We start from the raw sequence: 111,629 nt of genomic DNA on the forward strand, positions 1-111,629 counted from the left end.
ACAATGCGGCGTCGATGGCCGCGCCGCCGCCCGCTTCCTTGCGCCTGTTCCTGGCGCTGTGGCCGCCCGCCCCGGTGGGCGCGGCGCTGCGGTCGCACGCGGACGCGTGGACCTGGCCCCCCAACGCACGTCGCACGCGACCCGAGCGGCTGCACATCACCCTGCATTTCATCGGAGAGGTGCCCTCGGCCGAAGTCCTGCCCTTGCAGGCGGCGCTGCACGTGCCCTGGCCGGGCTGCGATCTCGTCCTGGACCGGGCCGGCGTATGGCCGGGCGGGATCGCGGTGCTGGAGGGCACGCAGGTCCCCGACGCCCTGCAGGCGCTGCACGCGGCGCTGGGAGAGAACCTGCGAGCTTGCGGCGCGGCGGTGGAAACGCGCCGCTACCGCCCGCACGTCACCTTCGCGCGCAAGGCGCAGGGCGCCCGCCCGCCGGGGGAGTTCGCGCCGCTGCGCTGGCAGGCCGCACCGGAGTACCTGCTGATGCAGTCGCTCCCCGGCGGCCGTGGCTACGTACCGCTTCAGCGCTTCGGCTGAGCCGACCGGCGTCGCGCGGGGGAGGCCGGGAGCACCGCCTCCAGGGCCGCGCCGCTACAGAAGGGGCCTGCCGGCCGACAGGCCCCTTCCGGCGACTGGCCGGCCTCAGTACGCGAAGTTGACCGTCGAAGCGGGGGCGCTGCCCAGGTCGAGCGCGCGGGTCAGCGCGAGGCGGTCGGGGGTGCTCGCACTCAGGGTGTACTTGCCCGCTGCCGCGGCCTGCGCCGCGAAGCTCAGCCCGGTGGCCGAGAACGGCGCGCGCACGGGGGCCGCCGTGGGCAGGCGCAGCGTGTAGGTGGCCAGTTCCACGTCCACCGGCGTGGCCGCCACCTGGACGGTGTCGGCGCCGACGACCTGCAGCGCACGGACGGTGGCGTCGCCCAGCGGGTTCGCGTTCGCCGTGACGGTGCCGGTCACCGTCCCCATGGGGGAGGTGGGCAGCACGATCGGCGCCGCGGCGCTGTTCACGCTCGTCACGCTGGCCGCGAGGCTGACCGGCACGCCGCTCACCACGCCGGCGGCGCGGCCGTCCGAGGTGATCACCAGGGTGTACGTGTCCTCCGGCAGGAAGGACAGCACGAACTTCCCGCTGGCGTCGGGCACCGTGGAGCGCACGATGGCCCCGTCCTTCTGCGCCGACACCGAGGTGGCGGTCAGGGTCATCGTCGTCGTGACGAAGCCCTGGATCGAGGTGACGAAGCGCGGGGTGACCGAGACCACCGGCTTGAGCACGAAGCTGCCGCTGTTGCCCGCTGCCACCACGGACTTGCAGGCATCGAAGTCGAGCACCAGGTCGGCCTGCTTGCCGGCCTCGACGCTGAAGTGAACCTGCAGCTTCAGGCCGCTCTGCTGCGCGCTGGGCGTCCGCAGCGGCGTCAGCGTGCCGCCGATCGGCTGCACCGCGTTGGCGAGCGGCTGCTGGACGCTGTTCTCGGCGAGCACCAGGCGCACCTGCGAGTAGTCGCCGGCCGGCAGGGCCGTGCTGCCCAGTTCCTCCAGCACGCCGTTGGTGAGGCCCAGGAGGTCGACCCGCCGCGGCGCCGCGAGCGTCAGGTCGCGCCAGCCCGCATCGTTGTCGCCGGCGCCGGCACTGGTGTGCACCCGCACCTTCTCCACCGTGACGAACACGTGCTCGTAGCAGCTCGGGGCATCGGTCATCGCCACGCGCAGCGTGCCGTCGCCCGCGACGCCTCCGCTGCCGCCGCCGCCGCCGCAGCCCGCCAGCACGAGGGCCGACATCCACGTGGCAGCCCGGATTCCCCAACGGCAGGCACTCCCATACGACTTGCGCATTCCATTCCTTTCGGTGTCCGAAGAGCTTGCAATGCTGTCGGGAGGATGCGCCCCGGCCGTGACCGGGCGTAACCACGAGCGCGCGTGAGCAGCCCGGCTGTTGCCGTTGCAGCCGGGCTGTTGCCGATGGAAACAGGGCTTGCGGGGACCCCGCAACACCCGGCGCGCTAGCGGCCGCCGGGGTGGGTGTCCTCGAAGTCAGGCGGCTCGGGAGCCTGCGGCGGCTTGCGGGCGGTGTCCGCCATGGCGGCGTCGCGGATGGCGAACAGCGCCTGCAGGTCTTGCTCGATCTCGTCGTCGGGATGCGCCTGCTCTCCGCCTTCCGGCGCCGCGCGTGCGGCCTCGGCCGGCACGACGGCGGCGGCGGCGCGGGCCGCGGCCAGGTTCCAGCTCTTGGGGTCGGGCATGTCCTCGGCCTTCACGCCCGTGAACTCCCAGCCCAGGCTCAGGAGCCAGTCGCGGCAGCGCGGCTCGAAGCGGGACAGTTCGCGCTCGAAGCCGTCCTGGAAGGGGAACACGTAGGGCAGCAGCCGCTCGTGCGCCTGCTTCACCACGAAGTTGACGTGCAGGCCACGGCGGCCGGCGCGCGTGACGGCCGACAGGATGCGGCATTCGATCCAGTCGGACGGGATGCCGTGCTTGCGCATGGTGTCGCGCAGGATCACTTGCACGAGTTCGCGGCGCGGCGCGTTGCGCCCCGTCTGGGTGTCCCCGCTGTCCGGATCGTCCTCGAAGAACTGCGTGCTGGCCTGCGTCGACGGCGCGCTCTTCCTCTCCTCCCTGCTGGCGGGGGTGCTGTTCTTGAAAATGCGATCGATCAGACCCATGCGGGGATTCTGCTTCATTCCCTGAGCTGGAACTGCATGCGGGTGCCCGCGAGCTCCAGGATGTCCGAGTCGGTGAGTTGGACGGGTTCCGTGCTGAAGGGAGCGCCGTTGAGCAGGGGCGCCGTCGGCCCGCCGAGATGCGTGACGAAGAAGCCGCCGCGCCGGTGCGCCACCGAGACGACGCAGACGCCCGGCTTGCCGAAGGTGGTGACCGCCTTCACCACGGGCATCTCCAGCCCGGCGGACGAGCCGTTCTTGACGGAGAGGGTGGCTTGCAGTTGCGGCGGATCCACGCTGAGCATGTGGGTGCCGCCGCCGAAGGAGCTGGGCTCCTCGCTGGCCTGCAGGTACTTGATGCGGTAGGGGCCGATGGCGATCACGTCGCCGTCCTGCAGTTGCGTGCGCTCCTTGAGCATGCGGTCGTTGACGTAGGTGCCGTTGGTGCTCCCCAGGTCCTGGAGGAAGACGTCCGCCACGCCGACCAGGTCGAAGGCGCAATGGCTGCCGCTCACCACCATCGTATCGAGCACGATGTCGTTTTCCGGCTTGCGGCCCAGCGTCGTGCGGTCCTTGTGCAGGAACACGTGCTTGACCTCGACGCCCTTGACGCTCGCTATGAGCTGCGGCATGTGCACCCTCCGGGCTGCGCTGCGACCCCGGCACCATGCTAGCGCCGCGGCGGGACCGCCACAAGGAGGTTTGTGAGGGCTAGATGTACCCGACCACCTGCGGCACGTTGCGCAGGTGCAGCGCGAGGCCCAGGGCGGCCATGTGGTTGCCGTTGCGCCCGAGGATGCGTTCGGCCAGCGGCAGGAACACGGTTTCCTCGTAGCGGGCATGGCGCAGGAAGGCCCGCACCAGTTCCTCCATGATCTCGGCGTCGACCTCGGCGCGGTTGCCGCGCGCGGCCGCGCGCACGGAGGGCTCCAGGCGCTTCCACAGCCCTTCGACCTCGCGGTGTTCGGCGACCAGTCGCTCGATCATGCCGCGCACCGCCTTGCGCTCGTTGGCGTTGGCGCTCTGCAGCACGGCGGGGAACAGCTCGGCTTCCTCCTCCGCGTGGTGCGGCAGGATGGCGGTGCGGAACAGCTCCAGCGTGCTCTGCGCCACCTGGCGGGCGTGGTTGGCGGCATCCACCAGTTCGGGCAGGCGGGCCGTGCCTTCCAGCTGCGTGACGATCCCGAGGTGGCAGCGGGTGAAGGAGGTCAGCGGGGTTTCCGCTGGCATCTCCAGCGCCGCGCCGGAGTCCGCTGCCTGCGGCGGCGTGAGGGTGGGCTCGTTCGCGGACGTGCGTTCCAGCTGGCTCGGCGCGACGGGCTCGGGCTGCAGGCTTCTCATGGGCTCGTGGCTCCTGGGTCGTGATGGCGCCATGTTGCCCCCGACCCCGCTGCGGCACTTGATACACGTCAACCGGCCTGCTCGGGGGCGCCTGCACCATGGCGCTATCGAAAAGCACAAGGAGGTCCCGCATGTTCCGCCACATCCTGTTCGCCACCGACGGCTCTTCCGCTTCGGAGCACGCCTCCCAGGTGGCGGTGGACCTGGCCCGGGTGCACGGCGCCCGCCTGACGGCGCTCTACGTGGTCGATCCCTACCCCTACCTCGGCGTGGGCGAGGCCAATCCGCTCGGCTTCCAGGCCTACATGGGCGCGGCGCTGCAGCACGCCGCGGAAGCGCACAACAAGGTGGCCGCGCTGTGCGAGCAGGCGCCCGCCGTCCCCTTCCAGGCCCGGCTCGCCGAGGATGTCGCCGCGGCGACCGGCATCGTGCAGTCGGCCCGCCAGGTCGAGGCCGACCTGATCGTCGTCGGCTCGCACGGCCGCACCGGCGTCGCCCGCCTGATGCTGGGCAGCGTCGCCAGCAAGGTGGTGGCGGAGTCGCCGATCCCGGTGCTGGTGGCGCGGTAACGCGCCAGCCCCGCGCGGGCGTCGTCGTTCCAGAGGGGGCGGAGACCCGGCCCCTCTACGCCAGCACGCTGGCCCCGGCCTCGCGCAGCCGCCCCAGGACCTCGTCCCAGCGCTGCGTGTGCTCGGCGTGCAGCCGGCTGCCCTGCTCCAGCACCGGCTGGAACTTCCAGCCCTTCACCGGCGCCGCCTCGAACCACTGGCGCGCCCGCTGGTGCACGATCCACAGCGGCGTGCGCCACGCGCCCCAGGGCTCCGCGGTGCGTGCCAGGTCCGGGCTGGACTCCAGCGCGCCGGCGGCGTAAGTCAGGAGGCCGTAGCGGCGCGGCGTCGAGGGCTGGCGCGGGCCGTCGTCGAAGGTCTCGAAGACCGTCTGGTCCTCCAGCGCCGCCGGCAGCAGTTCGCGCGCGACCAGGTGGTGGCCGCCCTCGTGCCCGCTGCCCGTGTCGGCGTGCAGCAGCGGGCGCAGTTCGAATCCGGTCAGCCCGCTGCCCCGCAGCGCCTGCGCCACCTGCGGGCCGACCACGTATTCGCCGGTCCAGTCGTCCACGTGGCTGATCGCGCTGCCCGCCACCGGCTTGCTCAGGAAGATCTTCTGCGGCAGCCGCACCGACCAGCGGCTGGCGGTGGGATGCAGGCTGTCCGAATGGTAGGCGGCCATGGTGGCCTTGGAATCGGCCCGCGTCTGCGCGATGGTCGAACGGCACAGGGCCTCGAGGCGGCTCGACGCCGCCAGGTCCGCGGGGCTGCACTGCAAGTCGCGCAGGAAGCTCACGGGCTCGCCGTCGGCGAGTTCCAGCAGGCGCGGCAGCACCGGCCCGGAGGCATCGAAGAACTTGGGGAACAGGAAGCCGAGGGCGGGGTGCGCCTTGGCGCCGAGGGTGCGGGCCAGGGCTTCGTCCGCCCCGAGGCGTTGCGCCAGGCCGGGGCTGCAGGGTCGCAGCGCGAGCATGATCTTCATGGCCGCTGATGGTAGCGGCAGCCGCGCCGTCGCCGCGTCGGCCAATGCCGCGTGCGACACTTGCCCGCCCCATGCCCGCCTCCCGTCCCCTCCCCAGCCCCCTCGCCATCGCCCTGGCGGGGCTCGTCTCCCTGGGGGTCGCGATGGGCATCGGCCGATTCGCCTTCACGCCGCTGCTGCCGATGATGCTGGCGGAGGGCACGGTCAGCATCCCCGGGGCCAGCCTGCTGGCCAGCGCGAACTACCTCGGTTACCTGGTGGGCGCGCTCGCCTGCACCTTCCAGCCCTGGATCGCGCGCCGCCTCGGGCGCGGCGGCGCCGTGAACGCCCCGCGCACGGTGCGCGCGGCGCTGGTGGCGACCGCCCTGCTGACGCTGGGCATGGCGTGGCAGCCGCCGGCGGCGTGGCCGGCCCTGCGCTTTGCCGCGGGCGTGGCCAGCGCCGTCGCCTTCCTCTACACCTCGGCCTGGTGCCTCGAGCAGCTCGCGCGGCGCGACCAGCCGGCCATGGGCGCCCTGATCTACGTGGGCCCCGGCGCGGGCATCGTGGCCAGCGGGCTGGCGGCCACGGGGCTGGTCGCCCTCGGCGCGGCGGCGACGGTCGGCTGGCTGACGTTCGCGGTGCTGGCGGCGGCGCTCACCGCCCTGGCCTGGCCGGTGTTCCACCCGCGCAACGCGGTGCCGGCGCCCATGGTGGCCGCGAGCGGGCCGGCCGCCGCGCCGGCGCCCGCGCCCGCCGGGACGACCGAAGTCGGAGCGCTCACCCTCGCCTACGGGCTGGCCGGGATCGGCTACATCATCACCGCCACCTTCCTGCCGGTGATCGCGCGGCAGGCCCTGCCCGGATCGCACTGGCTGGACCTGTTCTGGCCCCTGCTGGGGGCCGGCGTGATGGCCGGCGCGGTGCTTGCGTCGCGCCTGCGCGGCGGCGGCGACCTGCGCCTGCGGCTGGCGGCCTGCTATGCGATCCAGGCGGTGGGCGTCGCGTCCAGCATCGTCTCGCCGACGCTCGCCGGCTTCGCGATCGGCAGCCTGCTGGTGGGACTGCCGTTCACGACCATCACCTTCTTCGCCATGCAGGAGGCGCGCCGGCTGCGCCCGCAGCACGCCGCCAGCACCATGGGCCTGCTCACCGCGATGTACGGCGTGGGGCAGATCGCGGGCCCGCCGCTGGCGGCCTGGCTGGTGGCGCGCAGTCGCACGGCGGCCGAAGGCTTCGCGCTGTCGCTGTGGATCGCCAGCGGGATCCTGCTGGCGGGCGCGCTCCTCTACGTGGGGCTGGCGCGCGCCTACCCCGTGCTCAGCGCGCCGCGACCTGCGTCGGCGCGGCGCGGCTCAGTGCGGGATACGGGTTGATCGCCTCGCCCTGCCACCACTTCGGCGGCGAGCCGAGCCGGAACACCGCGAAGTGCAGGTGCGGCGTCCCCGGATCCGCGTTGCCGGTGCTGCCCACGTAGCCGATCAGGTCGCCGCGCTTCACGTCCATGCCTTCGCGCACGCCCGGCGCGTAGCGCGCGAGGTGCGCGTAGTAGTAGCAAAGCCGCCCCTGCGGGTCGAACTGGTACACCGTGAGCCCGCCGGGCTTGCTGGTGAACAGCTTGGCGACGCGGCCGTCGTCCACGGCGACCACCGGCGTGCCCGTGGGCGCCAGGATGTCGATCGCCTCGTGCCGGCGGCTGCCGCGGCTCTGCTCGTAGTTGTCGCGCAGGGTGGCCGGGAGGATGCCCGCCACCGGCACTTCGAGCGGACGCTGCGCGAGCAGCTGCGCACCCTGCGCATCGCCCGGGTCGCGCACGGCGGGCAGGTCGGCGGCCGAGAGCTTCTGCGGCGCGCTGGCCGCGGACGCCGGTTCGGCGGTCGCGCCGCCGCCGGCGGGTGCGTGGAACTGCCCCATCTCGGTCATCGCGGCGCTGCCCTCCGCTGCGGGCGGCGGCGCCGGCTGCGCATTCGGATCGGCGGGCGGCGCGCCCATGGCGCTGGTTTCCGGTGCGGGGGCTTGCGCCGCCGGTGCGGGCGTGCCCGCGACCTGCGCAGCCGTGCCGCCCTCGACGGGGGCCGCCGCCTGCGGCGCAGGGGTCGCCTCGCCGCCACGCAGCACTGTGTCGTCCGGCAGCGAGGCCTGCGGCGGCTGCACGGTGGTGACGGGGGCCGACTGGTCGCAGGCCTGCAGGCCCAGGACCGCCAGCGCGGCGAGCAGGCCCAGGCGCCAGGTCCTCATGCCTGCACCTCCACCGTCATGCCGGGGCCGGCGAGCGTCGACAGGCGCAGCACGTCCCAGTTGGTGAGCCGCACGCAGCCGTTGGTGGTGACCCGCGCCATCTGCGAGGGCTCGGCGGTGCCGTGAATGCCCGCGTGTTCCTTGCTCAGGCCCAGCCACATCACGCCCACGGGGTTGTTGGGCCCGGGCGGCAGCTTCAGCTTCTGGTCGCTCTTGGGATTGCGCAGCAGCGACGGGTCGTAGCTGTAGTCGGGGTTCTTGGCCTTGCTCACGATCTGCAGCGTGCCCAGTGGCAACGGCGGTTCGCCCAGGCTGACCGGGAAGGCGCCCAGCACCTTGCCGCCGTCGCCCAGGAGGTACAGCAGCTTGTCGGACTTGTCGATGCGGAGCGCGGTCAGGCCCGCCGGCGCCGTGGCCGCGCGGCCCACGTCGGTGACGACCAGCGCCTGCCCTGCCTGCAGCGGCCGGTCCTTGTTCAGGGCGGCGAGCAGCTTGGGGCTCATGTGGAAGCGCTCGCCGATCGCTTCGCCAAGGCTCTCGTAGGCCAGCGACGGCAGCTGCGCCTGCTGCTCGGGGTCCTCCGACAGCTTGACGTAGGGCCCGGCGATGTCGGCATCGGTCAGCACGTAGCTCGCGAACGCCGGGGCCTGCTGCGGCGCCAGGGCCTGCCAGGTGGGCTCGTCCATCTTGCCCGTCACGGGCAGCCCGCGCGAGGTCTGGAAGGCGTTCACCGCGCGCGTCATGTTGGAGCCGAAGCTGCCGTCGATCTCGCCCACGGAGAACCAGGCCCGATCGAGCAGCACCTGCGCCCGGATCACCGCCGGCCCCTTGGCGCCCTGCGCCAGCACCGGCATTGCGGCGTCGGCATTGAGCTGCGCGAGGTGCTGCATGGCGTCGGCGGGGAATGGGGTCGGCACGATGGCCACCGGCTTCGCCGGGGTGGCGTGGCGGTTCTTGTGCTGCGGGGCCGCCGGCGCCGTGGCCGGCAGGGCGGCCAGGCCCAGCGGCAGGGCCAGGGCGAGCGCGCGCAGGAGAGGTGAATGCTTTGGCATGGCAGGACTCCGTGAAGGATGTCCTACCGTAGTGCTGCTGCGACCGCGCTCCTGTAGTCGCGGAGCGAAGGGCGCGGTCGGCGGCGGCTGTCCCCGGGGCTCAGGGGTCGATCGGAGCAAGTGCCATGCACTCCAGGACCTGCACCGAGGGCCACACCCGCGGATGGCTGTTGACCCAGCTGCGCCCGAGGTACTGCGACACGGACGCGCTACCCAGCACACCTGCCAGGGTGCCGGCCCGGGCGGCCCTCCGCAGGGCATGGGCGCTGCGCATGACCTCCTCGCTCTCGGCGCCGCCCGGCCCGCCGGCCTCGGCGTTCCACTCCCGCTGGATCGCGACTATGAGCTTCGCCGCGGCGAGTTCCAGCGGCACGACAACGCGCGGCATCACCACCTCCACAAGCTTGCACCCTGCCCCGTTATAGCGCCGCGCCGGCGGGAAAGGCTCTGCGCAAGCTCAAGAAATTCCCGGCTCGCGCGCCACGTCCGAAAGGAAGTCGCTGGAACTGAGGGCGCTGAGCGTCCCGGCCTCCGCCAGCCAGCGCGGGTAGCGCAGGCGGAAGTCCGCCACCAGTTCCGCCAACGGCACGTCGGCGTAGCGGCCGCGATCCGCCAGGTATTCCATGTGCCGCTGCCCGGAGCGGTCGAAGGCGTGGTAGATCGAGTCCTCGCGGCCGTCGAACTCCAGCGGATGCAGGCCGAAGCGCTCGCACAGCGCGAGGTTGAAGGCGGGCGTCGCCTTGACCCAGCTCCCGTCGATCCACACGTCGGCATAGCCATGCCAGGTGAAGACGTCCGTCTCCATGGTCTCGCGCATGCGCTGCGTGGACAGGTGGTTGCGCACGTCGGCGAAGCCCATGCGCGCGGGGATGCCGGCGGCGCGGCAGGCGGCCGCCATCAGCGCCGCCTTCGTGACGCACCAGCCGTAGCCGATCTCCAGCACGGTGCTGGCGCGCATGCCGCGCGGGCTCAGGTCGATGCGGTACGGGTCGTAGCGGAAGCGGTCGCGCACCGCGTAGTACAGCGCCACGGCACGCTCGCGCGCGTTGCCGCCTTCGGCGTGGCGGGCGGCGAACTCGCGCACCGCCGGGTGGTCGCTGTCCACGAGGTCCGTGGCGGCGAGGGAGGACTGGGGATCGTCGATGGTCATGCGGTGGGTCTCAGACGAATCGCACCGCGAGCGGCGCAAGGGGTGGATCGAAGGCGGCGCGCCACTGCTCGCCGCGATGGACCGGCCAGGCGTCGGTCCAGGTGCCGGTGGTCACGACGTCGCCGGGCAGCAGGTCGGGCGCGCCGGGGCAGTCGCGCAGCGCGCCCAGGAAATGCGCCAGCGCGTGCAGGGGGCCCTCCAGCACGTTGGCGCCGGCGCCTTCGTCGATGCGCTCGCCGCCCCGGGACAGGGTGATGCGCGCGGCCGCCAGCCGCGCGTCGAAGGCGGCGCCGCCGCCGGCCGCGAGCGGATCGACCGCGATCCTGGGCCCCGCCAGCAGCCGGGCGTGCAGGCCGCTGTCCGCCACGGTGTCGGCCGCGGTGAACTTCCAGTCCTTCATGTGCGACTGCACGATCTCGAAGCCGGGCGCCATCCACTCGACGCAGGCCAGCAGCTGGTCCAGCGTGGCGCGCGCCGGCGGCGTGGCCTTGAGGCCGAACACGCACTCCGGCTCGATGCGCGGCTGGCAGGTGCCGGCCAGCGCGATCTCGCCCTCGCCTTCGCAGAAGGACAGGGTCGTGTTCCAGACGGTGCCCCAGATCGGCCCGTAGACGCCGTAGCGCTCCCAGATCGTGCGGTTGGTGAAACCCACCTTGAAGCCGCGCGGCTGCTCGCCGCGCCGGATGCGCAGCTGGCGCACGGTCAGCGCCCGCTCGTAGGCCTCGCCCACGTCCAGCCCGCAGCCCTGCGGCCAGGGGGTGGCATCGTCCAGGTGCCGCAGGAGCGATTCCGGCTTCATGCCGACAGCTTAGCGTGCGGCGGCGGGCGGGCGCGGCCCGAGGTGCACGCCGCCGTCGAGGAGAAGCAGTTCACCGGTGACGGTGCGGGCGCCGTCGACCAGCCACACGATGGCCTCGGCCACGTCCTCCGGCGTGGAGGCGCGGCCCAGCGGCGCGGTCTTTTCGACCGTGGCCTTCAGCTTCTCGAAGCCTTCCTGCCCGATTCCGTCCACAAACCAGCGGCTGGTGATCAGGCCCGGGCAGACGGCATTCACGCGCACTTCCGGCGCCAGCGTGCGCGCCAGGTGCAGCGTGACCGCGTTCAGCGCGCCCTTCGACGCGATGTACGGCACCGAGGACCCGATGCCCAGCGAGCCGGCGATGGAGGACACGTTGACGATGCAGCCCTGCGCCGCCTTCAGCTGCGGCAGGCAGGCCCGCGCCATCTGGAAGGCGCCGACTGCATTGACGGCGTAGATGCGCTGGAAAGCCTCCAGGTCCAGCGCGTCCCAGGCGGCGTCGGCGCCGAACACCGACATGCCGGCGTTGTTCACCAGCGCGTCGATGCGGCCCCAGCGCTCCACCGTCGCGGCGGCGAGCGCGCGGCAGTCGGCGTCCTGCGAGACGTCGCCGCGCAGCAGCAGCGTCCCGGCGCCGGCCGCGCGGCACGCGGCCTGGGTGGCCTCGGCCTCGGACTGGCTGCGCGAGTAGTTGATCACCACGTCCCAGCCGCGCCCGGCGAGGATCCGCGCGGTGGCGGCACCGACGCCGGTGGCGGAGCCCGTGACCAGGGCGACCTTGCGTTGCGTGCTCATGGCTTCGCCTGCTCCAGCGCCGCCTTGCGGTCGGCGTTGACCTTCTGCGCCGACGCCCGCTCGCCCACGAATTTCAGGTAGGGCTTGTAGTCGAGGCCGTGGGCCAGCAGCAGGTCCTCGCCATAGATCGTCTTCGTCGCCAGGCCCACCAGCGGCAAGTCGACGAAGGCGCAGCAGTCCGCCATCGTGAAGCTGTCGCCCGCGGCGTAGGGGGCGAACTTGAGCAGGCGCTGCACCGCGACTATCTTCTGTTCCACCTCCTTGCGGATGCGCGCGGAATTGCCCTCCGACAGCGCCGGCGCGCCGAAGAAGGCGGTGGGATAGAGCTGGCGCGCCGCGATCTCCAGGTGCCAGTCGAGGAAGGTGACGAGCTCGCGCACCTTGGCGGCGGCAAACGGGTCGCGGGGGAGCAACGGTGGATCCGGGTACGTGGCCTCCAGGTACTCCAGGATCACCTGGCTCTCGCACAGGCAGCCCTGCTCCGTCGTGAGGTACGGGATCTTGCCCAGCGGGGAGCCGGCCAGCAGCGCCTCGCCCTTGTCTCGCACGCCCGCGTAGCGCTCCTCGAAAGGCACGCCCTTTTCCAGCAGGGCGAGCTTGGCCTTGTTGTAGTAGTTGCTGATGGCGAATCCGTGCAAGGTCAGCATCGCGTTCTCCTCATTCGATCTTGGCGCCGGATTCCTTGACCACCCTGGCCCACTTGCCGGTCTCGGCCAGGATCAGGGCGGCGAGCGCCTCCGGCGTGCCGGGGTTCGGGTCCAGCCCCAGCTTGGCGAGCTTCTCCTTCACGTCGGGCAGCGCCATCACCTTCAGCGTCTCCGCGTTGATGCGCATCTGCACCTCGCGCGGAATGCCGGGCGAGCCGAGCAGCGCGAACCAGGAGGTGGCCTCGAACCCGGGCAGGCCCGATTCTGCGATGGTGGGGATGGTGGGCGCCGCCGCCGAACGCTGGGCGCTCGTGACGGCGATCGCCTTGATCTTGCCCTCCTGCACCAGCGGCAGCGCCGAAGGCATGTTGTCGAAGATCATCTGGATGCGGCCTCCCATCAGGTCGGGGATGGCCTCGGCGCGGCCCTTGTAGGGGATGTGCTGCATCTTCACGCCGGCCAGGGTGTTGAACAGCTCGCCGGACAGGTGGATCGAGGTGCCGCTGCCCGAGGAGCCGAAGAACAGCTGCTGCTTCTTCGCCAGCTCGATCAGTTCCTTCACGTTGGCCGCCGGCACGTTGTTGTTCACGACCAGCAGGTTCGGGGTGGAGGCCAGGAAGCTGATCGGCGTGAAGTCCTTGATGTTGTTGTAGGGCATCTTCTGGTACAGCGACGCGTTGATCGCGTGCGTGCCCACGGTGCCGATCACAAGCGTGTGGCCGTCGCCCGGCGCCTTGGCCACGAGGTCGGCGCCGATGTTGCCGCCGGCGCCCGGCTTGTTCTCCACGGTGATCGGCTGGCCCAGGGGCGCCCACTTTTCGGCCAGCACGCGCGCCAGCGTGTCGGGCGCGCCGCCGGGCGGGAAGGTGACGACGATGCGAACCGGCCTGGTGGGCCAGGCGGCGCCCTGGGCGTGGGCCTGCGGCAGCGCGGCGGCGAGGACCAGGCCGGCCAGCGCCACAACGGCGCGGACGCGCGAACGATGCATGCGGAACTCCTGCTTCGGGTCGTTGGTTGGCATGCAACCATTCTCCCGGCGGGCTGTCCCCCTGCAAATGCTCCTGTGCCCTAGTCCCCGCCGCGACAGCCGCTATCCTCGCGGGATGCTGCCGCCCGTGCCCTCCCCGGAAGAGCTCCTGCTGCTCCAGCCCTTCCCGCGCATGGGGCTCGATCGCATCGTGGTGGTCGCCAGCGCCAGCGAAGCCGCGCTCGCCGCCGACGCGCTGCTGCGCGCCGAGGCCTGGGGCTTCGACACCGAATCGAAGCCCACCTTCCAGGCCGGCGAGGCCTCCGAAGGGCCGCACGTGATCCAGCTCGCCACGCTGGAACGGGCCTTCGTGTTCCAGCTGCACGACGAGGCCTGCCGCGCCGTGGCCGGCGAGCTGCTGGCCCGCGAAGGCATCGTCAAGGCGGGCTTCGGCCTGCGCGAGGACCGCAAGCGCATCCAGCACAAGCTGGGCGTCGCCCCGCAGGACGTGCTGGACCTGGACACCGTGTTCCGGCAGCGCGGCTATCGCCGGCAGATGGGCATCAAGGCGGCGGTGGCGGTGCTGTTCGGGCAGCGCTACCAGAAGTCGAAACGCGCCACCACCTCCAACTGGGCCCGGCGCGAGCTGTCGGAGTCGCAGCTGCTGTACGCCGCCAACGATGCATGGGCCGCCCTGTGCGTCTACTACGCGCTGCGCGAGACGCTCACTGGATCATCTTCCACAGCCGCCCCAGCAGGTCGTTGACGATCTCCGGCACCGGCACCGGGGCAGGTTCCGGCGGCTTCGCCCGCGGCCGCGGGATGTCGAATTCGACGCGGCCGTCCACCAGCCGCGAGCGCAGCGCGTGCATGAAGAAGTCGCCCACGATCGGCAGGGCGCTGCGGGCGCCCTGGCCCCAGCTGTCGCCCATCGTGATGCGGTTGTCGTTGAAGCCGACCCAGGCGCCCGCCACCAGCTGCGGGTGCATCAGGATGAACCAGCCGTCGCTGTTGTCCTGCGTGGTGCCGGTCTTGCCGGCGACGTCGGCCTGGATGCCGTAGCGGGTGCGGATGGCGGTGCCGGTGCCCTCGTCGACCACGCCGCGCATCACGTTCACGAGCTGCAGGGCGAGCGGCCGGGGCATCGCCTCCACGCCCTTCGGGCGCGTGAACAGCGCCAGGGTGTGGCCCTTGCGGTCCTCCACCGACGCGATCAGCTGCGGCTCGCCGAGGTAGCGGCCGTCGTTGGCGAGCGTGCCGTAGGCGGTGACCATCTCGCGCAGCGTCACCGGGCTGGTGCCCAGCGCCAGCGAGGGCACCGGGTCCAGCTTGCTCTCGCGCACGCCGAGGTTCCAGGCGAGGTCCACGACGCGCGACGGGCCGACCTTCTGCATCACCTGCGCGGTGATGCTGTTGCGCGACTGCACGAGGCCGTCGCGCAGCGTCATCGGCTGGTTGGTGGGCGGGGTGGAGTCGCGCGGGCTCCAGACGGCGCCGCCGCGGTCGCGGATCGCCACCGGCTGGTCGACGAACACGTCCTCCGGCATCATGCCGATCCCGAAGGCGGCCCCGTAGACGAAGGGCTTGAAGGTGGAACCGGGCTGACGGCGCGCCTGGTTCACGTGGTCGAACTGCTCCTGCGCGTAGTCGGCGCTGCCCACCCAGGCCTTGACCTGGGCGCTGCGCGGGTCGATGGCCACGAAGCCGGCCTGCAGCACCGCGCGTTCCTCGTCGCGGCGCCGCGCGCGGTCGACGATCCCCTGCAGTTGCGCGAGCTGCCGCGCCACCGCCTGGTTGGCTGCCTTCTGCAGCCGGGTGTCGATGGTGGTGCGCACCACCAGGCCGTCGGCGTAGATGTCGTAATCCTCGCGGTCGGCCCAGGAGATCAGCCACTTGCGGACCTGCTGCGCGACGTGCGGCGCGATGCCGACGGGCTCGGTCTGGCGCTCGAAGTCGAGGCGCACCGGCCGCGCCGCCAGCACCTGCGCGCGCTGCGCGTCCAGCTTGCCGCGCTTGACCATCTGCGCCAGCACCGTGTTGCGGCGCGCGCGGGCCCGCTCGGGGTTGAGCACCGGGTTGTAGTAGCTCGTGCCCTTGAGCATGCCGATCAGCGTGGCCGCCTCCAGCACGTCGAGCCGGTCGGCGGACTTGTCGAAGTAGGTCCGCGCGGCCATCTCGATGCCGAAGGCGTTGTAGAGGAAGGGGACCGTGTTGAGGTAGGTCTCCAGGATCTCCTGCTTGGAGTAGATCGCCTCGATCTTGAGCGCGGTGATCGCCTCCTTGGCCTTGCGGGTGAGCGAGGGCGCGCGGCCGATCTCCTGCGGATAGAGGTTGCGCGCGAGCTGCTGCGTGAGGGTGGAGCCGCCCTGGCGCTCGCCACGCAGCGTGTTCAGGAGGGCGGCGCCGGTGCGGCGCAGGTCGATGCCGTGGTGCTCGTAGAAGCGGTGGTCCTCGGTGGCGATCAGCGCGTCCACCACCGGTTTGGAGACCTTGGCCAGCGGCACCCACTGGCGGTTGACGCGCTTGAACTCGGCCAGCACCACGCCGTCGGCCGACATCACCACCGTCGGCACTTCCGACTTGGCCTTGCGCAGGTCGGAGATGCTGGGCGTGAAGGGGATCAGCGCGAGCAGGTAGACGAGCAGCAGCGTGGGCAGCAGCAGCGCCGAGCGCACCGGGTAGCGCCGCACGAGTTCGCGCACGCGGCGCCAGAGTTCGACGGCCCGGGCCTGGGCCCGGGCAAGGGCCGGATTCATCCGAGGGAATCTAGGAGAGGAGGGTTACTGGACGGTGTAGGACTCGGGCGCGTCGGCAACAGTTCAGCTCACGTCGTAAGGGCATGTTTAGCTCAGCCGCCGGCCCGCTTCACCTTGAGGCCGCGCTGCTGCAGCAGGGCCATGACCTTGTCCACGTGGTCGCCCTGGACCTCGATGGTACCGTCCCGGACGGTGCCGCCGCTGCCGCAGGTCGCCTTCAGCTCCTGGCCCAGTTTCGCCAGGGCGGCGGCGTCGCCGGGGGCGCCGCGCACCACCGTCACCGCCTTGCCGCCGCGGCCCTTGGTCTCGCGCAGGACGCGCACGATGCCGTCGGCGGGCGCGGCCGGCGTGGCGGCCTTGCTGCAGTTGCATTGCGCCAGCGGGCGCCGGCAGCCGGGGCACATGCGGCCGCCCTCGGTGGAGTACACCAGGCCGCCGGTGGGAGAGCGCGATTTCATGACGGCCGCAGTATGCCTGCGGCCGCAGCGCTCACTGCGCCGCCTGCTGGCGCGGGAAGCGGTACACCGTCTCGTTCAGGTGGCGGGCGACCGCCTCGACGTCGTCCTCGTTCCACTGCAGGCGGGCGTCGCCCTGCCAGTGCCGCACCCAGGCCTTCAGCGTTTCCCAGTCACGCGCCTGGCGCCGGTCGCGCCAGTGCATCTGGCTGGTGTGGCATTCGACGCAGTGCGTCGTGTACAGCAGTAGTCCGCGCGAAGGCGAGGCCTGCGCGTGCGCGCCGGCGGCCGCCAGGAGCACCGCGGGCGCGACCAGCAGCGGCGGGAGAAGGCGCATGGAAGGCATGCTTCCATGCTAGGCGCCGGGCGGAACGTCCCCTTGCGGCAGATCAACGCCTGCGCCCGGAGCGCGCGAGCACCCATTCGAGCAACACCAGCGCGCCGGCGATCCCCAGCGCCCACAGGGCCGCGGCCGCCTCCAGGTCGAGGATGTCCATGGTTCCTCCCTAGCCGGGCAGCCGGCCCGCGTCGGACAGCGCCATGCAGCCCACCGCTCCCTCGATGCCGCCCGGATAGGACTTGCGCTCCGGTTCGCCCGGCTGCAGGTCCGCTTCGGAGCGGAACAGGCGGCCGAACAGGCGGCGGCTCTCGGCGCCCAGCCCATCGACGAAGTAGCGGTGGCCGGCGCTGCCGGCCTGCGCGCTCGGGAAGCCGATGTAGCGGAAGCCCGGGCCCTGCAGCAGCTCCGTGCCGGGGTCGGCGCCCAGCTTCGCCTGCTTGCGGCCGTCCGCCACGAAGGCGCCGGCCAGCACGCTGTCGCCCCGGTTGAAGGTGATGAAGGTGCGGCCGCGGGGACGCAGCTGGTGCATCCAGCCGCGGTGGCCGTCGGCACGCACGCAGGGCGCGAGCAGCACCACGTTGTGGGCCGCGCCGATCGCCTCGCTGGCGCCGGGCACCTCCAGCGCGTACTGCAGGAGGTGCGCGCCCAGTCCGTGGGCGGCGAGGGTGAAGGGCTGCGCGTTGGAGATCAGGCGCGCGGTCGCCAGCATGCGCAGGCACCTGGCGAGCGCATCGACCGACTCCTGCGCGTTGGTCCGCGCCTGCCGGTAGCGGCGCGCCAGCGCCTGGCCCGCGGGCTCGGCGCGGTTGGCGCCCTTGAGCCCGGCGAGCTCCAGTTCCTCCGCGGGCGCGTCGGCCGCGGCCAGGTTCGGCAGCGGCTGGCCGTCGCATTGCAAGCCTTCGGCGGGCCAGGAGAAGCCGACCACCTCCACCCCGTATTCGGCCTCCAGCGCGGCGCAGCGCGCGAAGCAGGCGGCCGGCGTGCTGGCGTGGTCGTGGAGGTAGAACAGCACCGGCCGGGACCCGCCCAGGAGGGGCAGCAGCAGGTCGAGGGAGTCCCGGTCCGTCACGTCGTCGTCGAGGCGGGAGAGCGCCCAGCGGCCACCGGCGTCGCGCGCCACGGCGGCGACGGCGACGCGGTTGCCTCCCGGGGTGAAGCTGCGCTGGAACGCGGCCGCCCCCGACTCGGGCACAAGGTCGCGGTTCGTGAAGACGAGCATGGCGTTCCTCCTGCGGATGCGGGCAGTGTGCGCGGCGGGCGCCGGCCTGTCCTCGCCTCAACGGGCGGTCCGCCATCGGCCGGATGGCGGAAATCCATGGCGCGGCAGGGGGGTTCTCCCTAGAACCGGGCCGGGGCACCAAGGCTAGATTGCAGTCCGAGTCGCTGCATCACCCCTTCACCGCGACCAGGAGACCACCATGCCCCGTCCTTCCCGCCGCACGCTGATCGCCGGCGCGTTCGCCGCCGTTGCCCTGGCCGCTGCCGCCCTCCCGGCCGCAGCGCAGAACTGGCCCTCGCGGCCGATCCAGCTGATCGTGCCCTGGGGCGCCGGCGGCGGCACCGACGCCACGGCCCGCATCCTGGGCAGCCTGATGGAGAAGGAGCTGGGCCAGCCGGTGACCGTGGTGAACCGCACCGGCGGCAGCGGCGTGGTCGGCCACGCGGCGATCGCCTCGGCCGCGCCGGACGGCTACACGATCGGCCTGGCCACGGTCGAAATCGGCATGATGCACTGGCAGGGTCTCACCGAGCTGAGCGGCGCCTCGTACACGCCGATCGGGCTCGTCAACGCCGACCCGGCGGGCATCCAGGTGCGCGCCGACGCGCCCTACAAGACCGTGCAGGACCTGCTGGCGGCCATCAAGGCGAACCCGGGCAAGTTCAAGGCGTCGGGCACCGGCCAGGGCGGCATCTGGCACCTGGCGCTGGCGGGCCTGCTGAAGGACCAGAAGATCGACCCGGCCTCCGTTCCCTGGGTGCCGAGCAACGGCGCGGCGCCGGGCCTGCAGGACATGGTGGCGGGCGGCATCGAGATCGCGCCGGTGTCGCTGCCGGAAGCGCGCTCGCTGATCGACGCCGGCAAGGTGAAGAGCCTGGCCATCATGAACGACAAGCCGGCGGCGCTCTACCCCAACGTGCCGACGCTGAAGGCGGCACTGGGCAGCGACTGGACCATGGCCGCCTGGCGCGGCATCGTCGCGCCCAAGGGCATCCCCGCCGACGCGCGCGACAAGCTTTCCGCCGTGGTGCGCAAGGTGGCCAACAGCAAGGAGTACCAGGACTTCATGGCCAGCCGCGGCTTCGGCGTGGTCTACGCGGGGCCGGAGGACTTCGGCAAGTTCATGGCGAAGTCGGACGCGGAACTGGGGGCGACGATGAAGGCGGTGGGCATCGCGAAGTGAAGCTGAACGACGCGATCTTCGGCCTGCTGCTCATGGCCCTGGGCGCGGCCGTGCTGGTCGCGATCCAGGGTTATCCGAAGATCCCCGGCCAGCCGGTCGGGCCCGCCCTCTTCCCCGGCCTGATCGCCGCCGGCCTGTGCATCTGCGGCGTGCTGCTGGTCGCGCGCGGCTGGCGCGCACGCGCGACGCAGCCCTGGCTGGCGTGGGACGCCTGGGTGCGCTCGCCGCGCCACCTGCTGGCGCTGGCGGTGCTGCTCGGATCGGTCGTCTTCTACATCCTGGCGGTCGACCGGCTCGGCTTCCTGGTCACGGCCACGCTGATCCTCGCCGCCCTGTTCCTCGTGCTGCGCGTGCCGCCGGTGCGCGCGGTGGGCATCGCGCTCGTCGCCACGCTGCTGGTCCACCTGGCCTTCTACAAGCTGCTGCGCGTGCCGCTGCCCTGGGGCGTGCTGACGGGAGTCGCCTGGTGATCCCCGCCGCCGTGACGCAGGCCTTCGCCATGGTGTTCGAGCCGGGCACGCTGGTGGCCATGCTGCTGGCCTCCCTGTTCGGCCTGTTCGTCGGCGCCGTGCCCGGGCTCACCGCCACGATGGCGACGGCCCTGCTGGTGCCGGTGACCTTCTTCATGCCCCCGATCCCGGCCATCGCGACCATCGTCACCGCCACCGCGATGGCGATCTTCTCCGGCGACGTGCCCGGCTGCCTGCTGCGCATCCCCGGCACGCCGGCCTCGGCGGCCTACACCGACGAGGCCTTCGCCATGACGCGCAAGGGCCAGGCCGAACTGGCGCTCGGCGCCGGCCTGGTGTTCTCCGCCGTCGGCGGCCTGTTCGGGACCTTGGTGCTGATCGTCGCGGCGCCGGCGCTGGCCGAATTCGCGCTGCACTTCAGCTCCTTCGAGTACTTCTGGCTGGTGCTGCTGGGGCTGACCTGCGCCGTGTTCATCACCAGCGACGAACCGCTGAAGGGCGTGATCACGCTGCTGCTGGGGCTGCTGGTCGCCTGCGTCGGCCTGGGCAACCCGGCGGGCTTCCCGCGCTTCACCTTCGGCAGCACCGAGATGACCGGCGGCATCGGCATGATCGCGATGATGATCGGCATGTTCGCGATCTCGGAGGTGATCCGCTTCGTGGTCGACACCAGCCCGCCCGCCGTACTGGCGGTGGAGAAGGTCGGCAACGTGATGAAGGGCCAGTGGGAGCTGGCGAAGAAGTATCCCCTGCAGATCCTGCGCGGCAGCATCCTGGGCACCGCGGTGGGCGCCCTGCCCGGCGCCGGCGCGGACATCGCCGCCTGGATGTCGTATGCGATGAGCAAGAAGCTGTCGAAGGAGCCGGAGAAGTTCGGCACCGGGCACGTGGAGGGCATCGTCGAATCGGGCTCGGCGAACAACAGCGCGCTGGCCGGCGCCTGGATCCCGGCACTGGTGTTCGGCATTCCGGGCGACTCGATCACAGCCATCGTGATCGGCGTGCTGTACATGAAGAACATGAACCCGGGGCCGACGCTGTTCACGACCAACCCGCAGAACATCTACGCGGTGTTCCTGCTGTTCATCGTGGCCAACATCATCATGGTGCCGCTGGGGCTGCTGTGCATCAAGGTGGCCAAGCGCATCCTGCAGGTGCCGCGCAACGTGCTGATGCCGCTGATCCTGCTGTTCTGCATCGTCGGCACCTTCGCGATCAACAACTCGATCTTCGAGGTGACGGTGATGCTGGTGGCGGGCATCGTGGCCTACGTGCTGGAGGCCAACCGCTTCCCGATCGCGCCCGCGATCCTGGGCGTGGTGCTTGGCGGGATGCTGGAGGAGAACTTCATCACCTCCATGATCAAGTCCGGCGGCGACCTGTCGGCCTTCGTGGCGCGGCCGATCGCGGCGGGGCTGGCGGTGGTGACGCTGCTGGTGTGGTTCATGCCGCCGCTGCTGAAGGCGCTGCGGGCGCGGCGGGCGGCCGTGCCGGCGTAGCGGTCTTCAAAGCGCGCGGGGCATCGCCACGCGCAGCTTCTCCGCCCACGGCTGCAGCGCCTCGAGGATGCCGGCGTGCAGCGTAACGCCCTGAGCGCGCTGCTGCTGCGCCAGCGCATGGCCCTTCTCCCCCGGCAGGCGCACCGCCCTGCCCGCCTGCGCCGGGCGCGACGCATGGCACTGGCGCGCGACCTCGTCCATCTGCCGCACGAAGTCCGCCCGGCCGGCGAACGCTTCCGGGTCGAGGACCTGCAGGAACACCGTCGCGCCCCAACCCTGCTTCGGGTCGGCCCGGCCGAACCCCGCCAGGCCGCCGGTCAGGGCTTCGACCGTGAGCGACAGCCCGTAGCCCTTGTGCCCCGAATCGAGGCCGCCCAGCGGCAGGATCGTGCCCCGGGGTTCCTGGAACAGGACCGACGGATCGTCGGACGGCCGGCCCAGGCCGTCGATCACCCACTCGGCCGGCAAGCGGCCGCCCTCGTCGTGCAGTCGCTTGGTCAGCCCGTTGGTGGTGGCGGAGGTGGAGATGTCCGTCACGATGGGCGCCCCGCTCTTCGGGATGCCGATGGAGATCGGGTTGGGCGTGAACACCGCGTCCAGCCCGCCGTAGGGCGCGACGCTGGCGGAGTTCGCGTCCGAGGAGGCCAGGATCATCATGAGGCCCTGCTCCGTCGCGCGCTGGTGGAAGGCGGCGAGGCAGGCGATGTGGTGGCTCTGGCGGATCACCACGGTGCCGGTGCCGCACTGCCTGGCCTTGGCCGCGGCGGCCTCCATGGCCTGCAGCACCAGCCAGGGCCCCGGCAGCCGCCGGCCGTTCCAGGTGAGCGTGGCGGGCGACTCGCCGATCACCTGCGGGCCGCCGTCCACGCGCATCGAGCCGGACTCGACCTCGCGCAGGTAGGACGGCAGCAACTGCAGCCCGTGCGTGGTGTGGCCGAGCAGGTCGCCGTCGACGAGGATCTCGGCGACACCCTGGGCCTTGTCGTCGGGCATGCCCCCCGCGACGAGCAGCTTGCGCGCGAAGGAGAGCAGGTCGGTGGCGGCGTAGCGGGGCGTGGACTGCTTCATGGGGATGGAAGTGGTCGGGTCCGGCGCAGTCTAGCCGGGTGGACACACACCTCGTTACGGACATCCCCTAGCCGGCGGCCGCGCACTCACAATCGTTTCAACAACAACGGCCGAGTTTTCCTTTCTCCCGATGTTCTCCAACCTGTGGGCCTGGCTCTCCTTCCTCCTGATCGCGGCCCTGGTGACCGTGATCTGGTCCATCCGCCGGCACCGCAGCCCGGTCCTGCAGGTCACCTCCGAGTCCGGCATCGACAAGCTGATGCCCTCCCTGTCCGGCCTGACGCTCAGCACTTCGGTGGAAGGCAATGGGGTGGAGGTGCTGGAGAACGGCGCCTTCTTCGACGTCCTGATCGAGCGCATCCGCGCGGCGGAGCACTCGGTGCATTTCGAGACCTTCCTGTGGAAGCCCGGCGAGCTCTCCAGCCGCATGGCGGCCGCCTTCATGGACCGCGCCCGCGCCGGCGTGCCCGTGCGCATCCTGCTGGACGCGCAGGGCAGCAAGACCATCGAGCAGGACATGGTGCTGCGGCTGCGCGAGCACGGCTGCAAGCTGAAGTTCTTCCACAAGAAGTCGCTCTACACGATCGGAGTGCTGAACGACCGCGACCACCGCAAGCTGTGCGTGATCGACGGGCGCGAGGCCTTCGTCGGCGGCCACTGCATCACCGACGAATGGCTCGGGGACGCCGAGGACGGCAAGCACTTCTCCGACGTCAGCGTGCGGCTGCACGGTCCCATCGTGCACAGCATCCAGGGCGCGTTCAGCGAGAACTGGGCCGGCGAGACCGGCGAGCTGTTCGTGGGGGACGCCTTCTTCCCCGTGCTGCACAAGGCCGGCGGCACGGCCATCCACGCCGCCTTCGTGAAGCCGGAGAACTCCGCGCCGGCCGTCAAGATCCTGCACCACGCGGTGCTGTGCCTCGCCCGCGAGAAGATCTGGATCCAGAACCCCTACTTCATCCCCAAGGTGGAAGCGATCGAGGCGCTGGCCGCGGCCGTGAAGCGCGGCGTCGACGTGCGGGTGCTGATGCCGGCGGCCAGCGGCTCCGACAGCCCGATGGTGCAGCACGCCGGCCACCGCCATTTCGAGACGCTGCTGCGCGGCGGCGTGCGCCTGTTCGAATACCCGCACACCCTGCTGCACCAGAAGCTCATGACGGTGGACGGCTGCTGGTGCGCCGTGGGCTCGACCAACTTCGACGACCGCTCCTTCGACACCAACGACGAGATCACGCTGGGCATCCTCGACCGCGACATCGCCGCGCGCTTCGATGCGATCTTCGACAAGTACGTCCGGCGCGCCGAGGAGGTCGACCTGCAGAAGTGGCGCAAGCGCGGCGTGCTGCACAAGCTGCACGACAACGCCGCCTACCTGCTCAACGACATCCTCTAGAACCCGCGCAGGTCGTCCACCGGCAGGGGCAGCTGGGCCAGCCCCGTGATGCTCTTGAGCGTGCGCGCGATCACCTCGACGTTGTTGTCGAAGCTGCCGTGGCTCGCCGCGATGGTTTCCGGGGACTTACCGGCTTCCGCTGCGCAAGGCACCCGCGGGCCGGACACCACCACCGTGCGCTGGTCCAGCCGCGCGTCGCGCGCGGCGAAGCGCCAGCGGCTGAGCGCCTCCATGGTGGTGCTGGAGCCGTCCCAGCCCACGTAGTCGGGCTTCTCCACGTTGGCCATGCCCAGCAGCGGCGTGCGCAGGTCGGGCTCGAGCGCATTGGAGACCATGTACAGCAGCGACTTGCGGTAGATCGCCACGACGTTGTCGTCGCGCTCCTGGTCGTCGGACAGCACGTGCAGCCACAGCTTCTTCAGCAGTTCCTCGTGCGGCGCGTAGTAGCGGTTGGCGAACTGCACCGTGCACGCAGGCGCGAACAGGTGCGCGGACGCGATGCGCTCCTTGAGGTCGCGCCGGGCGAACTCCTCCAGCAGGTGGCCCAGGATGATCGAGCCGGCGGAGTGCCCGATCAGGTGGATCTCCAGCTGCTCGCCCCAGGTCGCCGCGAGTTTCTGCAGGGCCTGCGCCAGGTAGTCCCCGGCGCGGTTGGACATGCAGGAGAAGCGCGCGTTCTCCTTCATCTCGCTCCACACCAGCTTGCCGGGGCCGCGGCCCAGCAGGCGTTCGAGCAGCGCGTCGGTGGCGTCGAGCAGGCGCTCGCGCGCACCGCCCACCAGCCCCGGTGCCTGCCGGAAGGCGTCTTCCACCGCATCGGCGAGCGATTCCAGCATCCCGGTCTTCCACACCAGGAACAGCGGGTAGCAGCCGTTGCCGATGAAGAAGCGGCCCATCGCCCGCGCCCGTTCGATGGCATCGGCCTCGCTGTTCAGGCCGCCGTGCGCGTAGATCACCAGCCGCTTCCTGGCCCCTGCCATCGCCCGCGGGTCGGTGCGGAACCAGTGGTCCGGCAGCGCGCAGGCCTGGTACAGCAGCGAGCGCGAGAGCTCGTCCTGGCTCAGGTAGCGGCTCACGCGGCCGTCGTTGCCGACGACGACGCTGTGCTCATAGGCCGTCGCCGCATCCCACCAGCGCGACTTGTCGACCGCCTTGCCGGCCCGGCCCTTCGGATCGGTGCCGCCCGCTGCCAGCCGCCCCTGCACCACGCCCGGCACGCCCAGCGAGGCCACCCACGCATCCATGGCATTGGCCAGCCAGTCCTCGTAGGTGAGCACGGCGAAGCCGCCGATGCCGAAGCGCCGGCCCCAGGAGTTCTGCACGATGAAGCCGCGGCTGTTGAAGCCCACGATGGCGAAGGCGTGGCCGTCGCTTTTCGAGGCCTTGCCGCTGAACGCGATGGCCGGCAGCGTGTCGTGGGTGGGCGTGCCCCTGTCCTCGGCGTCGCGCTGCAGGGCCGTCCAGCCCTCGTGCGTGTAGGCCGAAACGTAGATGGCCTGCGACTGCACGATGGCCGCCTGCAGGTCGGTGATCGACTGCGTGTCGATGCGGTAGTACACGCCCAGCGTGGTCTGCGCCGCGCGCTCGGCATAGCCGAAGCGCGGGCGCGTGTGGTCGGGCCAGTCCGGCTCCAGGCACACGCCGTGGTTGAACCAGCCCTTGAGCGCGCCGCGGCAGCTGGAGCCGTCGTAGTCCTCGCCCTCGTACTCGTCGTAGCGGCGCGCGTAGTTGTACAGCATGCGCGCGCTGACCTGCTTGAGTTCCGGCGCGTAGCCGGCCTTCTGCCAGCGCGCGAAGTTGATCACGCAGGCCAGCCCGTAGCCGGTGCAGGAGGAGTCGGCGCCCTGGTCCAGCACCATGGAGCGGTACTCGGCGAAATACTCGCGCACCGCCTTCTCGGGAGGATGCGCGTCGGGCAGCAGGATGGGCGCGGGCTGGTACGGGCGGTCGCGCAGGTCGGGCGGATCCTTGCGGGTGTCGCGCGTGCGCCGGACCTGCGGCTGCTGGGTGCCGGCCGCCGCCGCGGCGCCTGCCCCTGCCAGGCCCGGCTCGGGGCGGGCCGCCACCAGCCGGCCGTCGTCCGGCCACACGTCCTCCGCGATGCGGAACACCTGGCGGAATTCCTCCAGCCCGTGCGCGCCGCCGTTGACCAGCTTGCGGGCCGCGCCGTAATCGCCGCGCGCCAGCGCCGCACGCATCCGGTCCGCGCAGTTGGCCAGGAACTGGGCCAGCAGCACCGCGGCCACCTCGGGGGCGTTGGCCAGTTCGGGGTTCGTGGTCAGCCGGGTGTCCAGCCCGATCTGCTTCGAGTAGCGCTGGTAGTTGTCGGCGCCGGTGAGCTGGATGAAGCCGCGCCCGCAGTAGCGCGCGCCGTCCCCGCTCTGCCGGTTGCCGAGCAGCTCCCCTCGCCGCGTTCCCGGCTCGTAGGCGCTGAAGGGTGGCTTGCCCGGCAGCGTGTTGAAGCGGGACGGGAATTCGCTGATCGGCACGAAGCCCGCCGTCTCGGCGCGGATGGTTCCGAGCGCCGCCAGGATCATCGGCCGGTCGACCAGGCCCAGCGCCTCCAGCGCGTCGGTGATGTAGGGCAGGAAGCGCACGATGTTCGACGGCTTGGTCTGCGGGAACAGCGCGCGGATCGCCGCCAGTTCCGGCTTGATCTCCATGGCGACGGGCGGGGCGAGCCGCAGCAGCTGGCGGCAGTGCGGCCCCGCGATACCGTCGGCCACAGCGCCGATGCCGGCCTGCCAGTGGCGCAGCGCCGCTTCGGTCTCGGCGTCGAACGCGTCGTTGGTGCCCAGGCCGGGAAAGGCGGCGGCGCTGGCTCCGAGCTCGCCCGCCAGGGCGGTCTTCAGCTTGCGGACGGACTCGCCCGTGTCGCCCTTCAGGAGGAAATGGCTGGCCATGCGTGCTCCCGTTGCGTGGAGAGAGGCCCACGCTATGCCTCTGCACGGCGGCAATCATCCCCCTGATGGGCGAAGGGGCCCGGCCCGCCGACCGGCGGCTGCGGGCGGGATACCCCCCTCGCCTTCGGTGAGAATCGCGCCCTATGGCCCGACCGCTCGCCGAAGACCTCCCGCCCGAAGCCCTTCGAATCCTGAAGCAGGCCAGCCGGCTGACCTCGCCCTGCGGTGAGGGCGACATGGTCTGGCACGCCTGGGGCGACGGCGAGCCGCTGGTGCTGCTGCACGGGGGCAGCGGCAGCTGGGCCCACTGGATCCGCAACGTCGAGGCCCTGGCGGCCGGCGGCCGGCGCGTGCTGGTGCCCGACCTGCCGGGTTTCGGGGATTCGGAGCGGCCCCCGGGCAACGGCGACGCGGACGGCGTGGTGCCCGTGCTCGCCGAGGGCCTGCCCTACCTGCTCGGCATGCAGGCCGTCGACATCGTCGGCTTTTCCTTCGGCGGGCTCTGCGCCGGACTGCTGGCCGCGGCGCACCCGGAACTGGTGCGGCAGCTGGTCCTGGTCGGGGCGCCCGGCTTCGGCCTGCGCGAGAAGCGCCTCACGCTGGTCGCGTGGCAGCACCTCGACGACCCGCACGCGCGCGAGTCGGCGCATCGGCGCAACCTGGCCACGCTGATGCTGCACCGGCCGGAATCCGTCGACGCGCTCGCGGTCGCGGTGCAGGCGGCCAACGTGCCGCACGACCGAATGCGCCGCCGCAAGCTCGCCATGACGGACGTCCTGCTGCGCAACCTGCCCGCGATCGAGTGCCCGGTGGACGCGATCTACGGCGAGCACGACGCGCTGTACAGCGGTGGCATGCTGGCCGAGCTGGAGCGCCTTCTGGCGGCTGCGCCCCGTTTCGGCCGCCTGGTCCTGATCCCGGAGGCCGGACATTGGGTACAGTTCGAGGCTCCCGCGGCCTTCCACGCCGCGCTACACCAGCTGCTCGACGAACGCAAGCCCAAAGCGACGTGAACGGATCACACTTACACCGGTATCGAGTCGTTTTACGGCGTTGCCGTCCGTTCCTAGACTCTCCTCCATCTTTTGGAGGACAGACCATGGAAGCAGCCACCCAGTCGCCCACGACCTTCACCCTTCCCCGGCCGGTGGCCATGCCCACGCCCACGGATCCGCGTACGGTGGCCCGCTGCGCCTGGCGCGTGCTGGAGGAAATCGACTACGGCCTGATCCTCCTCAGCGCGACGGGCGAACTGCAGCACGCCAACCAGCTGGGCTGGAGCGAACTGTCGCGCGCCCGCTTCCTCCACACCGAGAGCGGGCAGGTGGTAGGCCAGTCCGTCGCCCTCACCCAGGAACTGCGCCGCGGCCTGCAGGCCGCCGCCCAGGGCCGCCGCCACATGCTGATGCTGCGCGACGGCGGCGACGTGCTGCCCGTCACCTGCGTCCCGCTGATGCCCATGGAAGGCAGCGCCACGCCGGTGCTGCTGATGCTGGCCCGCCAGAGCGCCACCCGCAACCTGAACGTGGGCTTCTTCTCGCGCACCCACGGCCTGACCGCCGCGGAGGAGTCCGTCCTGCGCCACCTGTGCGAGGGCCTGCAGGTCAAGGAGATCGCGCGCGCCAAGGGGATCACGCCGTCCACCGTGCGCACGCACCTGCGCTCGCTGCGCGAGAAGACGGGGCTGCGGCACATCCGCCTGCTGGCCCAGCGCGTGGCGATGCTGCCGCCGATGCTTCCCACCAACCCGACGCTGCCGGGCACGCCCGGCCGCATGGTGCACCAGTGAATCGGGACCTCCGCACCCCCGGTGTCGACACCCCGGAGGCGGAGGGCCCATCCCTGGCCGGTTCGCGCCACACCGAGGCGCTGGCGGCGCGCGGCAACCTGCGCAACTTCCGCCGCGGCATGCTGCTGATCCAGGAGGGCGACAGCGGCAGCACCCTCTACATCGTCCGTTCGGGCCGGCTGCGCGCCTTCGCCGCCGACCCCAAGGGCAAGGAGATCACCCTGGGCCTGTACGGGCCCGGCGAGTACGTGGGCGAGATGTCGCTCGACGGCGGCCCCCGCTCGGCCAACGTCGAGACGCTGGAGGCCACCACCTGCGCGGTGATCCCGCGCGAGACCCTGCTGGCCTACATCGCGGAGGAGCCCGACTTCGCGCTGGAGATGATGGCGCGCCTGATCCGCCGCGCCCGGCTGGCCACCGAGAGCACGCGCAGCCTGGCGCTGATCGACGTCTACGGCCGCTTCAGGCGCCTGCTCGACCAGCTCTCGGAACCGCCGGCCGCCGACGGCACCCGCGTCCTGCACGAGCGCATCACGCACCAGCAGATCGCCAACCACCTCGCCTGCTCGCGCGAGATGGTGAGCCGCCTCATGAAGGACCTGGAGATGGGCGGCTACGTGACCAAGCGCGACGGCAGGATCGTGCTGGCGCGCGAACTGCCGGCGCGCTGGTAGGCCCGCCCGCCTAACGCGGTCCGGCGCGCCGCGCGCGCAGCCACCACGCCGCCAGCAGCACGACCAGCGCCACGGTCAGCACGTCATCGGCCCGCTCGAAGGGCGCGCGCAGCATCTCCCAGCGCCACCCCAGGGTGCGCGCGGCGTAGAGGAAGAAGCCGATCTGGATCACCGCGGCCGCGCCATTCCAGGCCAGGAAAGGCCGCCAGGGCATGCGCAGCGCCCCCGCGAGGAAGAAGAGCGTGCCCCGCTGGCCGGGCAGGAAGCGCGTCACGAAGGACAGCAGCCCGGCTTGGCGCCGCATGCCCTCCTCCAGTTCCGGCAGCCGTTGCGGCGGCACGAAGCGCGCGGCCCAGGGGCGGCGGATCCAGCGGGCGCCGTAGTGGTGTCCGGCCCAGACGCTGGTCACATCGCCGGCGAGCATGCCGGCCCAGGCGCTCGCCGCCATCGCCAGCGGGTGCAGGCCGCCCGGCTGCAGCGTGAGGCCCGCCGCAGCCAGCAGCACCAGGTCCTGCGCCCAGGGCGCCCCGATGCCCGCCACGGCGAGCAGCAGGAACAGCAGCCCGTACGCGGCGGCGCCGTGCTGCGCGCCCAGCAGGTCGATCACGAGTTGCTGGAACACGTCACCGGACTGTTCTGGCGCGCGCGCCGGACAGGGAGGGCTTCATGCCCGCAATCTAGAGCGACTGGCGTGCCGCGTCCATCCATCCGGCCCGCTCCAGGGCGCGCTGGGCGACAACCGCCTCAACGCGACTCGGCGGAGCACCACTGCTGCTCGCACGGCACGCCGTCCCCGTCGCCATCCATCTTCGTCCCGGGACAGTTGCGCAGGAAGAAGGTCGCTTCCGCGCAGGATGTCATCTGAGAGCACTGCGTCCTGCCATCGCACCTGAACGGCGACGCCGACGCACGCTTCACATCCTGCAGGGGGCCCGCCGACCGCTCGGCGACGGCCTGTTCCGGTGCGGGGTGCCGAGCTGCCAGCACGCCGTACGCCCGGTAGGCCGACCAGGCCAGCACCCCGGTGATCACCATCATCACGAGCCCCTGCACGATGCCCGGGCCGTGATGCACGCCCGCGCCCTTGCGTGCGAGCGCGCGTTCGACGCGCTGAGCGTCGCGCAGGCGATCGGTCGCCAGGGCCGAGGCCTCGTCAGCCTGCCTTCGCACGTGAACGGCCTTCTTCCTGCCCTGGCGGTCCAGGGCCACCTCAAAGCTCAGGACCTCGTCCGGGCCGGGCCGCAGCATGGGCAGTGCCGAACCGTGCACGAAAATGTCGTCGCCACCTGCCGTCGGACGGATGAATCCGAAGCCGCGCTGCTCGTTCCAGTCGTGCAGACGTCCCGCGAAGCGCATTACAGCGCCCGGCCGAGGCGGCCGACGCCTTCCCTGATCTTGTCCACGTCCGCCGTCGCGAAACTCAGTCGCAGCGTCGCCAGGTCCGGGTCCTTGGCGAAGAAGGGCGCGCCGGGCACGAAGGCCACGCCCTGCTCGATCGCGCGCCTGGCGAACTCGCCCGCGTGCGTCGGCTTGCCGCCCCGGCCGCTCAGGCGGGCCCAGAAGAACAGGCCGCCCTTCGGCTCGGTGAACTCGATCGCCTCGCCCAGTTCGCGCTTCAGCGCTTCGGCCATGCCGTGGGAGCGCTCCGCGTATTTCTGGCGCACGTTGCGCAGCGTCGCCGGCATGCGGCCGCTCTTCAGGTACTGCGCCGCGGTCGCCTGGGCGAAGGTGCTGGTGTGCGCGTCGCTGAACTGCTTGCACATGGTGGCCTTGGCGAGCAGTTCCGGCTGCGCGACGAGCCAGCCCACGCGCAGGCCCGGGCTCAGCACCTTGCTCATGCTGCCGCAGTGGGCGATCCACTCGCGGCTGCCCGGCACCTCGCTGGCCAGCGCCAGCAGGCTGGGAGGCGGCGCCTCGCCGAAGTACAGGTCGCCATAGGGATCGTCCTCCACGACCAGCACCTGGTACTTCACCGCCAGTTCCAGGATGCGGCGACGGCGTTCCAGCGACAGCAGGGCGCCGCTCGGATTGCCGAAGGTGGGGATCAGGTAGACGAACTTCGGCCGGTGTTCGACGATCAACTGCTCCAGCCGGTCCACCTGCACGCCCTGCGCGTCGATGGGGGCGCTCTGGATGTCGGCGCCATAGAGGCGGAAGCACTGGATCGTGGCCAGGAAGGTCGGGCCCTCGACGATCACCTTGTCCCCGGGGCTGATCATGGTCTTGCCGATCAGGTCCAGCGCCTGCTGGCTGCCGGTGGTCACGATCAGCTGGTTCGGCTCCATGTCGGCCACGCCCTTGCTGCGCTCGAAGGCGGCGAGCTGTGCGCGCAGCGGCTCGTAGCCCTCGGTCGCGCCGTACTGGAGCGCGCCCCCCGGCTCCTCCGCCAGCGCCTTCTGGGAGGCCTCGCGCAGGCCCTCCACATCGAACATGGCGCTGTCGGGGAAGCCACCGGCGAAGCTGATGATGCCGGGCTTGCCGAGCAGCTTGAACAGCTCGCGGATGGCGGAGGTCTCGACGTTGTCGAGGCGGGTGGCGAATTGCAGGGGCATGGTGGGGGGGTACGGGAAGGGTCCTGGCCCTATTCTCGCCCAACGCTAGTGGCAGGCCGCCCGGACCCGTTCGAGGGCCTGCTCCACATGCCGCGTCAGGCGGGACGAACCGAAGGCGGTCAGGACGATGCCGTGCGTGGCGCGCGTCATCGCGACATAGAGCAGCCGCAACTCCTCCACGCGGTTCGCCTCCGATTCGTCGATCCGGTCGAGGCCGACCAGCATCACGCATGGGAACTCCAGCCCCTTGCTGCCGTGGAAGGTGCCCAGCGTGACGACCGCGCCGTCCGTGTCGCGGCGCCATTCCCCCTTGGGCGCCGTACAGGGCACGCCCGCCGTTTCGAGCGCCGCGCGGATCCCCTCCAGGGACTTCCAGTAGCGCGCGAGCACCGCGATGTCCTGCGGCTTGCGCCCCTGCGCGAGCCACTCCGCAACCTGCCGCGCGACGGCGGCCGCCTCCTGCCGCCCGCTGTCGAAGCGCAGGAACACCGGCACCGGCCCGCTGCGACCGGCGGACTGCGGCACCACCAGCGGCAGTTCCTCCTCGGCCCGCGGCCGGCCTTCCCGCAGGATGCCTTCCGCGCACTCCATGGCCAGCGCGAGCACCTCCGTCGTGTTGCGATAGTTGACGCGCAGGATGTCCGTGCGTCCCTTGGCCTCGATGCCGAGACTGGCGAAGTTGAACTTCCGGCGCTTCTTCTGGTAGATGGACTGCGCGTCGTCGTAAAGCACCAGCAGGGACTTTGTCGCGGGGTCCACCATCTGCACCGCCGCGGCGAGCCACTCGTCCGCGAGATCGTGGGCCTCGTCGATCAGGAGGGCGGTGTACTGGCCCTTCGGGACGCGCGACGCGGTGATCCCCTCGCACGCCAGCCGCGCGAAGGCGTCGTAGTCCTCGCCGGTCAGCTTGCCGGTGCGAACGGGCCCCAGCTGGTAGGTGCGGATCAGGTCCATCGCCCAACCGTGGAAGGTGCTCACCTGCACGGCCCGCCCCACGCCCTTGAGCCGCAGCATGGTTCCGATGCGGGTGGCGAGATCGCGGTTGAAGCAGAGCACGAGGATCGGCTTGTCCGGCCTCGCGGCCGCGGCGAGCTGCACGGCGCGGAAGACCAGGATCATGGTCTTGCCCGAGCCGGCCGGGCCATGGATCACGCGGTGCCCCTCGCCGAGATTGCGCGCGATCGCCTCCTGGTGCAGGTCCATGACCTGCAGCACGTCCTGCACCACCAGCCTGGCCGGCGAGCTTTCCGGCCACAGGGCCTGCTGCGAACCGATGCGCAGCTCGGGAAACAGCAGGCCGCGCACGATGTTCATCTGCGGCAGCGACAGCGGGTGCTGCCACTGCACGTTGAACATGCCCCAGAGCCTCTCCTGGAAGACCATGGGCTCCACGTCGTCCGCGAGGTCGTCCCACAGCAGCACCTTGTGCGGCTCGAACACGGTCGCGAAGCTGGCGTCGCCTTCGACCTCCTTGCGCCGGACGCCGTTCATGACGGCGCCCCAGCCCCAGGGGAGGAGCAGCTTGCCGCGGTATCGGCCCTCCGGGTGCAGCAGTTCCGGGAACTTCTGCAACTGGTGCGTCAGGTCCAGGACGTAACCGCGCGCCTGCGCGAGCGGATGGTCGGTGCTTACCAGCCCGGCCTCGGTCTGGAGCAGGACCTGCATGGGATTCGCGTCGGCGATCGTGCCCCGCTTCCAGTCCTTCACTTCCAGCACCAGCAGCCCGCGGCTCGGGTGCAGCAGCACGACGTCCGGCTCGCGGCCGGAGCCCATGATGGGGATGTTGTGCCAGACGGTGTAGTCGTCTTCCAGCTTGCGCGCCAGCGCCTCCAGCAGGCGCTTCTCACCGCCCCTGGCGCGCTCGATGACCTTCGTCTTGCCCTGAGGAAAAATCGCCACCCCGAGAGTCCTCCGGGGGCGAGTCTAGCGTCCGGCTCAGCGCGGCTTGTCCCGGGGAGTTCCCTCGTGCGCCGCCGCGATGTCCGGCGAGGCGATCGGCTTGTCCTCGTCGACCACCTTCAGCTCGCGCTGCTCGCCCCAGCCCTGCGAGGCGATGGCACGCTCCTCGGTCGGCTCGGCGGTCCGCTCCGGCGGGAAGAACTGGCCCTCGCGCCGCGCATCCGTGTCGCTGCTCGCGCCCATGTCCGAGCGCGCCGTGCCGAAGCGCTCCTCCGGGCTGCCGCCACGGTGCTCCGCCACGACGTCGCGCAGCGGCCGTTCGCCCGCGCGGTGCACCAGGCTGAAGTCGGAGGGGTTGAGCCCGTGCAGCACGTCCTGCGCGCGCTGCGCCTCTTCTTCGTCGCGGCCCTCGACCAGCACGACGTAGAGGCCTTCCTCCACGGCGCGGCTGTAGGTGTCCGCGTGCGGCGCGTGCCGGCCCGCGCCGAACAGGCGCTCGAAGAAGGAGAACTTGCCGACCACGTCGTGGTCGCGCCGCTGCGCGCCCGCATCGGGCTCCGCCATGGGCGTGCCGTCCGCGTGGCGGTGTTCGACGTGGACTTCGCGCCGGTCGAAGCCCGCCTGCACCAGGCGCTCGGCGGCTTGTTCGGCCGCGGCGCGGTCCTCGAATGTACAGATGGCCGTATGCATGGGGTACCTCCTGTGGTGGCGCCGGGTTCATGCTCGCGCCGCGACGGATGCCGGGTCAAGCCCGGCGTGACCGGTGGAGATCAGCCGTTCGGCTTGTCCTTGCCCTTGTCCGCGTAGCGCAGGCCGGGGGCGCGCTCCAGGTCCGGGTCGCGCGGCTCGGGGCCGGTCGTGGGCGTCATGCCGTGCGAGGCCATGGCGCGCTCGCTCTCCATGTCGGACGACGTGGCGTTGTCGGTCCAGTTCTCGGAGGGCTCGCGGCTGCGCTCGACCATGCCGGCGTTCTCCTGCCGCATCCCCACGATGTCGCGCAGCGGCCGCTGCCCGGGGCGATGGACGACGTCGAGGTCGCCGGCCTGCATGCCCTGCAGCACCGTGCGGGCGCGCTCGGCGTCGGCCGTGTCGTGCGCGTCGACGACCACCACATAGCTGCCGCGTTCCACGTGCTGCGCATAAGTGTCGACCGGGCCGGCGCCGTCGTCGCGGCCGAACAGGCGGGCGAAGAATTGGCCGAAGGAGGCCAGCACGCCGCGGTCGACGGCGATCTCGCGCTCCATCCCGTCCCAGCGGTCGTTGGCGTCGGGGTGCTCGCCGTGAAGGTCCTTGTGCTCGATGTGCACGTCGTGGCGCTCGAAGCCGGAGCGCACCAGGCTGTCGGCGGCCTGCTCGGCCCGTTGGCGATCCTCGAAGGCGCAGATGGCGGTATGCATAGGCGTGTTTCCCCTTTTCGCTGTCACCCTCCTGTGTAGGCCCCCCGCCGTGCTTCGCGTGTCGTCCGGCCGAGGTCGGCGGGGTAGGCCCGGGACTACCCTGTAGCCGTGGTCCGCAGCCACGCGCATGCTCTGCCGCTCGGGAGAACCACGATGATCGAAAAACACCTGGACATCCCCACCGCCGACGGCGCCATGAACAGCTTCGTGGTCCACCCGGAAGAAGGCGGGCCGCACCCCGTCGTGCTCTTCTACATGGACGCCCCCGGCAAGCGCGAGGAACTGCACGACATGGCGCGGCGCCTGGCCAGCGTCGGCTACTACGTCGTCCTGCCCAACCTCTACTACCGGCGCACCCGCGAGTTCGAATTGAAGGAGCGCACGCCGGAAGCCATGAAGCCGATGTTCGAGCTGATGGACAGCCTGAGCAACGCGATGACCGTGCGCGACACCGACGGCCTGCTGGAGTTCGTCGACGCGCAGCCCGAAGCGGACGCGAAGCGCGTCGGCGCCGTGGGCTACTGCATGAGCGGCCCCTTCGTGTTCGCGGCAGCCGCCGCATTTCCGGAGCGCATCGCCGCGATCGCCTCCATCCACGGCGCGCGCATGGTGACCGAACGCGACGACTCGCCGCACCGGATGGCCCCGCGCATCCGCTGCGAGACCTACGTGGCCTGCGCGGAGACGGACATCTGGGCGCCGCCCGAGGCTATCGCCACGCTGCAGTCCGCGCTGGAAGCGGCCGGCACGCCGCATCGCATCGAGTGGTATCCCGGCGCGCAGCACGGCTTCGTGTTCCCCAAGCGAGCCGGCATCTACCACCAGCCCTCCGCGGAGCGCCACTGGGAACGCCTGTTCGCCTTGTTCCGGCGCACGCTGCGCCGGTCCTGAGGGAGCGTCCCCGGCCGCCTGGATTCGCCGGAATCCAAGCGATTTCATCTGCTTACACCGCGCCCTTGCCCAAGCGGCATCTGCGGTCGAAACGCGCTCGCCATACGGCTCGCGGACGGATGCACCTTCGCCCCTCCGGGAGGAACGAAGGTTCCCCCTCGTCTTAAGGCGCCCTTAAGCCAAGTCGCCCGCGAGTTCGGCCAAAGACAATGAAATACGGCCTAAAGGCGACGATCTAGCCATCAATTGCACCTATCTTCACCCAATTTCGGGCTGAAATCCCCGTCCACGGGGCGAACTAAGGTGCCGAATCCCCAGAACTTTCGTGCTCGTTCGCCGGCCGCGGGAATCGCCGTACAGAGGGATGAGAAGCGTTTCAAGGCGTCCCTGTATGTAAGTAAAACGTCGTCGTTTTCGGGCACAACCCATGCTCAGTCATCTCGGGACTGAGGATTTGGAAGCCCCACAGAGCAGTCCGGGGAAGCGATCCCAGCCCATTCAGGCGAGGACCCACTTTTCCCCATACGAGGCTCTATGAAACACACTACAGAAGCAGCCGGCAGGGACGGAGCAGCATCCTGGAGATGGCTCTTCGTGCTCCTGCTCATGGTGATCGGCCTGGCCGGCCATCCGGCTTGGGCGAAGCGCATCAACGGCGGCCTGCCCGGCGGCGTGCTCGTGCCCCCGGGCGTGGCCCCGGTCCCGGTGCCGCCGCAGTTCGACCTGACCGGCTACATCGAAGCCGCCACCGTCGACACGAACTTCAACCTGTGCCCCAACCTTCCGGTCAAGGACCCGCGGCTCGCGGGCGGCACGGTGACCATCAACGGCCAGGTGATCATCGTTCCTTGCAACACGATCCTGCAGATGCCGGCTTTCGCGACGTCCTGGGCCGACCTGTTCACCTCCGCTCCCGCCGACATCACGCCGGCCGGTGAAAGCGGGCTCGCACTCGGCGACGCCTTCGGCGTCGGCTCGCCGGGCCTGCTGAACATGACGTGGAACGATCCGTCCCGCACGGTCACCAGCTACAACGCGGCGCTGCCCGGGATGGAACTGCATGTGGTCGGCAACGTGATCAACGGCGAGTACGTCGCCGGCCTGATGTTCATCTCGCAGCAATCGCTCAACGCGGGACAGGGCGTGATCAGCTGCATCGACTACGCCACGGGCGAATTGCAGGTCGGCGGCGCGCTGCAGCCGACCGGCGCGCCCTGCCCGCCCCTCGTGCCGGGCGTGACGCGCGTGCGGATGAACGATCCGGTCGGCCGCTTCGGGATCCGGCACGGCCTGCCGGGCGACCCGGCGGCCGACGTGTGGGAGGCCGGGTACGACCGGCGCTTCACCGCCGACACCGACAACCCCACCATGCATTCGGCGCTGGGCTACCCGATCTGCATCCCCTCGGTGAATCCGGTCAATCCGATCACCAACCCGATCACGGGCGCGACGATCACGCCCGGCATCGATCCCAAATGCCCGATGTACAACCGTCCGGTCGCGCCGAACTGCAGGTCATTCGACCCGCTGACGCTCCTGCCCGCCTTTGGGCCGCAGCCCGACGGCACCTACTGCACGACCTGGGTGATGGACATGCCCGGGGCCCACGCCGCAGACGGCTTCTCGACCGACCCGAACGTGGCCGCGCCGCTGGTGATCGGGGACACGATCGGCTTCCACGGCACGCTGAAGGCGGACGCCAACGGGCCCTACATCTCCGCGCACACGATCGAAGCGAACCTGGGCATCTACACGCAGCCGCACACGCAACCCGCGTACGTGTCCATGGAGGCCCTGATCGTGGGCACCGGGGGCGGCACGGTGGGCGGCATCGCCGTCGAATCGACCTCGCGCGTCGCCTGGGTCGGCTTCAGCACCGATCCCACCGAGGCCGTCGACTTCTACGCCGTGCACCAGCACCCGGTGACCGGAGCGGAAAGCGACTTCTTCCTCCAGAGCTACCAGCCCTGCTGCGCCCCCCTGGGCCGCTTCCGCTCGCCGGTGAACAACATCGGCGTGTTCGGCGAGCCCACGCGCAACTACCGCGCCGTCAGCCGCACCATGTGCCAGCCGCCCGGCATCAACGCGCCCAATGCGCCGGCGATCCAGACGCGCTGCATGATGGCGCCGCCGGTCGTGCCCGACGCGGGAGCCGGTCCCGCCACCATCGCGCAGAACGGCAACGGGCTCACGGTCGGCAAGTACCTGTTGCCGAACTTCGAGTTCATCTTCGGCGAGAACCTCACGATGGGCGGCCCGATCATCCCGGCCAACCTGCAGGACCTGCCCTTCCTGTTCTGCGGTTCCGGCCCGCTCGACGGACCGGGCTCGGCCTCGCCCCTGGTCGGCCAGCTCGACCCGCCGCCGTGGGCACTGCCGATGGCGGATCCGGCCTTCCACGCGACGTTGTGCCCGCAAGCCACGTCGGTGGGGGCCGCCCCGGGAACGCCGGTCGCGCCGCCCATCCAGCCCCTGCCGGCCGTGATCAATGCGTTCACCGCCACCGGGGCCGTGATCGCCGATGGCTTGCCGCACCCCGTGACGCTGACCGTGACGGCGACCAACCCGAACACGCCCGCGACCCTCATGTCCTACTCGTTCAACACGGCAGCCGCGGGCGTGAGCTTCTCGTGCGGGACCTGCATCCCGTCGGCAGGACCCTCGCCCTACACGGTGATCGCCACCGTCACCACGACGAAGACCGGGACGATCGCTTTCAACACGGTGGTCAACAACGGAGTGCTGCCCTCGCAGGTGGCGACCGCGTCCATCGTCGTCGCCTCGGCTGCATCCAAGCCGCCGGTGGTCACCAAGCAGGGCTCCACGCAGGCCGGCGCGGTGGTGACCCTCAACGCGACGGCGAAGGCGGACAACGGCGTGACGCCCATCACCCTTGCCTTCCAGCAGACCGGCGGGCCGACGGTGGGCATCGGGCCGGTGACGCTCGCGGGGCTGCCGCCGAACCAGGTGGGCACCGCGAACTTCACCGTGCCGGTCAGCGCCGCGCAGACGCAGTTCACCTTCGTCGCGATCGCCACCGACCCGACCACGGGCATGACGACCACCAGCAACCCGATCACGGTGAAGAGCCCGGCCATCCTGGCGGACGTGGTGACCATCACCAGCGTGGCGTATCGCGCGATCGTGAGCCGCGTCGGCGCGCCGGCCGAGTTGGGCAAGCTCAACATCATCGCCACCTCCAACGAGACCAACCTCAACCCGGTCCCGGTGGGCATGACGATGAACACCACCCTCGTGAACAGCAGCTTGCCGGCCAGCGTGCCGGGCAGCACGGCGCTGCCGATCACGGTCCCGCTGAAGTACACGCCGGCGGACCTGCCTGGAACTCTGACCCCGACCTGCGGCGCCACACCGTGCTGGGTGGGCGACGTCACGGGCGTGATCCAGGACACCAGCAAGGTTCCGGCGGTCCTGGTTGCCCCGACCTCCGTCACCGTGCGCTCCAGCCTGGGCGGAAATGCCACGGTGAACCAGGGCAACGCGGTGTTCACCATCCGCTGATGCCACGTCACTCAAGGAGAACCCAGACATGAACAGCGAGAGCTTCCGGCGTGGCGCAGTCCTGCTCCATCTTGCGGCCTCCGCGATGCTGTCGGCCGGCCCCGCACGCGCAGGCGACGTGCAGGCGCTGCTGCGGCTGGCGGGAGAGCAGTTGACCCGCAGCGCCGCCGCACCCGACCGCTTCGAGCGCACCGCGGTCTCGACCAACTACTTCACCCGGGCGATGGGTGACGCGCGCCGGGGGCGCGGGAAAGGAGGAAAAGGACGCTGATACGCGGGTGCCGGGCGGTGGCATGCGTCGCCGTCCGGCGGCGCAGCGCCCGGTGCCCCGTCGGCGCACCCTCAGGGTTGCAGCAGCTGCGCGAGTTCGAGGTAGTTCTGCTCCCGTGCGATGTCCGCCGCCGTCTTTCCGGGGTCGTCGCGCAGGCTGCGGTCCGCTCCGTGACCGATCAGCCAGCGGGCGGTGTCCGCGTGACCGTTCCTGACGCGGTCCACCGGGTCGATGCGGGCACCCGCCGCGAGCAGCTTGCGCACGAGCTTCGGCTTGCCGGCGTGGGCGGCAGCCATCAGCGGAGTCACCCCCGCGGGGTTCGGCAACTGCACGTCCGGCTGCACCGCCAGCAGCGCATCGGCGAGCGGCGGTTTCCTGGGCCAGAACGAGGTCCCGCGCGTGGCCGGCCAGAACTACGCCTACGTCGTCGCGCAGCTCAAGGCCTTCAGGGAACGCAGGCGCACCAACGACGCCGGCACCATGACCAGCGTGGCCCGCACGCTCAGCGAAACGGACATCGAGAACCTGGGGCACTTCCTGGCTGGCTTGCGTTGAGCATGCGGCGCCCCTGAGGCGAGGCCCCGGCCGGGGGCTCCCTATACTCCGCGCAATGAACGAAGTAGTCCATTCGCGGGCCCGCACCAACGACCCCGAACGCACGAAGGCGAACATCCTCGCGGTCGCCGCCGCGGAGTTCGGCGAGAAGGGGCTGGCCGGCGCGCGCATCGACGAGATCGCCGCGCTGACGCAGACCAGCAAGCGGATGATCTACTACTACTTCGGCAGCAAGGAGGGCCTCTACCTCGCGGTGCTGGAGGAGTCGTACCGGCGCGTGCGGGCCACCGAGGAGGAACTGCACCTGCAGGACCTCGAGCCGGAACAAGCGCTGCGCCGCCTGGTCGCCTTCACCTTCGACCACCACCTGCACAACGAGAACTTCATCCGGCTGGTGATGGACGAGAACATCAACCGCGGCCAGTTCCTCGCCCGTTCGCAGCGCATCCAGGACCTGAACGTCCCGGCCATCGCGGCGATCGAGCACCTCTACCAGCGGGGCGTGCAGCGCGGCGTGTTCCGCCCCGGGCTCGACCCGGTGGACATCCACGCCTCCATCTCCGCCCTGAGCTTCTTCAACGTGTCCAACCGCCACACCTTCGGCCTGATCTTCAAGCTGGACACCACCTCCCGGGCCTACGTCGCCCACCGGCGCGAAAGCGTCATCGAGATGGTGGTGCGCTTCATGCGCGCCCCGTAGGCCGGGGCCCGGGTTTCCCCATCCCGGAACGATGAACCAGTTGGTACAAAATGCGCCCCCAGGAGACTCTTGCATGCTTGGAACCCTGATCGACCGGCTCTGCCGCCTGCTGTCCGCGGTGATGGTGCTGCTGCTGGCGCTGATGGTGGTGATGGTGTTCGGCAACGTGGTCCTGCGCTACGGCTTCAACAGCGGCATCACCATGTCCGAGGAGTTGTCCCGCTGGCTCTTCGTGTGGATGACGTTCCTGGGCGCGCTGGTCGCCCTGCGCTCGCACCACCACCTGGGCACCGACAGCCTGGTGGCGCGCCTGCCGGTGCGCGGCAAGAAGATCTGCCTCGGCTTCACGCACCTGCTGATGCTGTACCTGTGCTGGCTGATGCTGAGCGGCTCCTGGCAGCAGATGCGCATCAACGCCGGCACGACCAGCGCCGTGATGGAAGTGTCCATGGCCTGGTTCTACGGCACCGGCGTGTTCTTCTCCCTGTTCGCCCTCGTGTTCATCCTCGACGACTTCTGGAAGCTGGTGAGCGGCCGGCTGCAGGACAGCGAACTGGTCGGCGTGGTGGAGTCCGACGACATGCCCACGGGGCAATCCCATCCCCAGCCGGCCCCCGGCAAGTAAGCCATGACCATCGCCATCTTCCTGGGCGCGTTGCTGGGCGCCATGGCCCTCGGCGTGCCGATCGCCTTCTCCCTCCTGGCCTGCGGCGCCGCGCTCATGTGGCACATGGACATGTTCGATCCGCAGATCCTGGCCCAGAACACCATCGAGGGGGCCAACAGCTTCCCGCTGCTGGCGGTGCCCTTCTTCATGCTTGCCGGCGAGATCATGAACGCGGGCGGCCTGTCGCGCCGCATCGTGCACTTCGCCATGACGCTGGTGGGCCACGTCCGCGGCGGCCTCGGCTACGTGGGCATCATGGCGGCGGTCATCATGGCCGCCCTCTCCGGTTCCGCGGTCGCGGACGCGGCGGCGCTGGCCGCGCTGCTGCTGCCCATGATGAACCGCGCGGGCTACGACACGGCGCGCTCCGCCGGCCTGCTGTCCGCCGCCGGCATCATCGCGCCCATCATCCCGCCCTCGATCGGCTTCGTCGTGTTCGGCGTGGCCGCCAACGTGTCGATCTCCAAGCTGTTCATGGCCGGCATCGTGCCGGGCCTGTTGCTCGGATTGGCGCTGTGGGTCACCTGGTGGTGGCTGGTGCGCAAGGAGAAGATCCAGCCGGCGCCGCGCGCCAGCCGCGCCGAGATCCTCGCCGCGTTCAAGGACGCCACCCTGGCGCTGGTGATGCCGCTGATCGTGGTGGTCGGCCTCAAGTTCGGCGTGTTCACCCCCACGGAGGCGGCGGTGGTGGCCGCGGTCTACGCGCTGTTCGTTTCCACCGTGGTGTACCAGGAGCTGAAGCTGCGCGAGCTCTATCGCCTGTTCGAGGCGGCGGCGAAGACCTCCGCGATCATCATGTTCCTGGTCGCCGCGGCCATGGTGTCGGCCTGGATGATCACGGTGGCCAACCTGCCCGGCGAGGTGGTGTCGCTGCTGCAGCCGCTGCTGGACCGCCCCACCCTGCTGATGATCGCCATCATGGTGCTGACGATGGTCGTGGGCACGGCGATGGACATGACGCCCACCATCCTGATCCTCACCCCGGTGCTGATGCCGCTGGTGAAGGCCGCCGGCATCGACCCCGTCTACTTCGGCGTGCTGTTCATGATCAACAACGCCATCGGCCTGATCACGCCGCCGGTGGGCACGGTGCTCAGCACGGTGGCCGGCGTCGGCAAGGTGAGCATGGACGACGTCACGCGCGGCGTGTGGCCCTTCATGGTGGCCCAGTTCGCCATGATGTTCCTGATGGTGTTCTTCCCCCAACTCGTCACCGTGCCGGCGCGCTGGTTCCACGGCTGATCCCGCAACTTCGAAGGAGACGGAACGATGAAGCGATTCTTCCTGCAGGCCGTGGTGGCCGCCCTCGCGCTCGGCGCGCTGGGCGTCGCGCAGGCGCAGACGCGGACGATCAAGTTCGCCAACCAGAACGCCAAGGGCCACCCCATCGTGCTCGGGATGGAGCGCTTCGCCGAGCTGGTGGACAAGAAGTCCGGCGGGCGGCTGAAGGTGCAGGTCTTCCCCGGCGGCGCCCTGGGCAGCGACCAGGCCAATGTCTCGGCGCTGCAGGGCGGCACACTGGAGATGGCCTCGATGAACTCGGGCATCTTCGCCAACCTGGTCAAGGACTTCGCCATCTACGACTTCCCCTTCCTGTTCGGGAACCCGAAGGAGGCCGACGCGGTGGTCGACGGCCCCTTCGGCCAGAACCTGCACCGCAAGCTGGAGGAGAAGGGACTGGTCGGCCTCGCCTACTACGAGCTGGGCTTCCGCGAACTCACCAACAGCCGGCGCCCGGTGCGCAAGGTGGAGGACATCGCGGGGCTGAAGCTGCGCGTGATCCCGAATCCGATCAACGTCGACTGGGTCACCGCGCTGGGCGCCAACCCCACGCCGCTGCCCTTCCCCGAGCTCTATGCCGCCCTGGAGCAGAAGGCGGTGGACGGGCAGGAGAACCCGGTCGCCACCATCAGGGGCGCCAAGCTGTACGAGGTGCAGAAGTACCTCACCATGACCAACCACCAGTACAACCCGCAGTCGGTGGTGATCAGCAAGCGCTTCTGGGACGGGCTGGCCGAGCCGGACCGCAAGGTCCTGCGCGAAGCCGCCGCCGAATCGGCCGCCTACCAGCGCACCCAGTCGCGCGCCATGCTGCAAAGCGGCGTGGAGGATCTGCGCAAGGGCGGCATGGAGATCGTCGAGCTGCCGCCGGCGGAGGTCGCGAAGCTGCGCGAGAAGATGAAGCCCGTGATCGCCAAGCACAGCGCCACGGTCGGCGAGGAGACGGTCAAGGCCATGATGTCGGAGCTGGCGAAGCTGCGGAAGTGATCGACGGCAAGACGGAACTCATCGCGCACCTGGGGTGGCCGACCCACGCCTTCAAGGCGCCGATGATCTACAACCCCTACTTCGAGGCGGTCGGCGTCAACGCGGTCGTCGTGCCCATGGGCTGCCCGCCCGAGTCCTTCCCGCAGGTGCTGCTCGGCGTGTTCGCGCTGCAGAACGTCCGCGGCGCGCTGATCACCATGCCGCACAAGGTTTCGGTGGTGGAACTGCTCGACGAGGTGACGCCCACGGTGAAGGTGGCGGGCTCCTGCAACGCGGTGAAGCGGCTGCCGGACGGCCGCCTCGCCGGCGACATGTTCGACGGCGAGGGCTTCGTGCGCGGCGTCGAGCGCAAGGGGCTGCGGCTGCAGGGCGCGAGCGCGCTGGTGGTGGGCAGCGGCGGTGTCGGCTCCGCCATCGCCGCGTCGCTGGCCGCCGCGGGCGCCGCCACGCTGGCGCTGGTCGACGTGAACGAGGCGAGCGCCGAGGCGCTGGCGCAGCGCCTGCGCCGCGAGTACCCCGCGCTGGCGGTGCGCACCGGCAGCCGCGACCCGGCCGCCTTCGACCTGGTCGTGAACGCCACGCCGCTGGGCATGCAGGCGGGCGACCCGCTGCCCGTCGACGTGGCGCGCATCGACCCGCGCAGCTTCGTCGGCGAGGTGGTCATGAAGAACGAGATCACGCCTTTCCTGGCGGCGGCGCAGGCGCGCGGCTGCCGCGTGCAGGTCGGCACCGACATGCTGTTCGAGATGATCCCGGCCTACCTGGAGTTCTTCGGCTTCCCGCCGGCCACGCCCGAAACGCTGCGCTCGCACGCGCGGATCGCGTACTGACGAAGATGGGAACCAGATAGCCGGACGCAGGGGGCGCGCCCCTGCGTTCGCTTGCCTACGGGCTTCCTGCCAGCCACTTCAGCGCGGCGTCCGCTTCGCCGAAGAAGCGCACCTGCGCCACCCCGGGCTGGTCGGCCTCCCCCGCGAGCAGGGCGATCCTCCGGACGCAGCGCAAGAGGCGGGCGGCGGCCGCCGCGAGGCGGGACAGCGCCTCGGGCGAGAGCGGCACGCGCAGCCCCCGCAGGTCGAGCAGCAGAGTGTCGCGCGGCCAGGAGCCGCAGTCGACCTCCAGGACCTGCACCAGCGACAGGAGGCGGCCCAGCGTCGGTTCGCCGATCACGACGACCCGGGTGCATGGGGCCTCGTGGGCAATGGAGACATCGAACCTCATGCGACCCACTGTGGGGCAGCGCCGGGCAGCGCGCTGTCCACTAATTGGCCCTCCGCTTCGTGAAACAGGTGTTGCGGACCCGAAGGTCCGCTTCACACGCCGTTGCCGGGAGTTACCCCCGGCCGCGCTTCAGAACCCGGCCGCGAGCCCGTCGCGCCGGGAATCCGACGCAATGACGTAGCCTTCGCGCGACGGCTCGCCCATGCGCCAGATGAACTGGCCGGCGCCGAAGTCCTGGTAGCTGTCCTCGATCACGTCGATGCGGTGGCCGCGGCGGGCGAGTTCCTCCACCGTGGCCTTGTTCATCTGCTGTTCGACGTTGATCTCCAGCCCGGTATTGAAGCGCCAGCGCGGCGCGTCGCAGGCGGCCTGCGGGTTCTGGCCGTAGTCGATCATGCGCACCACCGTCTGCAGGTGGCCCTGCGGCTGCATGTTGCCCCCCATCACGCCGAAGCTCATGACCGGCTGGCCGTCCTTGGTGAGGAAGGCGGGGATGATCGTGTGGAAGGGACGCTTGCCCGGGGCGACCTGGTTGGCCCCCGGCTGCAGGCTGAAGCCGTGGCCGCGGTTCTGCAGGCTGATGCCGTAGGTGGGCTCAACGCAACCCGAGCCGAAGCCCATGTAGTTGCTCTGGATGAAGCTGATCATCATGCCGCTCTCGTCGGCCGCGGTCAGGTAGATCGTGCCGCCCTTCACCGGGTTGCCGGCGCGGAAGTCCTGCGCGCGCTGCAGGTCGATCAGCTTCGCGCGGCTCGCGAGGTAGGCGTCGTCGAGCATCTGCTCGGTCGTCACCTCCATCGCCGAACGCTCGGCGACGAAGCGGTAGACGTCGGCGAAGGCGAGCTTCATCGCCTCGATCTGCAAGTGCTGCGAATCGGCGCCGTCCACCTTGTGCGAGGCGAGGTCGAAGTTCTTCAGGATGCCCAGCGCCATCAGCGCCGCGATGCCCTGCCCGTTCGGCGGGATCTCGTGCAGCGTGTAGCCGCGGTAGTCCTTGGAGATCGGCGTGACCCACTCGGGCTGGTAGGCCGCGAAGTCCTTCTCGTCGTGCACGCCGCCGTTCTCCCGGCTGAAGCGCGCGATGGCCTGCGCGATCTCGCCCTGGTAGAAGGCGCCGCCCCGGGTCTCGGCGATGGCGCGCAGCGCGCGGGCCGCGGCGGGGAACTGGAACAACTCGCCCACCCTGGGCGCGCGGCCCCAGGGCAGGAAGCCCTGGGCGAAACCGGGCAGGCTGCCCAGTTCGGGCGTGGCCGCCGCCCACTTCTGCTGCACCACGATCGGCAGCAGGTAGCCGCGCTCGGCGATCTCGATGGCCGGCTGCAGCAGGTCGCCGAAGGGCAGCTTGCCGTAGCGCTCGCTCAGGGCCACCCAGGTGGCCACTGCGCCCGGCACCGTCGCCGAGTCGATGCCGCGCTTGGGCGGGTTCTTCGCGTCGGCGCCGTACTTGCCGCGGAAGTACTCCGGCGTCCAGCCGGCCGGGGCCCGGCCGGAGCCGTTGATGCCCTGCAGCTGCTTGCCGTCCCACAGGATGGCGAAGGCGTCGCTGCCCAGGCCGTTGCTGACCGGCTCCACGATCGTCATGGCGGCGGCGGCGGCGATCGCGGCGTCGACCGCATTGCCGCCCTTCCACAGCATGCGCAGGCCGGCCTGCGCGGCCAGCGGATGGGAGGTGGAGACCGCATTGCGCGCGAACACCGGCACGCGCGTGGTCGGGTAGGGATTGTGGAAATCGAAGTTCTTCATGCGGCTTCCCTCAGTCGGCGGTGATGCGGCGGTCGGTGACGATCTTCCTCCACTTCGCGCGGTCCTTCTCCAGCATGGCGGCGAACTGCTGGGGCGTGCCGCCCACCGGCTCGATGCCCAGGCGCGCGAGGCGGTCCTTCACCTCGGCATCCTGCAGGGCGAAGTTGAAGGCGGCGTTGACCTTGGCCGCGATGTCGGCGGGCAGGCCCTTGGGACCGTAGACGCCGAACCAGGTCACCGACTCGAAGCCGGGGATCGTGTCCGACACGGGCGGCAGGTCCGGCAGCAGGGGCGAGCGCTTCAGGCTGGTGATGCCCAGCGCGCGCAGGCGGCCTTCCTTCACGTGCGGCAGGCCGCTGGGCAGGGAGTCGAACAGCACGTCCACCTTGCCGCTCACCAGGTCGGGGATGGCGAGCGCGGTGCCCTTGTAGGGGATGTGCACGAGGAACAGGCCGGCCTGCGCCTTGAAGTATTCGGCCGTGAGGTGCACCACGGTGCCGTTGCCGCTGCTCGCGTAATTGAGCTTGCCGGGGTTCTTGCGGGCGTGGTCCACCCATTCCTTCACGGTCTTCGCGGGCGAACTGTTCGGCACCAGCATGATGCTGGGCGCGTCGCCCACGTGGGCGATGGGCGTGAAGTCGCGAACGGCGTCGTAGGGCAGCCTGGCGGCCAGCAGCGGGCCGATGCTGTGCGTGCTGGTGGTCGCCAGCAGCAGCGTGTAGCCGTCCGGCTGCGCCTTCGCGGCCTGGTCGGAGCCGATGGCGCCGCCGGCGCCCGGCTTGTTGTCGACGACGATGGGCTGGCCCAGCCGATCGCCGACCTTCTGCGACAGCGCGCGGGCGAAGATGTCGGTGGCGCCGCCGGCGGGGAACGGCACGACGAGGCGGATCGGGCGGCTGGGGTAACCTTCGGCGTGGGCAAGGGACGCCGCCAGCGAGGCGGCGGCCAGGATCAGGGACGCAAGGAGCTTCATCCTCTAATCATAGAACCGCCACGGCAAAGCAAATCCGAATAATCCTTTAGCAAGCCTAAAGGCCTGCTTTAGCATGGCGGGCATGAGCAGCATCCGCGTCCTGAGGACTTTCGCGGCGGTCGCCGCCGAGGGCTCCTTCGCCGCCGCGGCCGCCCGCGTGGCGCTGACGCAGGCGGCCGTGGGCCAGCAGATGCGGGCGCTGGAGGCCGACCTGCGGCGGCCCCTGTTCCAGCGCCAGGGCAAGACAGTGGTCCTCAACGAGGCCGGCCGTGAACTGGTGCCGCAGGTGCGCCGGCTGCTGGCGCTGTACGACCAGATGCTGGCGCCCGCCCAGGCGGCCGAGGCGATGGCGGGTACCGTGCACCTGGGCGCCATCGTGTCGGCCGTGCGGCCGCTGATCCAGGCCACGCTGGCCTTGAAGGCGCGGCATCCGGCGCTGGACCTGCACGTGGCCGCGGCCAAGTCGATCGACCTCATCGACAGCGTGCAGGCCGGCGCCCTGGACGCCGCCGTCGTGGTGCGCGAGCCCGGCGCCCCGGCCGACGTCGCCTGGACGCCGCTCTACGCCGAGCCCATGGTGCTGCTGGCCCCGCGCCGGCTGGAGGAGGCCAGCCCGCGCGCCATCCTGCAGTCGCAGCCCTTCATCCGCTTCGATCCGACACAGCACACCGGCCTGCTGGTGGAGCGCACGCTGGCGCGGCTGCGGGTGAAGCCGCAGGAATTCCTGGAGCTCAATGCGCTGGAGAGCATCGTGGAACTGGTGCGCTCGGGGCTGGGGGTGAGCGTGGTGCCGCTGCTGCGCGATGCGCGCTGGCAGGGCGATGCACGCCTGCGGGTGCTGGAGATCCCGCGGGCGGAGGAGCGGCGGATCGCGCTGGTGCAGCGGCGGGATTCGGGCAAGGCGCGCGTCGGCGCCGCCGTGGTGCGCGAGCTCCGGGGCCGCACGGCTTGAGCCCTACACTCGCTCCATGAAAGACGCCGACATCGAACCGTTCTTCGCCACGCTCAAGGCGGCCAACCCCATGCCGGTGAGCGAGCTCGAATACAGCACCGTGTTCGAGCTGCTGACGGCGGTGCTGCTGTCGGCGCAGGCCACCGATGCCGGCGTGAACAAGGCCACGCGGCGCCTGTTCCACGTCGCCAACACGCCGCAGAAGATCCTGGCGCTGGGGCAGCAGGGGCTGGAGGACCACATCAGGACCATCGGCCTGTACCGGATGAAGGCCAGGCACCTGCTGGAGACCTGCCGCATCCTGGTGGAACGGCACGGGGGCAAGGTGCCGCGCGAGCGCGAGGCGCTGGAGGCGCTGCCCGGCGTGGGCCGCAAGACGGCCAACGTGGTGCTGAACGTCGCCTTCGGCGAGGAGGCGATGGCGGTGGACACGCACATCTTCCGAGTCGGCAACCGCACCGGGCTGGCGCCGGGGCGCAATCCGCTGGAGGTGGAGCAGCGGCTCATGGAGCGGGTGCCGCCGGCCTACCGCGTCGATGCGCACCACTGGCTGATCCTGCACGGGCGCTACGTCTGCGTGGCGCGGCTGCCGAAGTGCTGGCAGTGCGCCGTCGCGCGCTATTGCGACTTCCAGCCCAAGACGCCGCCGCCGGCGCTGCGTCACAATGGGTCGGGCACACGCTGAGGGGGCGTCATGGAACAGGACAAGGAAATCAGGGAAACGCTCGAGATCCACACGCAGAGCATCCAGGGACTGGTCGACAACCAGCTGATGCTGGCGGCGCAGGTGCAGGTGCTGCAGGCGGCACTGGCCACCGTGCTGCTGCACCACGCCGACCGTGCCACGCTGCTGCGGACCTTCAAGGGCTACATGAAGATCTCCAAGGAATCCACGCCGCAACTGTCGCGGCACATGGAAGCCCTGGAGGGCGGGATGCTGGCCCTGCTGGGGCAGGGGACGGAGCCGGAGCGATAGGCCACGGGAGTCGGGTCAGGCCGACCACTCCCCGAACACGAAGCGGAACACCCTGGGCTTCGCCTCCCCCGGCCGGGTCATCTCCAGCCGCAGTTCCTGCGGCCGCGGGCGGATCGCGATGAACTTCAGCACGCCCGCCCGGTGGCCCCTCACGCCGCCGGCTTCGCCCTCCCACGCCAGCGGCTTCATGCGCCGGCCGTCTCCCACCAGCACGATGGAGTCGAGCACCTCGTCGTCGAGCCGCCGGCTGCCCGCCTCGAAGGCGATCGCGAAATCCCAGAGGCTGCTGTCGGGGTCGAGGTTGCCGGGCGTGACCGCGACGGTCACGCCGCCCACCTCGCTGGTCTGCGTGGCGCTGGGCCAGGCGGCGACGCCCAGCACCACCAGCAGCACCATCGCGATCGCGAATTTGCCCAGGCTCATGCCGCCAAGGTACTCCCCGGCGGCGCGCCGGCCTTGACGACCGTCAAGGGGCGCTGGACGCGACGGCACCCAGCCCGTGCCAGCCGCCACCCAGCGACTGGATCAGGGCCACCGCCGCGATCTGGTGGTCCACCTGCGCCAGCACCAGCGCACGCCGCGCGGCGGCGGCGTTCTGCTGCGCGGTGATCACCTCGGTGTAATTCACCTGCCCGGCCTCGTAGCGATTGAGCACCTGCCGCTCCACCAGGTCCGCCGCGCGGCTGGCCTGCAGGCGCAGCGCCTGCTGCTGCCCCAGCACGCGCAGGCCCACCAGCTGGTCCTCGACGTCCTGGAAGGCGACGAGCACCGTCTGGCGGTAGCGCGCGGCCGTCTGGTCCAGCGAGGCGCGGGCCTGGTCCACGCGCGACTGGGTGGCGCCGGCGTCGAAGATCAACTGCGCCACCGAGGTGCCGAGCGCCCAGACGAGACTGGACACGCTGAACAGGTCGCCGATGCTGGTGGCGCTGTTGGCGAGCGAGCCGGTCAGGTTGATGCTCGGGAAGAAACCGGCGCGCGCGATGCCGATCTGCGCGTTGGCCTGCGCCACCTGGCGCTCCGCCGCCGCGATGTCCGGCCGCCGCTGCAGCAGCAGGGACGGCACTTCCGGCGGGATCGCCGGCACCCGCGCGCTCCAGCCCGGGTCCACCGCGACGCTGAAGTCCGCCGGCGCCTTGCCCACCAGCACCGCGACCGCATGCTCGAAATTGGCCCGCTGGCGCTCCAGCCCCAGCAGGTCCGCCTGGCTGTTGGCGAGCTGGCTTTCCGCTTGCAGCACGTCGGTGCGGGCCACGACGCCCGCCTCGTAGCGGTTGCGCGTGATCTGCATGCTGCGCGCGTAGCCCGCGATGGTTTCCGCCTGCAGCGCGTAGGCCACGTCGGTCTGGCGCAGGCCGAAGTAATTGGCCGCGAGTTCGCCCTGGGCGGCGAGCCGCGCCGCTTCGAGGTCGGCCTCCGCGACCTGCTCGCCGGCCCGCGCGCTGTCCACGCCCAGGCGCAGCCGCCCGAACACGTCGGGTTCCCAGCTCGCGCCGATGTTCCACTGGTAGCTGCGCGTCGTGGGACGGTCCCGGCCGCCCGTGCGGTTGCTGGTCAGGTTGAGGTCCACGTGCGGGAACAGGCTGGCCCGCTGCTCGCGCGTGAAGGCGCGCGCCTGCGCATACGAAGCGAGCGCCGCGGCGACGTTCTGGTTGGAGACGTCGACCTGCGAGGCGAGCCGGTTCAGCACCGGATCGTCGAACAGCTCCCACCAGGGGCCGCGCTCCAGCGTGTCGGCCGGCGCCGCGGGCACCCAGGCGCCCCTCCCTTCCTTGAAGGCGGCCGGCGTGTCCACGGGCGGCACCTCGTAGGCGGGCGCCAGCGGCAGGGGCGTGCAGCCGGCCAGCACCAGGCTGGCGGCGAGGACGGCAAGGACGGGGCGGAAGGTCAGGGAGCGGTTCATCGTTCAGGCGGTTTGCGCTTCGCCGCCATGGCGCGAGAGCTGGTTCTCGATCGGGCTGCGCCGGCGCAACTTGTCCAGCAGCAGGTACACGACGGGCGTGGTCAGCAGCGTGATCACCTGGCTGGCGATCAGGCCGCCGATGATGGTGACGCCCAGCGGCCGGCGCAGTTCCGCGCCTTCGCCGAAGCCGATGGCCAGCGGCAGCGCGCCGAGGATGGCCGCCAGCGTGGTCATGAGGATGGGGCGGAAGCGCAGCAGGCAGGCTTCGCGCACGGCGTCTTCCGGCGCCAGGCCGCGCGAGCGCTCGGCATCGAGGGCGAAGTCGATGATCAGGATGGCGTTCTTCTTCACGATGCCGATCAGCAGGAACAGGCCGATCAGGGCCATGATGGAGAACTCCATCTTGAACAGCAGCAGCGCCAGCACGGCGCCGATGCCGGCCGAGGGCAGCGTCGACAGCACGGTCACCGGGTGCACCAGGCTTTCGTACAGCACCCCCAGCACGATGTAGATCACGACGATGGCGGCGAGGATCAGCAGCGGCTGCTGCTGGTTGCTCTCCTCCGCCGCCCGGGCCGTGCCCTGGAAGCTGCCGCGCACGTTGATCGGCATCCGGATCTCGTCCTGCGCGTCGCGCACCGCCTGCTTGGCCTGGTCGAGCGTGGAGCCCTCGGCGGTGTTGAAGGAGACCGTGGTGGCGAGCTCCGCGTCCTGGTGGTTCACCGAGGTGGCGGTCGGGCGCTCGGAGAAGCGCGCGATCGCCGACAGCGGCACCATGCTGGTCGCCGCGGTGTTGAGGGCCTGGCCCGTGGAGGCATCGCGCAGCGAGGGATTGGCGCTGGTCGCGGTGACGGTCGCCGTCGCCGTGGTGCTGGCCGCCGTCGAGGCTTCCGCGCCGGTGGTCGCCGGCCCGGTGTTGCGCGCCGGCACGAAGATGTCCTTCAGCGCTTCCGGGCTGCGGATATAGCGCGGCGCCAGCTGCAGGATCACGCGGTACTGGTTGACCTCTTCGTAGATGGTGGCCACCTGCCGCTGGCCGAAGGCGTTGTAGAGCGCGTTGTCGATGTCGCGCGAGGTGATGCCCATGCGCGCCGCGGTCGGCTTGTCGACTTCCACGTAGGCCTCGACGCCGTTTTCCTGCTGGTCGGTGTCGACGTCCGTCAGCGCCTCCTGCCGCTTCATGGCATCGGCCAGACGGCCTGCCCACAGCTTGAGGTCGGCCACGTTGTCGCTCTTGAGCGTGTACTGGTAGGTGCTGTTGCTCTGGCGGCCGCCCATGCGCAGGTCCTGCACCGGGTTGAGGAACAGGCTCACGCCGGTGACGCGCGCCAGCTGCGGCCGCAGCCGGGCGATGACGGCCTGGCCGCGCTCGTCGCGGTCGCGCTTGAGGTTGACGAACATGAAGCCGCCGCCGGCGCGGCCGCCGCCGGTGAAGGCGACGACCGTGTCCACGGCGGGGTCGTTGCGCACGATGTCCACCAGCTGGCGCAGCTTGTCCTGCATCTGCTGGAAGGAGATGCTCTGGTCGGCGCGGATGCCGCCGTTGATCTGCCCGGTGTCCTGCTGCGGGAAGTAGCCCTTGGGGATGCGCACGAACAGGAAGGCGTTCAGCCCGATCACCAGCGCCAGGATCAGCAGCACCAGCCAGCGGGCGGCCAGCGCCCACTCGAGCGCGATCCCGTAGGCGTGCTGCACCCAGCCGAAGGCGCGCTCGGCCCAGCGCGAGATCCGCCCCGGCTGCTGCCGGTGCGCGCCGGGATGCAGCAGCCAGGCGCACATCATCGGCGTGGTGGTCAACGAGATCAGCAGCGAGATCATCACCGCGGCCGACAGCGTCACCGCGAACTCCCGGAACAGCCGGCCGACCTGGCCGCCCATGAACAGCAGCGGGATGAACACGGCGATCAGCGACAGGCTGATCGACAGCACCGTGAAGCCCACCTCGCGCGCGCCGCGCAGGGCCGCCTGGAAGCGGTCCATCCCGTGCTCGATGTGGCGCGAGGTGTTCTCCAGCACCACGATGGCGTCGTCCACCACGAAGCCCGTGGCCACGGTCAGCGCCATCAGCGACAGGTTGTTGAGCGAGAACCCCAGCAGGTGCATGACCCCGAAGGTGCCGAGCAGGGAGACGATCGTCGCGACCGCGGGGATGAAGGTGGCGCGCGCGCTGCGCAGGAACAGGCTCACCACCAGCACCACCAGCAGGATCGCGATGCCCAGCGTGAGCTCCACCTCGTGCAGCGAGGCGCGGATGGAGTGCGTGCGGTCCGAGGCCACCTCCAGCGCGATGTCCTTGGGCAGCGCCGCCTGCAGGGAGGGCAGCAGCGATCGCACGCCGTCGACCGTCTGGATCACGTTGGCGCCGGGCTGCAGCGTCACCAGCACGATCACGGCGGGCCGGCCGTTGAACAGGCCCATGGTGTTGATGTTCTCGACGCCGTCGCTGACCTCGGCGACGTCCGCCAGCCGCACCGCCGCGCCCTCCCGCCAGGCCACCACCATGCTGCGGTAGTCGGAGGCCGTCTTGCCGTTGTTCGGCATGCCGGTGCCGGTGTAGATCTGCAGCCGCTGGCCTTCGACGGTGACGTCGCCCTTGGGCCGGTTGGCGGTGCCGGCCTGCAGCGCGGCACGCACGTCCTCCATGCCGATGCCGTAGCGGTTCAGCGCGAACGGGATCATCTCCACCCGCACGGCGGGCTGCGAGCCGCCGCCCAGTTCCACGTCGCCGACGCCGGGCACCTGCGCGATCTTCTGCTGCACGACGTTGGACACCGCGTCGTAGATCTGCCCCGGCGAGCGCGACGGCGAGGTGAGCGCCAGGATGATCACCGGCGCGGCCGAGGGGTTGGCCTTGCGGTAGGTCGGGTTGCTGCGCAGGGTGGAAGGCAGGTCGCTGCGGGCCGCGTTGATGGCCGCCTGCACTTCGCGCGCGGCGGCGTCGATGTTGCGGTTCAGGTCGAACTGCAGCGTGATGCGCGAGCTGCCCGTGCCGCTGTTGGAGGTGACTTCGTTGACGCCGGCGATGGTGGCGAGGCGCCGCTCCAGCGGCGTGGCCACACTGGTGGCCATGGTCTGCGGGCTGGCGCCCGGCAGGTTGGCGCTGACCGAGATCACCGGGAAGTCCACCTGCGGCAGCGAGGCGACCGGCAGCTTGAAGAAGGCCGCGATGCCGGCCAGCGCCAGCCAGGCGGTGAGCAGCACGGTGCCGACGGGGCGGCGGACGAAGGGACTGGAGAGGTTCACGGGGAGACTCCCTCCCCCTCCGCGGCAGGGTTGGGAACGGGGCGCCGGGTCTTCGAGCGCCACCGCCGCCCCAGCCGGTCGAACCCGAGATAGATCACCGGCGTCGTGAACAGCGTCAGCAGCTGGCTCACGATCAGCCCGCCGAAGATCGCCAGGCCCAGGGGCCTTCTCAGCTCCGCCCCTTCCCCGAACCCGAACATCAGCGGCACCGCCGCGAACAAGGCCGCCAGCGTGGTCATGAGGATGGGCCGGAAGCGCAGCAGCGCCGCCTGGTGGATCGCCTCGCGCGGCGACTTGCCCTCCCCGCGCTCGGCGTCCAGCGCGAAGTCGATCATCATGATCGCGTTCTTCTTCACGATGCCGATCAGCAGGATGATGCCGATGATGCCGATCACGCCGAGGTCGTTGCCGGTCAGCATCAGCGCCAGCAGCGCGCCCACGCCGGCCGAAGGCAGCGTGGACAGGATCGTCAGCGGGTGCACGTAGCTCTCGTACAGCACGCCCAGCACGATGTAGACGCACACCACCGCCGCCAGGATCAGCCAGAGCTGGTTGCTCAGCGAGGACTCGTAGGCGCCCGACGCGCCGAGGAAGGTCATGCTGACCGTCGGCGGCAGTTCCAGGTCCTTCATCGCGGTGCGGATCACGTCCACGGCCGTGCCCAGGGCGACGCCGGGCGCGGCGTCGAAGCCGACGGTCGCGGCGGGGTACTGCGCCACGTGCGTGATCTGCAGCGGCGCCCGCCGCTCCGAGATGCGCGCCACGGCCGTGAGCGGCGTCGGCTCGCCCGAGCTGCTGCGCAGCTGGATCGCGCCGAGCGCGTTGCCCTGCGCCTCGGCGTCCGGACGCGCTTCGAGCACCACCCGGTACTGGTTGGTCTCGGTGAAGATCGTGGAGACGATGCGCTGCCCGAAGGCGCTGTACAGCGCCTCGTTGATGGCGGACGCGCTGATCCCGAGGCGCGACGCGGTGTCGCGGTCGACATCGACGAACATCGCCGCCCCGGTGGCGTTGGCGTCGGTGGTGACGTTGGCCAGCCGCGGCTCGCGCTGCAGCCGCTCCACCAGGCGCCGCGCCCACTCGTTCACGGTGCCCGGGTCGGAGCCCTCCAGCGAGAGCCGGTACTGCGTGGGTCCGGTCTCCGATTCGATCGTCAGGTCCTGCACCGGCTGCAGGAACAGGCGCGTGCCCGCGACCTTCTGGCCCCGTTCGCGCAGGCGGTCCATCACCGCCTGCAGGCTTCCGCGGGAGGACTTGAGGTTCACCAGCATGCGGCCGGTGTGCAGCATGGTGTTGTTGGCCGCGTCGACGCCGACGAAGCTGGAGATCGACTCGACCGCCGGATCCTCCAGCAGCGCGCGGGCGACGTCCTGCTGCAGCGCCGCCATCCGCGGGTACGAAATCGACTGGGCCGCATCCACCCGCACCTGCAGCTGCCCCGTGTCCTGCACCGGGAACAGGCCCTTGGGGATGGCGACGTACAGCAGCACCGTGAAGGCCAGGGTGCCCAGCGCCACCAGCAGCGTCGCCTTCTGGCGCTCCAGCACCCAGCCGAGCGCGACGTCGTAGCGCGCGATCACGCGGTCGAAGCCCCGCTGCAGGCGGCCGCCGAGGCCGCCCTGCGGTTCCCGGTGCGCCTGCAGCCAGCGGCCGGACATCATCGGCACCAGCGTCAGCGAGACCACCGCGGAGATCAGGATGGTGATCGCCAGCGTCACGGCGAATTCGCGGAACAGGCGCCCGATCACGTCGCCCATGAACAGCAGGGGGATCAGCACCGCGACCAGCGACACCGTCAGGGAGATGATGGTGAAGCCGATCTCGCTCGCGCCCTGCAGCGCGGCCTCCATGGGCTTCACGCCGTCCTCGATGTGGCGCGAGATGTTCTCGATCATCACGATCGCGTCGTCCACCACGAAGCCGGTGGCGATGGTCATCGCCATCAGCGACAGGTTGTTCAGGCTGTAACCCAGCAGGTACATCGCGCCGCAGGTGCCGATCAGCGAGATCGGCACGGCCAGGCTGGCGATCAGCGTGGCCCGCGGGCTGTGCAGGAAGGCGAAGATCACCAGCACCACCAGCACCACGGCCAGCACCAGCTCGATCTGCACGTGGTGCACCGAGGCGCGGATGCCGGTCGTGCGGTCCGTCAGCACGTCGACCCGGATCGACTCCGGCAGGCCCGCGGTGAGTTCGGGCAGCCGCGCCTTGATCGCGTCCACCGTGGCGATCACGTTGGCGCCGGGCTGCCGCTGCACGTTGAGGATGATGGCCGGCTGCACGTTGGCCCAGGCGCCCAGCTTGACGTTCTCGGCGCTCTCCACGACCTGCGCGACGTCGCGCAGCCGCACCGGGGCGCCATTGCGGAACGCCACCACCAGCTCGCCATAGTCCTTGGCGGTGAGCAGCTGGTCGTTGGAGTTGATCGTGTAGGCGCGCGAAGGCCCGTCGATGCTGCCCTTGGCCGCATTCGCATTGGCCGAGGAGATCGTGCTGCGGATGTTGTCCAGCGTGAGGCTCAGCGAGGCGAGCGCGCGGTTGTCGGCCTGGATGCGCACGGCCGGCCGCTGGCCGCCGGACAGCGTGACCAGGCCCACCCCGCCGACCTGGCTGATCTTGAGGGCCAGGCGCGTATCGGCGATGTTGCGCACCTCGGTGAGCGGCAGCGTGGCCGAGGTCAGCGCCAGGGTCAGGACCGGCGCGTCGGCCGGGTTCACTTTCGCGTAGACGGGCGGCGCCGGCAGGTCGGCCGGCAGCAAAGACGCGCCGGCATTGATCGCGGCCTGCACCTGCTGCTCCGCGACGTCGAGCGCCAGGCCCAGCCCGAACTGCAGCGTGACGATGGAGACGCCCGCCGCGCTGGTGGAACTCATGCGCGAGAGGCCCGGCATCTGGCCGAACTGGCGCTCCAGCGGCGCCGTGACCGTCTGCGCCATCACCTCCGGGCTGGCGCCGGGAAACAGCGTCTGCACCTGGATCGTCGGGTAGTCGACCTGCGGCAGCGCCGAGAGCGGCAGGAATCTCAAGCCGACCAGGCCCGCCAGCACGATGGCCAGCATCAGCAGCGAGGTCGCGACCGGCCGCAGGATGAAGGGGCGCGACGGACTCATTGGGTCGTCTGCGGCCCCGCCGCACCCGCCTCGCGCGCCTCGCGCCGCTGGCGCCGGCGCTCCTCGCGCTCCTCGGGCGTGAGCTTCTGCCACTCCGCCATGCGGGCGGCACGCTCCTCGGGGCTCATGGACTGGAAGCGGGCGCTGGCGGCGCCAGGGCCGGAAGCCGCCGCGGTGGCGGAGGCGGCAGCCGCGGGGGAGCCACTTTCGCGCGCCGTGGCCTCGGCCGGGCGCGCCCTCCCCGACCCTCGCCCGGCGGGAGAGGGAGGAGCCGCCTCGGCGGCGGACGCGCCGGTGAAGGGTTGCGAGGCCGCGGGTTGCGCGGCCGAGGCGCCGGCGCCCGGCGGCACGGCCCCGTCGCGCCGGCGGCGGCCACTGGCTGCGCCGCCGCCCTGCCCCGGCGAATCGCCGGGCAGCAGCACGCGCGAGCCGTCGCGCAGCCGGTCCGCGCCTTCGGTGATCACCCGCTCGCCGAGCTGCAGGCCGCTGAGGATCTGGACCCGCTCGCCGAGCGGCTGCCCGCGCACCACCGGGCGCTGCTTGACCGTGCGGTCCTCCTGCAGCACGAACACGTACTCGCCGCTGCCGCCCTGCCGCACCGCCGCCACCGGCACCACCACCGCGTTATTGATCGTGCGCAGCTGCAGCTGCACGTTGACGAACTGGCTCGGGAACAGCTGCTGCCGCGCGTTGTTGAAGCGGGCCTTGGCCCGCACGGTGCCGGTCTGCGTGTCGATCTGGTTGTCGAGCGAGGCGAACACGCCCGTGTCCAGCAAGGTGGTGCGGGTGCGGTCCATGGCCCTCACCTCCATGAACGCGCCGGCGTTCTGCGCCAGCCAGGCCGCATGGTCCTGCGGGACCGCGAACTCGACGTCGATCGGGCTCATCTTGGTGATCAACGCGATGCCGTTGGTGTCGCCGGTGCTCACCTGGTTGCCGACGTCGACGGTGCGCAGGCCGACGCGTCCCTCGATGGGCGCGACGATGTTCGTGTACGACAGGTTGAGGCGCGCGGTGCCCTCGGCCGCCTTGTCGGCCACCACGGCCGCTTCGAGCTGGTGGACGGTGGCGCGCTGCGTGTCGACTTCCTGCCGGGCGATCGAGTCCTGCTTCAGCAGCGTCTCGAAGCGCTCCAGCGTGACGCGCGCGGCGGTGAGCTGGGCCTCGTCGCGCATGCGCTGGCCCACCGCCTGCTGCACTGCCATCTCGTAGCTTCGCGGATCGATGGTGGCGAGCTGCTGGCCCTTGCGGACGTTCTGGCCTTCCTTGAACAGCACCTGCGTCAGCACGCCGTTGACCTGCGGGCGAACGCGCACCGTGGCCTGCGGCACGACGGTGCCGAGCGCCTCCAGGTTGACGGGGATGTCGGCGGCCTCGGCCGGGGCCACACCGACCGTCGTCGCCGTCCGGCCGCCAGCTCCGCCGCCGCCGGGGCCCCCCGGCCCGCCGCCCGCGCCGCCGCGGGCGCCCCCCGGGCCGCTGCGTTGCATCGCGGCGGTCTGCTCCGGACGCGTCAGGTCCCATGCCAGCCACGCCAGTCCGGTCGCGACCAGCAGCGCGATGACGGTGCCGACCACGGACGCGCGGCGACTCAGCTTGCGGCGCGGCGGCTGGGCCGCCGGGGGCGGCAGGGCACTGTCTTCGGGGGAGGTCGCCGGAGGCGCGGGCGGTGTGGGCATCGGAGTCCTTGTAGTTCTGGCGCGAGAAGGGCAAGTTCAGCAGGCGCTGAGGTTGCCCCCACATGGCTCAACGGACCGACAGTGACGGTCGCAAGCACGTGTAGGCGGGATTCTGCTGTGCTTTGCCCCTCGCTCGTGGCAAAAGCATGCGTGCCGAGCGTAACCCAGGCGTGTGATTTTTGTTGCGCGCGCGTGAAGTTTGTCGCGTGCGCGAACCTGTGTGGCTAGACGTCGCCGGAAGCGATGTAGACGCCGCCGAAGCCGGGCGTGCGCACCCGCACGTCGCGCAGGCGGGCAGCGAGCAGGCGCCAGGGCTGGTCCAGTCCGGCGAGGCAGGTGACCGAGTACAGCGCCGCGCCCAGCACGAACATGTTCACCGGCACGCACCAGGCCGGCGCCCACTGCAGGCCCACGGCCACCACCCGCGCGCCCGGCTTCAGGTGGGCGAGGATGTGGTCGAGCGCCGCTTCGTCCTGCAGCACGTCGTGCGTGAAATGGAACAGCGCGGCATCCGCCAGGCCCTCCAGCGGCGCCTGCGCGGCGGTAGCCTCCAGCAGTTCGATGCCGTTCCAGCGGCGGCCCTGGATGCGCCGGCGGGCCTGCGCCAGCATCTCCGGCGAGGGTTCGATGCCGACGATGCGGCCGGCAGCTCCGACGCCTTGCCGCAGGCCCTCGAAGCTGAGGCCGGTGCCGCAGCCCACGTCGAGCACGGTGGCGCCCCGCTGCAGTTCGAGCGCCGCGATCGCGTCGCGGCGCACCGGCTCGAAGGGCATCAGCTCGAGGTCGTAGTGCCCGGCGCGCCGGCTGTACTGAACCCGCGCGAGGGATGGATCCGGCATCCGGCCGGGGCCGGTGGGAAGCGGCATGGCGCCCATGCTTCGGCTAGTGGATGATGACGACGAGCACGCTGCAGGGGGCGTGCTCGATCAGCGCCCCGGAGATCGAGCCGCGCCACCAGCGGGCGGCCCAGCTGTCCAGGTGCTTGTGGCCGACCACGATCAGGTCGGCCGCGATGCGCCGCGCGTACTTGCAGATCTCGTCGATCGCTTCGCCCGTCACGACTTCGCCGCGCGCCGTGAAGCCGGCCTCGCCGAGGCGCCGCAGGCCGTCGTCGAGGACACCGCGGTACTTCCTCTTCTCCCGTTCCTCGAGTTCGACGTCGTACACGCCGCCTTCCAGGCCGACGAAGCTCATCGCGGAGGGCATCACGGCCACCAGGTGCAGTTCCGAATTCGACCACTGCGCCAGTTCGCGGATGTCCAGCAGTGCCTTCTGGCCCGCGTCCGAGCCGTCGTATGCGAGCAGGATCTTCTTGTACATGTTGCAACGCCCCAGGGACGCCGCGGCCCCGTGCCCCGGCTGACCAAGTATGGACCGCAACGTCCGGATTGGGTACCCCGCGTTTTTACCGCCTCGGCCCTGGACCCTGCTCCAGATCAATCAGCAGGCAATCAGTCCGGCCAGAGCGCCGGTGGCGAAATGCGACTCGATGACATCGGCGAGCCGGTCGAACACGGAATCGAGCGTCGGTGCGGCGGCGCCGAACAGCGCCTGCAGCACGCCGGCGTCCTCGAACAGGCCATGCAGGTAGATGCCCAGCACGTTGCCCTGCTCGTTGGTCCAGCCCAGTCCATGCGGCAGCGCGATGCGCCCCGGCGCCATCCCCGCATGCTGCGCCGTCTGGCCGGTGTGGATCTCGTAGCCCTGCACCTGCAGGCCGGACAGCGCGGACCAGGGGCCGGCCAGCGCCTCGAACCGCACGCCCGTGCGGCGCACCGTCTTGCTCTCCGCGAACTGCGTGACCAGCGGCAGCAGCCCGAGCCCGGGCGCGTTGCCGGCGATGTCGGCCGGATCGACGAGGGCCTCGCCCAGCACCTGCAGGCCGCCGCAGATGCCCAGCACCGGCCGGCCGGCGTTGGCGTGGTCGACGATGGCGCGCGCGAGGCCCTGCGCGCGCAGCCATTGCAGGTCGGCGACCGTGTTCTTGGAGCCGGGCAGGACCACCCAGTCGGCATCGGCCAGTTCGGCCGGCGTGCGCACCCAGCGCAGGCGCACGCCGGGGATGTTCTTCAGCGGCTGGAACTCGTCGAGGTTGCTGATGCGCGGCCAGGCGATCACCGCAATGCGCAGGCGCACCTCGCCGGCGGCCGCGGCGCGGTCGTCGAACACGCCGTCCTCCTCCGGCAGGCCGTGCTGCCACACCATCGGCAGCGTGGCCACCGTGGGCACGCCGGTGAGCCCTTCGAGCTGCGCCGGCCCGGGCTCCAGCAGCGCCGGGTCGCCGCGGAAGCGATTGAGCACGAAGCCGCGCAGCAGCGCCCGGTGTTCCGGTGCCAGCAGGGCCCAGGTGCCGTACAGGTGCGCGAAGGCGCCGCCGCGGTCGATGTCGGTGACCAGCAGGCAGGCGGCCCGGGCATGCGCGGCGACGCGCAGGTTGACGATGTCGCTGTCCTGCAGGTTGATCTCCGCCGGCGAGCCGGCGCCCTCGATCACGACGACATCGTTTTCCGCGCGCAGGGCGTCGAGCGCGTCGCGCACCGGCGGCCACAGCAGCGGGGCCCGTTGACGCCAGGGCAGCGCGGTGAGCTGAGGGTGGACTTGCCCGAGCAGCACCAGCTGGCTGTGGTCGTCGCGCTCGGGCTTCAGCAGCACCGGGTTCATGCGCACCTCGGGCGCCGCGCGCGCGGCCAGCGCCTGGAAGTACTGCGCGCAGCCGATCTCGCCGAGCGCGCCGTCCGCCGCCGCCACCACGCGCGCGTTGTTGCTCATGTTCTGCGCCTTGAAGGGCGCGACGCGCAGGCCTTGCCGCGCATACCAGCGGCACAGCGCGGTGGCCAGCCAGCTCTTGCCGGCGCCGCTGCTGGTCCCCAGCACCATCACGCAACGCGCAGTCATGGGAGAACCTCCCCCAGGCTTGTCCGCTTCGCGGCCTTCTCCTCCCCCCTCCGCCAGCGGAGGGGGCCCGCGCCTTCGGGCGGCCGTGCGGCGCTCACCGCTCCTCCACCGGCAGGGCGACCCAGCGGCCGGCGACCGCATGCACCTGCAGGCGGTGCGCGAACACCGACTCCAGCGCGCGATGCGTGGCCGGATCGCCGGCAGGGCCATGGTGCGCCACCCGCCCGTCCTGCAGCAAGACGAGGTCGTCGGCCTGCAGGGCCAGCCCGATCTCGTGCAGCACGCTCACGGCGGTGCCGCCGCGCGCCACGTGGCGGCGCACGATCGCCAGCCAGTCGGCCTGGTGCGGCGGGTCGAGGTGCGCCAGCGGCTCGTCCATCAGCAGGACGGGCGCCTGCACCGCCAGCGCCCGCGCCAGCAGCACGCGCTGGCGTTCGCCACCCGACAGGCTGCCCAGCGGGCGGGTGCGCCAGTCCCAGCACTGCGTTTCCTCCATCGCGGCGCGCACCGCGGCGTGGTCGGCGCCGCTCGCGCCGCCCAGCCAGTCCTGGTGCGGCAGACGGCCGAGCATCACCACGTCCTGCGCCAGCAGGTCCTCGGCGCCTGCCTCGGCCTGCCCCAGCCACGCGAGCGCGCGGGCCCGCTCGCGCACCGGCCATTGCGGGGCCGGCCGGCCGAGGAGTTCGACCTGCCCCTGCGCCGGCAGCAGTTGCGCCAGGGCCTTCAGCAAGGTCGTCTTGCCGGCGCCGTTGGGGCCGGCCAGCGCGGTCCAGCGGCCCGCCGGCAGCGCGAGCTCGAGGCCGTGCAGCACCTCGCGCTCGCCGAGCCGCACGCACAGTCCGCTGCAACGCAAGGCAGCCACGTTCATTGAGGCCTCCGCTGCATCAGGGCGAGGAGGTAGCCCCCCCCGAGCACGGCGGTCACCACGCCCACCGGCAGTTCGCGCGGCGCCAGCAGCCAGCGCGCCAGCACGTCCGCGGCCAGCAGCAGCGTGCCGCCGGCCAGGCCGGACAGGGGCAGCAGCCAGCGGTGCGTGGGCTTGGCGAGCGCGCGCACGAGGTGCGGGGCCATCAGGCCGATGAAGGCGACCAGGCCCACGTGCGCCACCGCGGCGCCGGTTCCGAGGGCGATCACGCCGACCAGGCCCAGCCGCGCGCGGGCCAGCGGCACGCCGAGGCTGGAGGCCGTCGTCTCGCCGAGCGCCAGGGCGTCCAGTGCCCGCCCCCACGCCAGCGCCACCGCGCCGCACGCGAGCAGCACCAGCGCCAGCACGCCGACGCTGGCCCACCCGAGGTAGCCCGTGGTGCCGAGCAGGAAGGACTGCATGCTGCGCAGCAGCTCGGGCACGAGGAAGATCACCAGCGAGGCCAGGGCGCCGAACACCATGCCGACGATCACGCCGGCGAGCAGCAGCCGCAGGGTTTGCTGCACGCCCCGCGCGAGCGCCAGGGTCAGCATCACGGCGCAGACCGCGCCGGCGAAGGCCGCGCCCGTCATGCCGAACGACATGGCCCAGGCCGCCGTGGCGAGGGGCGCGGCCCCCAGCAGCGCCAGCAGCAGGGCCACGCCCAGCGCGGCGCCGGTGGAGCTTCCGAGCAGGTAGGGATCCGCCAGCGGGTTGCGGAACAGGCCCTGCGCCACCGCGCCGGACAGGCCCAGCAGCGCACCCGCGAGCCAGGCGCCCAGGGTACGCGGCAGGCGGATCTCCCACAGGATCGTGAGGCCGGCGCCGCTCTGGTCGAGCAGGGGCTCCCAGCCCATGCTGCCGACGGCGATGCCCACCACCAGGAGACCCGCGCTGGCGGCCGCCAGCCCCACTGCCAGCGCGCCCGGCGCGCGCTGCGCCTCGCTCATCGACCGGGGCTCCCCTGCTGCAGCTTGCCCTCGAGGCAGTCCACCAGCAGTTGCGCGCCCTCGCCCAGGCGCGGGCCCGCGCGCATGACCACGTCGATGTGCGCCTGGTCCAGCGCGCAGACCTGGCCCGTGCGCAGCGCGGCGATGCGGCTCCAGCCGGGACGCGTGCGCAGCGAGGCGGCGTCGTTGCGCGCGACGATGATCACCTGCGGATCGGCCCGCACCACGAATTCGGGATTGAGCTTGGGGAAGGGCCCGAGCGAGGCCGGCACGATGTTCTCGGCACCCAGGCGCACCAGCAGTTCGCCGATGAAGGACCCTTCGCTCGCGGCATAGGGCGTGCTGGACACCTCCACGTAGACGCGCGTGCCGCGGCGCTCCGCCGGCAGGCGCAGCGCGGCCTGCTGCACGTCGCGGTTGATCCGCAGCCACACCTCCTCCGGATCCCCGACGCCGAGCACCGGGCCGAGGGCCTGCAGCACGCGCCGCACGTCGCGCAGGGTGCGGGGCTCCAGCACCAGCACGGTGAGGCCCAGCGCCTGCAGCCGCGGCAGGGCCCGCGAGGAGGCCGGCGCCAGGACCAGGTCCGGCCTGAGCGCCACGATGGCCTCGACCCGCGCGTCCTCCAGGCCGCCCACGCGGGGCAGCGCGTTCACGGCGGCGGGCCAGTTGGAGTAGTCGTCCACGCCCACCAGCCGGCCGCAGGCCCCGAGGGCGCACACGGTTTCGGTCAGCGCGGGCATCAGCGAGACGATGCGCTGGGGCGGCCGCGAAATGTCGACGCGCGCGCCCCGGTCGTCGATCACCTCCACGGCGCGGGCGGTGCCTGCCAGGAGGAAAAGGAACGCGGCGATCAAGGCCGCGAAAGCCCTGCGTTCACGCATGGCGGTGACTCCAGTCCAGCACTCCGAGCACGATGTCGGGCCGCCGGTGTGCGATCTTCCCGGCGCCCGCGATGATACGGCCCCTGTCGAGGGGCTGCAGCGGCGGATCAAGGCACACGCGGCATCCCCTCTTAGGCGTCCGTCACGGTGAACACGCGCGCTTCGCCGAAGCCCAGGCCCTCGCGCGGCCAGTCGGCGGCCGTGCGCGGGACGCCCTGCCCCGCCACCAGCAGGTGCAGCGCGCGCGCCACGCCTCCATGCGTGACCCACAGCCCGTCGCGGCCCGAGCGCCGCGCCTCGGCAAGCGCCGAAGCGACCCGAGCCATCAGTTCCGCCACGTTCTCGCGCCCGCCGAAGCGGTAGAGCGCGAAGTCCGCGGTCCAGCGCGCGTACTCCTCCTGCGCGATGGCACTCCAGCGCTGCCCTTCCCAGCATCCGAAGTCCAATTCCGCCAGCCGCGCGTCGTCCTGCCAGGTCAGGTCCGGACGAAGCTGCTGCAAGGCGACAGCCAGTTGCCGGCAGCGCTGCAGCGGCGAGCAGCGCGCGGCCAGGCCTCGCGGCACGGATGTCGCCAGCGCCGCGGCGGCCTGCTGCGTCGCCGCAGGATCCGCCTCGAGGTCGGACGCTCCATAGCACAGCCCCTCGGCCGCGATCGGCATGGCGTGGCGCACCAGCCAGAGCCTCATGCCGCCGCCAGTGCGATGCCGAGGTAGCAGGCGAGTTCGCACACCTGCTGCGTCGCCCCGAGGCAATCGCCCGTGAAGCCCTGCAGCCGGCGACGGAACAGCCGCGCCATCCAGGCCAGCGCCAGGGCGGAGGCGCACAGCGGCGCCAGCACGAAGGCGGGGCCCTGCAGCCAGGCGCCGGCCCCCGCGGCCAGCGCGGTCCACGCCAGTGCGCCGGCCAGGGCGCCGCCGCCGATGGCCTCGGCCATGGGCTTGGCCTTGCTGCCGGCCGCATCGCCGACATAGGGCAGCAAGCGGATCAGCACCAGCGGCCAGCCGCGCGAGAGGACGTGCGCCAGCACCAGTGCCGCAACCAGCATTCGCGCATCGATGGAACCGAGCAGTGCGAGCAGCGACACCTTGGCGGCCACGGCCAGCACCAGCGCCAGGACGCCGAAGGCGCCGGTGCGCGAGTCCTTCATGATCTCCAGCGCGCGCAGGCGATCCTGCGAGCCGCCCAGGCCGTCCGCGACGTCCGCCAGGCCGTCCTCGTGCAGCGCGCCGGTGAAGAGCACGGTGGCGACGGTGGACAGCACCGCGGCCACCAGCGGCGCGAACCCCACCGGCGGCAGCAGCACCAGCAGCCCGCCCGCCACCGCGGCGGCCAGCAGGCCGACCAGCAGGCCGACGCCGGGGAAGTGGGCCGCGCTCGCCCGCAGCATCGCCGGGCTGTAGCCCACCCAGGCGGCGAGCCGGCCCGTCACCGGCACGCGGGTGAAGAACTGCAAGGCCAGCAGGTAATGCCGCAGCGCGTTCATCGGTCCTGGCGGTCGGACACGCCGGCCGATTCGAAGCTCGCCATCTCGGACAGGATGGCGCAGGCCGATTGCAGCAGCGGCCAGGCCAGCACCGCGCCCGAGCCCTCGCCCAGGCGCAGGCCGAGATCCAGCAGCGCGGATGCGCCGCTTCCCAGGTGGCGCAGCATCAGGGCATGGCCGCTCTCGCTGGAGCGATGCGAGAAGACGCAGCGCTGCGTCACGTGGGGCGCCAGCGCCTGCGCCACCAGCGCGGCGGCGCTGGAGATGAAGCCATCCACCACGATCACGCGGCGTTCGCCCGCCGCCTGCAGCACCGCGCCCACGAGAGTGGCGATCTCGAAGCCGCCGAAGGCCGCCAGTGCCTGCAGCGGCTCGCGTGCGCCGGCATGGCGCCGCTGCACTTCCTGCAGCACCGCGAGCTTGCGCGCGACGCCCGCTTCGTCCAGGCCGGTCCCTGCGCCGACGCAATCGGCCAGCGGCTGTCCCGTCAGGGCCGCCAGCAGCAGCGAGGCGGCGGAGGTGTTGCCGATGCCCATCTCGCCCAGCAGCAGGGCGTTACCGGGGAGGTCGCGCACGACGCCGCGGCCGTTGGCGAGGGCCTGCTCGCATTGCGCCGGCGTCATGGCCGCGCCTTGCGAGCTGTCGGCGGTGCCGGGACCCAGCTTGCGGACCAGCAGGCCGGGGCGCGGCGTGAAGTCGTGCCGGACGCCGCAGTCCACCACCGTGAGCGCCAGGCCATGCTGGCGCGCCAGCACGCTGACGGCGGCGCCGCCGGCGAGGAAGTTCTCCACCATCTGCCAGGTGACGTCGCTGGGATAGGCGGACACGCCGCGCGCGGCCAGGCCGTGGTCGCCGGCGCAGACCAGCACCTGCGGCTGCTCCAGGCGCGGCGTCTCGGTGCCGAGGACCAGCCCCAGCTGCACCGCCAGGGACTCCAGGCGACCCAGCGCGCCCAGCGGCTTGGTCTTGCGGTCGATCTTGTGCTGCAGGCGTTGCGCCAGCGCGGGGTCGTGCAGGTCGGGGATGTTCATGTTGGCAGGTGAAAGTAATGGGTCAGCCCGGCACGCCGGTCGGGGAACGCTGCGCTGTGCGTCTGCGCGCTCATCCACCCGCCTTCGCCGCCATGCATGCGGCCAGCAGCCGCGCGGCTTCCGCCATGCGCGGGCCGGGGCGCAGCAGCACGTCCGACTGCGCGTCGTCGAAGAGGCAGATGCGCTTCTCGCGCAGCGCCCGCAGGTTCGCCCAGCCGGGGCGCTGCGCGAGGCCAGGGGCATCGCGCAGCCCGATCAGGATCAGGTCGGGATCCGTCCTCACCACGAATTCGGGATTGACGAGGGGGAACGGTCCCAGCTCCGGGGCGACGATGTTGCGCGCGCCGAGACGTTGCAGGATCTCGCCGATGAAGGAGCCGGGGCCGGCGGCATAGGGCCCGGGGCCCACCTCGAAGTAGACGCGCGCGCCGCGCGCCGCCGCCGGCAGCGATCGCGCGGCGGCGGCGACGCCGGCATCGATGTCGCGCCAGAGCCGCTGCGCATCGCGCACTTCCAGCAGCCGGCCCAGCGTCTCCGCGACCCGCTGCACCTCCGCGGCGGTGCGGGGCTCCAGCGCCAGCACCTTCAGTCCCAGCGCCTCCAGCCGCGGCGCGCCGCCCGAGGACGTGGCCATCAGCACCACGTCGGGCCTGAGCGCGACCACGGCCTCGATGTTGGGATCTTCTCCGCCGCCCACCTGGGGCAGTGCCTGCACCGCCGCGGGAAAGTTGGAGTAGCGATCCACGCCGACCAGGCGGGCACATTCGCCCAGTTCGCAGACCGTTTCCGTCAGGGACGGCAGCAGGCTCACGATGCGCCGCGGCGACCGGGGCAGCGTCACGCCGACGCCCCGGTCGTCGGTCAGCCTGAGTTCCGCCGCGGCCGGCAGGGCCAGCCCCAGAGCCAGCGCCAGGGCGCCGAGAATCCTCTTCACGGATGCCCTTTCACGGGGACGGGGAGACCCGCGACCATCAGCGTCACGCGCTCGCAGGCCCGCGCGCCCTGCTGGTTCAAGCGGCCCAGCGCGTCGACGAAGGCGCGCGTCTCGCGGCCCATCGGCACCACGCCCAGGCCGATCTCGTTGCTCACCAGCACCAGGGGCCCGGCGGCCGCGGCGACGGCGTGCGCCATCAGTTCCTCCTCCGGCGCCGGCAGCGCCACGTTCCCGGGGGGCGGCATCATGCGCGCCGTCAGCCACAGGGTGAGGCAGTCCACCACGACCAGCGTGCCGGGACGGCTGTGCGCGGCGATCGCGCGCACGATGTCCTGCGGTTCCTCCACCGTCTCCATGGCCGGCACGCGCCGCGCGCGGTCCTGCCGGTGGCGCTCGATCCGCGCGCGCATCTCCTCGCCCCAGGCTTGCGCGGTCGCGATGTACACGGCCCGGTGCGCCGCCGACTGCGCCAGCCAGGCAGCCGCCAGCGCCTCGGCACGCGAGGTCTTGCCGCTCTTCTGGCCGCCCAGGATCAGCTCGCTGCGCGCCACCCGCAGATCATCCATGCGCGCGGCTCCAGGCCAGGACGATGCGATGCAGCTGCTCCACGCCGTCAGTCAACGCGGCCGGTCCGGGCTGCAGGATGTCGGCGGACTTGATCTCGAACAACTGGCCGTCGCGCACCGCGTTCACGCCCTCCCAGCCGGGGCGCGCGGCCACCTTCTCCGGGCGGAACTTCTTGCCGCACCAGGAACCGACGACGATGTCGGGATTGCGGCGCACGATCTCCGCGCCGTCGGCGACGATGCGGTCCCTGCCCAGCGGGGCGCGCGCCAGCTCGGGAAAGACGTCGTCGCCGCCGGCGATGGCCGTGAGTTCCGACACCCAGCGGATGGCGCTGATGTGCGGCTCGTCCCATTCCTCGAAGAAGACGCGCGGCCGGCGCGGCAGGGCCCGGCCCGCGGCTTCGATCTCCAGCAGGCGCGCGCGCATCCCCTCCAGCAGGCGCAGGCCATCGTCGGCCCGGCCCACCATCGCCGCCACCTGGTACAGCATGGCGAAGATCTCCTCCACGCTGCGCTGGTTGAAGATGGTGACCTGCACGCCCTTGCGCACCAGTTCCGCGGCGATGTCGGCCTGCAGGTCGGAGAAGCCGAACACGCAGTCCGGCCGCAGTTCCAGGATCCTGTCGATCTTCGCGCTGAGGAAGGCGCTGACCCGGGGCTTCTCCTCGCGGGCGCGGCGCGGCCGCACCGTGTAGCCGGAAATGCCCACGATGCGCGCCTCCTCGCCGAGGAGGTACAGCCACTCGGTGGCTTCCTCGGTGAGGCAGACGATGCGGCGGGGGCCGCGCGCGATCTCCAGCATGGCGGCGAGCTTACTTCGGCTGCCAGCGCAGCGTGAGGTAGAAGGCGCGACCCGCCTGGTTGTAGCCCAGGGCGGTCTCGTACTCGCGGTCGGCGAGGTTGTTGACCTTGGCCTGCAGGCTCCAGTCGCGCGCCAGCTGCCAGTCGGCGTAGAGGTCGATGGTGGCGTAGCCGGCGAGCCGGTTCGCATTGGCGGCGTCGTCGAAGCGTTCGCCGGCTGCCAGCACCTTGCCGCCGAAAGTCCAGGCGCCCTGGGTCCAGTCCGCTCCCGCGGTCACCTGCTCCTTGGCGCGGCGCGGCAACTGCGTGCCATCGCCTTCGTTGCGCGGGTCCAGCAGGTCCAGCGAGCCGCGCAGCGCCAGGCGGCCGAAGGCCCCGGTGTAGCCCAGCGTCCAGCCGTCGATGCGCGCGTGCGGGATGTTCTGCGGCAGCGTGGTGTTGGTCATGAAGCCGCGGATGCGGTTGTCGAAGCGCACCAGCTGCACCTGGTGGCCGTCCTGCGCCCAGGTGAGCGCGAGGTCGTAGTTGCGGCCCTTCTCCGGTTGCAGGTCGGGGTTGCCGAAGTCGGGGAAATACAGCTGGTTGAACGAGGGCGCGACGAAGCTCGTGCCGTAGGAGGCGCTGGCGCGCCACGCGGGCGTGATGCGGTAGCCGTAGCCGGCGAAACCGGTGGTGGCGCCGCCGAACTGGGAGTTGTCGTCGCGGCGCAGGTTGACCTGCCAGCTGTGCGGGCCGCTGTCCCCGCTGATGCCGGCGAAGACGGCGTTGATGGTCCGCTGCTTGACCGTGTAGTCGACCGAGCCGCTCACGCGCTGCACGCGGTGCTCCAGGCCCGCCAGCACGACGCCGAGCGGCGTGCCGATGTCGTTCTGCCAGACCCACTCGGTCTGCGCCGTCTTGAAGGCGCCGGGGAAGCTCGCGACGATGCTGTTGGAGGTGTCCTCGCCCTGGTTCACGCGCAGCGAGGTCTGCCAGTTCGCCGTGGGCCGGCCCTTGACGCCTGCATGGGCCGCGAGGGCACGGATCGCCGAGCGGGAGTCGAAGCCCGGGCCGTCGTCGATCCAGGTGATGCCGTCGGAGTAGAGCGCGCCGGCGTCCACCGTCCAGCCGCGGCCCAGGTCGTACTGCAAGGAGCCGTTGACCGCGTTCTGCTCGAACGGGTCGTCATCCGGGTTGAAGTTGCCGAAGGGCTCGCGCGGGTTGGTGGCGGAGAAGCCGTGCTCGCGCGTGCGCTGCACGCTCAGGGTGTAGCCCAGGCCGCCCTGCCCGCCCGTGAGGCCGGCCGCGCCGGTGGCGTGCCCGTAGGTGCCGGCGGTGAGCGAGGCGAAGGGATGAAAGCCCTCGCGCCCCTTGCGGGTGAAGATCTGCACCACGCCGCCGACGCCGTCGCTGCCGTAGAGCGCGGAGGCCGGCCCCTTGAGGATCTCGATGCGTTCGATCATTTCCACCGGGATCCCGTCCCAGCTGGGAATGCCGGCGGTGGCCGAGCCGACGCGCACGCCGTCCACCAGCAGGATGGTGTGGCGGTCCTCGGTGCCGCGGATGAACACGCTGGACTGCTTGCCCAGGCCGCCGTTGGCCGCCATCTGCAGGCCGGCGTTGCGGGCCAGCAGCTCGGCGAGCGTGCGCGCCGTCGAGGCTTCGATCTGGTCGCGGCCGATCACGGTGACGTCGCTCACCAGTTCGTCGGCGCGGCTGCCGACGCGGTTGGCGGTGACGACGGTTTCCCGCAAGGTCGGCTGGGCCCAGGCGGGCAGGGAGGCGACGGCAAGCGGCAGCAGCATCGCCCGTGCGCAAGCCGTGGATCTGATTTTCATTGGAGACAAGGGATCGAACACCCGGGCCGGCTTCCCCGCCGGCGCATTGGGCGAAATGTCCGCGCGCTTGCACGCGCGGCCTCTTCGTTGGCCGGTATCCGGGCTGGCGGAAGAACGTTCCATCGCCTTCCCGGCTGCGCTGTTTCAGGCGCCTGCCAGTGGCTTTCGAGGATGGAAGTGGGCAAGGCCCGCGGGCCTCGCCCTCCGCTTACCGTTGCGGGGGCAGCGCAGGTTGGCCTTTCGCGCGGCGCGCGGCAGGCCCCCTGCTTCCCGTTGAACTGCGGCATGCGAACCACACCGCGAGCACCAACCCGAGGATTCTAAAGCAGCGGCCGACACAAAACCCTACAATCGCGGCCATGGCCAGCGGCTCCCAGATCGACCTCCTCGTCGAACGCGTCGAGCGTTTGCTCGTGCGCTACGAGGAGCTGCAGCGCACCAACGCGCTGCTCGCCGAACAGGTGGAGCTGCTCACGACCGAGCGCGACTCGCTGAAGTCGCGCCTCTCGGCCGCCCGCGCGCGCGTCGACGCGCTGCTGGAACGCCTGCCCGATCTCAACACGCCCGCATGAAGCAGCTCGAAGTCCAGATCATGGGCCAGAGCTACCTGCTCGGATGCCCGGAAGGCGGCGAGCAGCGCCTGCTGGAAGCCGTGGAGAAGGTCGACACCGCCATGTGCCGCATCCGCGACGCCGGCAAGGTGAAGGCGCGCGACCGCATCGCGGTGCTGGCGGCGCTGAACCTCGCGTTCGACCTCGCCGGCAAGGCCGCTGCGCCTCCGCTGCAGGCCTCCAGCTTCGCCAACGGCGACGCCACCGTCACCAACCTGCGCAACCTCGCCGACGACGTGAAGATGGCGCAATTGCTGGTGCGCCTGGACAAGGCGCTGGGCGACGACGGCCGGCTGCTCTGAGGCCGGGAAAACCAGACAGCCGGACGCAGAGATTGCGCAGAGGGCGCAGAGAAGACCTTTTTGAAGGTTTTTTCTGCGCCCTCTGCGTATCCTTTGCGCCCTCTGCGTTCGGCTGTCTGGTGTCCACCCGAACAGGCAAAGCAGTTGAGCTTAGCCGCAATCATGTCAAGCCTGAAAATCTCTGATGGCATCGCAGTGGCATTGCACCCGGAGGCGATTTGGGACCTAGAATGGATTCGTCTGCAGTGCGTATCGGGCTTTATATTTCCTTGAACCAATGCTCAACGAGCAAGGGCTTGGAACATCGCTCGGTGAGCGTGAACATCTCGCGTCAGATGATCCCAACGCCGAAGCTGACCTCGCCCACCTGAACCCCGGTTCAGGATGCGGTCCGGTGGCACTACAGACACCTTATTCCGGCCGGCCGCCTCGCGCGGCCGGCTCCGTTTTCGAAGCCCCCTCGCACGGCTGAGCCACAATGGCGTCATGCGTCCGCCGCGTGGCGGCCGCCCCGCGCGCCGCGCGCGGCACAAGAACGATGTTGCTGCAACCCGTCCTGATTCTCGAACTGCTGCTCGCCGGCGTCGGCGCCGGGCTGCTGTCCGGCCTGCTGGGCATCGGCGGCGCGATGGTGCTGGTCCCCGTCCTCACCTTCGTGCTGGGACACACCGGGACGCCGCCCGAGTACACCGTGAAGATGGCGGTGGCGACCTCGCTCGCCACGATCATGTTCACCTCCGCATCCTCCGTGCGCGCGCACCACCGGCGCGGCGCCGTGCGCTGGGACATCGCCCGCGTGCTCGCGCCCGGCATCGTGCTGGGCTCGCTGGCGGGCGCGCAGGTGGCGGTCGCCCTGCCCTCGAAGGCGCTGGGCATCCTGTTCGCCGTCTTCATCGCGTTCTCGGCGACGCAGATGCTGCTCAATCGCAAGCCGCAGGCCTCGCGCACCATTCCGCGCCCGGCCGCCACCTTCGGCGTGGGCCTCGTGATCGGCCTGCTCTCGGCCATCGTGGGCGCCGGCGGCGCCTTCATCTCCGTGCCCTTCATGACCTGGTGCAACGTGAAGATCCACGAAGCCGTGGGCACCTCCGCGGCGCTGGGCTTCCCGATCGCGCTGGCCGGCACGGCGGGCTACATCTGGGCCGGCCGCGCGCTGCCGCAGGCGCCGCCCGGCTCGATCGGCTACATCTTCGTTCCCGGCCTCGTGATCATCGCGCTGGCCAGCATGACCCTCGCGCCGCTCGGCGCGCGCATCGCCCATGGCATGGAGATCCAGCCGCTCAAGCGGATCTTCGCCGTGGTCCTCTACTGCATCTCCGCGTACTTCCTGCTGCGCTGACCAAGGAGCCCGCCATCGCCCGCATCGCCTTCATCGGACAACAGGAATTCGGCAAGGCCGTCCTGGAAGCCTTCATCGCCCGCGGCGACACCATCGCCGGCGTGTTCTGCGTCCCCGACAAGCCCGGCGCCAGGCCCGACGCGCTGAAGGCCGACGCCCTGGCGCTGGGCCTGCAGGTCTTCACCTTCCCCAGCCTGCGCAGCCCCGAGGCCGAAGCCGCCATGCGTTCGCTCGACGCGGACATCGGCATCATGGCCTACGTGCTGCAGTTCGCGCCGCAGTCCTTCGTCAACATCCCCAGGCACGGCACGATCCAGTTCCATCCCTCGCTGCTGCCGCTGCACCGCGGGCCGTCGTCCATCAGCTGGCCGATCGCGCTCGGCGCGAAGCGCACCGGCATCACGATCTTCCGCCCCACCGACGGCCTCGACGAAGGCCCCGTGGTGCTGCAGAAGACCTGCGACATCGGCGCCGACGAGACGCTCGGCGAGGTCTACTTCAACAAGCTGTTCCCGTTGGGCGTGGCGGCCCTGCTGGAGGCCACCGACCTCGTGATGGCCGGCCGCCACGAGGAGCGCGTGCAGGACGAATCGACCGCCACCTACGAGGGCTGGATGCACGACGAGGAGTGCGAGATCCACTGGCCCGGCCACGTGGACACCATCTACAACCTGATCCGCGCCTGCAACCCGGCGCCGGGCGCCTGGATGATGCTCGATGGGACGAAGGTGCGCGTGTACGACTGCCGCAAGCACGTGGTGGGGCGCTTCGTCGCGCGCGGCCACAAGCCGGGCGACGTCGCCGGCGTCACCGAGCACTCGATCGTGATCTGGGCCCAGGGCGGCCTGGTCGAGATCCTGAAGCTGCGCCCCGAGGGCAGCGGCAAGATGAGTGCCGGCGAGTTCGCGCGCCAGCGCGGCCTGGCTATTTCGACCGGGTGGCAGTCCTGGGTGCGGCAGGCTTCGCCGGCCTGACACCGAGCGCCTGGTCGATCAGCGTCGCGCCATCGGCCAGCAGGAAGTTCTTGAAGGCCTGCGCCACCGGCGGCAGCCGCTTGGCGCGCCGGTGCACCACGAACCAGTTCAGCATCAGCGGGAAGGCCTGCACGTCGAGCACCGCGAGGCTGCCCGCCTGCAGTTCGCGGCTGACGGTGTGCGCCGACAGGAAGCTCACCCCCATGCCCGCCATCACCGCCTGCTTGATGGTCTCGGTGCTGCGGATCTCCATCGCGACGTTGAGCCCGCCAAGGTTGCCGCCGAAGGCCTGCGCCATCGAGTTCCAGGTGTCGGAGCCCTTCTCGCGCACCACGAAGGGCTCGCGGATCACGCGGTAGATCGGGATGCGCGGCGTCTTCGCCAGCGGGTGCGTGGGCGCGGCCACCACCACGTAGGGGTGCGGCGCGAAGGCCTCCGCCACCGTGTCCTCGTCCTCCGGCGGGCGCACCATCACCGCGAGGTCCGTCGTGTTGTCCCGCAGCTGGGCCAGCAGTTCCTCGCGGTTGCAGACGCCGAAGTTCAGCGTCACGCCCTCGTGGCGCTGCGCGAACTCGACGAGCAGGCGCGGAAAGAAATAGTCACCGGCGCTGATGACCGAGACATTGAGCCGACCGCCGGAGACGCCCTTGTACTGGGCCATCGCCTCCTCGGCTTCCTGGAACTTCTGGATGATCTCGCGGCTCGACTGCAGCATCTGCGCGCCCGCCGGCGTGAGGTGGATCTTCTTGCCCAGTTGCTCGAACAGCGGCAGGCCCGCGTGCTCCTCGAGCTTGCGCACCTGCGTCGACACGGCCGGCTGGGTCAGGTGCAGTTCCTCCGCGGCCCGCGAGAAGCTGCGGTGCCGCGCCACGGCCTCGAAGACCTTGAGCTGGCGCAGGGTGGCGTTCTTCATGCGTGCCGATCATAATCTGCAGATGATGGAAACCATCAACTACTTTCACTATCATTAATCGAACCAGGCGCCTAGAGTGCAAGGCATCGGAGTACGAAAGGAGACCGTCATGCGCCAGCAAAGCACGCCCGTGCAGGCCACGCCTCTTTCCCATGTCTGCAGCGCCGACGAGGAGCTGGACCTGACCTGCGATTGGGACCCGCAGCGCCACGGCGAGGGCCGCGAAGGCCTGCGCGCCTACGTCGAGAAGGAGCTGCCGCACCTGCTGCGCGCCTACGACGCCGAGTTCCTGGTCGATGCGCTGGCCCGTGCACGCGGCCGCAGGCAATCCTGAACGGCCACCTCCGCAGCGCGGCGCCTCTCCCGGCGCCGCTTTCGCATGGGGGCCCAGCAGGAAGAATGTTCACGCGTTCCTCGGTAGTCGCACCGATGGACGCCTGCGTGCCCTTCGCGCCAGAGTGTTTTCCGCCCCGCAGAGAGGCGTCGCACCGCCCCCGGACTTTCCCTAGACGCCGTCCTGATTTCCGCAAAATTGACCGCAGTCAAGAGGATTCGGAGCCGGTTGGCCGGAGCATGCGACGCGGTCTCGCGATGGACGTCATCAACGGACAAGATGGCGCGGCGGGGCAAGCTCAAGGAGACAAAAGCGTGAAGCCAAGCAAAGTCATGTTCCGCACGTCGGTCGCCCTGTCGGCCGTCGCAGCTTCCGCCGCCATGTTCGCGGCACCCGCCTTCGCGGCGTGGGAACCCTCCAAGCCCGTGGAGTTCGTGGTGCCCGCCGGCACCGGCGGCGGCGCGGACCAGATGGCCCGCCTGATCCAGGGCGTGGTGGTCAAGCACAACCTGATGAAGCAGCCCCTGGTGGTGGTCAACAAGTCGGGCGGCGCCGGCGCCGAAGGCTTCCTCGACGTGAAGAACGCCAAGGGCGATCCGCACAAGATCGTGGTGACGCTGTCGAACCTGTTCACCACCCCGCTGGCCACCGGCGTGCCCTTCAACTGGCGCGACATGACCCCGGTGTCGATGATGGCGCTGGACAACTTCGTGCTGTGGGTCAACGCCGAGACGCCCTACAAGACCGCCAAGGACTACCTCGCCGCCGCCAAGGCCGCAGGCCCGGGCAAGATCAAGATGGGCGGCACCGGCTCCAAGCAGGAGGACCAGATCCTCACCGTGGGCCTCGAGAAGGCCACGGGCGCCAAGTTCATCTACGTGCCCTTCAAGGGCGGCGGCGAAGTGGCCGTGCAGCTGGTCGGCAAGCACGTGGACTCCACGGTGAACAACCCCATCGAAGCCGTGGCGCAGTGGCGCGCCGGCCAGCTACGGCCGCTGTGCGTGTTCGACGAAAAGCGCATGCCGTACAAGAACAAGGTGACCGACACCATGTCCTGGGGCGACATCCCGACCTGCGCCGAATCCGGCGTGCCCACGCACTACACCATGCTGCGCGGCATCTTCATGCCGCCCGGCGTCAGCGCGGAGCAGAAGCAGTTCTACGTCGACCTGCTGAAGAAGGTCCGCGAGACGCCCGAGTGGAAGGACTACATGGAGAAGGGCGCGTTCAACCAGACCTACATGGACGGCGACGCCTTCTTCCAGTGGCTGGGCAAGGCGGAGCAGAACCACCGCGAGCTGATGAAGGACGCCGGCTTCCTCGCCAAGTAGCCGTCCACTAACGCCCCCGCACGCCGGGGGCGTTCCGTTTCCAGGTTCCCCTTTCCGAGAACGATTCACGCAACAGGCCGGCAGGCGGCAGGAGACAAGCGCAATGGAGATCCAACAGCAGCCCGAAGGCGCCGAGCGCACGGGCGTGCCCACGTTCGCGGTCGAGGCCGTCGTCGCGGCCCTGGTGCTGCTCATGGGCCTGGTCGTCACCACGACGAGTTGGAAGCTCGGCGCGGGCTGGATGAGCGACGGCCCCGGCGCCGGCTACTTTCCGTTCTACATCGGCGTGATCCTGTGCGTCTCCGGTGGCGGCATCCTGTACCAGTCGCTGCTGGGCAAGAAGCGCAACACCGAGATCTTCGTCGACCGGGAGCAGATCAAGCGCGTGCTGGTGGTGCTGATCCCCGCCGCGGTCTATGTCGGCGCGATCCAGCTCGTGGGCATGTACGTGGCCTCGGCGATCTACATCGCCGGCTTCATGATCATCCTGGGCAAGTTCCCGCGCGTGAAGAGCGTGCTGCTCGCGCTCGCGATCGCCGCCATCTTCTTCGCGATGTTCGAAGTCTGGTTCAAGGTCCCGCTGCACAAGGGCGTCCTGAACCCGCTCGGCTTCCTGGGCTATTGAGCCCGCCCCGCAACCAGGCAACGGACTTCCGCTCATGACCGAACTCAGCGCACTGTTCCATGGCTTCAGCGTCATCCTGACGCCGATGAACATGCTCCTCATGCTGGTGGGCATCACGCTCGGCGTGCTCATCGGCGTGCTGCCGGGGCTCGGCGGCGCCAACGGCGTCGCCATCCTGCTGCCCCTGACCTTCACGATGTCGCCCACCTCGGCGATCATCATGCTGTCCTGCATCTACTGGGGCGCCCTCTTCGGCGGCGCCATCACCTCGGTGCTGTTCAACATCCCTGGCGAACCGTGGTCCGTGGCCACCACCTTCGACGGCTATCCGCTGGCGCAGAAGGGGCAGGCGGGGCAGGCGCTGACGGCGGCCTTCACCTCCTCCTTCGTCGGCGCCTTCGTCGCGGTGCTGATGATCACCTTCATGGCCCCGCTGGTCGCCAAGTTCGCGCTGAAGTTCGGCCCGCCGGAGTTCTTCGCGGTGTACCTGCTGACCTTCTGCAGCTTCGTGGGCATGGGCAAGGGCTCGCCCTTCAAGATCCTGGCCTCGATGGCGATCGGCTTCGCGCTGGCCGCCGTGGGCATGGACACCGTCACCGGCCAGCTGCGCCTCACCTTCGGGTTCGAGGAACTGATGCGCGGCTTCGACTTCCTGATCGCGGTGATCGGCCTGTTCGGCATCGGCGAGATCCTGCTGTCGATGGAGGAAGGCCTTGCCTTTTCCGGCAAGACCGCCAGGATCAGCCCGAGGGTCGTGCTCGAGACCTGGAAGCAGTTGCCAAAGTACTGGATGACCTCGGTGCGCAGCTCACTGGTCGGCATGTGGATGGGCATCACCCCCGGCGGCGCGACGCCGGCCTCCTTCATGAGCTATGGCCTGGCGAAGAAGATGTCGAAGGACGGCGCCAAGTTCGGCACCGGCCAGCTCGAAGGCGTGGTTGCGCCGGAAACCGCGGCGCACGCCGCCGGCACGAGCGCCCTGCTCCCGATGCTGGCGCTGGGCATCCCCGGTTCGCCGACCGCCGCGGTGCTGCTGGGCGGCCTGCTGATCTGGGGCCTGCAGCCCGGCCCGCTGCTGTTCGTGGAGCAGAAGGACTTCGTCTGGGGCCTGATCGCTTCGATGTACCTCGGCAACCTGGCCGGCCTGATCGTGGTGCTGACCACAGTGCCGCTGTTCGCATCCATCCTGCGCATCCCCTTCTCGATCATCGCCCCGGTGATCGTGGTGATCTGCGCGATCGGTGCCTTCACCGTGCACAACGCGATGATGGACGTGTGGCTGATGCTGCTGTTCGGCGTGGTCGGCTACGTGTTCAAGAAGCTCGACTACCCGTTGGCGCCGCTGGTGCTGGCCCTGGTGCTGGGCGACAAGGCGGAGGATTCGTTCCGCCAGGCCATGCTGGTGTCGCAGGGCGACCTGTCGATCATGGTGGCCAATCCGCTGGTGGGCACCATCACCGGCCTGGCGCTGCTGCTGCTGTTCTGGCCGCTGCTCTCGAAGCTCGTGCACAAGCTGCGCCCGCCCAAGGGCAGCAACTTCGCGTCCGAGCAGCCCGTGGACTGAGTCATCCGTAGAGAGGAAGGGGACCTGTCATGCCAGTCATCGCACTGACCCAGGAAATGGGCTCGCTGGCCAAGGACGTCGCCGAGCGCGTCGCCCAGATCGCCGGCCTGGCCATCATGCGCAACGAGGTGGTGGACAACGTGGCGGAGCGCATGCACCTGCCGCCCAGCCTGATCCGCCGCGTGCGCGAAGGCAAGGCCGGCCTGGTCGAGCGCTTCACCACCGACAAGCAGCAGTTCGCGCTCTACACGGAGGAGGAGGTCCTCCACCAGGCGGAGCGCGGCAACGTCATCCTGCGCGGCTGGGGCGCCACCCGCGTGCTGCACGCCGTGCCCCACGTCCTGCGGGTGCGCGTCACGCGCTCGTTCGACTCGCGCGTCAAGTGGGTGATGGACGACCTGGAGACCGACAACCGCGCGTCGGCGGAAGCCGAGGTGCGCCGCAGCGACAACGCACACGCCGCGCGCATGCACACCACCTATGGCGTCACCTGGGGCGATCCGCTGCTGTACGACCTGGTGATCAACACCGACCGCGTCACGGTGGAGGGCGCCGCGCAGACGATCCTCTCGCTGGCGGCGCAGCCCGAGTTCCAGGAGACGCCGCAGTCGCGCGCGAAGCTCGCGGGGCTGGCGCTGGCGGCGAAGGTGCGCGCGGCGCTGAAGGCCAACGCATCCACGCAGCACACGGACGTGCAGATCGACGCATCTGAAGGGCGCGTGGTGTTGAGCGGGATCGTGGTCAACGAGAAGGAGAAGGTGGAAGCGGAGCGGATCGCGAGTACGGTCGCCGGCGTGGGAAGCGTGGACAACCAGCTTCACCTGATGGTGATTTCGCGGAAATTCACTTACGCGAAGACGTGAATGTTCCTCACTCCCGCGCAGGCGGGAGCCCCTGGAAAGCGGCCTGCGGGCCGCTTTTTCATTGCGTCGCCATGCCTGGATTCCCGCCTCCGCAGGAATGGCGGGAGGCGGGGTGCGCGGGTCATTCAAACTTTCATTGATGCTCTAACAAAGCATCGTTGATGGTTCGTTTCCCTCGGAACGATGACCCACCTCAAACAACTCCAGGCCCGGCGAGAAATACCTTTAGGTACTTACCCGCGTTCATGACCGCGGTCAATTTTTTGCCCCGCCTGCCGCTTCCAGAATGCGCCGTCCCACCGAAATGCGGCGCGGCGAATCCCACTTCCTCATTGGCGACAGCAGAGACTCAGGAGACATCGGATGGAAAAGACAGTTGACGCAGTACCGGGCTACGGCGCCCCTGCCAGCGGAGCGCACGCCAGCGCCGGCTACGGATCGGCCTACCGCTGGGGCCAGCTCGTCATGGGCATCATCTGCATGGCGATGATCGCCAACCTGCAATACGGCTGGACGCTGTTCGTCAACCCGATCGCGGACAAGTACCACTGGACCCGGGCGGCGATCCAGGTCGCCTTCACCATCTTCGTGCTGACCGAGACGTGGCTGGTGCCGATCGAGGGCTGGCTGGTCGACAAGTACGGCCCGCGCGTCGTCGTGATGGGCGGCGGCATCCTGGCCGGCCTCGGCTGGATGATCAACGCCTATGCCGACACGCTGACGCTGCTGTACGTGGGCGCGGCCGTCGGCGGCGTCGGCGCGGGGGCCGTGTACGGCACCTGCGTGGGCAACGCGCTCAAGTGGTTCCCGGACCGCCGCGGCCTGGCCGCGGGCCTGACGGCCGCCGGCTTCGGCGCCGGCTCCGCCCTCACCGTGGTGCCCATTTCGGCCTACATCCAGTCGCACGGCTACGAAGCGGCCTTCCTGTACTTCGGCATCGGCCAGGGCGCGATCATCTTCCTGCTGTCGTGGTTCCTGACCCGCGCCCCCGAGCACAAGAGCGGCGCCGCCGGCTCGGCCAAGGTGATGCAGTCGCGCCGCGACTACACCACCGGCGAGATGGTGCGCAAGCCCGTCTTCTGGGTCATGTACCTGATGTTCGTGATGGTCGCCGCCGGCGGCCTGATGGCCACCGCGCAGCTGGCGCCGATCGCCAGGGATTTCAAGATCGACGGCGTGCCGGTCAACATCATGGGCCTGGTGCTGCCCGCGCTGACCTTCGCGCTGGCCATCGACCGCGTCCTCAACGGCCTCACCCGTCCCTTCTTCGGCTGGGTGTCCGACCAGATCGGCCGCGAGCTGACGATGTTCATCGCCTTCGCGCTGGAAGCGGTGGGCATCCTTTGCCTCTACAAGTTCGGCCACAACCCGATCGCCTTCGTGATCCTGACCGGCCTGGTGTTCTTCGCCTGGGGCGAGATCTACAGCCTGTTCCCCTCGACCTGCGCGGACACCTTCGGCTCGAAGTACGCCGCCGCCAACGCGGGCCTGCTGTACACCGCCAAGGGCACGGCCGCGCTGCTGGTGCCGCTCTCCAGCGTGCTGACCGCCGCCACCGGCAGCTGGCACGCCGTGTTCATCGTCGCCAGCGTGATGAACGCGATCGCGGCGGCCCTCGCCTGGTTCGCGCTGCGCCCGATGCGCCGCGCCCACCTGGAGCAGTCGGCGCGCGAAGCCTGAACGGGACCGCCGCCAACGGAAACGGGCGCCTCGGCGCCCGTTTTTTCATTGGGAGGGATTCATATCTTTCCGCGCGACTTCAGCCGGCTCAGCGTTTCCGCGGAAAGGTTGAGGTAGGAGGCCGTTTCCTTCTTCGGCAGCCGCTCCTCCAGCTCCGGATGCTTGCGGAAGAAGCGCTTCACGCGCCCCGGCGCATCGAGCAGGTGCAGCGTGATCGTGTGCGCCATGATCTCGCTCATGACGTACATCACGTCGTACTCGAACACCTGCTTCAGGCCCGGGTGCCGCTCGATGAAGGCGACCCAGTCGCGCAGCGGCAGCTTGGCCACCCGCGCCTTGGTCACGCACACGATGCTGTAGGGCGCCGGGGTGCCGAGCCGCCAGGCGGCGTAGCTCGTCTCCATCTGCCCTTCGTCGGCGAAGCGCAGGATCATCTCCTTGGCCTCGCGGTTGCTCACCACGCGCTTGAGGATGCCTTCGAGGATGAAGTACTGCTCCATCTCGTGGACCCCCTGGTTCAGCAGCGCTTCCCCCTTCTGGCAATCGACGACGACCAGGAGCGGTTCCAGCTCTGCCATCTGCGCCGCCGTCATGCCCTTGAGCACCACGTTATGCGCCAGCTGGACCCGGATCACATTGCGTTCTGGATGTTGTTCTATCGAGGACATGGATTCGGCACCGAGGGATTCCCCTCAATGCATTTTTTCGAAAATTGACCGCAGTCAAGAGGGTTTGCCGAGGGCGACTTCTACCATTCTCGCACTCCCGAAACCCGGACCTTCACTGGACGCATTCACCATGACCACCGAAACGCAGGATCGCGAAACGACCGACGGCTTCCATCTCGTCATCGACGCCCTGAAGCTCAACGACATCGACACGATCTTCGCCCTGCCGGGCATCCCGATCACGGACTTCCTGCGCATGGCGCAGGCGGACGGCCTGAAGGTCATCTCCTTCCGCCACGAGCAGCACGCCGGCAACGCCGCCGCCGCCGCCGGCTTCATCACCCAGAAGCCCGGCATCTGCTTCACCGTGTCGGCCCCCGGCTTCCTGAACGGCCTCACCGCGCTGGCCAACGCCACCACCAACTGCTTCCCGATGATCCTGATCTCCGGCTCCAGCGAGCGCGAGATCGTCGACCTGCAGCAGGGCGACTACGAGGAGATGGACCAACTGGCCATCGCCAAGCCCCTGTGCAAGGCCGCCTTCCGCGTGCTGCACGCCGAGGACATCGGCGTCGGCATCGCCCGCGCCATCCGCGCCGCCGTCTCCGGCCGCCCGGGCGGCGTGTACCTGGACCTGCCCGCCAAGCTGTTCGCGCAGACGATGGACAAGGAAGCGGGCCAGAAGTCGCTGATCAAGGTCGTCGACCCGGCGCCGAAGCAGATTCCCGCGCCGGACGCGATCAAGCGCGCGGTCGACCTGCTGAAGGGCGCGAAGAAGCCGCTGGTCATCCTGGGCAAGGGCGCCGCCTACGCGCAGGCCGACGCCGAGATCAAGAACTTCGTCGAGAAGAGCGGCATCCCCTACCTGCCGATGTCCATGGCCAAGGGCCTGCTGCCCGACAACCACAACCTGTCCGCCTCCGCCGCCCGTTCCTACGTGCTGGCCGAAGCCGACGTGGTGATGCTGGTGGGCGCGCGCCTGAACTGGCTGCTGTCGCACGGCAAGGGCAAGACCTGGGGCGCCGGCGCCTCCAAGGAAGCAGGCAAGCAGCAGTTCATCCAGATCGACATCTCGCCGACGGAGGCCGACAGCAACGTCGCCATCGCCGCGCCCCTGGTGGGCGACATCGGTTCCTGCATCTCCGCGCTCAACACCGCCATCGCCTCCGGCTGGAGCAAGCCGCCGTCCGACTGGACGGGCGCGATCGCCGAGCGCAAGGACAAGAACCTGACCAAGATGGCCGAGACGCTGGCGAAGAACCCGCCGGTGATGAACTTCCACAGCGCGCTGAACGTCATCAAGAACACGGTCAAGGAGAACCCGAAGGCCTACCTGGTGAACGAGGGCGCCAACGCGCTGGACTTCACCCGCTCCATCGTCGACATGTACGAGCCGCGCAGGCGCCTCGACGTGGGCACCTGGGGCATCATGGGAATCGGCATGGGCTTCGCCGTCGCGGCGGCGGCCATCACCGGCGAGCAGGTCATCGCGGTGGAAGGCGACAGCGCCTTCGGCTTCAGCGGCATGGAAGTCGAAACGATCTGCCGCTACGAGCTGCCGGTGTGCGTGGTCGTGATGAACAACAACGGCATCTACAAGGGCACCGACGTCAACCCGCGCGGCGACGCGATGGCGCCCACGCAGTTCGTCAAGAACGCCCGCTACGACCAGATGATGCAGGCCTTCGGCGGCGTCGGCGTGGTCGCGAAGAACCCCGAGGAACTCGATCGCGCCCTGAAGGAAGCGATCGCCTCGCGCCGGCCGACGCTGATCAACGCGATCATCGACGAGACGGCGGGCACCGAGTCGGGCCGCATCACGAGCCTGAATCCGGCGGCGGCGAAGAAGAAGACCGCGTGATCCGCCGGCGTCGCAACGATTTCGAAAACTCCTGAGGAAGCTCACAATGGGTAAAGCACTCGACGGCATCAAGATCCTCGATTTCACGCACGTGCAATCGGGTCCCACCTGCACGCAACTGCTGGCGTGGTTCGGCGCCGACGTGATCAAGGTGGAGAAGGCGGGCGAAGGCGACGCCACGCGTGGCCAACTGCGCGACATCCCGGACGTGGACAGCTTGTACTTCACCATGCTGAACCACAACAAGCGCTCCATCACCCTGGACACGAAGAACCCCAAGGGCAAGGAAGTGCTCATCGAGCTGATCAAGCAGTGCGACGTGCTGGTGGAGAACTTCGCCCCCGGCGCGCTGGACCGCATGGGCTTCTCGTGGGAACGCATCCAGCAGATCAACCCGCGCATGATCATGGCCTCGGTCAAGGGCTTCGGCCCCGGCCCCTACGAGGACTGCAAGGTGTACGAGAACGTCGCCCAGTGCGCGGGCGGTGCCGCCTCCACCACCGGCTTCGACGACGGCCCCCCGCTGGTCACCGGCGCCCAGATCGGCGATTCCGGCACCGGCCTGCACCTGTGCCTGGGCATCGTGACCGCCCTGTTCCAGCGCGAGAAGACCGGCCGCGGCCAGAAGGTGCTGGCCGCCATGCAGGACGCCGTGCTGAACCTGTGCCGCGTGAAGCTGCGCGACCAGCAGCGCCTGGCGCGCAAGGGCGTGATGGAAGAGTACCCGCAATACCCCGAAGGCGAGTTCGGCGACGCCGTGCCCCGCGCGGGCAATGCCTCCGGTGGCGGCCAGCCGGGGTGGATCCTGAAGTGCAAGGGCTGGCAGCACGATCCCAACGCCTACATCTACTTCATCACGCAGGCGCCGGTGTGGGCCGCCATCTGCAAGGTGATCGGCGAGGAGAGCTGGATCACCGACCCGAGCTACGCGACGCCGAAGGCGCGCCTGCCGCACCTGAAGACGATCTTCTCCCGCATCGAGGAGTGGACCAAGACCAAGACCAAGTTCGAGGCGATGGAGATCCTCAACAAGTACGACATTCCCTGCGGCCCGATCCTGTCGATGAAGGAGATCGCCGAGGAGCCGGCGCTGCGCGCCACCGGCACCGTGGTGGAAGTCGACCACCCGACCCGCGGCAAGTACCTGACGGTGGGCAACCCGATCAAGATGTCCGACAGCGAAACCGAGGTGAAGCGCTCTCCCCTGCTGGGCGAGCACACCGAAGAAGTGCTGGCGCAACTGGGCTACAAGCCCGACCAGATCGAAGAACTGCGCGCGGCCAAGGTCATCTGACCGGCCGGGATCCGAGAGAGACAAACCAAACTTATCAAGGGGCAACACATGGCCAACTTCCAAGGCGACAAGCAGAAGGTCCGCGCGATCCTGGATGCGGTGAAGAAGGACGGACGCGACTCGCTGACCGCGCCCGAAGGCAAGCAGATCTGCGACGCCTACGGCATCAACGTGCCGAAGGAAGCCGTCGTCAGCAGCGCCAAGGAGGCCATGAGCACCGCCTCCTCCATGGGCTTCCCGGTGGTGATGAAGATCGTCTCCCCCGACATCCTGCACAAGACCGAAGCCGGCGGCGTGGTGGTGGGCGTGAAGAGCGCCGACGACGCCGCCACCGCCTACGAGCAGATCATCGCCAACGCCAGGAAGTACAAGGCCGACGCGAAGATCGTCGGCGTGCAGGTCCAGCAGATGATCAAGGGCGGCCAGGAAACCATCATCGGCGCGATGACCGACGGCAGCTTCGGCAAGCTGGTCGCCTTCGGCATGGGCGGCGTGCTGGTCGAAGTGCTGAAGGACGTGACCTTCCGCCTGGCGCCGGCGACGCGTGAAGACGCCGCCTCCATGCTGGACGGCATCCAGGCCGCGGAAATCCTGAAGGGCGTGCGCGGCGCCAAGCCGGTGAACCGCGAGGCGCTGCAGGACACGATCGTCCGCGTCTCGCAGCTGGTCTCCGACTTCCCCGAGATCTCCGAGATGGACCTGAACCCGGTGTTCGCGTCCGACGAGGGCGCGATCGCGGCCGACGTGCGCATCGTGCTGAATTTCGACCAGAAGCCGGCGCGCTTCCGCCCGGAAGAGAAGGACGTCGTCACGTCCATGAAGCGGATCATGCAGCCGAAGGCGGTGGCGGTGATCGGCGCTTCCAACGAGGCCGGCAAGATCGGCAACTCGGTGATGAAGAACCTGATCAACGGCGGCTACAAGGGCACGATCTACCCGATCCACCCGAAGGAAGCCGAGATCATGGGGATCAAGGCCTACAAGAGCGTGAAGGACATCCCGGGCGAGGTCGACACCGCCGTGTTCGCCATCCCCGCCAAGCTGGTGGCCGGCGCCCTGAAGGAGTGCGGCGAGAAGAAGATCGCCGGCGCGGTGCTGATCCCCTCCGGCTTCGGCGAGACGGGCAACATCGAAGGCCAGGAAGAACTGCAGCGCATCGGGCGCGAGTACAACATCCGCCTGATGGGGCCGAACATCTACGGCTTCTACTACACGCCGGCCAACCTGTGCGCCACCTTCTGCACGGCCTACGACGTCAAGGGCTCCACCGCCCTGTCCTCGCAGTCCGGCGGCATCGGCATGGCCATCATCGGCTTCTCGCGTTCCGCCAAGATGGGCGTCTCCGCGATCGTCGGCCTGGGCAACAAGTCCGACATCGACGAAGACGACCTGCTGCTGTTCTTCGAGCAGGACGACAACACCAAGGTGATCGCCCAGCACTGCGAGGACCTGAAGGACGGCCGTGCCTTCGCCGAGGTCGCCCGGCGCGTCTCGAAGAAGAAGCCCGTGATCGTGCTGAAGGCCGGCCGCACCGAGATGGGCGCCGCCGCCGCCGCGTCGCACACCGGCGCCGTCGCCGGCACCGACAAGATCTATGACGACATCCTGCGCAGCGCCGGCGTGATCCGCGCCAACAGCCTGCGCCAGATGCTGGAGCTGTCGCGCGGCGTGCCGATCCTGCCGACGCCCAAGGGCGAGAACGTGGTGATCATCACCGGCGCCGGCGGCTCCGGCGTGCTGCTGTCCGACGCCTGCGTCGACAACGGCCTGAAGCTGATCAAGCCGATGCCCGAGGACCTGGACGCCGCCTTCCGCAAGTTCATCCCGCCGTTCGGCGCGGCCGGCAACCCGGTGGACATCACCGGCGGCGAGCCGCCCATCACCTACGTGAACACGGTGCGCCTGGGCCTGGAGGACGACCGCATCCACGCCCTGATCCTGGGCTACTGGCACACGATCGTCACGCCTCCGATGGTCTTCGCCCGCAACATGGTGCAGGTCGTCAACGAGATGAAGGAGAAGGGCAAGGTCAAGCCCGTCGTCGCCTCGCTCGCCGGCGACGTGGAAGTCGAGGAAGCGGCGCAGTACCTGTACGAGAACGGCATCCCCGCCTACGCCTACTCCACCGAACTGCCGGTGGAAGTGCTGGGGGCCAAGTACAAGTGGGCCCGCGCCGCGGGCCTGCTGAAGTAAGGAGAAGCGATGTCGGGTCGACGCGTCATCCCGATCGCCGCGGCCGCCGCGCTCCCCTTGCGGGAGCGCAAGCGGCAGGGTCCCAAGGGCCGCAAGCCCACGGATTCGGCCCTGGCCGAAGTGCGGCAGCTGCTCGGTGACGCGTCGCGCCAGCGCGACCTGCTGATCGAGCACCTGCACAAGCTGCAGGACCACTTCGGCCACCTCTCGGCGGCCCATCTCTCCGCCCTGGCGCAGGAGATGCGGCTGGCCCAGTCGGAGGTGTACGAGGTGGCCTCGTTCTACCACCACTTCGACATCGTCAAGGAAGGCGAGGAAGCGCCCGAGGCCCTCACGGTCCGCGTGTGCGACAGCCTCTCCTGCGAGATGGCAGGCTCGCAGCAGCTGCTGCAGAAGCTGCCCGCCATCCTGGGCCGCGACGTGCGCGTGATCCCTGCACCCTGCATCGGCCGCTGCGAACAGGCACCGGCCGTGGCCGTGGGCCAGAAGCCCGTGGCCTGCGCCACGACCCAGAAGGTCGCGGAGTGCGTGAAGGAGGCGCTCACGGAGGGCAGCACGAAGCACGAGCCCGAGGGCTACATGGGGCTGTCGCAGTACAAGGCGGCGGGCGGGTACAAGCTCCTGGCCGAGTGCCTGGGCGGCAAGCGCGACGTCGAGTCGGTGATCAAGGTGATGGAGGCCTCGGGCCTGCGCGGCCTGGGCGGCGCCGGCTTCCCGGCCGGCCGCAAGTGGCGCATCGTGCGCAACGAGCCCGCGCCGCGCCTGATGGCCGTGAACATCGACGAGGGCGAGCCCGGGACGTTCAAGGACCGCGTCTACCTCGAGCGCGATCCGCACCGCTTCCTGGAAGGCATGCTGGTCGCCGCCTGGGCGGTGGGCATCGACGCCATCTACGTCTACCTGCGCGACGAATACCACGGCTGCCGTTCCCTGCTGGAGCAGGAACTGGCGCGCCTGCAGGCCGACCCGATCGCCAAGTCGCTGCCGCGCATCGAGCTGCGCCGCGGCGCCGGTGCCTACATCTGCGGCGAAGAGTCCGCGATGATCGAGTCGATCGAAGGCAAGCGCGGCATGCCGCGCCTGCGTCCGCCCTACGTGGCCCAGGTCGGCCTGTTCGGCCGCCCGACGCTGGAGCACAACTTCGAGACCCTCTACTGGGTGCGCGAACTGGTCGAGCGTGGCCCCGAGTGGTTCTCCTCCAAGGGCGCGAACGGCCGCAAGGGCCTGCGTTCCTTCTCGGTCTCCGGCCGCGTGCGCGAGCCCGGCGTGAAGCTGGCCCCGGCCGGCGTCACGATCCAGGAGCTGATCGACGAATACTGCGGCGGTATGGCCGACGGCCACAAGTTCTACGCCTACCTGCCGGGCGGCGCCTCGGGCGGCATCCTGCCGGCGAGCCTGAACGAGATCCCGCTGGACTTCGACACGCTGCAGCCCTATGGCTGCTTCATCGGGTCGGCCGCGATCGTGGTGCTGTCGGACAAGGATTCGGCCGTGGGCGCGGCGCGCAACCTGATGCGCTTCTTCCGCGACGAGTCCTGCGGCCAGTGCACGCCCTGCCGCTCCGGCACGGCCAAGGCGCTGGCGCTGATCAATGCACCGAAATGGGACCTCCCGCTGCTGGCCGAGCTGTCGCAGGTGATGCGCGACGCATCGATCTGCGGTCTTGGGCAGGCGGCGCCGAACCCGGTAGATTGCGTGATCAAGTACTTCCCGCACGAGCTGGCGTGAAAACAAGACAGCCGAACGCAGAGGACGCAAAGGATCGCAAAGGACACAGAAGAATACCTTTCAAGGTTTTTTCTGCGTCCTCTGCGTAACCTCTGCGACCTCTGCGTTCGGTATTGGGTTTTACAGGAACGATAAACATGAACGCCGTCACCCGCGCCGAACTGGCGCAGATCGAAGCGCCCACTGTCAAGTTCACGCTGAACGGCAAGCAGGTCGAGGCTCGCGCCAGCGAGACGCTGATCCAGGTCGCCGACCGCGAAGGGGTGGAGATCCCGCGCCTCTGCTACAAGGACGGGCTGGACACCGCCGGCAACTGCCGCTGCTGCATGGTGGAGATCAAGGGTGAGCGCACCCTGGCCCCCAGCTGCTGCCGCGCGCCGACGCCCGGGATGGAGGTCACCACCGACAGCGACCGCGCCGTCAGCGCCCAGAAGATGGTGCTGGAGCTGCTGCAGTCGGACATGCCCGAGGCCGAGTACACCCGCAACAACGAGCTGGACCAGTGGTCCGCCAGGCTGGGGGTCGGCAAGCCCCGCTTCCCCTCGCGCGGCCAGGTCACCGCCGACCTCTCGCACCCCGCCATCGCCGTCAACCTCGACGCCTGCATCCAGTGCACGCGCTGCCTGCGCGCCTGCCGCGACGAGCAGGTCAACGACGTGATCGGCCTGGCCTTCCGCGGCGAGCACGCCAAGATCGTGTTCGACATGGACGACCCGATGGGCGTGTCCACCTGCGTGGCCTGCGGCGAGTGCGTGCAGGCCTGCCCCACGGGCGCGCTGATGCCCGCGCGCGGCGCCGCCCTGCCCGTCCCCGACAAGAAGGTCGACTCGGTCTGCCCCTATTGCGGCGTGGGCTGCCAGCTCACCTACAACGTCAAGGACAACAAGATCCTCTACGTCGAAGGCCGCGACGGTCCCGCCAACCACGGACGCCTGTGCGTCAAGGGCCGCTACGGTTTCGACTACGCGCACCACCCGCATCGCCTCACCACCCCGCTGATCCGCCGTTCCGACGTGCCCAAGGATCCGAAGATGGTGCTGGACCCGGACCGCGTCTTCGACGTGTTCCGCGAAGCCACCTGGGAAGAAGCGCTGGCGCTGGCCGGCAGCAAGCTCTCCGCGATCCGAGACACCAGGGGGCCCAAGGCCCTGGTCGGCTTCGGCTCCGCCAAGGGCAGCAACGAAGAGGCGTACCTGTTCCAGAAGCTGGTGCGCACCGGCTTCGGCAGCAACAACGTCGACCACTGCACGCGCCTGTGCCACGCTTCGTCCGTGGCGGCGCTGCTGGAAGGCATCGGTTCCGGCGCCGTGTCCAACCCCGTGATGGACGTGACGCAGGCCGAAGTGATCGTGGTGATCGGCTCCAATCCGACCGTGAACCACCCGGTGGCCGCCACCTGGATGAAGAACGCGGTCAAGCGCGGCGCCAGGCTGGTGATCATGGACCCGCGCCAGTCGGACCTGTCGCGCCTGGCCTGGCGGCACGTGCAGTTCAAGCCGGACACCGACGTGGCGATGCTCAACGCGATGATGCACGTCATCGTGCACGAGGGCCTGGTCGACGAGGACTTCATCGCCGCGCGCACCATCGGCTACGACGAGCTGAAGAAGAACCTGGTGGGCTACAGCCCCGAGGAGATGGCACCGGTCTGCGGCGTGCCGGCCGAGACGCTGCGCGAAGTGGCGCGGGCCTATGCGAGCTCCAACGCCTCCATGATCCTGTGGGGCATGGGCGTGTCGCAGCACGTGCACGGCACCGACAACGCGCGCTGCCTGATCGCGCTGTCGCTGATGACGGGCCAGATCGGCCGACCCGGTACCGGCCTGCATCCGCTGCGCGGCCAGAACAACGTGCAGGGTGCGTCCGACGCCGGCCTGATCCCGATGATGTACCCGGACTACCAGAAGGTGGTGGATCCCACGGTGCGCGCGCGCTTCGAGAAGCACTGGAACCTGAAGCCCGGCACGCTGGACGACCAGCCCGGCCTGACCGTGGTGGAGGTGATGCACGCCATCCTGGAAGGCAAGGTGAACGGGATGTACATCATGGGCGAGAACCCCGCGATGTCCGACCCGGATGCCGACCATGCCCGCGAGGCGCTGGCCAGGCTGGACCACCTGGTCGTGCAGGACATCTTCCTGACCGAGACGGCCGTCCTCGCGGACGTGGTGCTGCCCGCCAGCGCCTTCCCGGAGAAGACGGGCACCTTCACCAACACCGACCGGCTGGTGCAGCTGGGCCGGCAGGCGGTCACCCCGCCCGGCGATGCGAAGCAGGACCTCTGGATCGTCCAGGAGATCGCCAAGCGCATCGGCCTGGACTGGAACTACAAGCACGTGTCCGAGGTGTTCGACGAGATGCGGCACACGATGCCCAGCATCGCCGGCATCACCTGGGACCGCCTGGAGCGCGAGCACGCCGTCACCTACCCCTGCTCCAACGAGGGCGACCCGGGCGAGCCGGTGGTGTTCGTCGAGGACTTCCCGCGCGAGGGCGGCAGGGCGCGCTTCGTGCCGGCGGACATCATCCCGGCGGCGGAGCGTCCGGACGCGGCCTTCCCGATGGTGCTGATCACCGGTCGGCAGCTGGAGCACTGGCACACGGGCAGCATGACCCGGCGCGCGGGTGTGCTGGATGCGATCGAACCGGATCCGGTGGCGCTGATCCACCCGCTGGACATCGCGGCGCTGGGCGTGAAGCCGGGCGAGCTGGTGACGATCGAGTCGCGGCGCGGCAAGGTCTCGCTGTACGCCCGGGCCGACGACGGCTCGCCGCGCGGCGCCGTGTTCGTGCCGTTCTGCTATTACGAGGCCGCCATCAACAAGGTGACGAACGACAAGTTCGACCCGGTCGCGAAGATTCCGGAGTTGAAGTACTGCGCGATCCGGGTGACGCCGGGCGGGACGGAGCCGGAGCAGGTGAGCTTCGGGGGTGGGCAGATCCTGCGGAAGGCGCAGGAAGAGGCGCTGGAGCAGGCGTTCGCGCCGGCGAAGTAAGGGGCGTTGCCCGCTCTTCCGTCCGACCCGCCCTGCTCTCGTTCATCCCCGCGAAGGACCTCGGGGCTTCAGAAGGCGCCGCACTGCGGCGCCTTTTTCATTTCGGCCGCGAGGCATTGTGCGATACACCCTGGCCAGACCCGATTGCGCATTCGGGAAAGTGCGGCACGATCTCGAAATGAAGTGCAGGAAGCAGCAGGAGAAAGACCGTACGAGCGCGCCGCGGCAGGAGCCCTTGTCCGCCCAGCAACCGGGATGGCAGGTGCGGACATGAAGGACGACGAGGTAAAGACGAAGGTCCGTCCCGGGGGCCTGCGGTACGAGTCGAAATCGGGCGGAACCGATTTCCCCGGCCCCTATGGCGGGACCATGAGCTGCTTCGTCTGCGGGCGGCACGTCGCAAGGTCCCGGCTGGTGGCCTTCAGGTTGGCCACCGGATTGCAGTACCGCTGCCGCGACGGCTGTTGAGGGGCGCGAGCTCAGGCGGCCGCGCGCGCCGCGGGGGCGGCCACCCAGCGCAGTCCTTCCTGCAGGGCATAGTCGGCCGCGGCCAGGCGGTCGCGGAAGATCCGCGTGAGCCGCACGACGCGATCCGTGGTGCCGCGCCCGCTGCCCGCCCGGATGGAGACGGAACAGGCGAACCAGCCGCCCTCCACCAGCTTGGTGAGCGGCGAGATGAGGTACTTGCCGACCGTGACGGTCGCGTGATGATGGGTTGTCGTCATATCGTTCTTCTAGTGTGGGTAAGGTGAGCGCTCGAGGCTCGCGTCGTCGCCGTGGCCGTCAAGTCGGATGTCCCTCGAAAACAATGGCCCGCGCCGCACGCGCCACGCGGTGCAAGCGCCAGGAAGATCATCGATGGGAGATTCGGCGGCTCGGCAGGTGCGAGCAGGCCAGGGACCTGAAGAGGCAGGGTCTTGTGCAACGTCAGCCGGCCCATGGTACCCGATCCGGCGGTTTCGTGCTGCGACGCAGGCGCGGCTGCAGCGTCCGCTCCGGCGGCCCCTTGGTCCACTGTCGCCCGCCTGCAGGCTCAGGGAAGATGCGGCCCATGCGCTGCGTACTGCCGATGCTCCTCGCATTGCTCGGCCTGCCGCTTCAGGCAGCCGAGCTGCAGCCCTTCTCCGCCACCTACACCACCGACTCGGAAAAGGTGCCGGTCAGCGGGACCTCCGGGCGCGCCCTGAAGCCCCTGGGCAACGGATGCTGGGAACTGAGCTTCGAGGCCGCCGTGCTGGTGATCCGGTTCAGCGAAATCAGTACCTTCTGCGTGGACGACGGCACCTTCCTGCCGCAAACCTACCGGTACCAGCGCAGGAGCCTGGGCAGGTCCAGGGAGGTCGCGCAGGAGTTCGACTGGGCCGGGAAGCAGGTCGTCGGCAACAACCGCGGCAAGCCGGTGCGCATCGCGCTCGAGCGCGGCATGCTGGACAACTCGACCTACCAGCTGGTGCTGCAGCAGGACGTCGCCGCCGGCAAGAAGAGCATGAGCTACCAGGTGGTCGACGGCGACGAGATCAGCACCTACGACTTCCGCGTGCTGGGCGAGGAGCGCGTCCCCACCCAGGCCGGATGGGTCGCGGCGATCAAGGTCGAACGCGTGCGCGACCCGGCCGAGAACAGCCGCAAGACCGTGATGTGGTTCGCCAGGGACTGGGGCTACCTGCTGGTGCGCCTGCACCAGGTGGAAGAAGACGGCAAGGAATACCAGGTCATGCTGAAGGAAGGCACGGTCAACGGCCGGGCCGTCAAGGGCGCCGAGGAGTGAGCGAGCCTGGTGCGGATCAGTCGTCCGGGGATCCACCCGGGCAGGCGTGGTGCCGAGGCGGGGCGCCCCCTCCCCCGGAGGGGAAGGGAGGAAGGGCGGTCAGTCCAGCGAGACGTTCGCCTCGCGGATCACCTTGCCCCACTTGGCCGTTTCGGCGTCGATGAAGCCCTGGAACTCCGCCGGCGTGCTGCCCGCGGGGATCGTGCCCATCGCATCGAGCTTGGCCCGCACGTCGTCCATCTTCACAATCGCCGCGATCTCGTCGGACACGCGCTTCACGATCGGCGCGGGCGTGCCCGCCGGCGCCAGCACGCCGGCCCAGGTGCTGGCGACGAAGCCCTTGATCCCCTGCTCCACGAAGGTCGGAACGTCCGGCAGCGCCGGCAGCCGCTTATCGCTCGCCACGCCGATCAGCCGCACCTTGCCGGCCTTGCCGGGCGCGATCAGGCCCTGGGCCGCATCCATGAACAGGTGGATCTGGCCCCCGAGCAGGTCCGTGAAAGCCGCCGCGGAGCCGCGGTACGGGATGTGGACCATGCGCGTGCCGGTCAGGATCTTCAGCAGTTCGGTCGACAGGTGCACCGCGGAACCGTTGCCGCTCGAGCCATAACTGATCTTGCCGGGATTCGCCCTGGCGAAAGCGATGAAGTCCTTCGCCGTCCTGTACGGCGCATCGTTGTTCACCGCCGCCACCAGCGGCGACAGCCCGATCAGCGACACGGCCGCCAGGTCCTTCTTCGGGTCGTACGGCAGCTTCTTGTACAGCGTGGTGTTAGCCGCATGCGCAGCGATCACCACCGCGAAGGTCTGGCCGTCGGGCGCCGCCTTCGCGAGCTGGTCCACCGCGACGATGCCATTGGCGCCGGGCTTGTTGTCCACGATCACGGGCTGGCCCAGGCGCTGCCCGAGCTTGTCGCAGATCAGCCGCGCGGTGACGTCGGTGAAGCCGCCAGGCGGATACCCCACGAGCACCTTGATCGGCCGCTGCGGCCAGTTCTGCGCCCGCACCATCGGCGCGGCCAGCGTCGCCGCGACAGCGGCAGTGAAATGACGGCGTTGCATCTTCTTCCTGTCTCCTCGGATCGACAACTCTCTATTCCGCCGCGATCGCCTTGTCGCGGATCACCTTGCCCCACTTGTCGTAGTCGGTCCTGATCCGCACCGCCATCTGCTGCGGCTTCTGGTAGTTCGCGATCGCGCCGGCATTGAGCAGCTTCTCCTGCACCACCTTGTCGGCCAGGATCTCGCCCACTTCCCTGCTCACGCGCTCGACGACGTCCTTCGGCGTTCCGGGCGGCGCCAGCAGCCCGCCCCAGGACACCGCATCGAAACCCTTGAAGCCCTGCTCCGCGATCGTCTTCACCTCCGGCAGCACCGACACCCGCTGCGGCGAGCCGACGCCGATGGCGCGCAGCTTGCCCGACTTGATGTGCGGCAGCGCCGCGACCAGGTCCGCGTACATCATGGGCACCTGCCCGCCGATGGTGTCCGTGATCGCGGGCACGCCGCCCTTGTAGGCGATGTGCTGCATGTCGAACTGGCCCAGTTGCTTCAGCAGCTCCATGCTCAGGTGGCCGAAGCTGCCGGCGCCGGAGCTGGTGTAGCTGATCTGCCCCGGGCGCGCCTTCGCGTGCGTGATCAGCTTCTGCACGTCGGTCACGGTGGGCATCAACGAGGGATTCACCACCATCACGATCGGCAGGTCGTACACGGTCGCCACCGGCACGAAGTCCGTCACGGTGTCGTAGCCGGCCTTCTTGTACATGTGCGGCGCCAGCAGCGTCGGCGTGGCCAGCATCATGAAGGTGTAGCCGTCGCCGGGCATCTTCGCGACCTGCGCGGCCGCGATGGAGCCGGACGCGCCGGCCTTGTTCTCCACCACCACCGGCTGCTTCAGCCGCTCGGCCAGTTGCTGGCCGACGATGCGCGAAGCGGTGTCGGTGGGGCCTCCCGGCGGGAAGGGGACGATCAGCTTGATCGGCCGGGTGGGCCAGGCGTCGGCGGCGAGCGCGGGCGCGGCGAAGAGGGGCAGCAGGCAAAGGTACAGCGCGCGGCGGGTGAGCCCCGCCAGGGAAGAGGATCGCACTTGGGAATCTCCGTCAGGTAGTCTTGGTCACGCCCTGCGCTTCGAGTTGCGCCAGGCGTTGTTCGTCGAAACCGAGCAGGTCTCGCAGGACCTCGCGGGTGCCCTCGCCCAGCACGGGCGGCGGCAGGCGCACGGGCAGCCGCTCGCCGTCCATGCGGTAAGGGGGCGCCATCACATGCATCTGCCCGGCGACGGGGTGCGGCTGCCGCGTGACGAGGCCCGCGCTCACCGCGCGCGGCGAGGTCAGCGCCTCGTACAGGCCCAGCACCTCGCCGCAGGGGATGCCGACGGCGGCCAGGCGCTCCAGCAGCAGCTTGCGCGGTCGCGCGCCGATCTCGGCCAGCAGCAGCGGCACCAGCGTGTCGCGGTTCTGGCCGCGCACGAGGTTGGTCTTGTAGCGCTCGTCGGCGGCGACGTCGGGCCGCTCGATCACGTCGATGCAGAAGCGCTCGAACTGCGCGTTGTTGCCCACCGCGATGATCAGCGGGCCGTCCTTCGCATCGAACACGCCGTAGGGCACGATGGAAGGATGGGCGTTGCCGTAGCGCGGCGGATCCTTCTCCATCAGCAGGGCCTCGAGCCCGTAGTAGGCGCTGATCATCAGGCCGCTGTCGAACAGCGCCATCTCGATGTGGCGGCCCTGCCCCGTGCGCTGGCGATCGAACAGCGCCGCCAGCACGGCCTGCGCCGCATACATGCCGGTGAACATGTCCACCGCGGCGACGCCGAACTTCAGCGGCTGCTGCGTCGGCTCGCCGTTGATGGCCATCAGCCCGGACTCGCCCTGGATCACCAGGTCGTAGCCGGGCCGCGTCGCCTCGGGGCCGTGCCGGTCGTAGCCGGAGACGGAGCAGTAGACGATGTCGGGCTTCACAGCCCGGATCTGCTCGTAGCCCAGGCCCATCTTTTCGGCGCCGCCGAACTTGAAGTTCTGCACCACCACGTCGCACTGCTTCGCCAGCTCCCGCACCAGCGCCTGGCCTTCGGCGGTGGCGAGGTCCACCGTGACCGAACGCTTGTTGCGGTTCATGCTGTTGAAGTAGGCCGTTTCGGTCTTGCCGACGCGCAGGCCCCAGTCGCGCGTGTCGTCGCCGCGCTTGGGATGTTCGACCTTGATCACCTCGGCGCCGAAGTCGCCCAGCACCTGCGCGCACAGCGGGCCCGCCAGCACGCGCGACAGGTCCAGCACCCGGACGCCGGCCAGCGGCAAAGCGCTCACGCCGGCACCCCCGTGCCGCGCGCGGACTGCAGCACGGCCGACGCGGCCTCCTGCGCCGCGCCCAGCGCGATGAAGCGCGCCAGGTGGTGGTCCTCGTCGCCGAGCTGGTGGTCGATCATGACCAGGCGCTTGGCGAAGTGCGGCAGCGGCAGCTCCCAGGTCATGCCGATGCCGCCGTGCAGCTGGATGCTCTCCTCCGCCACCAGCGTGCCGATGCGGCCGATGCTGTACTTGGCCGCCGACAGCGCGCGCTCGCGCACGATGCGCTCGGCGTCCAGCGCCGCGGCGGCATTGATCACGGCGGAGCGCGCCTGCTCGATTTCCAGCAGCACGTCGGCCATGCGGTGCTGCAGGGCCTGGAAGCTGCCGATCGGCTTGCCGAACTGGCGGCGCGTCTGCAGGTAGTCGATGGTCATGGCCTTGGCCGTGTCCATCGCGCCGACGGCTTCGGCGCACAGGGCCAGCACGCCGCGGCCCACCGCCTGCTCGAGCAGCGCGAATCCCTCGCCTTCCGGGCCGAGCAGCGCACTGGCCGGCAGCCGCACCTCCTCCAGCACCACTTCGGCCGCGCGGCCGCCGTCGATGGTGGGATAGTCGCGCACGCGCAGGCCCGGCGTGGCGGCGGGGATCACGAACAGCGAAATGCCTTCCGCATCGTCCACCGCCCCCGAGGTGCGCGCCGACACGAGCAGCAGCTCCGCCTGCGCCCCCAGCGGCACGACGGCCTTGCGGCCGCTCAGGACGTAGTCCGCACCCTCGCGCCGCGCGCTCGTGGCGACGCGCTGCAGCGCGTAGTGCGAATCGGCCTCCTCGTGCGCCAGCGTGGCGATGCAGTCGCCGGCGATCAGCGCCGCGACGGCCTCGGCCCAGCGCTCGCCGCCCTGCGCCAGCGCGCTGCCCGCCAGCAGCGTCGGCAGGAAGGGCTCCAGCACCAGGCCGCGGCCCAGCGCCTCGAAGACGACGGCGATGTCGAAGCCGCCGCCGCCGAAGCCGCCCTGCTCCGCGTCGAACAGGGCGCCGATCACGCCCAGTTCGGCGAACTGCTTCCATTGCTCGCGGCTGAAGCCCCCGGCCGACTTCGCGATCGCGTGGCGCTTCTCGATGGAGTACTGCTCGCTCACGTAGCGCTGCAGCAGGTCCGCCAGCATGCGGCGGTCTTCCGTGTGGTCGAAGTTCATGGTGTCACAGCCCCAGGATCATCTTGGAAATGATGTTCTTCTGGATCTCGTTCGAGCCCCCGAAGATCGACAGCTTGCGATTGTTGAAGTACTGGAGCGCGGCGAAGCTCGCCTCGGCCGGGCCCACCCGCTCGCCGTCGTAGCCTTCGTCCAGCGCCTCGTCGATGAAGGGCAGCGCGTACGGCCCCATCGCTCGGCGGATCAGCGAGTTGAGCTCCTGGCGGATCTCGGTGCCGCGGATCTTCAGCATGGAGCTCTCCGCCCCCGGCACCCCGCCGCCGGCCACCGCCGCGATCACGCGCAGGTTGGTGGTCTTCATGTTCTCGAGGTCGATCTCCACCTTCGCCATGCGGGCGGCGAACAGCGGGTCCTGCGCCAGCGGGCGGCCGTTCTTGCGCACGCGCGACGCGACCGCCTTCAGCCGCTCCATCGCGGCCACCGAGAAGCCCACGCCGGCGATGTTGGTGCGCTCGTAGGTCAGCAGGTACTTGGCGCAGGTCCAGCCCTTGTTCTCGCCGCCCACCAGGTTCTCCACCGGCACCTTCACGTCGGTGAGGAACACTTCGTTGACTTCGTGCTCGCCGTCCAGCGTGATGATCGGCCGCACCTCGACGCCGGGCGAGTCCATGTCGATCAGGAGGAAGCTGATGCCCTCCTGCGCCTTGGCCTCGCGGTCGGTGCGCACCAGCGCGAACATCATGTTGGCGTGCTGGCCCAGCGTGGTCCAGGTCTTCTGCCCGTTCACGACGTAGTGCTCGCCCTGGCGCACCGCGGTGGTCTTCACCGAGGCCAGGTCGGAGCCGGCGCCCGGCTCCGAGTAGCCCTGGCACCACCAGTCGGCGCCGTCCAGGATGCGGGGCAGCCAGTAGCGCTTCTGCGCTTCGTTGCCGTACTTGATCAGCACCGGGCCCAGCATGTTGAGGCCGAAAGGCACCGTGCGCGGCGCATAGGCCAGCGCGCAGTCGTGCTCGAAGATGAACTTCTGCACCGCGTTCCAGCCCGGGCCGCCGTATTCCTTCGGCCAGTGGTTGGCCAGCCAGCCGCGGGCGTTCAGGAGCGCGTGCCACTCCTCCAGGTCGGCCTTGGTCAGCCGCTGGCCGCCGCGCACCTTGGCGGTCAGGCGCGCGGGCACCTCGTTGGCGAGGAAGCGCTGCACCTCGGCGCGGAACGCCTGTTCCTCGGGGGTGAATGTCAGGTCCATGGTGTGTCTCCTGCCTCAGTCGGCGGGGTGGTTGAGGCTGTCGAAGTTGCGGCCCTGCGTGACCAGTTCCACCAGCAGCGGGGAGGGCTGCCAGAACAGCGGGTCTTCCTGCGCGAACTCGCGGATGTCGGCCAGCACGCGGTCGAGGCCGATGCTGTCGGCGTACTTCATCGGGCCGCCGCGGAAGCGCGGGAAGCCGTAGCCGTAGAGGAAGGTCACGTCCACGTCGAGCGGGCGCAGCGCGATGCCTTCGCGCACGACGTTGGCGCCCTCGTTGATCATCGCGGCCATGTAGCGGCGCACGATCTCCTCGGCGCTGAACTTGCGCGGCTTCACGCCCGCGCGCTGGCGCTCGGCATCGATGATGGCCAGCACCTCGGGATCGGGGGTTCCGGCGCGCGCGCCTTGCGGGTAGAGGTACCAGCCGCGGCCGGTCTTCTGGCCGAACCAGCCGCGCTCGCAGATGCGGTCGGCGATCTGCACGTAGCGGGCGCGCGGGTCGCGGGTGGCGGCCTTGCGCTTGCGCGTGGCCCAGCCGATGTCGCCGCCGGCCAGGTCCGACACCTGGAAGGGCCCCATGGGGTAGCCGAAGGCGCGCACGGCCTCGTCGACGTCGTAGGGGCTGGCGCCGTCCTCCACCAGGTAATCGGCGGCCTGCCGGTACTTCGCCAGGATGCGGTTGCCGATGAAGCCGTCGCAGACGCCGGCGCGCACCGGCACCTTCTTCAGCTTCTTCGCCAGTTCGAAGGCGGTGGCGACCACGTCGGCCGAGACCTTCGACGGCACCACGATCTCCAGCAGCTTCATGATGTTGGCCGGCGAGAAGAAGTGCAGGCCGATCACGTCCTGCGGCCGCGAGATCGAGGCCGCGATCGCATCGATGTCGAGGTAGGAGGTATTGGTGGCGAGCACGGCGCCCGGCTTGCACACGCGATCCAGTTCGGCGAAGACGGCCTTCTTGACTTCGATGTCCTCGAACACGGCTTCGATCACGAGGTCGGTGCCGGACAGGGCCGCGTAGCCGGTGCTGCCGCCGAAACGCGCCAGCACGGCTGCCCTGGCTTCGGCCGTCATGCGGCCCTTCTGCACCAGGCCGTCGTAGACCTTCTCCACGTTGGCGCGGCCCCGGGCGAGCGAGGGCTCGTCGCGCTCCACCATGGTGACGGACAGGCCGGCGTCGAGCACGGCGACGGCGATGCCGGCGCCCATGGTGCCGCCGCCGATCACGCCGACCGAAGCGACCTGGCGTGGTTTCGCGGCGCGCGTCTCCGGCGCCTTCACCACTTCACGCTCGGCGAAGAAGGCGTGGATGAGGCCGGCGCGCTGCGGGCTGTCGATGCATTGCAGGAAGAGGCGGCGCTCGTTCCACAGCGCTTCGGCGAAAGGCAGGTCCAGGCCCGCTTCCACCGCCTCGACGATCTTCAGCGGCGAGAACAGGCCGCGCGACTTCTTCGCGGTGTCGGCGGCGATCTCCTTCAGGGTCGCGCGGGCGGCCTCGATGTCGGCGGCGAGCGGCGAGTCGCCGGCGCGGCGGATCGCGGCGCGGCTGGCAAGAAGATACTGCGCGTAGGCCACGCCGGCCGCCTCGGCCTGGCTGCCCTCGGCGATGCGGTCGACCAGGCCGGCTTCCAGCGCTTCCTGCGCGCCCATGTGGCGGCCGCTCAGCATCAGGTCCAGCGCGGGCTTCAGGCCCATCAGGCGCGGGGCGCGCTGCGTGCCGCCGGACCCGGGCATCAGCCCCAGCTGCACTTCGGGCAGGCCCAGCTTCGCGTCGGCCAGCGCGATGCGGAAGTGCGCCGCCATCGCCACTTCCAGTCCGCCGCCGAGGGCGGGGCCGTGGAGGGCCGCGATCACCGGCTTGCCGCTGGCCTCGATCCGGTTGCAGACCTCCGGCAGGCTGGGAGGCAGCGCCGGCTTGCCGAATTCGCGGATGTCCGCGCCGGCGATGAAGCCGCGGCCTTCGCCGGCCAGGACCAGCGCGCGGACCTCGGGGTCCGCTTCGGCGGCTTCGACGGCCTGCAACAGTCCCCGGCGCACGTCGGCGCTGAGGGCATTGACGGGGGGATTGGAGATGGTGGCGACCAGGAGCGCGCCCTGGCGATGCGTGCGGACCGCGGCAGAGGCGGCCGAGCTGGAGCTTGGCATACGGGGTTCCCTTGGAGATGGCGCGAGCGGATTCTGGATCGATCAATCCGACTTGACAATTGCCAAGCCACTGGACAGACTGTCAAATTCTCTTTGACACCGCCATGGACCTCGGCGCCCTCACCCTGCTCGTCGAGATCATCGACGCCGGCAACCTCAGCCTCGCCGCCCGCAAGCTGCGGATGACGCGGGCCAATGTCAGCTACCACCTGAATCAGCTGGAAAAAGACGCCGGCGTGCAACTGGTGCGGCGCACGACGCGCCGGGTCGAGCCCACGGAGGTCGGCCGCCGCCTCTACGAGCATGGCCGGCGGGTCCAGAACGAGATGCTTGCGGCGCGCGAAACCATCGCCACCTTCGGCCAGGGCCTGCAGGGCCGGGTCGGCCTGTCGGTGCCCAGCGGCTTCGGCGAGCTGGTGATGTCGCAGTGGCTGATCGAGTTCAAGCGCCAGTTCCCCGGCATCGTGCTGGACGTGCTGTTCGAGAACCGCGCCGACGTGCTGCGCGACGAGGTCGACATCGCGATCCGCGTGATGGCGGAGCCGCCGCCGTCGCTGGTGGCTCGGGACCTCGGCAACGTGCGCTACCTCGCCTGCGCCTCGCGCGCGTACGCGGAGCAGCACGGCCTGCCGACGCAGCTGGCGCAGCTCGCCGCCACGCCCGTGATCACCTCCGGCGTGCAGGGCCGCCAGTTGCGGGTGCGCGCGTACCAGGGCGGCGAACGCGAGGACGTGATCCTGGAGCCGACGCTGATCTCCGAGCACTTCCCCTTCCTGCGCAAGGCGATCCTCGCCGGGCTCGGCGTGGGCATCGTGCCGGACTACGTGGTGAAGGACGCCATCGCCGGCGGCGAGGTGCTCAGCACGCTGGACGACTATCGCCTGAGCATCTTCGGCACCAGCATGTACCTGCTGTACATGCCGGACCGGCACCAGATCCGCGCGGTGCGCACGTGCATCGAGTTCCTGCTGGAGAAGGCGCGCTCGCTGGCCTAAAGGTGCTGTCATGGCGCGGGCAAGCCCCTGACAGCCGACGTCGACGCCCGCCGACTGCCCGGACGGCCGCGCGCGGTCCAGCATCGGGGAATGCGCACCCTGTTCGTGACCGATCAGCGCCAGGAGTGGTTCGACATTCCGGGCGCCACCGTCCTGACGGCCCGCCGCTACCTGGCGCAGACCGGCAGCGGTCGCGAGGCCGACGCCCGCATCCTCAACCTCTGCCGCACCGGCCGCTACCAGGGGCGCGGCTACTACGTGTCGCTCCTCGCCGAGGCGCGAGGCCAACGGCCGCTGCCCGACGTCAAGACCGTGGAGGACCTGAAGTCCGAGACGCACGTGCGCGCGATTTCGGCCCAGCTCGAAACGCTGGTGGACGAGACGCTGCACCACGACGAGAGCGACCGCTTCGAGCTCGACGTGTACCTCGGGAAGGATCCGGCACGACGCCACCAGGCCCTCGCCGAGAAGCTGTTCGCGAGCGTACGCGCACCCCTCCTGCGCGCACTGTTCGGCCGCGCGCAAGGACGCTGGCGCCTCGATGCCGTCGAGGCCATCGGCATCGCCGACATTCCGCCGCAGCACCGTGCGTTCCTGCTGGAGGTCGCGAAGGCGTTCATCGCCGACCCGGCGCCCGCCCGGCCGAAGCGCGGCGCGACGGACCGGCCCCGGCTTGCGATCCTGTGGGACCGGGACGAAGCGCACAAGCCGTCCAACGAGGAAGCGCTGCAGCGGCTCGTGCAGGCCGCGCCGCTGGTGGGCCTGGAGGCGGAGCTCATCGGCCCCGGCGACCTGGAGCGCCTGCCGGAATTCGATGGGCTCTTCAACCGCGCCAGCCCCGAAGTGAACGGGGTCACCTACGAGTTCGTGCGCCGCGCCGAAGCGCTGGGCATGCCGGTGGTGGACGATCCCGAATCCATCCTCAAGTGCCTGAACAAGGTGTACATGCACGAGCTGATGACGCGGCACGGGATCGCGCAGCCGCGCACGCTGATCGTGCAGCGCGGCAACCTCGACGAGGTGGTGGGCACGCTGGGCCTGCCCTGCGTGCTCAAGCTGCCGGACAGCGGCTTCGGCCTCGACGTGATCAAGATCGAATCGGAGGAGCAGCTGCGGCGCGAGGCGGAACGCTTTTTCCAGGTGTCCGAGCTCATCGTCGCCCAGGAGTGGCTGCCGACCGGCTTCGACTGGCGCGTCGGCGTCTACGACCGGCGGCCGCTGTTCGTCGCCAAGTACTTCATGGCGCCCGGCCACTGGAAGGTGAACCAGGTCGCCGAAGGGCAGCGGCTGATCGAGGGCCAGACGGTGGCGATGGCCGTGGGCGAAGCGCCCGAGCAGGTGGTCGACATGGCCGTGCGCGCCGCCAACCTGATCGGCCGCGGGCTGTACGGAGCGGACCTGAAGCAGGTCGACGATCGCGTCTACCTGATCGAGGTGAACTGCAATCCCAACATCGACGCGGGCAACGAAGACCAGGTGCTCGGCGAGGCGCTCTACCGCGAAGTCCTCGGCGTGTTCGCGCGCCGCATCGCGGAGGCGAGAGGCGGCGCCGCCAAGTGAAGGCCCCCATGGAATTCGGCATCACCTATGGCAGCCTCGCGCGGCAGCGCACCGGCTGCATCGTCGTCGGCGTGTACGAGGGGCGCAGGCTGTCGCCCTCGGCGGCGGAGCTCGATGCCGCATCGGGCCAGGCCATTGCCAGGATCCTGGGGCGCGGCGACCTCGAAGGCGAAGCCGGCACGACGCTGCTGCTCCACGACCTCCCGAACGTGGACTCCGAGCGCGTGCTTCTCGTCGGCCTGGGCGACGAGGGCGAACTCGCCGAAAGCCGCTACCGCAGGGCGCTCTCCTGCGCGACCCGGACGCTGCGGGCCACGGGCGCCGCGGAGGCGACGATCTGCCTCACCGAGCTCGGCGTGCAGGGTCGCGACACCCCATGGAAGATCGAACAGGCGGTGCTGGCGGTCATGGAGGGCCTGTATCGCTTCGACGGGCTCAAGAGCACCCCCCCGGCAGCGAAGCGCGCGCTGAGGAAAGCGGTCTTCCACGTCGCCGATCGCGCGGATGCGGCCGCGGGCGAGGCGGCCATCCACCGCGCCGCGGCGATCGCCGAGGGCATCGCGCTCGCCAAGGATCTCGGCAACATGCCCCCCAATCTCTGCACCCCCGCGTACCTCGCCGACCAGGCCCGCGAAGTCGGCCAGCGCCAGGGCTTCAACGTGGAGATCCTCGAGCAGCCGGACATCGAGCGGCTGGGAATGAACGGCTTCCTCGCGGTCGCGCGCGGCAGCCGCCAGCCCCCGAAGCTCATCGTCATGGAGTACCGCGGCGGACCGCCCGGCGCGCGGCCGCTGGTTCTCGTCGGCAAGGGCATCACGTTCGACGCGGGAGGCATCTCCATCAAGCCCGCGCCCGAGATGGACGAGATGAAGTTCGACATGTGCGGCGCCGCGAGCGTGTTCGGCGCCCTGTGCGCGGCGGCGCTCATGAAGCTGCCGCTCGACGTGGTCGGCATCATCCCGGCCGCGGAGAACATGCCCGACGGCAACGCGACGCGGCCCGGCGACATCGTGAGGACGATGTCGGGCCGGACCGTGGAAATCCTCGACACCGATTCGGAGGGGCGGCTCGTCCTCTGCGATGCGCTCACCTACGCGGAGAGGTACGAGCCCGCGGCCGTCATCGACATCGCCACGCTGACGGGCGAGATCGTGAGCGCGCTCGGGGATGTCGCCACTGGCATGTTCACCAACAGCGAAGTGCTCGCCCGCGAGGTCCTCGCGGCCGGCGAAAGCGCGTGGGACCGCGTCTGGCGGATGCCGCTGTGGGACGAGTACCAGGACGCGCTCCAGTCGAACTTCGCGGACCTGCCGAACATCGGCTCGCACGCCGACTGCGCGGTGACCGCGGCGTGCTTCCTCTCGCGGTTCACCCGGCGCTACCCCTGGGTGCACCTCGACATCGCGGGAACGGCCTCGAAGGGCGGTGCGGACAAGGGCGCGACGGGCCGGCCGGTGGCGCTCCTGGCGCATTTCCTCGCGGGCCGCGCCACGGCCTAGTGTCCTGTCCCACAAATATCTAGGCTCTCGTTCGGTGCATGCGGGGATGATCGGTGGTTGGCCAGAGTGGGTCCAGCCTGGCCGGCTGGACCCACTCTGGACGACCGCCGAGGGCCCCGCATGCGCCGAACCCTCCGGGCTGCCCCGTATCGGGCCGCATGCCGCGTTGCGTGCACGGGTCAAGCCGGCCAGGCTTGACCCGCGCCCGCGCCTTGCCTGCGGCCCGATACGGGGCAGCGAGAGCCTAGATATTTGTGGGACAGGACACTAACCGTGCACGCGGCGCGAATCCTCCGGCGCCTGCGCCCGCTCCTCCAGGCCGTAGTCGCGCACCACCGCCGCGATGCGCAGGCGGTAGTCGCGGAACATCGTCCCCCGGCCCGCCGCCTGGGCCGCGCGGTGCGATTCCAGCTGGCGCCAGCGCGCGAGGCACTCCTCGTCGCGCCAGAAGGACAGGGACAGCAGCTTGCCGGGCTCGGCGAGGCTCTGGAAACGCTCGATGGAGAGGAAGCCTTCCATCTTCTCCAGTTCCGGCCGCAGGCGGGCAGCCCAGTCCAGGTAGGCCTGGCGATGTTCGTCGCGTGGCCAGACCTCGAAGATGACGGCGATCATGCGGACTCCTTCGCGCGCCATGCGCTGCGCGAGCCTACGCCGTCCGCACCTCCACGAGCAACTCCTCCAGCACCCGCAACACCAGCTGCGGCTCCGTGAGCTGCGGGAAGTGCCCGCTCTTGTGCGCAACCACCTGTTCCCCCCGCGGCGACAGCCGCGCCAGCGCCTGCTGGTTGGCGCGCCGCGCGCCCACCGCGGCGGGCGACATCAGCCAGGCCTTGGGCGTGAGCCCGCCCGTGACCACGCGCAGCGGCACCTCGGGGAAAGGGCCGGCCGCCTCGACCTCGCGCACGGTGTCTTCCACGCAGGCCAGCTCCGCATGCAGGTTGGGCCGGAAGAACACGTCCGGCAGCACCAGCAGTTTCGCCAGCGCCCGCTCGATCTGCGCCTCGTGCTTCTTCAGCACCTCGTGGTCGGCGGGATGCGTCGCCTCGATCAGCAGCACGCCCGCGACTTCCCGCGGATACAGCCGCGCGTAGAGATTCGCGAACAGGCCGCCGAGGGAATGCGCCACCAGCACATACGGCGGCGCGAGGTCCGCGTACCCGAGCAGTTCGCGCAGCGCGCCGAGCACCACGGCGCCGGTCTGGCGCGCCCGGGGACGGTCGCTGCCCTGCATCCCGAAGCGGTTCCAGCCCAGCACGCGGCCGACGCGCTCGACGCCCGGATAGAGCGCCTCCCAGCCCTGCAGGCTCATTCCCGTGCCGCTGAACAGCACGATCCGGGCGGCCCCGTGCCCCGAGAGGATGTAGCTCAGGCGGCCGCTGCGCGTCTGCACGGCCTGGATGCCGGGGAGCCGGGCGCGTCGGGTGGGCGCGAACTGCGGCATGCCCCGGCGCCGGGCTCAAGCCCCGCCGATCCCCACGTTGATCCTGCCGGTGCCGCTGCACTCGGGGCAGTCGGAGGCGCCGAGCCGGCCGCTGCCGCCGCAGCGGGGGCACACGGTCTCACCGGTGCCGGGCGTGCCGGCCGGGGCTTGGTCGCCGGGGCTCATGGGCCGCCGCGCGGGGCCCGGCTGGCCGCCGGTGTGCCCGGCGGCCTGGTCGGAGCGCCCCTCGGTGCCGGCGGGAAGGTCGAAGGAAGCGCCCGGATCCTCTTCCCCTGCCACGGAGGCGAGCAGGTCGTCGGGATCGTCCGGACGTGGCCGGGCCCTGGAGCCCGTCGTGGATTCTTGCTGGTTGCCGGCCATGGTGCGTCCTCGTGTGAAGCGCCCATCCTAGGAAGCGGCGGTCCACCGCGGCGTAGGACAGGCGCCCACCTTGGGCGCGCCGAAGTCAGCGACCCTGCCAGACGGGCGGACGCTTCTGCACGAAGGCCTGCACGCCTTCGCGGAAGTCGGCGCTGCCGTAGGTGCGGCGGATCAGGTCCTCGGCCTCGGGCAGGCCGTGGCGCAGCAGGCGGGCGAGCGCCTCCTTGCTGACCTGCTGCGTGACGGGCGCCAGCGACGCCAGCTTCGCACAGAGCTTCTGCGCCGCCGCCTCGATCGCCTCCGCCGGCGCGATCTCCAGCACGTAGCCGCAGGCGTGCGCCTCCTCGGCGGCGATCAGGTCCGCCAGCAGCAGCAGGCGCTGCACGCGCGGGCGCCCGAAACTGGCAACGAGGCCCGCCACGTTGGCCATCGACAGGCAGTTGCCCAGCGTGCGCGCGATCGGCACGCCGAACCTGCTGCCCGGCGTGGCGATGCGGAAATCGCAGGTGCTCGCGATGGCGAGGCCGCCGCCGATGCACCAGCCCTGCACCACCGCCACCGTGGGCATGGGCAGGCCGGCCAGCAGTTGCATGGTGCCGTCGATCTGGCGCTCGTAGGCGACGCCGCGCTCGCCGTCGAAGTCCTGGAACTGCGCGATGTCGGTGCCGGCGACGAAGGCCTCGCCGCCGGCGCCCTGGAAGCGCACCACGCGCACCGAGCGGTCCTCGCGCAACTGCTCGCAGATCGCGCGCAGGCGCTCGTACATCGCCCAGGTCATCGCGTTGCGCGCCTCGGGACGGTTGAAGGTGACCGAAGCCACCTTCCCCTCGATCAGGAGGTCGACCGAACCTTCCGCCGTCACGCATCCCCCTTCACGCCGGCTTCCTTGATGATCTTGCCCCACTTCACCTGTTCGGCGTGCATGAAGGCCTGGAACTTCTCGGTGGAGCCGCCGCCGTCCTCGGCGCCGGACGCTTCCAGCTTTTCCATCACGTCGGGCATGACGAGCGCCTTGTTCACGTCCTCGTTCATCCGCCTGGCCATCGCGGGCGACATCTTGCCCGGGCCCACCAGGCCGTACCACGTCGTCGCCTCGAAGCCGGGGAAGCCCGATTCCGCCATCGTGGGCACGTTGGGGTGGCCGGCGGCGCGCTTCAGGCGCGTCTGCGCGATGGGGATCGCCTTGCCGCTCTTCACGTGCGGCGTGGCGGCCGTCATCGTGTCGAAGCTGTACTGCACCTGGCCGCCGATGAGGTCGGTGAGCATCGGGCCCGAGCCCTTGTACGGCACGTGGATCGCCTTCACCCCGGCCTGCAGCATGAACATCTCCAGCGCCAGGTGCTGCGCGCTGCCGTTGCCGGCGGACCCGAAGCTGACCTGGCCCGGATTGGCCTTGCACAGGGCCACGAGGTCCTTCACGGTCTTGGCCGGCTGCTGCGCGTTGCAGATCAGGAGGTTGGGCGTGACGCCCACCATGGCGATCGGGGTGAAGTCCTTCTCGGCGTCGTAGTTCAGCTTCTGCAGGTGCGGGACGATCGCGTGGCTGTTGATGTGCGCCATGTGCAGCACGGAGCCGTCCGAGGGCTGCTTGGAGACGTAGTCGGCCGCGATGGTGCCCGACGCGCCTGCCTTGTTCTCCACGATCACCTGGGTCTTCCACATCTCGCCGAGTTTCTGGCCGATCACGCGGGCCAGCAGGTCGGTGCCGCCGCCGGGCGCGAAGCCGACGATGATGCGGACGGGGCCCTGGGGCAGGTTCTGCGCGCGGGCCAGCGGCAGGGCGATCGAAGCCGCGACGCCGGTCACGAAGGTTCTGCGTTGCATGGTGTCTCCTAGTGTGGTTCTGTCGAAATCTCAGGCGGCCTTCTGCAGGGCGACGGGGGCCGGGTGGCCGGCGAAGTACTCCATGGCAGCGGCGACGCCCGAGCCCGCCAGCTTCACGCCGGAGAGCTTGAGTCCCATTTCGCAGCCGGACAGGGCAGCCATCAGCGTCAGGTCGTTGCAGTCGCCGAGGTGGCCGATGCGGAACATGCGGCCCTTGACCTTGCCCAGGCCGGTGCCCAGCGACAGGTCGAAGCGTTCGTAGATCAGCTTGCGCACGGCGTCGGCGTCGACGCCCTCGGGCATCACCACCCCGGTGAGCACCGGCGACTGCGTCGCGGTCTCGGTGACCTGGATCTCCAGGCCCCAGGCCCGGACGGCGGCGCGAACGCCCTCGGCCCAGCGCTGGTGGCGCGCGAACACGCCCTGCAGGCCGCCGAAGGCGGGATCCAGCAGCATGTCGCAGGCTTCGGCCAGGCCGTACAGCAGGTTGGTGTTGGGCGTGTAGGGCCAGTAGCCCGTCTTGTTCATCTCCACGATCTCGTCCCACGCCCAGAAGGACTTGGGCAGCCGGGCCGTCCTGCTCGCCTCCAGCGCCTTGGGCGACAGCGCGTTGAAGCTGATGCCCGGAGGCAGCATCAGCCCCTTCTGCGAGCCGCTGACGGTGACGTCCACGCCCCACTCGTCATGCTTGTATTCGGCCGAGGCCAGGCCCGAGATGCTGTCGACCAGCAGCAGGGCCGGGTGCCTGGCGGCGTCGATCGCGCGGCGCACGGCCAGGATGTTGCTGGTGGCGCCGGTGGAGGTCTCGTTGTGGACCACGCACACGGCCTTGATGGAATGCTCCTTGTCGGCCCGCAGGCGCTCCTCGATCAGGTGCGCCTGCACGCCGCGCCGCCAGCCCTCCACGCCCGGCAGGCCCAGGAACTCGGTCTTCACGCCCAGGCGCGTCGCCATCTTGTTCCACAGGGTGGCGAAGTGGCCGGTCTCGTACATCAGCACGTGGTCGCCGGGGCTCAGGACGTTGGCCAGCGCCGCTTCCCAGGCGCCGGTGCCCGAGGCCGGATAGATCGCCACCGGGTGCCTGGTCTGGAAGATCTGCTGGATCCCCTTGAGCACCCGCAGGCCGAGGGCGCCGAACTCCGGCCCGCGGTGGTCGATGGTGGGCAGGCTCATGGCCCGCAGGATGCGATCCGGCACCGGCGACGGGCCGGGGATCTGCAGGAAATGGCGGCCGGTGGGGTGGTAGTCGAGGGTCAGCATGGCGGCGGGGTGGTTGCAGGTGGCGGCCATTTTTTGCATACAAAATTCGCTTGTCAATGGCTATGACCCTTAGTAGGACATTTGCGCAACGAAGGTTTTGCATACAAAATGCCACTCCATGTCCGCTGAAGTCATC

105 protein-coding genes and 1 riboswitch (1 of these 106 only partly in view) are annotated in these 111,629 nt (G+C 70.3%); of the genes, 43 read left to right on the forward strand and 62 right to left on the reverse strand.

All coding sequences use genetic code 11. From position 1 onward, the window contains the following. Positions 1-14: 14 nt before the first annotated feature. The gene (thpR, locus tag JJ685_RS21260; RefSeq protein ID WP_201676352.1) at positions 15-536 is read left to right on the forward strand and encodes an RNA 2',3'-cyclic phosphodiesterase; all 522 of its coding nucleotides are present in this window, start codon (positions 15-17) and stop codon (positions 534-536) included. 105 nt (positions 537-641) lie between these two features. Here the strand turns inward: thpR and JJ685_RS21265 are convergent, their stop codons facing one another. The 4 genes from JJ685_RS21265 to JJ685_RS21280 form a co-directional block, all read right to left on the reverse strand. Then, on the reverse strand, positions 642-1,775 hold the full coding sequence (locus JJ685_RS21265; protein ID WP_236599171.1) for a DUF4382 domain-containing protein: 1,134 nt from the start codon (positions 1,773-1,775) through the stop codon (positions 642-644). 221 nt (positions 1,776-1,996) lie between these two features. Next, positions 1,997-2,656: a hypothetical protein gene (locus tag JJ685_RS21270; RefSeq protein ID WP_201676354.1), complete on the reverse strand. Its 660-nt coding sequence runs from the start codon at positions 2,654-2,656 to the stop codon at positions 1,997-1,999. A gap of 14 nt (positions 2,657-2,670) precedes the next feature. Next, positions 2,671-3,285 carry an FHA domain-containing protein gene (locus JJ685_RS21275; protein WP_201676355.1) on the reverse strand — a complete coding sequence of 205 codons (615 nt, stop codon included), beginning with the start codon at positions 3,283-3,285 and terminating at the stop codon, positions 2,671-2,673. Between the two features lie 79 nt (positions 3,286-3,364). Then, positions 3,365-3,994, reverse strand: coding sequence for a hemerythrin domain-containing protein (locus JJ685_RS21280; RefSeq protein ID WP_236599172.1), 630 nt, complete (start codon positions 3,992-3,994; stop codon positions 3,365-3,367). A 131-nt stretch (positions 3,995-4,125) separates the two neighbouring features. Here JJ685_RS21280 and JJ685_RS21285 point away from each other — a divergent pair, with 131 nt between their 5' ends. Beyond that, positions 4,126-4,563 (forward strand): universal stress protein, encoded by a 438-nt coding sequence (locus JJ685_RS21285; protein WP_201676356.1) that lies wholly within the window; start codon positions 4,126-4,128, stop codon positions 4,561-4,563. Positions 4,564-4,618: 55 nt separating this feature from the next. Here the strand turns inward: JJ685_RS21285 and JJ685_RS21290 are convergent, their stop codons facing one another. Next, the gene (locus tag JJ685_RS21290; RefSeq protein ID WP_201676357.1) at positions 4,619-5,521 is read right to left on the reverse strand and encodes a hypothetical protein; all 903 of its coding nucleotides are present in this window, start codon (positions 5,519-5,521) and stop codon (positions 4,619-4,621) included. A 71-nt stretch (positions 5,522-5,592) separates the two neighbouring features. Between JJ685_RS21290 and JJ685_RS21295 the strand changes: the two genes are divergently transcribed. Beyond that, the gene (locus JJ685_RS21295) at positions 5,593-6,876 is read left to right on the forward strand and encodes a YbfB/YjiJ family MFS transporter (protein ID WP_201676358.1); all 1,284 of its coding nucleotides are present in this window, start codon (positions 5,593-5,595) and stop codon (positions 6,874-6,876) included. Here the strand turns inward: JJ685_RS21295 and JJ685_RS21300 are convergent. The 8 genes from JJ685_RS21300 to JJ685_RS21335 form a co-directional block, all read right to left on the reverse strand. Further along, positions 6,821-7,738 (reverse strand): M23 family metallopeptidase, encoded by a 918-nt coding sequence (locus JJ685_RS21300; RefSeq protein WP_236599173.1) that lies wholly within the window; start codon positions 7,736-7,738, stop codon positions 6,821-6,823. The genes JJ685_RS21295 and JJ685_RS21300 overlap by 56 nt on opposite strands. Beyond that, positions 7,735-8,790 (reverse strand): L,D-transpeptidase family protein, encoded by a 1,056-nt coding sequence (locus JJ685_RS21305; RefSeq protein WP_201676359.1) that lies wholly within the window; start codon positions 8,788-8,790, stop codon positions 7,735-7,737. The genes JJ685_RS21300 and JJ685_RS21305 overlap by 4 nt, the downstream gene beginning before the upstream one ends. A 100-nt stretch (positions 8,791-8,890) precedes the next feature. Continuing rightward, entirely contained in the window at positions 8,891-9,178 is a 288-nt protein-coding gene (locus JJ685_RS21310) for a hypothetical protein (RefSeq protein ID WP_201676360.1), read from the reverse strand. A gap of 69 nt (positions 9,179-9,247) precedes the next feature. After that, positions 9,248-9,940 carry a transglutaminase-like domain-containing protein gene (locus tag JJ685_RS21315; RefSeq protein ID WP_201676361.1) on the reverse strand — a complete coding sequence of 231 codons (693 nt, stop codon included), beginning with the start codon at positions 9,938-9,940 and terminating at the stop codon, positions 9,248-9,250. A 10-nt stretch (positions 9,941-9,950) separates the two neighbouring features. Further along, on the reverse strand, positions 9,951-10,739 hold the full coding sequence (locus tag JJ685_RS21320) for a 2-keto-4-pentenoate hydratase (protein ID WP_201676362.1): 789 nt from the start codon (positions 10,737-10,739) through the stop codon (positions 9,951-9,953). Between the two features lie 9 nt (positions 10,740-10,748). Beyond that, positions 10,749-11,534, reverse strand: coding sequence for an SDR family NAD(P)-dependent oxidoreductase (locus tag JJ685_RS21325; RefSeq protein WP_201676363.1), 786 nt, complete (start codon positions 11,532-11,534; stop codon positions 10,749-10,751). Next, complete coding sequence (locus JJ685_RS21330; protein ID WP_201676364.1) at positions 11,531-12,181, reverse strand: glutathione S-transferase family protein; 651 nt, start codon at positions 12,179-12,181, stop codon at positions 11,531-11,533. The genes JJ685_RS21325 and JJ685_RS21330 overlap by 4 nt, the downstream gene beginning before the upstream one ends. Before the next feature lie 10 nt (positions 12,182-12,191). Beyond that, positions 12,192-13,202, reverse strand: a complete 1,011-nt coding sequence (locus JJ685_RS21335; RefSeq protein WP_236599174.1) for a Bug family tripartite tricarboxylate transporter substrate binding protein — start codon at positions 13,200-13,202, stop codon at positions 12,192-12,194. Positions 13,203-13,296: 94 nt separating this feature from the next. Here JJ685_RS21335 and JJ685_RS21340 point away from each other — a divergent pair, with 94 nt between their 5' ends. Beyond that, positions 13,297-13,914, forward strand: a complete 618-nt coding sequence (locus tag JJ685_RS21340) for a 3'-5' exonuclease (protein WP_408015485.1) — start codon at positions 13,297-13,299, stop codon at positions 13,912-13,914. On the opposite strand, the gene JJ685_RS21345 is transcribed toward JJ685_RS21340, so the two are convergent. From JJ685_RS21345 to JJ685_RS21360, 4 genes are all read right to left on the reverse strand, one after another. Continuing rightward, complete coding sequence (locus JJ685_RS21345) at positions 13,874-15,904, reverse strand: penicillin-binding protein 1A (RefSeq protein WP_201676366.1); 2,031 nt, start codon at positions 15,902-15,904, stop codon at positions 13,874-13,876. The genes JJ685_RS21340 and JJ685_RS21345 overlap by 41 nt on opposite strands. A 92-nt stretch (positions 15,905-15,996) precedes the next feature. After that, positions 15,997-16,362, reverse strand: coding sequence for a translation initiation factor Sui1 (locus tag JJ685_RS21350; RefSeq protein WP_201676367.1), 366 nt, complete (start codon positions 16,360-16,362; stop codon positions 15,997-15,999). 31 nt (positions 16,363-16,393) lie between these two features. After that, positions 16,394-16,705 carry a cytochrome C gene (locus tag JJ685_RS21355; protein ID WP_236599175.1) on the reverse strand — a complete coding sequence of 104 codons (312 nt, stop codon included), beginning with the start codon at positions 16,703-16,705 and terminating at the stop codon, positions 16,394-16,396. Between the two features lie 160 nt (positions 16,706-16,865). Beyond that, a complete protein-coding gene (locus tag JJ685_RS21360) occupies positions 16,866-17,918 on the reverse strand; it encodes an alpha/beta hydrolase (protein ID WP_201676368.1) in 1,053 nt (350 codons plus the stop codon). Between the two features lie 199 nt (positions 17,919-18,117). Between JJ685_RS21360 and JJ685_RS21365 the strand changes: the two genes are divergently transcribed. The 3 genes from JJ685_RS21365 to JJ685_RS21375 are packed head-to-tail and all read left to right on the forward strand — an operon-like array spanning position 18,118 to position 21,070. Further along, complete coding sequence (locus tag JJ685_RS21365) at positions 18,118-19,101, forward strand: tripartite tricarboxylate transporter substrate binding protein (protein WP_201676369.1); 984 nt, start codon at positions 18,118-18,120, stop codon at positions 19,099-19,101. Beyond that, on the forward strand, positions 19,098-19,571 hold the full coding sequence (locus JJ685_RS21370; RefSeq protein ID WP_201676370.1) for a tripartite tricarboxylate transporter TctB family protein: 474 nt from the start codon (positions 19,098-19,100) through the stop codon (positions 19,569-19,571). The genes JJ685_RS21365 and JJ685_RS21370 overlap by 4 nt, the downstream gene beginning before the upstream one ends. Continuing rightward, complete coding sequence (locus JJ685_RS21375; RefSeq protein ID WP_201676597.1) at positions 19,571-21,070, forward strand: tripartite tricarboxylate transporter permease; 1,500 nt, start codon at positions 19,571-19,573, stop codon at positions 21,068-21,070. Before JJ685_RS21370 ends, JJ685_RS21375 begins: the two co-directional genes overlap by 1 nt. Before the next feature lie 6 nt (positions 21,071-21,076). On the opposite strand, the gene JJ685_RS21380 is transcribed toward JJ685_RS21375, so the two are convergent. Then, entirely contained in the window at positions 21,077-22,138 is a 1,062-nt protein-coding gene (locus JJ685_RS21380) for an Ldh family oxidoreductase (protein ID WP_201676371.1), read from the reverse strand. 130 nt (positions 22,139-22,268) lie between these two features. On the opposite strand from JJ685_RS21380, the gene JJ685_RS21385 reads away from it, so the two are divergent. Beyond that, positions 22,269-23,531 (forward strand): phospholipase D-like domain-containing protein, encoded by a 1,263-nt coding sequence (locus JJ685_RS21385; protein WP_201676372.1) that lies wholly within the window; start codon positions 22,269-22,271, stop codon positions 23,529-23,531. On the opposite strand, the gene JJ685_RS21390 is transcribed toward JJ685_RS21385, so the two are convergent. Then, a complete protein-coding gene (locus tag JJ685_RS21390) occupies positions 23,528-26,434 on the reverse strand; it encodes a peptidase C1 (RefSeq protein WP_201676373.1) in 2,907 nt (968 codons plus the stop codon). The two genes, JJ685_RS21385 and JJ685_RS21390, sit on opposite strands and share 4 nt — an antisense overlap. A 143-nt stretch (positions 26,435-26,577) precedes the next feature. Here JJ685_RS21390 and JJ685_RS21395 point away from each other — a divergent pair, with 143 nt between their 5' ends. The 3 genes from JJ685_RS21395 (at position 26,578) to JJ685_RS21405 (ending at position 28,897) form a co-directional block, all read left to right on the forward strand. Then, positions 26,578-27,447 (forward strand): alpha/beta fold hydrolase, encoded by an 870-nt coding sequence (locus tag JJ685_RS21395; protein WP_236599176.1) that lies wholly within the window; start codon positions 26,578-26,580, stop codon positions 27,445-27,447. A gap of 86 nt (positions 27,448-27,533) precedes the next feature. Then, the gene (locus tag JJ685_RS21400) at positions 27,534-28,223 is read left to right on the forward strand and encodes a helix-turn-helix transcriptional regulator (protein WP_201676374.1); all 690 of its coding nucleotides are present in this window, start codon (positions 27,534-27,536) and stop codon (positions 28,221-28,223) included. Further along, a complete protein-coding gene (locus JJ685_RS21405) occupies positions 28,220-28,897 on the forward strand; it encodes a Crp/Fnr family transcriptional regulator (RefSeq protein ID WP_330901814.1) in 678 nt (225 codons plus the stop codon). The genes JJ685_RS21400 and JJ685_RS21405 overlap by 4 nt, the downstream gene beginning before the upstream one ends. 10 nt (positions 28,898-28,907) lie before the next feature. On the opposite strand, the gene JJ685_RS21410 is transcribed toward JJ685_RS21405, so the two are convergent. The 6 genes from JJ685_RS21410 to JJ685_RS21435 form a co-directional block, all read right to left on the reverse strand. Then, on the reverse strand, positions 28,908-29,519 hold the full coding sequence (locus tag JJ685_RS21410) for a DedA family protein (RefSeq protein WP_201676375.1): 612 nt from the start codon (positions 29,517-29,519) through the stop codon (positions 28,908-28,910). Between the two features lie 122 nt (positions 29,520-29,641). Continuing rightward, positions 29,642-30,253: an excalibur calcium-binding domain-containing protein gene (locus JJ685_RS21415; protein WP_201676376.1), complete on the reverse strand. Its 612-nt coding sequence runs from the start codon at positions 30,251-30,253 to the stop codon at positions 29,642-29,644. Continuing rightward, positions 30,253-31,443, reverse strand: a complete 1,191-nt coding sequence (locus tag JJ685_RS21420; protein WP_201676600.1) for an aminotransferase-like domain-containing protein — start codon at positions 31,441-31,443, stop codon at positions 30,253-30,255. Before JJ685_RS21420 ends, JJ685_RS21415 begins: the two co-directional genes overlap by 1 nt. A 51-nt stretch (positions 31,444-31,494) precedes the next feature. After that, positions 31,495-33,348, reverse strand: coding sequence for a 3'-5' exonuclease (locus tag JJ685_RS30310; protein ID WP_201676377.1), 1,854 nt, complete (start codon positions 33,346-33,348; stop codon positions 31,495-31,497). Positions 33,349-33,384: 36 nt separating this feature from the next. Beyond that, positions 33,385-34,038, reverse strand: coding sequence for a hypothetical protein (locus JJ685_RS21430; RefSeq protein ID WP_201676378.1), 654 nt, complete (start codon positions 34,036-34,038; stop codon positions 33,385-33,387). 80 nt (positions 34,039-34,118) lie between these two features. Beyond that, entirely contained in the window at positions 34,119-34,745 is a 627-nt protein-coding gene (locus JJ685_RS21435; RefSeq protein WP_201676379.1) for a hypothetical protein, read from the reverse strand. 153 nt (positions 34,746-34,898) lie between these two features. On the opposite strand from JJ685_RS21435, the gene JJ685_RS21440 reads away from it, so the two are divergent. From JJ685_RS21440 to JJ685_RS21450, 3 genes are all read left to right on the forward strand, one after another. After that, the gene (locus JJ685_RS21440) at positions 34,899-35,636 is read left to right on the forward strand and encodes a dienelactone hydrolase family protein (protein WP_201676380.1); all 738 of its coding nucleotides are present in this window, start codon (positions 34,899-34,901) and stop codon (positions 35,634-35,636) included. A gap of 594 nt (positions 35,637-36,230) precedes the next feature. Then, positions 36,231-39,158, forward strand: coding sequence for a hypothetical protein (locus JJ685_RS21445; protein WP_201676381.1), 2,928 nt, complete (start codon positions 36,231-36,233; stop codon positions 39,156-39,158). A 28-nt stretch (positions 39,159-39,186) separates the two neighbouring features. Further along, positions 39,187-39,429 carry a hypothetical protein gene (locus JJ685_RS21450; protein ID WP_201676382.1) on the forward strand — a complete coding sequence of 81 codons (243 nt, stop codon included), beginning with the start codon at positions 39,187-39,189 and terminating at the stop codon, positions 39,427-39,429. 71 nt (positions 39,430-39,500) lie between these two features. Here JJ685_RS21450 and JJ685_RS21455 read toward each other — a convergent pair whose 3' ends face one another. Then, entirely contained in the window at positions 39,501-39,725 is a 225-nt protein-coding gene (locus JJ685_RS21455) for an ankyrin repeat domain-containing protein (RefSeq protein ID WP_201676383.1), read from the reverse strand. On the opposite strand from JJ685_RS21455, the gene JJ685_RS21460 reads away from it, so the two are divergent. The 6 genes from JJ685_RS21460 to JJ685_RS21485 all read left to right on the forward strand — a co-directional run bounded on the left by JJ685_RS21460 (position 39,703) and on the right by JJ685_RS21485 (position 44,449). Next, complete coding sequence (locus JJ685_RS21460; protein ID WP_201676384.1) at positions 39,703-39,984, forward strand: c-type cytochrome; 282 nt, start codon at positions 39,703-39,705, stop codon at positions 39,982-39,984. The genes JJ685_RS21455 and JJ685_RS21460 overlap by 23 nt on opposite strands. A 55-nt stretch (positions 39,985-40,039) precedes the next feature. Further along, positions 40,040-40,684: a TetR family transcriptional regulator gene (locus tag JJ685_RS21465; RefSeq protein WP_201676385.1), complete on the forward strand. Its 645-nt coding sequence runs from the start codon at positions 40,040-40,042 to the stop codon at positions 40,682-40,684. Positions 40,685-40,757: 73 nt separating this feature from the next. After that, entirely contained in the window at positions 40,758-41,309 is a 552-nt protein-coding gene (locus tag JJ685_RS21470; RefSeq protein ID WP_201676386.1) for a TRAP transporter small permease, read from the forward strand. 3 nt (positions 41,310-41,312) lie between these two features. Further along, on the forward strand, positions 41,313-42,593 hold the full coding sequence (locus JJ685_RS21475; RefSeq protein ID WP_201676387.1) for a TRAP transporter large permease subunit: 1,281 nt from the start codon (positions 41,313-41,315) through the stop codon (positions 42,591-42,593). Between the two features lie 27 nt (positions 42,594-42,620). Next, entirely contained in the window at positions 42,621-43,619 is a 999-nt protein-coding gene (locus tag JJ685_RS21480; protein ID WP_201676388.1) for a TRAP transporter substrate-binding protein, read from the forward strand. Then, positions 43,616-44,449 (forward strand): shikimate dehydrogenase family protein, encoded by an 834-nt coding sequence (locus JJ685_RS21485; protein WP_201676389.1) that lies wholly within the window; start codon positions 43,616-43,618, stop codon positions 44,447-44,449. The genes JJ685_RS21480 and JJ685_RS21485 overlap by 4 nt, the downstream gene beginning before the upstream one ends. Before the next feature lie 55 nt (positions 44,450-44,504). On the opposite strand, the gene JJ685_RS21490 is transcribed toward JJ685_RS21485, so the two are convergent. The 3 genes from JJ685_RS21490 to JJ685_RS21500 form a co-directional block, all read right to left on the reverse strand. Continuing rightward, a complete protein-coding gene (locus JJ685_RS21490) occupies positions 44,505-44,840 on the reverse strand; it encodes a hypothetical protein (RefSeq protein ID WP_201676390.1) in 336 nt (111 codons plus the stop codon). Positions 44,841-44,969: 129 nt separating this feature from the next. Further along, on the reverse strand, positions 44,970-46,583 hold the full coding sequence (locus JJ685_RS21495; protein ID WP_201676391.1) for a gamma-glutamyltransferase family protein: 1,614 nt from the start codon (positions 46,581-46,583) through the stop codon (positions 44,970-44,972). Positions 46,584-46,593: 10 nt separating this feature from the next. Next, complete coding sequence (locus JJ685_RS21500; RefSeq protein ID WP_201676392.1) at positions 46,594-47,556, reverse strand: Bug family tripartite tricarboxylate transporter substrate binding protein; 963 nt, start codon at positions 47,554-47,556, stop codon at positions 46,594-46,596. 82 nt (positions 47,557-47,638) lie between these two features. Here JJ685_RS21500 and JJ685_RS21505 point away from each other — a divergent pair, with 82 nt between their 5' ends. Genes JJ685_RS21505 through JJ685_RS21515 form a run of 3 tightly spaced genes read left to right on the forward strand, consistent with a single transcriptional unit; the run spans position 47,639 to position 49,484 of the window. Further along, positions 47,639-48,508: a LysR substrate-binding domain-containing protein gene (locus JJ685_RS21505; RefSeq protein ID WP_201676393.1), complete on the forward strand. Its 870-nt coding sequence runs from the start codon at positions 47,639-47,641 to the stop codon at positions 48,506-48,508. 16 nt (positions 48,509-48,524) lie between these two features. Next, positions 48,525-49,193, forward strand: coding sequence for an endonuclease III (nth, locus tag JJ685_RS21510; protein ID WP_201676394.1), 669 nt, complete (start codon positions 48,525-48,527; stop codon positions 49,191-49,193). A 9-nt stretch (positions 49,194-49,202) separates the two neighbouring features. Continuing rightward, a complete protein-coding gene (locus JJ685_RS21515) occupies positions 49,203-49,484 on the forward strand; it encodes a hypothetical protein (protein ID WP_201676395.1) in 282 nt (93 codons plus the stop codon). A gap of 15 nt (positions 49,485-49,499) precedes the next feature. On the opposite strand, the gene JJ685_RS21520 is transcribed toward JJ685_RS21515, so the two are convergent. From JJ685_RS21520 to JJ685_RS21605, 18 genes are all read right to left on the reverse strand, one after another. Next, positions 49,500-49,907 carry a hypothetical protein gene (locus tag JJ685_RS21520; RefSeq protein WP_201676396.1) on the reverse strand — a complete coding sequence of 136 codons (408 nt, stop codon included), beginning with the start codon at positions 49,905-49,907 and terminating at the stop codon, positions 49,500-49,502. 43 nt (positions 49,908-49,950) lie between these two features. Next, positions 49,951-51,384: an efflux transporter outer membrane subunit gene (locus JJ685_RS21525; RefSeq protein ID WP_201676397.1), complete on the reverse strand. Its 1,434-nt coding sequence runs from the start codon at positions 51,382-51,384 to the stop codon at positions 49,951-49,953. Positions 51,385-51,387: 3 nt separating this feature from the next. Beyond that, entirely contained in the window at positions 51,388-54,627 is a 3,240-nt protein-coding gene (locus tag JJ685_RS21530) for an efflux RND transporter permease subunit (protein WP_201676398.1), read from the reverse strand. Continuing rightward, positions 54,624-57,737: an efflux RND transporter permease subunit gene (locus tag JJ685_RS21535; protein ID WP_201676399.1), complete on the reverse strand. Its 3,114-nt coding sequence runs from the start codon at positions 57,735-57,737 to the stop codon at positions 54,624-54,626. Before JJ685_RS21535 ends, JJ685_RS21530 begins: the two co-directional genes overlap by 4 nt. Next, complete coding sequence (locus tag JJ685_RS21540) at positions 57,734-59,416, reverse strand: efflux RND transporter periplasmic adaptor subunit (protein WP_201676400.1); 1,683 nt, start codon at positions 59,414-59,416, stop codon at positions 57,734-57,736. Before JJ685_RS21540 ends, JJ685_RS21535 begins: the two co-directional genes overlap by 4 nt. 224 nt (positions 59,417-59,640) lie before the next feature. After that, positions 59,641-60,282: a class I SAM-dependent methyltransferase gene (locus JJ685_RS21545; RefSeq protein ID WP_201676401.1), complete on the reverse strand. Its 642-nt coding sequence runs from the start codon at positions 60,280-60,282 to the stop codon at positions 59,641-59,643. Between the two features lie 16 nt (positions 60,283-60,298). Beyond that, entirely contained in the window at positions 60,299-60,736 is a 438-nt protein-coding gene (locus tag JJ685_RS21550) for a universal stress protein (protein ID WP_201676402.1), read from the reverse strand. 120 nt (positions 60,737-60,856) lie between these two features. Further along, on the reverse strand, positions 60,857-62,311 hold the full coding sequence (locus JJ685_RS21555; RefSeq protein ID WP_201676403.1) for a cobyric acid synthase: 1,455 nt from the start codon (positions 62,309-62,311) through the stop codon (positions 60,857-60,859). A gap of 94 nt (positions 62,312-62,405) precedes the next feature. Further along, positions 62,406-63,179 (reverse strand): ABC transporter ATP-binding protein, encoded by a 774-nt coding sequence (locus JJ685_RS21560; protein ID WP_201676404.1) that lies wholly within the window; start codon positions 63,177-63,179, stop codon positions 62,406-62,408. Next, the gene (locus JJ685_RS21565) at positions 63,176-64,165 is read right to left on the reverse strand and encodes a FecCD family ABC transporter permease (RefSeq protein WP_201676405.1); all 990 of its coding nucleotides are present in this window, start codon (positions 64,163-64,165) and stop codon (positions 63,176-63,178) included. The genes JJ685_RS21560 and JJ685_RS21565 overlap by 4 nt, the downstream gene beginning before the upstream one ends. After that, the gene (locus JJ685_RS21570; RefSeq protein ID WP_201676406.1) at positions 64,162-65,049 is read right to left on the reverse strand and encodes an ABC transporter substrate-binding protein; all 888 of its coding nucleotides are present in this window, start codon (positions 65,047-65,049) and stop codon (positions 64,162-64,164) included. Before JJ685_RS21570 ends, JJ685_RS21565 begins: the two co-directional genes overlap by 4 nt. Before the next feature lie 131 nt (positions 65,050-65,180). Beyond that, the gene (locus JJ685_RS21575; protein WP_201676407.1) at positions 65,181-65,735 is read right to left on the reverse strand and encodes a histidine phosphatase family protein; all 555 of its coding nucleotides are present in this window, start codon (positions 65,733-65,735) and stop codon (positions 65,181-65,183) included. Continuing rightward, positions 65,732-66,532, reverse strand: coding sequence for an adenosylcobinamide-GDP ribazoletransferase (locus JJ685_RS21580; protein WP_201676408.1), 801 nt, complete (start codon positions 66,530-66,532; stop codon positions 65,732-65,734). The genes JJ685_RS21575 and JJ685_RS21580 overlap by 4 nt, the downstream gene beginning before the upstream one ends. After that, the gene (gene cobT, locus JJ685_RS21585) at positions 66,529-67,563 is read right to left on the reverse strand and encodes a nicotinate-nucleotide--dimethylbenzimidazole phosphoribosyltransferase (RefSeq protein WP_201676409.1); all 1,035 of its coding nucleotides are present in this window, start codon (positions 67,561-67,563) and stop codon (positions 66,529-66,531) included. The genes JJ685_RS21580 and cobT overlap by 4 nt, the downstream gene beginning before the upstream one ends. A 70-nt stretch (positions 67,564-67,633) precedes the next feature. After that, complete coding sequence (locus JJ685_RS21590; RefSeq protein ID WP_201676410.1) at positions 67,634-68,497, reverse strand: ABC transporter substrate-binding protein; 864 nt, start codon at positions 68,495-68,497, stop codon at positions 67,634-67,636. Further along, positions 68,494-69,063 carry a bifunctional adenosylcobinamide kinase/adenosylcobinamide-phosphate guanylyltransferase gene (locus JJ685_RS21595; RefSeq protein WP_201676411.1) on the reverse strand — a complete coding sequence of 190 codons (570 nt, stop codon included), beginning with the start codon at positions 69,061-69,063 and terminating at the stop codon, positions 68,494-68,496. Before JJ685_RS21595 ends, JJ685_RS21590 begins: the two co-directional genes overlap by 4 nt. Further along, positions 69,056-69,865: a cobalamin-binding protein gene (locus JJ685_RS21600; protein WP_201676412.1), complete on the reverse strand. Its 810-nt coding sequence runs from the start codon at positions 69,863-69,865 to the stop codon at positions 69,056-69,058. The genes JJ685_RS21595 and JJ685_RS21600 overlap by 8 nt, the downstream gene beginning before the upstream one ends. A 10-nt stretch (positions 69,866-69,875) precedes the next feature. Continuing rightward, positions 69,876-71,681: a TonB-dependent receptor domain-containing protein gene (locus JJ685_RS21605; RefSeq protein ID WP_236599177.1), complete on the reverse strand. Its 1,806-nt coding sequence runs from the start codon at positions 71,679-71,681 to the stop codon at positions 69,876-69,878. A gap of 72 nt (positions 71,682-71,753) precedes the next feature. Continuing rightward, positions 71,754-72,006, reverse strand: a riboswitch (cobalamin riboswitch). 34 nt (positions 72,007-72,040) lie between these two features. Between JJ685_RS21605 and zapB the strand changes: the two genes are divergently transcribed. From zapB to JJ685_RS21625, 4 genes are all read left to right on the forward strand, one after another. After that, on the forward strand, positions 72,041-72,253 hold the full coding sequence (gene zapB / locus JJ685_RS21610; RefSeq protein ID WP_201676413.1) for a cell division protein ZapB: 213 nt from the start codon (positions 72,041-72,043) through the stop codon (positions 72,251-72,253). Next, a complete protein-coding gene (locus JJ685_RS21615; RefSeq protein ID WP_201676414.1) occupies positions 72,250-72,594 on the forward strand; it encodes a cell division protein ZapA in 345 nt (114 codons plus the stop codon). Before zapB ends, JJ685_RS21615 begins: the two co-directional genes overlap by 4 nt. 538 nt (positions 72,595-73,132) lie before the next feature. Then, the gene (locus tag JJ685_RS21620; RefSeq protein WP_201676415.1) at positions 73,133-73,933 is read left to right on the forward strand and encodes a sulfite exporter TauE/SafE family protein; all 801 of its coding nucleotides are present in this window, start codon (positions 73,133-73,135) and stop codon (positions 73,931-73,933) included. A gap of 32 nt (positions 73,934-73,965) precedes the next feature. Further along, on the forward strand, positions 73,966-74,907 hold the full coding sequence (locus JJ685_RS21625; RefSeq protein ID WP_330901820.1) for a methionyl-tRNA formyltransferase: 942 nt from the start codon (positions 73,966-73,968) through the stop codon (positions 74,905-74,907). Here the strand turns inward: JJ685_RS21625 and JJ685_RS21630 are convergent. Beyond that, positions 74,858-75,820: a LysR family transcriptional regulator gene (locus JJ685_RS21630; RefSeq protein WP_201676416.1), complete on the reverse strand. Its 963-nt coding sequence runs from the start codon at positions 75,818-75,820 to the stop codon at positions 74,858-74,860. The two genes, JJ685_RS21625 and JJ685_RS21630, sit on opposite strands and share 50 nt — an antisense overlap. Positions 75,821-75,929: 109 nt before the next feature. Between JJ685_RS21630 and JJ685_RS21635 the strand changes: the two genes are divergently transcribed. The 6 genes from JJ685_RS21635 to oxlT all read left to right on the forward strand — a co-directional run bounded on the left by JJ685_RS21635 (position 75,930) and on the right by oxlT (position 82,217). Further along, the gene (locus JJ685_RS21635; protein ID WP_201676417.1) at positions 75,930-76,154 is read left to right on the forward strand and encodes a hypothetical protein; all 225 of its coding nucleotides are present in this window, start codon (positions 75,930-75,932) and stop codon (positions 76,152-76,154) included. Between the two features lie 332 nt (positions 76,155-76,486). Then, positions 76,487-77,485 carry a Bug family tripartite tricarboxylate transporter substrate binding protein gene (locus JJ685_RS21640; protein ID WP_201676603.1) on the forward strand — a complete coding sequence of 333 codons (999 nt, stop codon included), beginning with the start codon at positions 76,487-76,489 and terminating at the stop codon, positions 77,483-77,485. A 103-nt stretch (positions 77,486-77,588) separates the two neighbouring features. Next, positions 77,589-78,110 carry a tripartite tricarboxylate transporter TctB family protein gene (locus tag JJ685_RS21645; protein WP_201676418.1) on the forward strand — a complete coding sequence of 174 codons (522 nt, stop codon included), beginning with the start codon at positions 77,589-77,591 and terminating at the stop codon, positions 78,108-78,110. A 34-nt stretch (positions 78,111-78,144) separates the two neighbouring features. Beyond that, positions 78,145-79,674 carry a tripartite tricarboxylate transporter permease gene (locus JJ685_RS21650; RefSeq protein ID WP_201676419.1) on the forward strand — a complete coding sequence of 510 codons (1,530 nt, stop codon included), beginning with the start codon at positions 78,145-78,147 and terminating at the stop codon, positions 79,672-79,674. 29 nt (positions 79,675-79,703) lie between these two features. Continuing rightward, positions 79,704-80,537: a cytidylate kinase family protein gene (locus JJ685_RS21655; RefSeq protein ID WP_201676420.1), complete on the forward strand. Its 834-nt coding sequence runs from the start codon at positions 79,704-79,706 to the stop codon at positions 80,535-80,537. A gap of 465 nt (positions 80,538-81,002) precedes the next feature. Beyond that, positions 81,003-82,217 (forward strand): oxalate/formate MFS antiporter, encoded by a 1,215-nt coding sequence (oxlT, locus tag JJ685_RS21660; protein WP_236599202.1) that lies wholly within the window; start codon positions 81,003-81,005, stop codon positions 82,215-82,217. Between the two features lie 59 nt (positions 82,218-82,276). On the opposite strand, the gene JJ685_RS21665 is transcribed toward oxlT, so the two are convergent. Then, positions 82,277-82,885, reverse strand: a complete 609-nt coding sequence (locus JJ685_RS21665; RefSeq protein WP_201676422.1) for a Crp/Fnr family transcriptional regulator — start codon at positions 82,883-82,885, stop codon at positions 82,277-82,279. Between the two features lie 130 nt (positions 82,886-83,015). On the opposite strand from JJ685_RS21665, the gene oxc reads away from it, so the two are divergent. From oxc to fdhF, 5 genes are all read left to right on the forward strand, one after another. Next, a complete protein-coding gene (gene oxc, locus JJ685_RS21670) occupies positions 83,016-84,746 on the forward strand; it encodes an oxalyl-CoA decarboxylase (RefSeq protein WP_201676423.1) in 1,731 nt (576 codons plus the stop codon). 46 nt (positions 84,747-84,792) lie between these two features. Then, on the forward strand, positions 84,793-86,040 hold the full coding sequence (gene frc / locus JJ685_RS21675; RefSeq protein ID WP_201676424.1) for a formyl-CoA transferase: 1,248 nt from the start codon (positions 84,793-84,795) through the stop codon (positions 86,038-86,040). A gap of 48 nt (positions 86,041-86,088) precedes the next feature. Next, complete coding sequence (locus JJ685_RS21680; RefSeq protein WP_201676425.1) at positions 86,089-88,233, forward strand: acetate--CoA ligase family protein; 2,145 nt, start codon at positions 86,089-86,091, stop codon at positions 88,231-88,233. Between the two features lie 9 nt (positions 88,234-88,242). Beyond that, positions 88,243-89,961, forward strand: a complete 1,719-nt coding sequence (locus tag JJ685_RS21685; RefSeq protein ID WP_201676426.1) for an NAD(P)H-dependent oxidoreductase subunit E — start codon at positions 88,243-88,245, stop codon at positions 89,959-89,961. 137 nt (positions 89,962-90,098) lie between these two features. Continuing rightward, entirely contained in the window at positions 90,099-92,957 is a 2,859-nt protein-coding gene (fdhF, locus tag JJ685_RS21690) for a formate dehydrogenase subunit alpha (protein WP_201676427.1), read from the forward strand. A gap of 479 nt (positions 92,958-93,436) precedes the next feature. On the opposite strand, the gene JJ685_RS21695 is transcribed toward fdhF, so the two are convergent. Continuing rightward, on the reverse strand, positions 93,437-93,682 hold the full coding sequence (locus JJ685_RS21695) for a hypothetical protein (protein ID WP_201676428.1): 246 nt from the start codon (positions 93,680-93,682) through the stop codon (positions 93,437-93,439). 326 nt (positions 93,683-94,008) lie between these two features. Between JJ685_RS21695 and JJ685_RS21700 the strand changes: the two genes are divergently transcribed. Then, positions 94,009-94,725 (forward strand): DUF3108 domain-containing protein, encoded by a 717-nt coding sequence (locus JJ685_RS21700; protein WP_201676429.1) that lies wholly within the window; start codon positions 94,009-94,011, stop codon positions 94,723-94,725. A 99-nt stretch (positions 94,726-94,824) separates the two neighbouring features. Here the strand turns inward: JJ685_RS21700 and JJ685_RS21705 are convergent, their stop codons facing one another. The 6 genes from JJ685_RS21705 to JJ685_RS21730 are packed head-to-tail and all read right to left on the reverse strand — an operon-like array spanning position 94,825 to position 102,554. Continuing rightward, on the reverse strand, positions 94,825-95,787 hold the full coding sequence (locus JJ685_RS21705) for a tripartite tricarboxylate transporter substrate binding protein (protein ID WP_201676430.1): 963 nt from the start codon (positions 95,785-95,787) through the stop codon (positions 94,825-94,827). A 31-nt stretch (positions 95,788-95,818) separates the two neighbouring features. Continuing rightward, positions 95,819-96,811: a tripartite tricarboxylate transporter substrate binding protein gene (locus tag JJ685_RS21710; protein ID WP_201676431.1), complete on the reverse strand. Its 993-nt coding sequence runs from the start codon at positions 96,809-96,811 to the stop codon at positions 95,819-95,821. 13 nt (positions 96,812-96,824) lie between these two features. Further along, positions 96,825-98,030 carry a CaiB/BaiF CoA transferase family protein gene (locus tag JJ685_RS21715; protein WP_201676432.1) on the reverse strand — a complete coding sequence of 402 codons (1,206 nt, stop codon included), beginning with the start codon at positions 98,028-98,030 and terminating at the stop codon, positions 96,825-96,827. Then, the gene (locus JJ685_RS21720; protein ID WP_201676433.1) at positions 98,027-99,208 is read right to left on the reverse strand and encodes an acyl-CoA dehydrogenase family protein; all 1,182 of its coding nucleotides are present in this window, start codon (positions 99,206-99,208) and stop codon (positions 98,027-98,029) included. Before JJ685_RS21720 ends, JJ685_RS21715 begins: the two co-directional genes overlap by 4 nt. 4 nt (positions 99,209-99,212) lie before the next feature. Continuing rightward, complete coding sequence (locus JJ685_RS21725) at positions 99,213-100,409, reverse strand: acyl-CoA dehydrogenase family protein (protein WP_201676434.1); 1,197 nt, start codon at positions 100,407-100,409, stop codon at positions 99,213-99,215. A gap of 15 nt (positions 100,410-100,424) precedes the next feature. Beyond that, positions 100,425-102,554: a 3-hydroxyacyl-CoA dehydrogenase NAD-binding domain-containing protein gene (locus JJ685_RS21730; RefSeq protein ID WP_201676435.1), complete on the reverse strand. Its 2,130-nt coding sequence runs from the start codon at positions 102,552-102,554 to the stop codon at positions 100,425-100,427. A 104-nt stretch (positions 102,555-102,658) separates the two neighbouring features. On the opposite strand from JJ685_RS21730, the gene JJ685_RS21735 reads away from it, so the two are divergent. From JJ685_RS21735 to JJ685_RS21745, 3 genes are all read left to right on the forward strand, one after another. After that, positions 102,659-103,549, forward strand: a complete 891-nt coding sequence (locus tag JJ685_RS21735) for a LysR family transcriptional regulator (RefSeq protein WP_201676436.1) — start codon at positions 102,659-102,661, stop codon at positions 103,547-103,549. 90 nt (positions 103,550-103,639) lie between these two features. After that, positions 103,640-105,109 (forward strand): RimK family protein, encoded by a 1,470-nt coding sequence (locus JJ685_RS21740; protein WP_201676437.1) that lies wholly within the window; start codon positions 103,640-103,642, stop codon positions 105,107-105,109. A gap of 8 nt (positions 105,110-105,117) precedes the next feature. Beyond that, the gene (locus JJ685_RS21745; protein WP_201676438.1) at positions 105,118-106,608 is read left to right on the forward strand and encodes a leucyl aminopeptidase; all 1,491 of its coding nucleotides are present in this window, start codon (positions 105,118-105,120) and stop codon (positions 106,606-106,608) included. Positions 106,609-106,875: 267 nt separating this feature from the next. Here the strand turns inward: JJ685_RS21745 and JJ685_RS21750 are convergent, their stop codons facing one another. The 6 genes from JJ685_RS21750 to JJ685_RS21775 form a co-directional block, all read right to left on the reverse strand. Then, complete coding sequence (locus tag JJ685_RS21750; protein WP_201676439.1) at positions 106,876-107,220, reverse strand: antibiotic biosynthesis monooxygenase family protein; 345 nt, start codon at positions 107,218-107,220, stop codon at positions 106,876-106,878. Between the two features lie 34 nt (positions 107,221-107,254). Continuing rightward, positions 107,255-108,049 carry an alpha/beta fold hydrolase gene (locus JJ685_RS21755; RefSeq protein ID WP_201676440.1) on the reverse strand — a complete coding sequence of 265 codons (795 nt, stop codon included), beginning with the start codon at positions 108,047-108,049 and terminating at the stop codon, positions 107,255-107,257. A 15-nt stretch (positions 108,050-108,064) separates the two neighbouring features. Next, positions 108,065-108,409 (reverse strand): hypothetical protein, encoded by a 345-nt coding sequence (locus JJ685_RS21760; protein WP_236599178.1) that lies wholly within the window; start codon positions 108,407-108,409, stop codon positions 108,065-108,067. Positions 108,410-108,494: 85 nt separating this feature from the next. Further along, a complete protein-coding gene (locus JJ685_RS21765) occupies positions 108,495-109,271 on the reverse strand; it encodes an enoyl-CoA hydratase/isomerase family protein (protein ID WP_201676441.1) in 777 nt (258 codons plus the stop codon). Beyond that, the gene (locus tag JJ685_RS21770) at positions 109,268-110,233 is read right to left on the reverse strand and encodes a Bug family tripartite tricarboxylate transporter substrate binding protein (protein ID WP_201676442.1); all 966 of its coding nucleotides are present in this window, start codon (positions 110,231-110,233) and stop codon (positions 109,268-109,270) included. The genes JJ685_RS21765 and JJ685_RS21770 overlap by 4 nt, the downstream gene beginning before the upstream one ends. 30 nt (positions 110,234-110,263) lie before the next feature. After that, positions 110,264-111,493, reverse strand: coding sequence for a pyridoxal-phosphate-dependent aminotransferase family protein (locus JJ685_RS21775; RefSeq protein WP_201676605.1), 1,230 nt, complete (start codon positions 111,491-111,493; stop codon positions 110,264-110,266). Between the two features lie 118 nt (positions 111,494-111,611). Here JJ685_RS21775 and JJ685_RS21780 point away from each other — a divergent pair, with 118 nt between their 5' ends. Beyond that, positions 111,612-111,629: the 5' end (the start) of a GntR family transcriptional regulator gene (locus JJ685_RS21780; RefSeq protein WP_201676443.1), read on the forward strand. The gene runs 666 nt beyond the window's last position; only the first 18 of its 684 coding nucleotides appear in the window; it begins with the start codon at positions 111,612-111,614; its stop codon lies beyond the right edge, outside the window.

The organism is Ramlibacter monticola, assembly GCF_016722785.1.
In the GTDB taxonomy this organism is placed as follows: Bacteria; Pseudomonadota; Gammaproteobacteria; order Burkholderiales; family Burkholderiaceae_C; genus Ramlibacter; species Ramlibacter monticola.

Excerpts from the sequence above, each read along its gene's own strand:
- JJ685_RS21325 (WP_201676363.1), bottom strand. The coding sequence starts at position 11,534 with ATGAGCACGCAACGCAAGGTCGCCCTGGTCACGGGCTCCGCCACCGGC.
- JJ685_RS21310 (WP_201676360.1), bottom strand. The coding sequence starts at position 9,178 with ATGCCGCGCGTTGTCGTGCCGCTGGAACTCGCCGCGGCGAAGCTCATA.
- JJ685_RS21580 (WP_201676408.1), bottom strand. The coding sequence starts at position 66,532 with ATGAACGCGCTGCGGCATTACCTGCTGGCCTTGCAGTTCTTCACCCGC.
- oxc (WP_201676423.1), top strand. The coding sequence starts at position 83,016 with ATGACCACCGAAACGCAGGATCGCGAAACGACCGACGGCTTCCATCTC.
- JJ685_RS21360 (WP_201676368.1), bottom strand. The coding sequence starts at position 17,918 with ATGCTCGTCTTCACGAACCGCGACCTTGTGCCCGAGTCGGGGGCGGCC.
- JJ685_RS21470 (WP_201676386.1), top strand. The coding sequence starts at position 40,758 with ATGCTTGGAACCCTGATCGACCGGCTCTGCCGCCTGCTGTCCGCGGTG.
- JJ685_RS21730 (WP_201676435.1), bottom strand. The coding sequence starts at position 102,554 with ATGCCAAGCTCCAGCTCGGCCGCCTCTGCCGCGGTCCGCACGCATCGC.
- JJ685_RS21695 (WP_201676428.1), bottom strand. The coding sequence starts at position 93,682 with ATGACGACAACCCATCATCACGCGACCGTCACGGTCGGCAAGTACCTC.
- JJ685_RS21640 (WP_201676603.1), top strand. The coding sequence starts at position 76,487 with ATGTTCCGCACGTCGGTCGCCCTGTCGGCCGTCGCAGCTTCCGCCGCC.
- JJ685_RS21570 (WP_201676406.1), bottom strand. The coding sequence starts at position 65,049 with ATGCGTGAACGCAGGGCTTTCGCGGCCTTGATCGCCGCGTTCCTTTTC.
- JJ685_RS21520 (WP_201676396.1), bottom strand. The coding sequence starts at position 49,907 with ATGAGCCTGGGCAAATTCGCGATCGCGATGGTGCTGCTGGTGGTGCTG.
- JJ685_RS21265 (WP_236599171.1), bottom strand. The coding sequence starts at position 1,775 with ATGTCGGCCCTCGTGCTGGCGGGCTGCGGCGGCGGCGGCGGCAGCGGA.
- fdhF (WP_201676427.1), top strand. The coding sequence starts at position 90,099 with ATGAACGCCGTCACCCGCGCCGAACTGGCGCAGATCGAAGCGCCCACT.
- JJ685_RS21475 (WP_201676387.1), top strand. The coding sequence starts at position 41,313 with ATGACCATCGCCATCTTCCTGGGCGCGTTGCTGGGCGCCATGGCCCTC.
- JJ685_RS21430 (WP_201676378.1), bottom strand. The coding sequence starts at position 34,038 with ATGCATACGGCCATCTGTACATTCGAGGACCGCGCCGCGGCCGAACAA.
- JJ685_RS21270 (WP_201676354.1), bottom strand. The coding sequence starts at position 2,656 with ATGGGTCTGATCGATCGCATTTTCAAGAACAGCACCCCCGCCAGCAGG.
- JJ685_RS21515 (WP_201676395.1), top strand. The coding sequence starts at position 49,203 with ATGGAACAGGACAAGGAAATCAGGGAAACGCTCGAGATCCACACGCAG.
- JJ685_RS21480 (WP_201676388.1), top strand. The coding sequence starts at position 42,621 with ATGAAGCGATTCTTCCTGCAGGCCGTGGTGGCCGCCCTCGCGCTCGGC.
- cobT (WP_201676409.1), bottom strand. The coding sequence starts at position 67,563 with ATGAACATCCCCGACCTGCACGACCCCGCGCTGGCGCAACGCCTGCAG.
- JJ685_RS21605 (WP_236599177.1), bottom strand. The coding sequence starts at position 71,681 with ATGAAAATCAGATCCACGGCTTGCGCACGGGCGATGCTGCTGCCGCTT.
- JJ685_RS21435 (WP_201676379.1), bottom strand. The coding sequence starts at position 34,745 with ATGCATACCGCCATCTGCGCCTTCGAGGATCGCCAACGGGCCGAGCAG.
- JJ685_RS21350 (WP_201676367.1), bottom strand. The coding sequence starts at position 16,362 with ATGAAATCGCGCTCTCCCACCGGCGGCCTGGTGTACTCCACCGAGGGC.
- JJ685_RS21720 (WP_201676433.1), bottom strand. The coding sequence starts at position 99,208 with ATGAACTTCGACCACACGGAAGACCGCCGCATGCTGGCGGACCTGCTG.
- JJ685_RS21500 (WP_201676392.1), bottom strand. The coding sequence starts at position 47,556 with ATGAAGCTCCTTGCGTCCCTGATCCTGGCCGCCGCCTCGCTGGCGGCG.
- thpR (WP_201676352.1), top strand. The coding sequence starts at position 15 with ATGGCCGCGCCGCCGCCCGCTTCCTTGCGCCTGTTCCTGGCGCTGTGG.
- zapB (WP_201676413.1), top strand. The coding sequence starts at position 72,041 with ATGGCCAGCGGCTCCCAGATCGACCTCCTCGTCGAACGCGTCGAGCGT.
- JJ685_RS21330 (WP_201676364.1), bottom strand. The coding sequence starts at position 12,181 with ATGCTGACCTTGCACGGATTCGCCATCAGCAACTACTACAACAAGGCC.
- JJ685_RS21735 (WP_201676436.1), top strand. The coding sequence starts at position 102,659 with ATGGACCTCGGCGCCCTCACCCTGCTCGTCGAGATCATCGACGCCGGC.
- JJ685_RS21635 (WP_201676417.1), top strand. The coding sequence starts at position 75,930 with ATGCGCCAGCAAAGCACGCCCGTGCAGGCCACGCCTCTTTCCCATGTC.
- JJ685_RS21495 (WP_201676391.1), bottom strand. The coding sequence starts at position 46,583 with ATGAAGAACTTCGATTTCCACAATCCCTACCCGACCACGCGCGTGCCG.
- JJ685_RS21565 (WP_201676405.1), bottom strand. The coding sequence starts at position 64,165 with ATGAGCGAGGCGCAGCGCGCGCCGGGCGCGCTGGCAGTGGGGCTGGCG.
- JJ685_RS21440 (WP_201676380.1), top strand. The coding sequence starts at position 34,899 with ATGATCGAAAAACACCTGGACATCCCCACCGCCGACGGCGCCATGAAC.
- nth (WP_201676394.1), top strand. The coding sequence starts at position 48,525 with ATGAAAGACGCCGACATCGAACCGTTCTTCGCCACGCTCAAGGCGGCC.
- oxlT (WP_236599202.1), top strand. The coding sequence starts at position 81,003 with ATGGGCATCATCTGCATGGCGATGATCGCCAACCTGCAATACGGCTGG.
- JJ685_RS21280 (WP_236599172.1), bottom strand. The coding sequence starts at position 3,994 with ATGAGAAGCCTGCAGCCCGAGCCCGTCGCGCCGAGCCAGCTGGAACGC.
- JJ685_RS21450 (WP_201676382.1), top strand. The coding sequence starts at position 39,187 with ATGAACAGCGAGAGCTTCCGGCGTGGCGCAGTCCTGCTCCATCTTGCG.
- JJ685_RS21355 (WP_236599175.1), bottom strand. The coding sequence starts at position 16,705 with ATGCCTTCCATGCGCCTTCTCCCGCCGCTGCTGGTCGCGCCCGCGGTG.
- JJ685_RS21465 (WP_201676385.1), top strand. The coding sequence starts at position 40,040 with ATGAACGAAGTAGTCCATTCGCGGGCCCGCACCAACGACCCCGAACGC.
- JJ685_RS21535 (WP_201676399.1), bottom strand. The coding sequence starts at position 57,737 with ATGAGTCCGTCGCGCCCCTTCATCCTGCGGCCGGTCGCGACCTCGCTG.
- JJ685_RS21380 (WP_201676371.1), bottom strand. The coding sequence starts at position 22,138 with ATGAAGCAGTCCACGCCCCGCTACGCCGCCACCGACCTGCTCTCCTTC.
- JJ685_RS21575 (WP_201676407.1), bottom strand. The coding sequence starts at position 65,735 with ATGAGGCTCTGGCTGGTGCGCCACGCCATGCCGATCGCGGCCGAGGGG.
- JJ685_RS21490 (WP_201676390.1), bottom strand. The coding sequence starts at position 44,840 with ATGAGGTTCGATGTCTCCATTGCCCACGAGGCCCCATGCACCCGGGTC.
- JJ685_RS21335 (WP_236599174.1), bottom strand. The coding sequence starts at position 13,202 with ATGCCAACCAACGACCCGAAGCAGGAGTTCCGCATGCATCGTTCGCGC.
- JJ685_RS21630 (WP_201676416.1), bottom strand. The coding sequence starts at position 75,820 with ATGAAGAACGCCACCCTGCGCCAGCTCAAGGTCTTCGAGGCCGTGGCG.
- JJ685_RS21615 (WP_201676414.1), top strand. The coding sequence starts at position 72,250 with ATGAAGCAGCTCGAAGTCCAGATCATGGGCCAGAGCTACCTGCTCGGA.
- JJ685_RS21305 (WP_201676359.1), bottom strand. The coding sequence starts at position 8,790 with ATGCCAAAGCATTCACCTCTCCTGCGCGCGCTCGCCCTGGCCCTGCCG.
- JJ685_RS21755 (WP_201676440.1), bottom strand. The coding sequence starts at position 108,049 with ATGCCGCAGTTCGCGCCCACCCGACGCGCCCGGCTCCCCGGCATCCAG.
- JJ685_RS21295 (WP_201676358.1), top strand. The coding sequence starts at position 5,593 with ATGCCCGCCTCCCGTCCCCTCCCCAGCCCCCTCGCCATCGCCCTGGCG.
- JJ685_RS21415 (WP_201676376.1), bottom strand. The coding sequence starts at position 30,253 with ATGCGCTTCGCGGGACGTCTGCACGACTGGAACGAGCAGCGCGGCTTC.
- JJ685_RS21285 (WP_201676356.1), top strand. The coding sequence starts at position 4,126 with ATGTTCCGCCACATCCTGTTCGCCACCGACGGCTCTTCCGCTTCGGAG.
- JJ685_RS21655 (WP_201676420.1), top strand. The coding sequence starts at position 79,704 with ATGCCAGTCATCGCACTGACCCAGGAAATGGGCTCGCTGGCCAAGGAC.
- JJ685_RS21400 (WP_201676374.1), top strand. The coding sequence starts at position 27,534 with ATGGAAGCAGCCACCCAGTCGCCCACGACCTTCACCCTTCCCCGGCCG.
- JJ685_RS21600 (WP_201676412.1), bottom strand. The coding sequence starts at position 69,865 with ATGCTGGAGATCGCGCGCGGCCCCCGCCGCATCGTCTGCCTCACCGAG.
- JJ685_RS21390 (WP_201676373.1), bottom strand. The coding sequence starts at position 26,434 with ATGGCCAGCCATTTCCTCCTGAAGGGCGACACGGGCGAGTCCGTCCGC.
- JJ685_RS21395 (WP_236599176.1), top strand. The coding sequence starts at position 26,578 with ATGGCCCGACCGCTCGCCGAAGACCTCCCGCCCGAAGCCCTTCGAATC.
- JJ685_RS21760 (WP_236599178.1), bottom strand. The coding sequence starts at position 108,409 with ATGGCCGGCAACCAGCAAGAATCCACGACGGGCTCCAGGGCCCGGCCA.
- JJ685_RS21345 (WP_201676366.1), bottom strand. The coding sequence starts at position 15,904 with ATGAATCCGGCCCTTGCCCGGGCCCAGGCCCGGGCCGTCGAACTCTGG.
- JJ685_RS21290 (WP_201676357.1), bottom strand. The coding sequence starts at position 5,521 with ATGAAGATCATGCTCGCGCTGCGACCCTGCAGCCCCGGCCTGGCGCAA.
- JJ685_RS21770 (WP_201676442.1), bottom strand. The coding sequence starts at position 110,233 with ATGCAACGCAGAACCTTCGTGACCGGCGTCGCGGCTTCGATCGCCCTG.
- JJ685_RS21740 (WP_201676437.1), top strand. The coding sequence starts at position 103,640 with ATGCGCACCCTGTTCGTGACCGATCAGCGCCAGGAGTGGTTCGACATT.
- JJ685_RS21705 (WP_201676430.1), bottom strand. The coding sequence starts at position 95,787 with ATGCAACGCCGTCATTTCACTGCCGCTGTCGCGGCGACGCTGGCCGCG.
- JJ685_RS21525 (WP_201676397.1), bottom strand. The coding sequence starts at position 51,384 with ATGAACCGCTCCCTGACCTTCCGCCCCGTCCTTGCCGTCCTCGCCGCC.
- JJ685_RS21725 (WP_201676434.1), bottom strand. The coding sequence starts at position 100,409 with ATGGACCTGACATTCACCCCCGAGGAACAGGCGTTCCGCGCCGAGGTG.
- JJ685_RS21645 (WP_201676418.1), top strand. The coding sequence starts at position 77,589 with ATGGAGATCCAACAGCAGCCCGAAGGCGCCGAGCGCACGGGCGTGCCC.
- JJ685_RS21555 (WP_201676403.1), bottom strand. The coding sequence starts at position 62,311 with ATGACTGCGCGTTGCGTGATGGTGCTGGGGACCAGCAGCGGCGCCGGC.
- JJ685_RS21650 (WP_201676419.1), top strand. The coding sequence starts at position 78,145 with ATGACCGAACTCAGCGCACTGTTCCATGGCTTCAGCGTCATCCTGACG.
- JJ685_RS21775 (WP_201676605.1), bottom strand. The coding sequence starts at position 111,493 with ATGCTGACCCTCGACTACCACCCCACCGGCCGCCATTTCCTGCAGATC.
- JJ685_RS21620 (WP_201676415.1), top strand. The coding sequence starts at position 73,133 with ATGTTGCTGCAACCCGTCCTGATTCTCGAACTGCTGCTCGCCGGCGTC.
- JJ685_RS21300 (WP_236599173.1), bottom strand. The coding sequence starts at position 7,738 with ATGAGGACCTGGCGCCTGGGCCTGCTCGCCGCGCTGGCGGTCCTGGGC.
- JJ685_RS21665 (WP_201676422.1), bottom strand. The coding sequence starts at position 82,885 with ATGTCCTCGATAGAACAACATCCAGAACGCAATGTGATCCGGGTCCAG.
- JJ685_RS21545 (WP_201676401.1), bottom strand. The coding sequence starts at position 60,282 with ATGCCGCTTCCCACCGGCCCCGGCCGGATGCCGGATCCATCCCTCGCG.
- JJ685_RS21455 (WP_201676383.1), bottom strand. The coding sequence starts at position 39,725 with ATGGCTGCCGCCCACGCCGGCAAGCCGAAGCTCGTGCGCAAGCTGCTC.
- JJ685_RS21595 (WP_201676411.1), bottom strand. The coding sequence starts at position 69,063 with ATGGATGATCTGCGGGTGGCGCGCAGCGAGCTGATCCTGGGCGGCCAG.
- JJ685_RS21365 (WP_201676369.1), top strand. The coding sequence starts at position 18,118 with ATGCCCCGTCCTTCCCGCCGCACGCTGATCGCCGGCGCGTTCGCCGCC.
- JJ685_RS21700 (WP_201676429.1), top strand. The coding sequence starts at position 94,009 with ATGCGCTGCGTACTGCCGATGCTCCTCGCATTGCTCGGCCTGCCGCTT.
- JJ685_RS21550 (WP_201676402.1), bottom strand. The coding sequence starts at position 60,736 with ATGTACAAGAAGATCCTGCTCGCATACGACGGCTCGGACGCGGGCCAG.
- JJ685_RS21540 (WP_201676400.1), bottom strand. The coding sequence starts at position 59,416 with ATGCCCACACCGCCCGCGCCTCCGGCGACCTCCCCCGAAGACAGTGCC.
- JJ685_RS21680 (WP_201676425.1), top strand. The coding sequence starts at position 86,089 with ATGGCCAACTTCCAAGGCGACAAGCAGAAGGTCCGCGCGATCCTGGAT.
- JJ685_RS21320 (WP_201676362.1), bottom strand. The coding sequence starts at position 10,739 with ATGAAGCCGGAATCGCTCCTGCGGCACCTGGACGATGCCACCCCCTGG.
- JJ685_RS21315 (WP_201676361.1), bottom strand. The coding sequence starts at position 9,940 with ATGACCATCGACGATCCCCAGTCCTCCCTCGCCGCCACGGACCTCGTG.
- frc (WP_201676424.1), top strand. The coding sequence starts at position 84,793 with ATGGGTAAAGCACTCGACGGCATCAAGATCCTCGATTTCACGCACGTG.
- JJ685_RS21275 (WP_201676355.1), bottom strand. The coding sequence starts at position 3,285 with ATGCCGCAGCTCATAGCGAGCGTCAAGGGCGTCGAGGTCAAGCACGTG.
- JJ685_RS21685 (WP_201676426.1), top strand. The coding sequence starts at position 88,243 with ATGTCGGGTCGACGCGTCATCCCGATCGCCGCGGCCGCCGCGCTCCCC.
- JJ685_RS21745 (WP_201676438.1), top strand. The coding sequence starts at position 105,118 with ATGGAATTCGGCATCACCTATGGCAGCCTCGCGCGGCAGCGCACCGGC.
- JJ685_RS21385 (WP_201676372.1), top strand. The coding sequence starts at position 22,269 with ATGTTCTCCAACCTGTGGGCCTGGCTCTCCTTCCTCCTGATCGCGGCC.
- JJ685_RS21560 (WP_201676404.1), bottom strand. The coding sequence starts at position 63,179 with ATGAACGTGGCTGCCTTGCGTTGCAGCGGACTGTGCGTGCGGCTCGGC.
- JJ685_RS21505 (WP_201676393.1), top strand. The coding sequence starts at position 47,639 with ATGAGCAGCATCCGCGTCCTGAGGACTTTCGCGGCGGTCGCCGCCGAG.
- JJ685_RS21750 (WP_201676439.1), bottom strand. The coding sequence starts at position 107,220 with ATGATCGCCGTCATCTTCGAGGTCTGGCCACGCGACGAACATCGCCAG.